We start from the raw sequence: 96,391 nt of genomic DNA, 5'->3' as shown, positions 1-96,391 counted from the left end.
TGGTATGCTCCCCTTATAGTAGACAAATAGAAGAAAGCAACCTATTCTGTCTACTATGGAGGGGATTTTTTATGGGGAAAAAGAGGAGAACATTCAACATTGAGTTTAAGAAAAAAGCAGTCGATTTATATCTTTGGGATGGAATGGGCTGTAAGGCCGTTGGGAAAGAATTAGGGATTGACCATACAACCGTTCTGCGCTGGGTTCGACATTTTGAAGCTGAAGGCCTGAAAGGCCTTGAAGAAAAAAGAGGAAAAACACAAGGCTCTACAATAGGGCATCCATCTACTTATCCAGAAGATACAGAAACAAAAATAAAACGATTAGAAGCTGAGAATGAAATGTTAAAAAAGCTCTTACAGGTGTAAAAGGAGGAATGAAAGCAGTACCTATCCAAAAGAAATATAAAGTTATTAAAGAAATGTCAAAGAAACGCTTCTCTATCTGCCTCTTATGTAAAATTGCAGAGGTTTCTAGAAGTGGCTATTATAAATGGCGGAACCGTGAGGATTCCCCTTCTCATAAGCAATGTGAAGATAGAAGAATGAAACAAAAAATAAGAGAGTGCTATCAAAAGTTCAGAGGTATCTATGGATATAGGAGAGTACAGACCTGGTTAAAGGTCGTATATGGATTACATGTAAATCACAAACGTATTCAACGGTTAATGAAAGAGCTGAAGCTAAAAGCTATTATTAGAAAAAAACGGCCATATTATCGAAAAAAAGAAGCTTTCGTTCTGTCATCTAATCATCTGAACAGAGAGTTTAAGGCTTCGCAGCCTAACCAGAAATGGGTAACCGATATCACCTATTTAATTTTTAATGGACAATCTTTGTATTTATCAGCGATTAAAGATTTGTACAACAATGAAATTGTTGCCTATAAAATAAGTTCGAGGAATGATTTGAAATTAGTAATGGATACACTCGAAATTGCCAAGAAACGAAGAAATGTAGAAGGAGTCCTCATACATAGTGATCAGGGAATTCAATATACATCTCGTGCTTATCATCGCTTCTTAAAAGCGAATGGGATGAAAGTTAGTATGTCTAGAAAAGGCAACTGTTGGGATAACGCTTGTATAGAGAGTTTCTTTAGTCATTTTAAATCGGAATGCTTCTATCTATATAAATTCCAAACAGCCAATGAGGTCAAAAATGCCGTTCACCAATACATAAATTTTTATAATCATGAACGATTTCAACGAAAATTAAATAACCTGAGTCCTTATCAGTATAGAACTCAGGCTGCATAGGTAGTTTTCTTAAGACTGTCTATTTGACAGGGGTCACTCCAAGAGTGAGGTTGTTTTCTTGGTTGAGCAGTTAGTCTGCTAATAGATCATCAATTACGAATTTTATCAAAATATTTTGTAGAAGGGAACTGGATAAAAGAGGACTTTTTTACTTAAAACACTATTCAACTCTAAATTAGTACATGTATAAAAGGTAGTTTTCTTATATAGTACGTTCTATTCAACAAAAATTCGGAGCATTGATTTATCAACGATATATAGAAACGTATAAACGAGAAGATTAGCAAGTAAGCGAGTCCTTATGTATCAAAGTCTCGTTTACCTGCTTCTGGAATTGCATATTATGTTAAATATCATGTATAACTTAAAAACAGAAAAAACAACTGGGTCCGTTCAGTTTCTTTTTCTGTTTCATGAATGATAATCAATGTTTGACTGACGTTACAGAACGTCTTGGGTAGTTTGCCCAGAAAACTGTTTAATATGTATCAAATTGAAAATATGTTATAGTGGAATTAGAGCTAAGAACTCACATATGGGTTACTTTCTTTTTAAAGGAAATGCCCTTTATTTTTAAAATTAGATTATATATTAACAAAAATACAGTGAAAAAAGAGAAAAAACTACTGATATACAGGGATCAGTAGTTTTTTCTTGTACATTTATTTAACCAGACGATTGAAGCCTTATGGCGTCTTGAATAGTTTGCTCAAAACTTTGTTTGGTATTCAGATTAGTTATTATTAAGTTTCTTCATGGTCTCTACATCTAGATTAATTTGTCTCATTATGTCTTCATATTTAAAATTCTCGTCAATCTGAAGAATTATTTTCTCAGGTTCATGTTTATACTTCTGAATTAGCTTTAATAGCAATGGACGTACATGTTTATCAAATATATTTAATTTTGTTACACCTCGTTTTAGAATCTCTAAGTTGTTTGTACCTAATCTTTTATGGCATCGCTCTATACAAAGTCGGAAAGGTACATCTAGGAAGATAATAATATCTGCTTTTTTAAATCTATCTTCGTATGTTTCCCTATATCCCCAGCCCTCTATTACCCATTTATCTTTATCTAATAATTTGTTTAGTTCTCTTGAAAAATGTCTGATTTGTTGTCTAGTAGGAAAAGGAGTGGTCTTTAAAAATTTGAGCTTCTCATCCATTTCAAAGAATGGAAGTGAAAGATCTTTACTTAATTTTTTCCCTAGTGTAGTCTTACCTGCACAACCGTTTCCAAGAATACATATTTTAGACAATTTTCATCCTCCTCTGTGGAATAGACAGTTATATTACTGTCCTAATCAATGATATGTATATGTTCCAAGAGTGGGGCATTATTAATTTTTTTATCAAGATAAAAGAAAAGGCAGGCTTAAGCCTGCTACTAAATCCTGATAAAATCCATTATGGTAACTATGTCTGTATATCATATATAACAAAAAAGAGAAAAACCACCTTAACTTTTTGGGTTCAGTTCAAGAGGGGGTAGTTTTTTCTGTGTATGAAAGTGATGATTAGCGACGTTGGAAACCATCATTATTAGTTTGTTCAACAAATAAAATTTTATTCTTTTTATTTATAAAGAAAACCCGTAGATTAGAAGTTCTACAGGTTATTTGGTAGTTTAAATTGAATTAGTTATATCCTATACGATTTAGAAATCGTATAGATTGAAAAATGAATGATGTTTTAAAATGATGCTCAAATGTGAATATTACCTATAGACATGCAAGAACCGTATGGGATTGGATAAATTTGGTTATATTAAGTATAGTATTCAGTTCCAATATGTATTAAAGACTTCTTAAAAGGTGGATGATATAACATGCTTGATTCCAAGACAATTGAGATCGTTCAATCAACAGTACCGGTTTTGAAAGAACATAGTAAACAAATAGGGAAAAGATTTTATGAGTTATTATTTGAAAAGGCACCAGATTTGTATAATATGTTTAATCAAACGAATCAAAAAAGAGGGATTCAACAGGAAGCTTTAGGTTATGCGGTTTATGCTGCAGGAGAACATATAACCAATCTAGAAGCCATTAAACCTGTCATTGAAAGGATTTCACAGAAACATCGCGCAATAGGCGTAAAAGCAGAACAATATCCGGTTGTGGGTGAAACTTTACTTCAAGCAGTAAAGGATGTTTTGGGAGATGCAGCTTCAGACGATATTATTGAAGCGTGGGGGAAAGCGTACGGATACATTGCCAATGCTTTTATTGAGCTAGAAGAAGATCTCTACAAAGAGACAGAGAGCCAACCGGGAGGTTGGGAAGGATATCGAAGCTTTTATATCGATAAAAAGGTAGAAGAAAGCGATAATGTGACGTCTTTTTATTTAAAAGCGAAGGATAATAAAGCCATTGCTTCTTATAAAGCAGGGCAATACCTTACATTAGCAGCAGCCGTTCCCGGAGAGAAATATACGCATATTCGTCATTATAGTCTTTCTGAATCCCCAGGAAAGGATTATTATCGAATCAGTGTAAAACGGGAAGATGCCCATGATGGTGCCCCCGCAGGGATTGTCTCAAACTATTTACATAACCAAGTTGAAACAGGAGGTACGCTTAAGTTTTCAGCTCCAGCTGGAGATTTCGTGCTTGATGATAGCAAGCAGCCTGTTGTTCTCATTAGTGGAGGAATAGGGATTACACCTTTACTTAGTATGCTGAATACCATCGTAGAAAAACAGCCAACACGTCAGGTTACCTTTATTCATGCAGCCATCAATGGGAAAACCCATGCTTTTAAAGAACATGTGGCTCAATTAGATAGCAGCAATGAAAATGTCACTTCCTTCACCTGTTATAGTTCGCCTAGTGAAGAGGATCGACTGGGTGATGATTTTGATAAAGAAGGTTACGTTGATTTAGAATTGTTGCAATCGATTGTTTCCTCAAACGAAGCCGTTTTTTACTTCTGTGGATCGATTCCGTTTATGGAAGCCATTCTGAAAGCATTACATAGATGGGATGTACCAAACGAACGTATTCATTATGAGGTATTTAGCCCTGTAGCCATTTTAGGAGAAAAGTAAATAAAGTGACATTCAATCCGTTTAATTATCTACAGATCAAGCCCCTGAATTTTTTGCGAATTTCAGGGGCTTTTGATATTCTCGATATCCTTTTTTTTTTATAGACAAGATATGTGTAGAATATACATGACTTACTTCTGAATGGGGTATTGTTTTTAGTTCTTAATCGCTTTTGTGATTAATTGGACAGTTCTCATTGATAATGTGACTTAATTAATAATGATGATTTAAAATACTCACGGGATGTTTCTATGAAGCTGCCTACATTATAGAACAGTTCCAAGTATGTCTATAAGCGCCTTTATAACATTTTACATATAATATTATAAGAAAAATAATATTTTTGATATGTTTGGAAATTTGTTAAGCTAATCGAGTAGTTTTCTGATTTATGAAGATGGAAGGATATTAAATCAAAAGGCTTTTCATCTTACCTTATATTGTTACTGTCGATTATATCCATAGTATTGTTCTATTTATTTTCAACAGATTTCTTATTTGAGAATTTTAATTTTTATAACTTCCCTTTACTTTTTAGCGTTGCCATTAATATGTAGGATATCTATCGTCATAATTTCTGTATATAGGAGGAATTTAAATGGATAAAGAGATGGTTAAATTTATAAGAAAAAGTTACAACATGAATCAACGTAATTTCGCTCAAGTAGTTAACTGTAGTTTTTCATTAATTGCTTTAGTGGAGGTTGGTAAAAGAAGAATAACGGAAAATTTATATAATAAAATTACAGATGCCTTTAATTTAGATGAAAAGCAATTAAAAGAAATTCATTCTCATTTAATAGAAAGTAATCAAAACAAATATTAAGGAAAATAAATTTACGAATGTAGGATAAGTTGATTGAATTCACAAAAGGAGCGAGTAATAGTGGATGTAAAAGAAAGCGAAAAAACTATTCGATTAAAAGGAATGCTTCAGGAAGCTTTAAAACCGATGACAGAAAAATTAGAAAAGCTAAACGAAGAAGTTGAAACAGTTCGGAAAAGCCAAGAGGAATTACAGAAGATGCTGGAAGAAATAATAATGAAATAATAGGAAAGGCTCCTTACTTAGTGGTCCAAGGATAATAAAAGAACTATACAACACGACAAAAGAAGTGATAGAACGTCCAATATCATTCTTTTAGTCGTTTTTTATATTTCTCTCCTATATATGGAATGTGTCACTTTTTCTCAAAGGGTTCATAATTGATGAAAATTTTTCTCATCAATTATATTTTTTCTTCAATAGCTGGAATTTTTAGCGCTCCAATCATAATAGATGGCTACTAATACGGCTGCATATCCTAGTCTAGTTAAGGAAAATAGGAATAAAAGAGTTAGCAATGAATGATCAGTTCCTTGGTGGATTTTCATCAGATCGAGAATATAATAAAATATTATGATATACTTTTTAATATAGATACTCATTTTTTTGTAAAGAGGTGTCTTTCTAATGGATTATCATTTAATTGGTTTATCAATTATATTTTTTATTTCCTTTTATTTTATTGGAATAAAAAAGTATATTAGATGGCTATCAAGATGGAAACAATTTCGGGTTAAAGATCAGGAAAGGTTTGCTCAGTTGGTAGGAACATACTTATTAGTGGTAGGTGCAGTCTTGTTAATAAGTGGTTTTCTTAACTACCCTTACGAAAACGCTATCATTTATGTTTTTACATTAGGTTATGGTGATCTACTTACTGTGTATATAAGCAATCATATTCTTGAATAATTATTTATATAAAGAGCTCTTAGTAAGCTCTTTTTTCAATATCTTCCAGTTTATCCCCTTTATTTTCTGGTATTAATACTTCGAAATAAACCTTTCAAGCTAAGTATTTGGCTAATATTTTCCAATGGAATAGAAACTCAGTATAAAATAAAATCACGTAATCTATATCATATAATTGGCGATGGAGAATCTTTTTATTTTTATAGAATTATAAGTTCGTATGGATAATAAGGTCAGGAAGGTTCATTAACGAGAAATATCCTCCAAAAAATAGAGGAACTATATACATATCTGGGGTCCCTTTACCTTCTGGAGAATGATGAGTAAAAATGTTTACATTAAAACTCTATTCTTTAAATTGAAAAGTTACTTATTTAACTGTAAATTGATTCAAAAAATATCTTGCAGCTTTAGTTAGACCATTCTTTTTAAGTGAAACAATTGCTGGCTCAATGTAGAACTGGAAATTTTCAATTTCAAGAACTTCAATATTGTGGTTAAAAATCGCCTGAATTCCTGATTTAGGAACAATTGAAATACCTAATCCAGAGGCAACTAAGGAAAGTATTGTAGAAATATCTTTACACTCCATTACAATATTAGGAGAAAATTGATGTTTGTGAAAATTACTCAACATGTTTTCGTATAGAGAGTATCCTTTCATAGGACCTAACATAAGAAAGGGATAATCTATAATATCCTTTAAATTTACAGTTTTGTTTGAAAAACGTTCTTTCCAAATGGAGGGAATTACTGCAACAAAAGGTTCCTCTAATAAACATGTTACTCGATAATTTTCTAATGTTTGAGGTAGAAGCATCAATGAAAATTCAATTTTTTGTTCAATCAGTAATTCCTCCAAATAAGAGGAATCTCCCTGCCAGACTTTAATAAATATATTTGGATATGATTCCCTAAACTTATGTAAATGTTCGAATAAATAAGAAACGCAAGTATACGCTATACCAATGGATAAAGTTCCTCTAAGCCCCTCTTCCATTTCCCGAATTTCCTGTTTAATGATCTTACTCTCTTGCAACATTTGAACAGCATGATTATATAATATCTTTCCAGTTTCAGTTAACTCCCATTGCTGGGTATAACGTTTGATTAAAGTTGTTCCAAGTTCTTTTTCCAAACGCTGAAGTTGTTGACTAAGTGGAGGTTGTGCCATATGTAACACTTGGGCAGCTTTCGAAATCCCTCCTTCATCTACAATGGTTTTAAAATATTTTAGTTGTTTAATATCCATCTCAATCACCCAATCATATGCAATATATATAACATTATAACAATAAATATATTTTTCATATAACATAAATATTGATAAGATACTTTTATGATTCCTAATCGCAGAAAAAAGTATAGTAAAGGTCAATAAATTGTATATGTAAAGCTACATCTAATCATTAAAATTCCCATCATATCAAATAACAGCTATTTTTTAGGTTCCATACATACTTCATTATGTCGATTATTGGCATAGCAGAAAATATGAAATTTTATAGGGGAAATAGTATTTCTTCCTTTGTTAATAAAGGTAAGATAATCAATCTTTATGGCAAGAGTAGGTATCTAGGCAACGTACTTGAGCTTCGATATTACTACATGATGAAGTGTGTCTATTATTTTTCAAGTAGAGTATTAAATCCTACTTTATTTATGAGTTAAATGTGTTATGGGTAATTATACTAAATTAGATGACAGCCAAGAAAATGTTTAACAACATACTAGCAAAAGGAGAAGATAAATTATGTGGATTCGCTTTTTTATTATGGGTTTCTTTTCTTTAACAGCAATATCTCTCATAGGTTATCAAGTTATAGAAATTTTCCATGCATATGGTGCCTTTTTTTACAAGAGTCCTAAATAAGGACAATTAAATTTAAAATACTTAACAAGATACAGAATGATAATGAAAGGGACCGATATAAAGTATTAAAAAGAGAGAGACCTATTATGTGAAGGAACATAATGACTCTTTGTGTTTTTATAAAGCTTTGAAAATAACCATTTCTTATAAAGAGGTGTCTTTATACATGAATTATCGTTTAATTTGTTTAGCATTTTTGTTCTTTTTTCTTTATTACCTTATTGGTGTAAAGAAATATATTAGATGGTTATCAGGATGGAAGCAATTTCATATTAAAGATAAGAAAAGATTCACGAAATTAATAAGCACTTATTTATTAGTAGTAGGGTCCACAGTTTTAATAAGTGGATTCATTGATTATCCATTTGAATCTACCATACTATATTGCTTTACATTAGGTTATGGTGATTTACTTATGGTTTATATAAGCAATCATATAATTGAGTAATAAATGGGATAGGTGGCTTCCCGAAAATAAGCCCTGTGTTGGTTCTTATCTCACTCAATTGTGCCTATTTTCAAGCCTGACGAGACTGAAACTAGGCTTTTTAATAAATTTATTTAACTGATAAGAGTGAGTCTAGCTTAACTATAGTATAGCTTAACTATAGTATAGATTTACTCTTATCCTAAAATAACTACATACTTCGTAATGAACCTTTTCTTTCGGTACTTCCCATTTATTTAAAGTTTTATTCTTTACTTCACTCGCTTTTGTATGCTTTACAAGATAAATTCGAACTGTTAAATAAACTCAATTTAATTTTTAAGTCTAAAAAAACAATGAAAATTCAGATATCTATTTAAATAATCAGGGTTTTCCTATAAAATAACTTTATATGTTAGAAGTTTTGACAAAGTACTTGCCAAACTAGTTAGAAAGGACAATGGATATTAAAATGGAAAAAAAACTTGAAAAGAATTGGAGTCATCACTCAAGCATAGGATTAGCTGCGTATCTAAAAAAAATGAAAGGGACAATTAGACAAGAAGCTAAAGTTGATTATATTGATTCTATTATTTCAGCTGTAGGTGCACTTATTGCTATTATTACTGTTAGTTTTATGGCTATTCATCTAGGCTATCCTATGGCATTAGCTCCCCTTGGAGCGAGTTGTATCTTAGTATTTGGGGCTCATAAGGGCGCTCTTTCTCAACCAAGACATGTAGTCGGAGGGCATTTACTTGCCACTACTTTTGCTATTATTATTTGGTGCTTATTAGGGAAAAGCTTATTTACTCTTGGTCTCGTATTAGCTCTTGTATTGATCCTAATGGCCCTTACACAAACGATGCATCCTCCAGCAGCAGCTAGTGCACTTGTTGCCGTTAATAATCAGGTAGGTTGGGAATTCCTTATTCCTGTTCTACTGGGTTCCCTATTGATAGTAGTTATCTCAATTATTTACAATAATTTATTTAAATCACGGCAATATCCAAATCATTGGTTATAAAGGTGAAGATAGCAAAACAAGGATAGCGTGTTAAAGAGGTGATTTAAAAAATGGAAGAGTTTATTGGAAGTTGTACTATATGAAGAAAAGAAATATATTGCATAAATGGCTTTTTAAATGGACTTATTCAGCCAGATGGAACGTTACGATGCTTCTCTTGCGATAAAAAGGAGTTCCTGGAAAATAGGCTTCAATATGGTTTTTGATTCAAAAACTCCAAGAAAATTGTGGTTAATTCGAAATTTTTGAATCAAAACCATTCATCACATGCCTATTTATACAATTAATTACATGACAAATTATTTTATTTGTAACATTTTTGAAGTAGTAGTTTGTAATTCTATAAAAGAGAACAATATATATACATAAATAATTTCGGGTATACATGTAGTAGTCTTTTTTAAACGTTTTATAGATGCTTTTATATTGACCATTCCTCTCTTATGCAATTGATATCATCATACTAAAGGTTTTATCGAAAATCTTCTTTCTTGTTAGATAATCCCCCATCATTTTTCCCTCTACTATGAAATAATTCACCACAAATTCTTTATTTTATAACCACTCAGGCAAATTAATTTATAAACTAAAAAACACCCCGGGTAAATGGGCTTTTGAGTATGCTATTACTTGTGAACATTATCTAAAGTACAAATACATATGGTGAATGCATTGATAACTCCCCATAATACTTTGTAGGATAAATTAATAACATGTATCCAAATAGTCCATCGAATTCCTTTAGGTTCTTTCTTTTTATTAGAAAATTATTCTTTATTGAATGGCGTCATTTTTGGTATCGATAAAAAGCTGACCATTTTTTTGGATCTCTGCATAAAACACTTCCGAAATAGACTGTACGTCTAATTGCTGAAGTTTTTCATACAACCATTTTCTATCAAGATTTAATTTAGCTAAATTATTAGTGTTAATAACTCCATCCACGATTACCTCAGTCGCAAGGGGAAATAAATCTTTTTTGGGTTTATCTATATTCATATCACTTTTAGTTAAAGGGAGTTTATTTTCTTTTTTCATTATAGAAAGCTTACCATTTGTTTCAAATATGGCATATTCGACATCCATCAATGAGAAGATGTCTTTTTCTCTAAGACTTGCCGTTAGAGAATCCATGTCTAAACGAACTTTACGAAGTGCGTCCTCCATAATCTTACCTTTTTTTATAACAATAACTGGTTCACCATCAATTATTTGTCTTGTTTTTTTAGATTTAATCGTCATAAGACCAATAGTAATCGTAAAAATACTCCATGCAAGTAATGCAATGAGGCCATTTGTAAACGCTAGAATATAATTGACAGTTTTTGCTCAATGTAATTTTACACTTTTGCTTCAATAAGCTAGAACTCTAGTAAAATAATAGAAGGTGTTATTTTACTGGGGGGACAGCGTCTTGGAGGAGAAGTTAATGCTTTATTTAAATATTCAACAATTACATCAACGGAAGTTTAAAGTATCTCAAATTGCACAGGAGCTCAAAGTATCAAGACCAACCGTTTATAAATATTTAAAAATGACATTTGAAGAGACAAAAGCATACATGGAACAGCTTCAAGGCAAAGGTAAGAAATTGGATCCCTACAGGGATTGGATTATCGCTTGGCTTGAAGAATACCCTCATCTCAGTGCAGCGCAAATCCACGATTGGCTCTTAGAGCGTTATCCCGATTTAGTTGTTGGCGAGAGTACAGTAAGAGCATATGTGAAAGAGATGCGGGAGATTTATCAGATTGAGAAAAAAGTAATAATTCGGCAGTATGAAGCAATCCCTGAACAACCTATGGGTAAGCAAATCCAGGTGGATTGGGGAGAAACGAAACAGAAGACAACTGAAAAGAATGAAATTAAACTATATTTCATCGCTTTTGTCTTAGCTCACTCTCGATACAAATACATGGAGTGGCAGGACCGGCCTTTTACGACAAATGATGCCATACGATGTCATGAAAATGCATTTCAATTTTACGGAGGACGCACAGAAGAAATTGTGTATGATCAGGATCGTTTAATTACAGTAAGCGAAAATTCAGGTCAGCTACTTTTAACTTCTGAGTTTCAAAGCTATGTAAATGAACGTAAGTTTAAAGTTCATTTATGTCGTAAGGCAGACCCAGAATCAAAAGGAATGATTGAGAACGTTGTAAAGTACATAAAGGGAAATTTCGCAGACAGCCGAGTATTTAGCAATATTGAAGATTGGAATAACCGTGCGTTACAGTGGCTACATCGCACTGGAAATCAACATGTTCATCAGACAACGAAAAAAAGACCAGCTGAAGTGTTCCCCGTCGAAAAGCAACACTTACAGCCCGTCTCTTCACCACTCTCATACGAAAGCGTCATTACCCCAAGTATAACAAGGAATATTAGTAAGGACAATACAATACGGTTTAAATCAAACCGTTATTCCGTTCCTCTCGGAACGTATAGTGCAGCCTCTGATAATGAGGTTTTTATTGAAGTCACTTCGAGCCAACCGCCAACGCTGATTATCCGTAAACAGTTAGAGGGAGAAGTAATTGCTGAACATAGCATTAGTAATGAAAAGGGAAAGCTTATTCAACATCTACATCATATCCGGGATCGTTCAAAAGGTATTGAAGAATTTAAGCAACAACTGGTTTCACATTTTGAAGATCAGGAACGTGCAACTTCTTATTTAAATGAAATTTGTTTAAGATACCCACGGTATCGGCGTGATCAGCTCATAATTATTCAAAACGTCATTGAGAAATATCCAATGTGGATTGAAGCCACTTTGACTAAATGCATGATAGATAAACTTTACAGCGCCAATGACTTTCGGGATATAGCAAACCATCAAAATGCATTACAAACTGAATGTACCCAAAAGGTGAAGCCTCCCTTTATAAAACATTCAGGTAAAGACAACATCATAGTGACAACTCGCTCCCTTACTACTTACACAAGTATTTTAGGGGGTGAACCACAGTGAATAAGACTGTAAATGACTTGCAGGAGCACTTTCGCCAATTAAGGTTATCGGAAACAGCTGAGGAGCTACCAAAGCTCCTACGTGAGGCTGAAAAATCTTCTTGGACGTATTTAGAATTTCTTGAATCTATCACACGTTATGAACTGAGAAAACGTGAAGTAAAGAGTTTAGAAAGAAGAATGAAGTGGGCGCACTTCCCTTACGTGAAGTCATTAAGTGAATTTAATTTAGAAGAGCAAACAGCTTTAACGGGGCGCCAATTGACCCAGCTCGCAGAGCTAAACTGGCTTGAGCAGCAGTATAATTTAATTTTATTGGGACCGCCAGGCGTTGGTAAAACATTTTTAGCAATCGGTTTGGGAATTGAGTCTATTCACAGAGGTTTCAACGTCTATTTCGTAACTATGGGTGAGCTTATTCATCTTTTAAAAACGGAAGAATTTCTAAATAAATCAAAAGTGCAGCTAAAGCGATTAAGAGGCGCCGATCTGGTCATTATTGATGATTTAATGTATATGGCAATGGATCAGCGAGAAGCAAATTTGTTTTTTCATTTAATTAATCATTTGTATGAACGAAGTTCCATCATTCTTACATCCAATAAAAGCCCTGAACAGTGGGGTGAATTAATGGGAGATCAGGGAATTACCACTGCGATTTTAGATCGTTTACTTCATCGTGTAGAAGTCATTCATATGGATGGAGATAGCTATCGAATGAAACATCGAAAAAGTGTATTTTCAGCTGAAGTGTAAAAAGTAAATAAGCAAAAAGTGTAAAATTCTACTTGACGTCTACACCATTTCCCATACTGAGAGTTTGATCAGTAACCAATGCTCCACTCAAAGTACCAATTGTAATAGCAGATACAAAGTTAAAAAAAGTCATCTGGCTAATCTCTTTTCTACCCATTATTCTTGTTAAGACTAAAAGTACTAAGAATGAAATAGCTACCCTAATAACAATCTCCAAAATATTCATATGTAACCTTCCTTTCCTGTTATTAACGTAGTATAGGTGTAATATTTACCCAATAAATCATTTTTATCACAGATATTATGAGAATAAATACGTTTTAGTATCCTATCGATTTGTTTACCAGCTCTTGGGAAAAATAATTCCTTTTGAAGGGGAAGTTAGATAACGGTATTTATTACCAATTAACATTTACGAATTAAACGTAGTTTATTTAATTTCGTATAATCTAGCAATAACCCTCATATTAATAGAATAAAAGACTAGAAAGAACGCGGGTGAATAGAATGGAAAGAAAATGGATCATGATTGGACTAGGTGGTATGTTTATCGGGATAGGAATCAATTTATTTATTCTTCCTTCTCACATTATAAATGGGGGAGTATTTGGGATTAGCTTGTTATTAAAATACCTACTGGGATTTAAGGTGGGGATTAGTATCGTTTGCATTAACATTCCGATTTATTTATCAGCTTTAAAACATAACCGTTCATACTTTTACAATAGCTTATTTGGTTTAACCATTACATCTCTCGCTATTGATTTACTCTTCCCCTTAAATGGGATCATTGATCTCCCTGTTTTAGTGAGCGCTTTACTAGGTGGTCTAACCATTGGACTTGGGGTAGGAATTATGCTTAGACATAATACGTGCCCTGGAGGAATCGATCTTCTCGCTTTTTTACTTTCAAAATGGACATCTGTGAATATTGGATTCCTCCTTCTTCTCATAGATACTTCTATTGTTTTGATTGGCTTATGTATAGTTGGAGACAAAACTCTAATTTATTCACTTATCACAGTAGGAGGCGTATCCATAACAGCAGGTATACTAACTTCATTTAGGTCTGTTATTTACTTACGATAGGGATAAGGTAGGGTACATAGTACACTGCCTTACTTCTACGGTTTGAATAAATCTTATGTAAGTTCTTATTAGAAAACATTTTACTAGCTAAATACTCTGTAGATTATACACTAACACATTCAAAAATCTTTATTGATAAGTTTGTACAAACAGTCCGTCATCTTCTAGCCATTCGGCTAAAAAGATAGCATTATAATCAGTTATCCTTTGAGATAAGAGTTGAGCTTTTAACCACTCTTCATCAAAACCTAAATCTTTTACTTCATCCCATAAGACTTCGCCGTCCCGTATAAGGGTAACAGGAACATAAACGGGTTTTATAGACATATTAAAATTTTCTTGGGTAGTTTTTTGATATTTTGTCTTTTTTAGAATGCTAATTGAGCCATTTGCTTCTAAATAACAAAAAGCAACTTCTCGAATAGAGAAAGTTTCACTTTGTCGAAGTAAGCTTTGCAGCTGATTGATGTTCATTCGGTTTTTCCTTAATTCTTCTCGATCAACCATCCCGTTTTTAATAAGAGCAGACGGTTTGCCTTCAACAATGCCGCGAAATAATAAATATTTTTGTCCAAGGTACTCAACTATAAACAGTAAAATAGCCCATAAACCCATAGAGTAAATAATATGAAAGACACCAACTTGGTGATCATAGAATGCGTTCCCCAATAATTCACCGAGTACTATAGAAGCAATAAAGGTAAAGGGGGTAATTTGATTAATAATCTTTTTTCCTACAAACTTAACGATTATAAAAAGGAGAAAAAATCCGGTAATAATTTCAATGGTAACATTCAATGGACTTTATTTTAAAGGTGTTTTCCTTCCTATGTTGAAAATGATAAATATGGATTGAAAGGGGGAAATACAATGAATCCATACAAACAATTACAATTAAATAAAGAATTGGAAGCGATTGCTAAGAAACAAATTGAAATCTATAAAAAACGAGTAAAATTATCTAAGGAGCTAGAACAAGACTTAGATAATAAAGAGCTTCAAAATAGAATTATTGAGTTAGAGGAAGAAAGCCAAAAACTTAAGAAAAAAAGTGAGGATTTACAAGCTAACTTTTAAACATTCTTACAGGTAATTAACATGGAAATGTCATTGTATAAATAATAAAGTATTTAACTGTAATAGCTAAATACTTTTGTCCAGGCGTACGATGATATGAACTATATGCTTCGCCAGTTACGTATACAGGATACTAATTACATACAATTATACATTAATTAAAGAAAATTCAAATAATTCAACTTTACTTTTTTTGGTGAAATATTTCCCAAGTAGCACATTTAAAAAATTAGACGGAAAGTAAACATTCTTAGTTCACATAAAGCTGATTATGTAAAATAGCTATCATATCCAACAGATTTTATGAAGAATATATTTATATAGATGGTTTATATGGAGCTTTTATACAGTTAAATCGTATAGAAAGCAGGAGGGGATAGTATGAAGGATAAAAAAGAAACAAATGTGCTAAAAGATGCAGCTAAATCTTTTGTTAAAGGAGTTACTTTCAGTAGTGTTTTCGATCCCGATATGAGTGAGGAAAATGTATTATCTATTTCTTCTTCATCCACCTTTGCATATGCAAAAAGCGTGTATATGGGGAATTTGTTTAACTGTGCCATCCAATTATTAAAAAAGACCTCTATATCCAGTTCTTGTCCCTCGTATTCTACGATATAAGGCACTTCTCCATCTCTTCCAAAAGGAAAAAAACCACCTCCTGCGGGAACTTCACTTATATAACTTTTTGGAAGGAACTCTATTTCAACACTCATTAGATACTCCCCTTTGAAAATAAGAATGTAGTCTTAAATATGATTATAACTAATAACCAGTAAGAAAAGTAATTCTTATAAATGCTTGAAATTTAAATTACACAAGGTATTCCAAATACTCCGTTGAATGAACAAAATATCAATCATTTATTAAATGAATAAGGGGTGGAGAGTTATGCAAGGATATTTTGCAATCATATCATTACTTTTAATGATGATAATGGTTATAATTCGTGCTAAACAGTTGGGGAAAAAGGGAATTAAAGCTTTTAAATTTGGTGAGCTAGATAAAAAAGATTTCTTTATTATCCCATTTGCATTACTGTTTTTTTATCTTATTTTCTCTAGTGTTTTTGATTTGCCCAAACTAGGTACCAAACTATTTAGCAATGAAGTCTTTAGTTGGATAGGTGTAGGTTTATGCACGATGGGTTTAGTATTATTCTCGTTAAGCATAATTTCATTTGGGAAAAGTTTTAGAGTTGGAATTGATGAAGAAAAACCAGGTGAACTTATAACAACAGGTGTTTTTGCGATTAGCCGTAATCCCATTTACACAGCTTTTGGATTTGTTTTAATAGGGATATTCCTAATTTTACCAAACTGGATATTATTATTGTACGTATTTACTGGAATTTGGCTTTTTAATCGTCAGGTTCAACTTGAAGAAAAATCCTTGAAAAAGATTTACGGTGAAGAATATGAAGCATACTGTAAAAAAGTTCGTAAATACCTTTAGCATTAGTTGTTGGTGGCAAAGGGTAAGTCTTTCATTCATATTAAAAGTAAAAGTGGAAGATTAACATAGCCAAAAAAATAAAGAATGTGGAAATATGTACTTAACCAAACGGTTGTGTTAGTTTAAGATGATAGTATTTTGGGATCGGAAAGTTTGAAAATAAGAAGGCAAAATAAAACCCTGATTCTTCTACTTGGCGTAGATAAATCAGGGTTTTATTTCCTAAAAGTGTCTTAACGTAGGCTTTGAAAAAAAGATGTTTTTGGGGGACTGAATTTTACCGATGAGCATGCAGTTGATGATTTAAAAGAATTGCTTTCATCAATTGATACATTTTAAAAACTTTAATTATAGATGAAAAGAGTCCTCATGGAATAAGGGCTCTTTTTGTTATCTCTGTAACTCACATTATGGCAACTGAAATTGAATATGACATATTGTCTATAAAGATTAATTACTTTTTGTGCGTGCAAAAACATCTATTTTAAAAATTAAATAGACGTTTCATTATTGATTTTTTCGGTATCTAAAAAGGTGTACTGTTTTAGACTGTCTTTTTGTCGATAAGTGTGATCTTGGAGTGAACAGGATAAAGATAAATTCGAAATAAAGTAACTAGCAGTTTTCTTTAATTAACATTATATGGTATATTTGGTTAAAAAGGAAAATTAACCTTATGATAGGACTTATTATTGCTATTATTCTGTTTAACTTTATTGCGTTTAAAACAAATAAAAGATTGACGGCAAATCAAATCGTACATATTTGGGCATTTACAATTGCTTTGCAACAACTCGGCGATTTATATATTGATACAAAATATCATGGCTATTGGTACTTTTCTAAAGATATTGATGGGTGGCGTGAAATTCTTACATTAACAGTGTTGATTCCACCAGTGAATATGATGTTTCTAAATTGGTATCCTTCTGGAGAAGCCCTTCATAAACGTATTATGTATATTTTTTATTGGATGATAGCTATTTTACTTTATGAAGCCATCACATTATTACCTGAACCGTGGGGATACTTTAAATACGGTTGGTGGAATCTATGGCATTCAGCCATTATGGATCCTTTACTTTTACTTATTGTATTAGGATATTATAAATGGATATATAAGCTGGAAAATAAGCTCTTAGCAGGAAAGAAATAAAAACAAAACGCCACCCCTCAGGAGACAAGGGATGGCGTAACATCAAAATTTATCCTTTATACATAATTTTACACATTATAGATTTATCAAGGCTTCAAGCCTTTGAAAAATTACCTCTACTCCATAAAACCATGAATAAATTAAGCTTTTATATTGAACTTAAACTCTATTTCATTCTTTAAAATTTCCGCCCCTCTTGGACTTAGCACTAAACCTTTTGCATATTCCCTATTTTGAGGAGTGATGTCACCTGTTACTATACATTCGTTATAAGACATGTATTTCTTTAAAATAATTTGATTCCCATCAACAAAGATCTCGATAGGGTCTTTTTCTTTAATAGCAAGAACCTTTCTTAGCTCAACTGGAATAACAACTCTACCTAATTCATCTACTTTTCGTACAATACCTGTTGATTTCATTTTATATTCTCCCCTTCCTTCTGCAATATTCTACTTCATTTGATTTTCTATGAATAGATTTATCAATCCAACAAAGGAACCTTAAGTGCTCCTTCCTACATCATATAAATGGTACTAAAACAAGCTTAGCCTGTTTATGTAGTCTCAACGCTGTCGAATGTTTAAAATAGTCCCATTCTATAACTACTCTAGCCATCTTATGATTCACCTTTTATTTCTTCTTGCATCATTTTCTTATTCTTACGAATAAACGAAGGGATTTTGCTAAAATAGTGTCTCTTCACTTCACCATAAGGTATCCAAATTTCTTTTCCCTCAATAAGATCATAAACTTCGTCTAAAATTTGATCTCGTTTCCTAGGGTGTAATTTGACGTGAGGGTAGTTAATCGCACGAATATAGCGTTGTCTTAATTCGTTTGTTATCCATTCTTTCTGCTTTTGCCTCAATACTGAAAACTTTTTATTCGTTTGAATTAAGCGTCCATTTTGATAAACATGATTTTTCATATCGTTTTCCCCCTTTTCTCCTTAGTACCATATAAAATCATTGAATCTTCATTTACCTAGTAGGCTTTTTTCTTAAATTGTTCTTTCACATAGATACAATTTCGTGTATGTTCACGGGAAAAGAAATGATCGTGTTTATAATGTACTGTGACTTCACATGAAGGACAGACAAAGAAACCCATTCTTATTTTATCTTGATTGACCTCATGCGCATAAAACTCTCCTGTAGCTCTAAACATTACCACATGTTTAGCCTTTTCGATTTTTGCTCGCATAACCATATCCCCCTCCACCACATTTTTCATATATTTCCATGATAAGGGTATATGGAAAGAAGACAAAGAAAAAACAACATCACGTAATAACGGAATGCTGCCTAATCATTAGTTATTTTTTAACTTGTAGCCTTTAAACGTATATCCATAAATCTTAGTGAGATCAATAAAGCTCTTATAGGAATACGTAATCACAACCGGTGTGTCAACTTCAACTTTCTCATAAAGCTTCTCCACATCTGTATTATGCATTCTGACACATCCGTGACTCACGTATTTTCCAATGCTGCTTTCATTATTATTTCCGTGAATGCCGTATGTATCACCATTCGTACCGCCTGCATTTAATCCTAACCAACGCTTTCCTAATGGATTACGAGGATCTCCCCCAGGAATATGTCCTGTATAATAAGGGCGATTTTTAATCTTGTTCACCACTTTAAAAAATCCAACAGGTGTTTTCTCCCATGTTTTACCCGTTGCTACTGGATCAACGATTTCAATATAACCGTTATGAAAATACGCAAGCTTGTTATATTTTTTATTAATAATAATGAAGTCTTGATTAAATGCTTTATTGGCAGCTTCCGTTTTCCCTACCGGCATTCCATATAGTGTAGCCATCAATAATATAAACACAGTGACTAATTTAATGAATAAATTCTTCATCTCAAACACTCCTCTTTTTATCATGTGTATATAAAACAGAAAAAACACCTTCTTTATTTGAAGGTGTTTTTCGTAACAATAATTTATGAACAAAAACCTATTTCATTGATGATTTTGACATGTAAAGAAACATTCTCTATCGCAATTAACGTTTGTTTTGCGTAAGTACATTTGATGCAAATATCAGTGTCTTAAAATACACATAAAAAAGACCCCACTCAATCAGTTAGAAGGAAGATTGAAATAGGGTAAGTGTGATGGACTCTCTTTGGGGAGAGAACAATACTATTACACTGATATTATGTGATGAATCTAATGAGTTATACATAAAAAATATCCCTTCACCGATCAATTAAGACTAGTATATGAACTTATAACATCGGCTCCTTTTTAGAGCAAGAAAAAACAGACCTTACTATACCGAAGGTCTGCTCTTACTTACTTCCTCATTAATTTTCTCTGTATGACGACAAGAAGGGAACGAGGAACAGCCAAAAAAACGAGTACCATTCCCATCTCGTACGACTAGATCTTGCCCACACTTTGGACATTTACGAGGTTCTGGTGTGATATTTTCAAAGATTTCCTGTGCTTTAAAAACGGGATTGACTTCATTAATAAACTTTTGAAGATCCGCCCGATCCACTAAAGTCACATCACATGCAGCTGCTAACTCTTTAGCCTGCTTCGTAAAATAACTATTGGTCACGACCCAAGCTTGATTCGCTTTATAATACGCTTTTGCTCCATAAACTTCTTGTACAGCAGAAAGACTCACCCGGTTTTTAACTCCATATCGTTTGGCCTGAATCACAATCTTATCCTTGCCTTTCATCACCAAGTCAGCCCCAAAATCACCAGACTTTTGCGTCACTTGAGTTTTGTAACCTAATTGCTGAAAAAGTGCTTTTAGATAAATTTCGAACTGATAACCATCCATTTTATCAATATAGGGCATACCTGATTGGGCTAGCTCTTTCATATACTTCCGTTCACAAAGGACACGGTAAGCAAATTGAGAAAGCTTAAATAAAATGATGATAAGAAAAAGATAAAATACACTTTGAAACACTTTATCCATTCATTGAAAGCTCCTGTTCTTTTTGTTTATTTCGGAGACGTGATGCCACAGGTTGAATGCTTTTTCCATTCTTCTTTAATTGATCGTTCCAATCTTTCGCTCCCTTTGGAATATCTGCTCTTATTAAATCAGCATTAACGATTTGGTGCATTTTGTCAATAAATTCTTTTCCCCCTTGGTCATTATCGACAGCTAACACCATTTCTTTAATGCTTAAGCCTTCTCTTCGAGCTTCAATATAAGACTGAGCAACAGTTTTAGGTTTTAAGCCATTCATACTAATAAGACGTGTATTCTGTAATTGAGTCTCCTGTATACTCCAATAAGAAAGAAGATCAATTGGGCTTTCAAAGAAATGAATCTTGTTTGGGCGACCAACATCAACTGAAAAGCCTGTATGTGGGTTATCGTTCGGTAAGACTTGTTTAAAAGAACCTCGTTTATTTTTTATCGAAGCTGTTCCTTGTCGATCTGCCCCAATCACTTTTCCTTTACCTCCATGTTGACGCCATTTAAACACCAGATTGTTCCGTTTGTCCTGGGCGATTAAATCTTTTTGAAGGAGCCAGTCAACTAATCGAGGATCTATTTTACGTTCTTTTATGAGATAGTCTTTTGCTTTGCTTTGATCCTTCACTTCTAACTCTTTTGGATAGCGAAAAGGCTCGTTGGATTTGGAATTAGTGTGCTGTTCGTGAGAATGAGAAAGCTCTTTATAATCGCCTTTGTTGATATCTAATACAGCTTGTGGGAACGACATCCCATAATACATTTGAGCGAAACTGATTGCCCCGTATCCTGTTTCATTCCGGCTATTCCAAGCGTACATATTTCCTTTGATGAGTAAGCTATCATGTTCCGTATGACGATAATACTTTCCTTCTTTTACAAAGGTTTCGCCTTTGGCTTCCAGATACGACAACAAATCAATATCTCTGGCTTTCATAACCTCCTCCTCCTTGACGTATTTTCGTTCTCCCACCTAAATCCCTCCTTCACTCCACGATATGAAAAAGGAGAGCTTTTCAGCCCTCCCATTCCGTCTAAACTTTTGCTTTTTTTAACGTTCCATTTCTTGTGTCTCTTTCTGTTTTCTCGAAGAATTTGCTCCACTATTCCGTGCAAAAAACTTCGTAAATCCATTCTGTGATTTCTCTTCTTTTTTCTGCTTGTCATGATCCTTTTTCTCTGTGTCCAACGCCTTTTCAAGCTTGGTTAATTTCTCACGTTGAGAATCAGTCAAATTGAGCTCTTTTAATTCCTACAGCACTTCTTTTTTTAATTTGTACACCTTATCAAAAGAATGCTTTTGTTCAAACTCCTTCATTTTGACCAAACGCTGCTCTTTCTCTTGAGGTGTTTCTTGCTTGAGCTGCTTTTCGACAGGAGTCTTTTCTGATTCAGCTTCCTTTTTCACTCCTTTAGAAGAATCTTTTTCATCTGATATGCCTAATTGGGCTAACAAGCTTTGTTTAAATAGCTGCTTATACTGTGTTTCTTCGCTAGGCTGCTGCATAACTTCTAGTACTTCTTGTTTGTAATCTTCTTGATATCGGTCCTTTTCTTGTGTCTGTTTACGTGCTTGAAACTGATGAGAAAGCTCATTCTCCATACCTTTCAATTGGTCAGAGGTGAACTGCTTTTCCTTTAAGGCACTTGATTTCAACATGACATAATCGTTTTCTGCATTCACACGGGCTAACATGCTATCAATATCTTGAGGTTTCTCTTTGTCATGAGCCTGTAAAAACGTAATATAGCTTGTTTTGAGCTGCGTTTCCCGATCTTTCTCTAAAACAGGATTCACATCATGACTCTTTAAAAAATCAAGTGTTGCTTCACTTTCATAGGCTTGTTTTTGCCCTCTTTCATCGGTGGAAACAAGTAAAACCTGCGGTTTTTCTTCCCCTAGAGCTGATTGTGTTAAGTAAACAGCTCCAGAAGGAATGTCTTGCAGCTGTTCACCACTGATATTTGCCCAACCTGCCTCGATTTTTTCATTTTGTGGGTGTTTCATAAACTTCTTTAATTCTCGTTTATCGGAAATAAGCGTTTTAAATTGGTCATTTGAAAGAGACGTAATTTTTTTCATCATTCTTCCTCCATTTAGATAGTATTTGGGCAATAAAAAAGAGAGCTTTTTACGCTCCCTTACCTTTCGAGTTCCTGTTCTTCTTTTTTCTTTTTGACGGTGCCTGTACGTTTTTGAGGGTACATGTGATTACCCACTTCAACACGTTCTTGAAAAGTAAGAGATTGTTCTTGAACTTGACCATTGATGATCCCCTTCTCATTTTTAGTGATGTTCGAATCGATCTGATGCTCAAGTTTCACGACTTCTTCCTTTGTCATCCATCCATTTTTAATCGCTTGTGTTTTGGTTGAATAATACTTTTCTTCAGCCGTGACACGGTCTAATATGCTATCTACATTTTGTGCCGATTCCTGTTTCTGCTTTTGTTTATAATCTTCATATCCCTCTTTCATTTTCTCTTGTACATTTTCAGATGAAAGAGAATCTGCTTGCAGCTGTTTTTCATCGTTTTTTTCTGGTGACTGATTTTTTTCTCGCTCTTTTACCAAAGTCTCCTCAATTGTTTCAATAAACCCAACGGACGTTTCATGTACCTCTTTTAAAAGCTTGTTTTTATCTTCAAAGGTCTTTCCTTTCGTCCAATTTGAGAGGTAATCCAAAGAGTAAGAACTGGTGTCGATTCCAAAATAAGAGGAAACCGTATAAGCTGTCATTTCTGCCTGAAACTCTTTTTCCGCAGCTGTATAGTTTAGATATGTGTCCTTTGTATGAAGTTTGGCATGTGTGAGTTCATGCAAAAGTGTTTTTACATTTTGCTTTTCTGAATTACGAGGATTTAGCGCAACTTCTTTTGTTAATGTATAGGAAACCCCTTTTGCAGATCCTAGTTCTTCTTTAGGAGCAATGATAGAGATACCGTTCTTTTCCGCAATAGCTTCCATTCCTTTATAAAGTGCCTTGTAATCCTCTATATTGCCTTCTAACCAACGATTCGGAAAGATCTTAGGTAAATCACTTGCTTTTGCGTTCGTTTGCGCCACATCGAAAACATGACCGACTGAAAAGTACAGTCGGCCTTGAGTAACTTCTTTTTTTCCATCTTGTATGAGTTTCTTTTCTTGTGGAGTGGCTTTATTAATCGATTTCCACTTTCCATTATCATCTTTAAATTTAGGAACCGTTTTGTTTGGTACAAGAATCTTAATGCCCTTTTCCCCTTTATTGACAGAGCACCCTTTGTCTTTCCAAAATTTAAATGATCCAACAGCTTGAGCACCAAAGAACTGTTCTTGAATAAGAGCTGTGTTCGACATGGAGTATTGATAAAACTTACCCATAAAAGATAAATAATCTTTTAGTTCTTCGGCAGAATGAAAATGCTGCTCCACCTTCTTCTCCATACCTTTCGTTAACTCTTCAACCTCTTTACGCTTATCTTCAACGGATTTTTTCGCATAGGTTTTACTCATCTTCTCCCTCCTCTTCTTGATAGGAGATCCCCTTAAGCTCTTCTAGTTCTTGTTCATACCAAGGTTCTTCTAAATCCACAAAAAGCTTCTGTGTTTTAATATTCATTGGCACCAACATATTCTCTTGATGTACCACATATTGATGAAACTCTTTCGCTTCTTCTGGACTTAAATTCACCTCTACCTCTTTTTCTTGATATTGCACAATGGCATGATCCTCTCCCACAGCTTTAATCGAAGCTAACACTAAATCTTTGTTAAAAAACATATCTTGTTCCTCCTCTACATGTTTAAAACTATCTTTATATAAATCCATCAATGAGATGGTTGTTTCCCTTTGGACTCTTCCCAATCAATCCGTTTTTGACGTTGATTCGCAATACGCTTCTCAACAGCTTCTTTCGCAACCTTTGTGCTATCTAACTCTTGTAAATCTGTGGTCATTAATCCATCAAAACCGTGATGAAAGAAAAGACCGTTCATATATTCAATTAAAATTTGTGTGTTTTTATCGGCACTGTTTGCTCCAAGACGTATCCTAGTTAATTCCTCTTTTAGTGCTTGATGTAAGTTGTTGCTAACCACTTCCGAAATATATTGTAATGACCATTCCTTTTCCTTGGTTTCTTGGTACTTTTGGCAAATATCCATAATCGCTTCCCCAGGAAAACGAAAGTGATGTTCTTCCATATAAGCTTGAATATATTCATCTGTTTTCGTATCTAATGAAATGGTACGTCGATTTTTCTCCATCATTCATAGCCCCTTTCAGCTTCTCGATTATGTTCAATATCTTTTTGCAATTGCTCATAATGTTTTTGGTTTTTCCAACTTTCATATTCTGATTTAAACGCTCTCTCCATCTTTTTTAATGCAAAATGCATAGAGACATGTTGATTAAAATTTGCAGGACGCTTTGATTGTTTCCTGCTTTCTGCCATTCTTTTAATCTGTTGCTGTTGCCTATCGTAATCTTTCATTTCTTTTAAAAAAGCATTTCCCATTCGCTTATAGAGATCATCTATTTTTGTTTGCTTGTAGTCCTTGTATCGTTTCTCATCAACCTTTCCTTCTCCATATGCTTTCTTTAATTCCTCTACTTCTTTATCTAACTTTTTAAGTAATTGTTGATATTCATTGCGATGATACTTTTCAATATATTTTTGACTCAGCACATCAATAAATGGCTTCATTGGTTTTAATGTTCGGTAGCTATATTGCCATTGCCTTTTATCTTCTGGAAGATGATTATAGATTTGTAGAAACAATGGTTGAATGTCACGATTCTTCCATCTTAATGAAGAATCCTGCTTCTTTTTTCCGACCATATCATTTCGAATTAACTCATTTATTTTCTGCTGCTGCTCACCTCGATTTAAAATTTGATTCACGACTGTTGATTTCATTGCATCCAATGTTTTAGGTTTCCTTTTTCCTCGCTCACGAGTAGGTTGTGGTTCTACTGTTGCAATATGAATATGAATGTTCCCAGTGTTGTAGTGAATGGCAGCCGACCAAACAGCCGACTCATTTAACCTTTCCCTTTTAAGCATTTCCTTCATGGACTGACGGGTAATGTCCATTAACTTTTTCTCATCCACTGTATGAGTATCAGCATCATATAAACCATTTTCTTGGAGCCACGGATTATGAAATGTGATGACATCTTGCCACATGATACTGTTATTTTTTTGTGCTGTTTCAAACAATTTTTTTAATTGTTTTTTTTCTTCTTCATTCAACCGATTGGATTGTTGAGTAAATAAAGAAGACGTTTTATTAGGATTATCCATATAATCTTGATATAGGGTAAACAGTTTTTCATTTGCTCCCTGTCCTTTTTTTGCTTCCTCACGATCTACATAATCTACATAATCTTGAAAAGCTTTCTTATCAGACGTGATAAATTTTGTTTTGAGCACGACTCCTGGTATAACAGAGGACGGCTTCATTTTTTGTACCCCTCTACAATGGCAGCCATCAACTTACCATTTTTTGCGATTCTATAATCCTCAACTTCTTTAAAATTTTTCATGGTTGACCTTTGGATACTTTTTTCTGTACAACACAATGCATTTATAATATGACGACGTTCTCTTTCCAAAAGACTATCCATATTTTGAGTAACAGACTTCACCATTCTTTGTATTGAGTCATCATCACGTTTCTGAGCCTCTTTATGCTCTTTACATATTTGAGAAATGGCATCAGCTGGAAAGCGCAAGTGATTTTCTTCCATGTAACTTTGAATATACTGATCTGTTTCAGTATCAAATGAAATTTTACGTCTTTGCTTCATCATTCTTCATCCTCTCCCATCATTTCTTGAATGAATCCATTAACTGTTTCAATTGCAACTGCACATTTTTCCATCATCTTTATATTTTTATAGATGATATTTTCGAGTTCTGCTTCACGATCTTTTTGTTCTTGAAAAACAGCCAGTGTTTCAACCTGACCTTTTAAGAATTCTTGACGAGAAATCTTTTTTACTTTTGCAATCTCATCTATTTTTTTTACGGCAGTTGGATCAATATCTCGTAAAAGAATATCCATAACATTCGTTCCTTTCCTATAAATTGTGGTTCCCCACTACAAAAGAGAGAAGAGCATAAGGGGTTTTTGCTATCACAGGGTGTGATAGGCTAGGCAGAGCCTAGCAAAACCGTGATATCACGAAAACCTTTAAAGTGTGAACCTGCTGTTGACCTAAACTCCTCTATGTGAACCTACTGTGAACATGAAAAACTAATGATGTGAACCTACTGTGAACCTCAAAAAAACACATGTTGACCTACTGTTGACATGTGTTTTTTCACTTCATGGCTAAATCCTGTTGCTTTTCATTTAACTTTTGGAGCTTTTCTTGTAAACTTTTTTGTTCATCTTCATAGAGCTGAATGCTTTCATCACTCGACTGAATGGCATCCTTTTTCATCGCAATTTTTGATTCCGTATCGGCTTTTTCCTCATTCACTTGGTACTTCATATCACGTTGTAATTCGTTCATTTCTTGTTGCGTTTGGCGCTTATGTTTGGCTTCTACTGTGATTGCTTTTTCATAGTTTTTCATTTTCTTTTTGACAAACTGTTTCTCTAACTCATTAACTAAAAGCGCATATTCTTGTTTGGTTTTTGTTCCTTTTCCTTCTTCACTTTTCGTTTTTCGTTGGTCAGAATAGAGCGTGGTAATTAACGCATGAGCATCTATTTCCTCTGTTGAATCTGTTTCTGAATCACCTGTTACATCATCCACATTTACCGTTTCTTTTTCTTCATTTTCTTGATACAGATCAAAGGCAAGTGCTTCCCAATTTGGAGATAAATCACTGATTCTCACCACATAATAGCCATCATCTTCATACAATAAATGAACAGGTAATTTGATGTTTGGATTCGCTTTTTCTTGTGCAACAAAGCTTACTTCCTCTTCATCTGTTTGATCCATTTTGATCACCATATCCAGTGAGCCATTAGCCGGATGATACACACGATTTTCAATGGTTACGGTTCCTGTTATGTTAGAAGAAACTGCCTCATAGGTTTTGGTATGATACAAAGGATCTTCCGTTTTTAAATAGAATTTTGATGTCAGTAAGGATAAAAAACCGATAAAGAAAAAGATCAACATTGCTGTATACTTCCATGACCGATTGCGATTTAAATTAAATCGATAATCTTCAAATTGCTTCTTAAATGCCATCTGCTCCACCTCATTTCATGATTTCTGTTTTCAATTCTTCGATACTATAAACCACCCATTTATTCTCTTCTTTCCGTAGAGAAACTTTAATAATGTCATGCGTTTGATCGTCGACATTCTCATCTTTTATGACAAGCTGATTCGTAAATTCAGCAATGACTTCGACCTCTTCTTGCCCTCCATCATATTGTTGTACATAAAGCTGTACATCGTTTGGAACTGAAGTGTAACTATCTCCATATACGAACTTTTCAGAAGGATAAAATTGCTCATAAAGTTCTTTGTCCATGATAGCTTTTGCGACCTTTTTGCGATCCTCAAATCCATCTTTTTCACGATGATAGGACACATCAATAAACTGTTTAACCGTATTCAAGTAATCTCGTTTTTGTTGTTCTTGGGCAGAAGGGCGAACTTCACTTAGTTGTTTTTTTAACTCTTTATTTTCTTCTTGTAAGCTCTCATTTGTGACTTGAATTTGTTTCGAAGCTGTTGTGTTGGAGATATTATGGTTAAGGTAGATATTGAAAATGGTCACGCCTGCCACCACAACGGCAAGCGCTCCAAATAGTAGTGCTGCTTTATTTTTCATCGCCTTTTCTCCTTTTAAAATCGTTTTACTCTTCCATTGAATCGTTCACCAAAATACGTTCCTTTTGCCATACTTGCGATGGCTACACCTGTTTTTCCTTGGCAGCCTAAAAACTGATTATTTCCAACATATATTCCGACATGGCCGTCTATTTTATAGGTATCAAAAAACACTACATCTCCAGGCTTCATGTCTTTTGGATTGATTGCTTGCCCCTGTGTTTTGAGTGTATCGGTTGTTACGCCTGACATTGGACCAACATTCATTCCTACCTGTTCGAATGCCCATCTGACGAAACTTGAACAATCAAAACGTCCTGCATTAATATCAGATTGAGAGCGTCCGCCACCAAATACATAACGTGTTTTACCAATCAACGTTTTGCCTGCATCAATTACTTTCACACCTGATTTACTGCCACTTCCACCACTCGCAGGAGCAGCCGGTTTTCCGTCAGCTGTGATCGTTCCTGTATAATATTTCAGTACCGCATCGACATACTTCGCGTCGCCATAACAGGCGGAATAAGGAACCATTTCAGGACGCACACAGTGATAATTTCCTGTATGTTTTACCTTTTGATATTGCAATTGTGAAAAAGAGATTGCTAGCTCTGGTGTATATTTACCTCCATTTTTCATGACATAATTGATAAAACCACCTCCAAAATTGTAGGATTGAAGGCAAAGTTTCAAATCATAATGAGCCTTTTCTAGTACACTTTTAAAATGCAAAACTCCTTTATCGACCGATAATTCAGGGCTAGAAATACATCCAACTGATCCACAATAAGACTCACTACTTTGCATTGGATCGTTTCCTCTTCCTCCACTTTCTTGCATCATAAGTGCCATCATAATTGGCACATAAGAAGCGTCTAGCCCATGTTTTTGTGCGTACTTTTCAAGCAAGGGTTGATACTTCATGACCTCTGGTGACACATTAGCCGTTCCTACACCAATGCCTCCGCCTTCAATCTCTGTTACCTCACTTTGTTGACTATCTTTTTCAAATTCACCTGTAATGGCTATAATCGTACTCATGATTAAAAGGCCCGATAATCCTAACAGGATCAACGTGCCTCCAATCAAATATTTTTTTGGAATGAGCTGTAAAACAATATGCAAGGCTTACGCACCCCCACCATACAGCACTTTCTCTTCCTCATCGATTTCAATATGAAAGAGAATGTTTTTTACGGACTTAATACAAAGGAGCACATCCCCAATTGGCAGCTTCGGGATCTCAGTCAATTCACTATCGGTAATCCCTGTTTTAAACACTCGTTGAATGGTATCTAAGTTATTATCATCTTGCTGCATGATGAATTTATATTGAGTTAAATCAAAAAGCTTTTTAATTTTTTCAATCGCTGTTTGTTCGGAACCATCTGGCACAAAGTCACTGATTAAATGACTTGCGTAGATTAAACCTGCAAAGTATTTTCGAGCTTCTCGACTAAACTCTGTTAGGAAATCTAAGGCATGTTCATTGCCCTTTTTCGTGTTCACAATGTGGTGCGCCTCGTCGATGACAATCAAATAACGAATGGCATCTTCAAAGGATAATGTCCCTTTCGTATAGGCTGCCAATTGTGGTTCTCCATTCTGTAGCATGCCATCCCATAATAAACTCATGACATTGAAAAGCTGTGCCTGTGCAATTTCATCTTTTAATTTTGATAAATGACGGATGGAGAAGAATACAACTTGCTCGTCGTTAAAATCTTCAATTGTCGAAATGCCATCAAATAAATGAGCGTACGTTTCAACCAAGTTTTCAATGTTCAGCTCGATGAGTTCAAGACGTCGTTTCCGATACTCTCCTAAGTTTGGATGGTGCTCTCTTGTTTTTTCATCTGCATATAACTCTTTCCGAATAAGCTGTAGAAACTCACTAAACGTTGGATAGGCTTCTGGTGAACGCCCAGTGATATGATTGCTTGCGCCTTTTTCATCGTTCCATAACTGTTTTTGGATATAGAGTTTACGAAGTAACTTTTCATACTCTTTTAATTCATCATCTTTTGCTTCCGGTGCGATAAAGCGATAAAAAACGGTTAATTTAGATAAATGCTGCGTGAAGCTATTAATCTCATGTTCATGTGTTTTGAACACTTGTAAGGGATTAATTTGCCCTTCTGATCCATCGAGCGCAATCTGTTTCCCCCCTAATTCTCTGACGAGACTTTCAAACTCCCCTACAATATCAAACCCTCGAATCTTATAGCCTTTAATCGCATTATCCGTGGTGACTTTCTTTAAAAAGGTTGATTTACCTACGCCCATTAAGCCCATCAACACCGCATTATAACTTTTTCGTTGTTGGTCTTTATGAAACAAATCAAAGATGACACTCCCACCAGTTCTTGTTGTTCCTTGATACGTGCCGTATGGATCATCTAAGTGAGTAAAATGAAAAGGAAACCCTCCGGCTAATGCTAATGCGGGGATTTCCTTTCCTTTTCGCTTATTGGGATATTTCTTTTGTATGTCAAAATGCGTCACTAACGATTCCCACTCATACTCTTGTTCATTTAAGAAAATGGATCCTCTGAAGTTATGCGTTTCAAGGTGATGAATGACTTCTTTTAATCGCTTTTCTAAGTCAGGAATCGTTTTTTCAGCAATATAAATGCGAAGGTGTATTCGTTTGATCACTTCTCCATTTGTGACTTGACGGTATAACTCTTTCATATCTAAATACTGCTCTTGTGCATCCATACGATCAATGTTTTCTTTGGCATTCACATGCCGTGCATTTTGTTCCGACATATTTTTATTGATCGCTTCCACGACTTGTTTTCGCTCATCGCTTACTACATCTAACGTCGTAATCGCATTTGGCATATTCATGATCGGTTCCAGCCAAAAATCATTCACGTTTGTTGGGTACTCATAAATATGAATACAAGTCGAATACCCATCACCATTTCGAACAAGGTTTTCTTTAAAGCTCACGCCTCCTTGTGGTTGAATCTGTGCTACAAAATAGGGATTGTATCCTTTTTTCTGCTTGATTTCTTGAGGTGTTTTCTCTTTTTTACGAAAAGGTAAAGTTATCATCGTTTTATCATCCTTTCTTATTGTTTATTACCAAGCTTGGCGTTTTGATTGTAGAGTTTGTAAAGAAGGTTCATTTGTTTTTCATCCGAAACAGGTAACAGAGGGATAGCCAGTTGAATATCTCGCATAAATTGGTCTTTTCGCTCTTTTACAGCGAGTTCAGTCGGTCCATATAGGAAAAGAAAGTATTCTCGATTGGTTCGCCCCCATTCTAAATATTGAAGCTCTTTTAACTTTTTTCGTAAGAATCGAAGTGATAACGCATTGTTGGCCTCTCGAATCTTCTTTTCTAGATACTGTTGCTGCTTTTGTGTTGAAACGGGCAAGTTTAATGAGATGATTTTAAAAGGATCTTTATCGCCCTGGTATGTTTTAGCCAGTGTATAAATATTGCGTCCTGCCTCTTGGTCATGCATGGCATTGATATCTGTACTTTGAAGCTGCCAGATGCAAAAAAAGCCTCCCTCATCTTTTAGCTGAAATAATCCACTATCTGTTTGATCGATAATGGGAATAATATCAGCCACACTTTTTTTCACCTCCGGTAATTTCTCTTTCTTTTTTTCCTTTTCAGCCTTTGGAAGTTGTAACAGAGAAAAAGGATTCTTTTTCTTTGTACGAGCGATCTGTTTATCCAATTCCTTTTCATCAAAGAGAAGGGAGTTACTTGTCTTTTTTTCATTTAAAATAGGTTTCTCTTTTTCTAGGATTCTTTCATCAAATAATGCCATCTATTACCCTCCTTTATTCTTGATCCCGATCTATCGCACAATACGTGCTCTTCTTTCGTACCAGTGTAAGCAATAACGCCTCATACATCCGTTTTTTAGGGTTCGTACTTGGTCTAACGATCATCAATAGCCCAAATATGCCCATGAAGATATAAAAGAGAATTTGAAGTGTAGGATGAATAAAAAAGCGTAACATCATCGTGACCATAAGTAAGCCAATAATGAACAACAAATCGAAGAGATAAAGTGATTTATTAATCTTTAATTCCGTCGAGATTTCTTTCGGAATGTTATAGTTTGCCATGATTCTTCTCCTCCCTATAAAAAAGAGAAGTAACGCTTGTTACTTCTCTTCTGGTTTATTTCGTTTCTTTGATCCAAGATTTCGTAAATCTCGCCCTGTATTTCGTCCAATTTGATAAGAACGTTTTGTTTTGTGGATTGTTTGCGAATTATCAATACGTTCTTTTACCTTTCCTACCCCTCCCTTAAAGTTATCTTTTACCACTTGTGCAATATTGCGTGTTTCTATCCGGTTCTGATCTGGCATTGGAATATCGTCTGTTGAAGCAGGAACTGTGTCTTTTTCAATCTGTTGTTTTCCTTGGCGAGGTTCCTGTGTAGCTGCCACTTGTGCTTGGGCTTGATCCATCCCTGTCGGTATGGAAACAGACGGTTCTCTTGTTGGTGTAGGATAACTTACACTTTCTACAGAAGATCCACCTTCACTTGTACTTCCGCCGTAACCGGAAGTTTGGATTTCCTCATGAACAGGTGTACTCACATTTCCTACAGAAGAGCTACCTTCACTTGTACTTCCGCCATAACCGGAAGTTTGGATTTCCTCATGAACAGGTGTACTCACATTTCCTACAGAAGATCCACCTTCACTTGTACTTCCGCCGTAACCGGAAGTTTGGATTTCCTCATGAACAGGTGTACTCACATTTCCTACAGAAGAGCTACCTTCACTTGTACTTCCGCCATAACCGGAAGTTTGGATTTCCTCATGAACAGGTGTACTCACATTTCCTACAGAAGAGCTACCTTCACTTGTACTTCCACCGTAACTGGAAGTTTGAATTTCTTCATGAACAGGTGTACTCACATTTCCTATAGAAGATCCGCCTTCACTTGTACTTCCACTATGACCAGAAGCTTGCATTTCACCATGAAGAGGAGTACTTGCCTTTCCTACAGAAGAGCTGCCTCCATTTGTACTTCCACTATGACCAGAAGCTTGCATTTCACCATGAAGAGGAGTACTTGCCTTTCCTACAGAAGAGCTGCCTCCATTTGTACTTCCACTATGACCAGAAGCCTCCATTTCACCATGAAGAGGAGTACTTGCCTTTCCTACAGAAGAGCTGCCTCCATTTGTACTTCCACTATGACCAGAAGCCTCCATTTCACCATGAAGAGGAGTACTTGCTTTTCCTACAGAAGAGCTGCCTCCATTTGTGCTTCCACTATGACCAGAAGCCTCCATTTCACCATGAAGAGGAGCACTTGCTTTTCCTACAGAAGAGCTGCCTTCATTTGTGCTTCCACTATGACCAGAAGCCTCCATTTCATCATGTAAAGAAGCACTTCCACTTTCTACAGAAGATCCAGTACCTTCATTTGCACTTTCACTGTAACCAGAAGCCTCCATTTCATCATGTAGAGAAGCACTTCCACCTTCTACAGAAGATCCAATGCCTTCATTTGCACTTTCACTATAGCCAGAAGCCTCCATTTCATCATGGAGAGATGCATTTCCACCTTCTACAGAGGAAGTTGATCCCTGACTATCAGTAGCAACACCTGCTACCTCCATTTCATCTTGTAAAGATGTGCCTTGACCTGATCCTTTTCCTTCTAAAGAATTTCCTTCAGTATTTTTACCCCCTTCTTGTTTTTCAGTAGAGGATAATCCCTGTTGTTGAGCCTTTTGCTCATTTCCTGCGTTTTGACCTTTAGAGGCAGCGTTTCCTTTCTCACCTGCCATTCCTGCCTTTTTCATTTCTTCATGCAGAGCTGGTTGTTTTTCTTTATTTCCTTGTGTAGCTAACCCTTTACCAAAACCTCCAACTCCTGCTGCTGTTTGAAGAGCGCCACTACCAAGACCTTTTCCTACATTACCAACACCTTTTGCAAGATTGGCTCCTCCTTTTAAGGTTCTGCCCATCATGCCAATACTACTTTCAATGCCTTTTGCCATCGCAAAACCTCCTGCAATAGCGCCCCAACCACTTTTTAGTGATAGGTAAGATTTTGAGGTTATCTCCATCTTTTCCCCCACTCCGTACCGTACGTGAGAGTTTCCCCTCATACGGCAGTCCAACAAGCTAATGTTACTACGATTAAATAGCTAAATTTCCTACTTGCCTTCTTAAAGAATTCATACGCTTTAAACCTTTTTTATCTAAGTTTAGCTGTTTTAGATACTTTTCAATGGTTTCTTGTACCGTGCTATGAACGAGCTTATGAGCTTCGTAACACAGCCACACAAGGTTTTTATATTCATCTGTACCGCCTTGACTTCTAGGTTTCTTATGATGACATTCCATATACCCTATTTCCAGATTATTGTTAGTGATATAACATTTGCCTCGTTGACCCGCAATGAGAGATATTTTGTTATCGGTAAGCTCTATTGATTGGTTTTCGAAGTTACTTTTCAACAAATGTTCTATCAAGTGACTGTATCCTCCTAATTTTTTATGGAGAATTAACCTTCCACTAACTGTGTAGTTGTTTATGTCTTGACTAAAACACATGGGTGGTTTAGTTCTACATCCATAGATAGGAAACAGGGTAATATTTTGTACGGTTCTGATTTTACCATTGTAGCTTCCGTATAACTGTCTGTAGGTTTCGGATAGTTTAGGTTCATCCGTTATATGATTCTTTAATCTGTTTTTCAAGGTTTTCAATACTAAGAAATTTATTTCGCAAAAGTCTAAATTCACATTTGTAGCACACCTGTAATAGTTGTGGCTACCGAGTATGATAGAGTTGAGTTTAGATACTTCCATCCTACTGCAATTTTTCTGAATTACTTTGATTTGACTTTTGATTTTATTGATTGTATGTTTTTTTGCCTTATCACACATATTGCTTTGACAGACGTATTTGTTTCTCTTTTTCTCGACTTTAAGGACAAAGCCTAAAAATTCAGTTCTTTTTTTCCTTACATTGGTTATTTTGGACTTTTCTTCGCTTATATCTAAATCCAATCTTTCTTTTAACCATTGTTTGGTTGCTTTATATATCCTTTGAGCTGTTTTGTAGTCCCTGCAGAAGATTTTAAAGTCATCTGCATACCTTACTAGCCATATTTCTTTAAGATTTGTGCTTTTCATCGCCCTATATTTGTGTAAGCAGGAGTAGTTGTGTTTAGTATCATAGGTCTCCCATTGCGAACTTATCCACCAGTCTAATTCGTTTAATACCACGTTCGATAAGAGAGGACTGATTATGCCACCTTGCGGTACACCTTTAGTTGGGATACCTTGCCCTTCTATTTCCGACTTAAGTATTTTTCCAATAATGCTGATTAGATTTTTATCTTGTATACCCATATTCCATAACTGCTTTTTTAGCTTTGCATGATTGACATTATCGAAGAAACCTTTAATGTCAATATCAACCACGTAATGTAGTTGTCCTTTATTCATTAGTTGCATACATCTAGCTATTGCGTGATTTGTAGACCTATTAGGTCTAAAACCATAACTATGTTGATGGAATTTAGCTTCGCATATTGGTTCCAATACTTGTTTAATACATTGTTGTATGATTCTATCTTTCATACATGGTATTCCTAGTGGTCTGGTTTTACCGTTCGCCTTTGGTATAACCACTCTTTTAACACTTCTAGGGACATAATTGGTAAGTTCATGTTTAAAATAGCTTACTAATTTGTCTGTCTCCATCTTCATGTAGTGAGAAATATCTACATTGTCAGTTCCAACGGTGGTTGATCCCTTATTATTTTTAATATTTCTAAAGGCTAATAAGATATTATTCTCATCGAGTATATACTGCATTAGATTTCTGAATTTAAAATTCTTGCATGATCGTTCATATAGCCTGTCAAATACATCTTGCATTGTGTAATATTCATTATTTCTTAGTAATTGTCTCTTCTTTAAGATTTGGCTTTCCTTCAAGTCTGTTAATCCTCCTTTAAAAGGAGTTTGGCATCTCTTAGTCATACTCGAACCTTGAATTTATTTAGCATTTAATGTTTTCTCATTAACTTGTCTTGTGGCTATTGCTCAGTTCCCGTTACAGAAACTTCAACGCTTATGCCACTACATTCACTTAGATTAAGATAAGTTATAGGTAAACCCTTTCCTCATCAATGTTTCGCCGGCAGTAAAACCTCCACATTCTAAGCTTCCCTTGTTCCATTATTACTATCTGTGCATATATCCGTAGGTCGTCGGTATAAGCCTGTAAGCTAGATAGTGCCTTAAACACTATATGGGGTTTCATAGCCTAAAGTTTTACTAACCCACACTTACTACACTCATGTGTCATACCCATTTCTAAGTATCCGCCGTTTAGACCCGTACATTCCCGACTTCGTCAGTTCTTTCCGGAACATCCTAACCATAGATATTTTATAGACCCTAGCCCTATATCACTCGACCACCTCTGGTTCGGTTTTCCTCGGCTTAACCCGTTAGGGTGATTTCTAAGGCATCGCAACGAGCTTATAACCTAAATATGTTTACTCATATTTACGCTATTCGTATCTTTGGGATGGCATTTTAAGGCGTTACCCTCTCATTCTACCAATCGTAATAATAGTTATAGTTTCTGAATTAAATCAGCTAACTACGCCAGTTTTGTAGTAATCCTGCGATTACTTTTGTCTAGCAACAAGTCGCACTCAAGCCAGCATCAATGCCAAAGAGACGTTCACACATTACAGGCCCATCTACGACTGCAATACTAAAGGCAATCAATGCGATCAGATACGGAATACCTTCTAGCTTATCGCTAATAAAGACGGTTCCCATTAAATAGACCTTCATGGATATAAAAATCATGATCGTCACAAGGAATGTATTCACGATATTCTTTAGAACGGCTTTTAACTTCTGCCCATCTGCTACATCGGCAGGTGCAACTAATTGGGCTAAAATCGCATTGAATCCTAGCTCATAACATAGTTTTGCTAACTTAATAGACGTAAATAACAACGTCATCCCTATAACAAAAAGGGAAATGGCAATCGTCCAGAAGTTCCATGACCATCGATAATAAAGTTCTGGAAAGAAATCAAACCATCCATTGTCTATTTCAGTTAACCCCTCTTTTCCATCTGGTGCAATTTCTGTTTTGTTTTCTAATATCTTCTTACCGTCCTTACTTAAATCTTTTCCTTTGCTAACCTGAAAATCCTTATCAATCTTTTCAGTAATATCAATCATCATAATATTTTTTTGAGGTACCTTATTCGGTTCCTTTAATTTAGGACTCTTCCACTTAGTAAGATCAAATTGCGCTACATCTGTTATATTACTTTTAATAATCTTTTCACTTACCGTGCCTTTTTCATTCAAATCAACGGCTTCAATGGCTTGATCGGTGAATTTATCTGCCTTTAACATACTTGTATTTAATAAAAGTAAGACTGCCATCGAAATAAAAATGTTAATCATAATCTGTTCACGATTGACTTTCTTCTGAATAATCAACATATAGCCTATATACAGAAAGGAAAAAGCCAGTAACACATATAAAAAGGGTTGAATCTTCGTAATAAAGTCTTGAATTTCGGGTGAATTAAAAAACGCTTTAACTCCTAATATACTGTCAGTAATCCCTTCTAATCCATCCACTAAAAAAGAAAGAAGTTGAATACATGCCCACCCTATTTTTCGTAACAAATAGCTGGGAATATCTCCAACATCTAAGTAATCTGAAAACTCATGGAGTTTTTTAAGAATTTCTTCATCCTTCATCTGCTCATCTCCTTACGAAGGTATTATATGCCTTGAAACAACGTATCAACGGTTATCTCTAATCGTTCATCCAGAGGAGAAACACGAATTTGTACAGGTGCTTCTCCTTCCTTCCCTTTTTCCAGGTGTATAGTGCCATCTAGTAAGCCAATTAACACCTGATGTCCTTCCTTTACAATCGGTGCATAGTCCTCTAAAATACGCTCTAATTCCTTTGAAATACTCGTCATTCTTTCTCCTCCTTTTGATAGTAAGCTTCTTGTTCTTCCATCTCATGTTGTAAATTCTTAATGATGGTATTTATTTTTACTTCAAGAAGTTTGTGGACATTTTTATTCAGTTGGTCACTAACTCCTAACATCGTTAATTCCTCTTCAAAATCACTCATGGACTGCTTCTCAATCTCTTCTACCGTTTTATTCATTGCCTTTGGTAAGTGTACTTTTAGAGCAGTAGAAACGTTTTTATCTCCATCAAAAAACTCTTTGACTGTCTTAGTTTTATAGTTCTCATACGTTAGAGGAGTAAACGGATCGTTGGCTAGTTCCTCTTCTTTTTCTACCGATGGAGCTTGTGATTGAAAAGGAAAGAAATTATGAATCACTAAGGATCTTGGATTGACTTGTTCATGTAAGGACGAAATATCGATATCTAGAATCGAACGATCTGTGTTAAAGTCATCTCCAAGATATTCCCAACGGTATTTCAACGATGTTTTTCCAGTGTTATAGATGGGGTGTGCTTTGACTCTACGACGTTTTTTATCTTGTCTTTTGACAACTCGAATGACGACACTTTCTCCTTCTTTTAATTCCATTAACTCATTAGGTGTTAAAAGATGCTTGTTATCAACACCTTCAGTCTTGCTCTTATCAGTAGAAAGTCCTTTTCCACTTCGAGATGTTGAGTTAATCGTGCTTTCTCCAAGCTTTTTCGAAACCTCTTGCGCTGTGTCATAGTTATTTGTGAGAACGTAGATCGTATTCCCACAGTTCCCTTCAATTGTTGCTGCGTCATCTCCATACTTATTTTTCAGCTGCGGATATGCTTGAATAACTAAATTAAAACGTATATTTCGACCTAAACAAACCGTGATAATGTTGGACATTCCCTCAATTGCCGGCATGTTGTAGGGTAAGAACCCGGCGCCTTAAGACCTTTCGGTCTTAGGTTTCCGAGAACTCCCCCCCGAACCGTACGTACCCCTCTCAAGGTATACGGCTCTCCATCTTTTCAGTCTAGCTTCCCATTATGCAGGTCATGATGACACTTTCGACAAAGTACCATCGTTTTACGACTTCTTGCTATCATCTGTTTTTCCCATTTCTTTTTCCCTTTAAGGTTCTTTAACTTTCGAACATGATGAACTTCCATTGAGCCTTCTTCAGTCTTACACCATTCACATTGATTAGCCATCAACCTTTGAATAAGCGATGTTCGGGATTGGTATGATACTTCCGAAGGAAGTTTTTCTATATCCTTTTTTGTTATAGGAGTTTTATTCCTACGAAATCCCTTATCATAAAGCTCTTCCGTTTTCTTACCGGACTTCGTCATATAACTAACTTGGAATATTCCGTTTACCATAAATTTTTGTTTAGCTTTACCTAAGGTAGTACGGTACTTATTTGCTAAGGTTTTGTACATAGAATATTCAAGGAGATACTTATAACTGTTTAGATGGCACACATTAACTGCCAGTTGGTAATATTGATAGGTTCCACGTATCTGGGCGTTATAGTTTCTTAGAATCTCAAGAGGAACCAATTTAATTAACTCTGGACGGTGCATTGGTTTCCATTGACCTGTCTTTTGGTTGACCTTTATTACCCCTTTTTTAAACAGGCGACTATAAACAAGATCGGTAGGCATATATAGTTCACATTTTAATGAGAATGCTCTTGTTTTTATTCCATCGCTTCGTCGTTTGGAGTTGAAATCTCGCAAAACTTTAACGTCATATCCTAAAAATCGAGCCTTATGCCTCGTATTTGTTATAAGTGTTTTCTCCTCGGATAATGTTAGCTTAAGTTCCGATTTCAAGAAATTGGCAATGTCTTTTTTTACCTCGTATGCATCTTCCTTGCTTCCAATAACTCCAATGAGAAAGTCATCTGCATATCTCACATATTGAATTCTTTTATAATTCTCATCCATCGGATATCGTTGAGGAATACGTTCTCTTTCAGCTAACAACTCATTTACCTTATTAGTTAATTCTTTTTCCCGTTCTTCATCTATTTCCTTAGATTCCCTCAGTTCTTTCTTAGCCCTGTTAATTTGATGTTGTATTTTAGAATAAGCTGGGTTCATCCTTCTAACTTTTCCTATGTCAAAAGTTGACTTATACCGATTTATAAAATTATCTAACTCATTTAGATAAATATTTGCTAGTAAAGGGCTAAGAATACCACCTTGTGGTGCACCACTAAACGTCTTATGGAACTTCCATTCTTCCAAGTAACCAGCTCTAAGAAACTTCCATATAAGCGAAATAAATTGTTCATCATCAATCCTCTTCCTTAGGATATTGATAAGAATATGATGATTAATATTGTCGAAAAAACCTTCAATATCGCCTTCAATGAACCATCTACTCCCAGTAAAAGTTCCTTTGACCTGAATTAGTGCTGTATGGCAACTTTTTTCAGGGCGAAAGCCATGAGAGAACTTACTAAAGGTTGGTTCATAGATGGATTGTAATAGGTTTTTGATGACTTCTTGAACTAACTTATCTTCTATGGAAGGTATGCCTAATGGACGCTTTTTTCCATTTTTCTTTGGAATATAAACTCTTCTCACTGGCTTTGGTTGGTAAGTATAATCTCGTAACTTATCAATTAGTGCTGAGATTCTTTCTGTAGACATTCCGTCAATGGTCTTTCCATCTGTTCCAGCAGTCATGTTTCCTTCACTGGCGTATATATTTTGATAGGCATCGAGAAAAAATAATGGGTTATACAGATTCCGATATAATTTTTTGTATTTATACCCTGCTTTGTTACTGTGAGATGCTAGATTTCCTAATACGATTTTTGGGCTTCGCAAGAGCCTCACGCCCCTTCCCAATTTAATATTAGTCGAAAAGACTGTTCTCCTTTGCCTTGTACGAGGCTTTCCCTCGCTCTGACTACTACGAGAACTCCGTTACCATTTTGGATTTTCATGAGCCACATACCTTGCTTTTTACACTTGGTATCATCCTCAATAGCCTCCTCACGAGGCGTTCCAAGTTAGGTAATCCCCATTTAGTACATATAGAAACTAGACTAATTATGATGTCGGATGCCACTTTCGTCCGTTACTTGTTATCCAAGTTAGCCAGTCTTTGGTCTGCCATACGTATCACGTATGTTCAATGGAAACTTTGGCAATATCTCCATTCTTGACTGCGAAGCGTTTCAATGACCCTTCACTTCGGGCGACGATACTCCACTTTGGACTATGGTTCACGCAGTTTAGCATTCATCCTTATTCATAATATTTTTTACCTTGCCCCTCAGTCGTACCTAGGTCATTTTGGTAACTTAGGGCTTTCCTTGCATGCTCTGGTCCCCTCCGGGTTTCCCCTTGTGGGTAAGCAAGGCGGTAAATGGGTTAAGCGCAGACTCCCATCTCTTGTCTAAGGAGATTCTCTATATGCCCGTATGGGCGCACGCCAAATTCGTCTAACAAAAACACTACTTCTCGATGACACTTGTTTCCTCTCGCCAATGAAGCATTTTTTGCAAGTATATAATACAACTGGCGAACAAATATGGATGCAATAACGTGATTACTAGAATCATAATCTGGTGTGACCATAAAAATAGCGATTGGTTTTGTAAAATACGTCACTTCCTTTACATGAATACTTGGATGTTGCCTTTTCACTGTAAACGTCGTATTTCCTGTTTCTTTCGTGATCCTATTAATCGATATCACGGTTTCAAGCCTCGATGAAGTAACGATTTTATCACTAAACTTTTCAGCTAGAATAATTTCATCATTTTGCTTCAAATCACTTGTAAAGTTGAGTTCGAATAACCCTTTTCCATCCGTTTTAATGGTCTCCGTTTGACCGTCTGGAAAGATGATCTCTAAGCGAGTAAGAGGTGTTGCTGTTCCTTTGATTGTTTTTCCAAAACCCACACGTTTTAAATCGACGCTGTTTTTAGAGGTCATCTTGGCAATTTCATCAAACGTAAAAATGGATAAACCATTCATTGTTTGAGTGAAAATCCCTCCTCTTGTCGTGCCTTTTGAGAAGTTCGATGTCGCATACTGCATTTTGGCTACACTTTCTGTTGGAAGCCCATCAAAATACAAATCCAACGCATTTTGCGTATCTCCTTTTTTATTAATCACAACCTCTTTGGAGCCTAACTCCGACAACATATTCGCTACTGTGTACATCGTAATTTTATGCTCTTCCTTTTCTTTAATACACTTATCTGTTACAGCAAGAATCATAGCGTTGCATAAACTCATGGCACATTGTTGCCAGAACGGATCTTTCGCATTTGGATTGTAGTAAAGCGTATAGGATAACGTATTACACAATGCTTGGGCAGTGGAATAATCACCGTCTTTATAGGTTTCTTTTATCATTTCTAAAAGGTTATAGCTCATTGATTCTAATGGATTCAGTAAGTTTAAAACTTCAATATGATACCCCCTCTTTTCAAGAATCTCTTTCGAAGCTGCAAGGATCTCAGCTTTTGGATCATTGAGTACAAGAGCAGGTTGCTTTTCAGCCCTAGAGTATACGTCGATTGTTGGAAAAACAAACGTTTCTCCTTTCCCCGATCGTGTAATCCCAATGATCAAATTATTAACGGGTGAATCATCGATAAGTAAATATCCTCTTTTTGAAAAAAGCTTATGGGTTTTGAGAAGCTTCTCTATTCCCTTTAAAGCTTTATATTCCTTCCAATTCTGAATGAGGTCATAGGTTTGAATACGTGAAACAGGTACACCACCTCCACCTTGATACGTTGTCGTTTTTTCAGGTACTTTTCGATATTGCTTTTTTAGTTCACTTCTTGTTGTAAATCGCCCCGATCCTTTTTGATTGTGGTTTAAATCCTTGAAGTTGGATCGAATGTTGTAAGCAAATTTTGCTGTTAATAAGGCAGCCACTAAACACATGGCTCCATATAAAGGTGTGTACTGTTGAAGATGAATCTCCGTCAAAAAAGATGTTTCCAAATGAAAAGGCTGCGGCTTAAATACATCACTAAACGTTGTTTGAACAAGGTTCCTCATTATGTTGAAAAGAAAGTTTAAGATGAGTAGAACAGACACAAAAAAACAAGCACTTAAAGGAATAAGTACTTGTTTTTCAGCGACCACATATTTGATCGATTTATTAGGTTGCATTTCTCATTTCCTCCTGGTCAATCTCTTCAGAAGTAGGAATGACATAATAGGCACTCGATGATAGAGAAAAGAAGGCTTGATCTCTTGCCTCATACTTATACTGAAGGTAACGAAAAGCCGTGTTAATATCCCATTGTACCTCTTTCATATCCTCTTCTGTCACCATATAGGCTTCATTATAAACTAAGTCGTCTTTTTCTTGTTGAGTGAGCTTGGAGATATCAAGAGGTGGCATCGTTGGTTTCGTGCATAACCGAAACTTGAACGCATATTTCAGAAAATCGTCTGTAAGAGTAATTGAATCAGCATTTTTAAAAATAATGACAATCTGATTCTCTAAAAGAATGACATTATGAATACTGTTCGCAATACGTTGAGCATGAAGTTGAGTGGTGTAAAACGTGCCTAATTCAATTTCGAGGAATAAATCTTCTTCATAGTACTCAACCCCTACGACAAAGGCTTGCTTCTGGTTTTTCACTTTCGTTTGTGTATACATTCTGTTCATCCTTTCTTATAGATTTTTAAGGAGTTCTTCTTGTTTCTTCTGTTGATCCGTTAACGACTTGATTTTCTTTTCATCTTTTGAATCTTTCTTCTTTTCCTCCTCCACTTGTTTTTTCGTCTCTTCTACTTCTTTCTTTGTTTTCTCATAGGTTTCTATTTTTTGATTTAGCCCTTGATTTTGAATATGTGCTGCCTCTTCTTTGGCCTCCTTTACTTTATCAAGCTTCAAGTATCCATAAGCCTTCATTTCATACCGTTTATCAGTCATTTCTACCCCTGATTGACGCATCATATCTTCCCATCGTTGTTCGTGATAGGCAAGATCAAAGGCTCCATTCGGAGAAGGAAACGTTTGTTGAAACTCTTTTAACGCATTGACATCTCCCTTCTTTGAAATCATGTTTTCTACTACTTCTGGATGGTCTCCCTGAAGCTGAACAGCTTCCTCATACTTTTTTTGATCGACAAGAAGGCTCATATAAACGTTTTTTTGTTCGTTCGTGAGACTTTGTTCATCAATAGAGGAAACCCTTTTTAAAGCCCCTTCTGAATCTCCTAAGAGCGCTCTTTCATATGTTCCTGTTATTTTTTGTTCTAGTTTGACTTGTTTTTGTAAATCTTGAATTGTTTCAGCTCGATCTTGAGAAGTAGCTACAGTCGAAAAACACGTTGCTGAAAGGATAAGAAGGGATAAAATCCCTCCACTATAAATCAACCTTCGGTTACGAGTAGAAAGGACAGGCGTTTGAATCGTTTGCACATGGTCCTCTGTTTCTTCCTCTAAAGAAAAGGAACCATCTGTTGTTTTCAGATGGTCCGGTACTTCCTTTTCCAATTGGTCAAGAAAACTTCTCTTTCGAGCTTCCTGTATATCGTCCATTTTTAAAGAGCCTAACTTTTTCTTAATATGATCGACTACATGACGAGCATAACCTGATCCAATGGACAACGTTCCTGCATATACCTCTTGATCTTCCTCATCGAGGATAAAAAAATCTGCATGAGCTTTTTTCTTTGTACGCTGATAGTGGGTTTCTAATGTCTCTGTCATCTCACAAGCATCTGGAATTGATAACTTTTGAAATGGCTTCAACTCTTTTGTTTCACTTTTTATAAACATGACAGACAGCATGTTTCTCCATTCCTTTCGTCTAAAAATGAGCATAGAAAAAAGCTATACAATCAACTGTATAGCTTTCTTAGCTTCCGAATCGGATATTTGTATTTACACCTTCAGCTAGTGCATAAGCACCCATGACAACGACTAACCCAACTGCTCCTCCAACAAACCATGCAATACATTTATGACGACCTCGTTCTCCACCTAAGATTAAGTGATAACCACCTACACAAAAGGCAAGAGCTGCCGCAACCATTGCAATACGCTGCATCCATTTGATAATAGACTTTCCACTTTCTATGAGGCCATAGGGTAGACACCCAACGCCTTTCCATATTATTATGGTAGGTTTTCAAATGTCCCCCTCCAAACCGTACGTACACCTCTCAGCGTATACGGCTTTCCACTTACTCCTAATCTAATCTCCCACTGTGAAGTTTTTTATGACAGGGAATACACATAGCCAACGTTTTTCGTTTTCTAGCTATCATGTGTTTTTCCCATTTAGCTTTACCTTTCAGGTTTTTTAATTTCCTAACGTGATGCATTTCCAAAGGAACATTCTCTGTCCCACACCACTCACATTTTTTTGCTCGGAGTCTTTCTGCTAGACTTGTACTAGCTCCAAATATCTTCACTGTTTCTTCAATGTTATCCACCTTGTAATACGTATTAGGTGTACCTTGCCTCTTGTAGCTTTTTTCGTGGAATAACATTATTTTTTCGCCCGTTTTAGTTTTATATTTAACGCCAATTTTGCCTTCAAATGAGTACTTTTTAAAAGCTTTTTGCTTAGAAGTTTTATATTTACCAGCTAGTGTTTTGAGAAAGCTTTGCTCCATAATCCAGTGAAATTTATTTAAAACACTTACATTCTTAGCTAGTTTATAATAATTGTATAACCCTCTAATTTCAGCGTTAAATATAGATATAATCTCTAGGTCATCTAGGTTTCTCATGTTCGACCTACTCTTACCCTGCCATTCGCCAGTCATTGTTTTTAAATTTAGTGCTCCCAAGTTTTTGAGCTTATTAACCCACACTTCTTTTGGTACATATAGAACTATATGACCTTTCTTAAACGTTCTAAATCCGTTTTCAAGGTAAAGTATTTTTTCTCTTTTCTCAGTTGCGATGTCATAACCTAGAAATCTAGCGAATTTATTATGATGTGTAATAAGAGTTTTTTCTTGGGATAATTCAAGGTTTAGTTTTTCTTTCAGAAAGTTTGTAATATCTGCTTTAATATTTTCAGCCTCTTCTTTACTGCCAATTACGCTAATGATGAAATCATCTGCGTACCTAACGTACTGGAGTCTCCTGAAGGCTTTATCCATTGGGTCTGTTGGTGTAAGCTGATCCATCATCTCTCTAACTTCCCTGATACCATCAAGCCTTTTGGTAATTTCCTCTTTAGTCATCTTATATCTATTTTTCTCCAACGCTTTCACTCTAGCTGATTTTCTACTCCCTAATTTAGAATATTCCCGGTCAGCTTTTCTCTTTTCACCCTTATCGAACTTAGATTTATATTCTTCCATATATTTATCAAATTCGTTAAGGTATATGTTGGATAGAATAGGACTGATAATGCCGCCTTGCGGCGTTCCACTATAGGTTTTGTGAAACTTCCAATCGTCTAGGTACCCTGCTTTTAGGAATTTTTGAATCAATACAATAAATTTCTCATCATTAATATGCTTTCTTAGAATATTAATGAGAATTTGATGATCAATATTATCAAAGAACCCCTTTATATCTCCTTCAATAAACCATTTGGCTGAATTAAATGTTTTCTTTATTTGTATTAAAGCAGTGTGGCAACTTCTTTCCTTCCTAAACCCATGTGATCTATCTGAGAATTTACTTTCATAAATTGCTTCAAGTATTGATTTTATAATTCCCTGTACGAGTTTATCCTCTATGGAAGGTATGCCTAAAGGTCGTCTACCGCCTTTAGCTTTTGGTATATAAACTCTTTTGACTGGCGTTGGTTTGTAAGTGTTATTTTTAAGGCTTTCGATCAGTGAATTTATTCTTTCCAAGCTCATCCCATCGATTGTTTTCCCGTCCATTCCACTGGTCATATTACCCTCATTTGCATATATTTTATTATATGCATCAAGATAAAAATCCACATTGTATAAGTTACGGTACAATCTTTGGAATTGATAATTAGGATTTCCTGCGTGTTTGATTAGATTGTCTAATACTATCGCTGGACTTCTCATAGTGTCTCTCACACCTTTCCGCAATTTGTATTAGTACCAAGTAAGCTGCTCCCCTTCGCCATGTAATAGGCTTTCCCTACCTCGGACTACTACGGGAGCTCTGTTGCCATATTGAATTTTCATGAGCCACATACCTCGCTTTTACACTTGGTATCATCCTCAATAGCCTAATATTAGGCGCTTCAACTTAGGCAATCCCCATTTAGTACAATTAAGTATGGCTCGATATAGTGTCGGATGTGACTTTCAGCCTTCATTTCCTTATCGGTATGAGTAGATAGGATTCACTGATAAAACACATGAACGGCATATTTTATCCACTATCTAAATGACGTTTCAATCATCTTTCGTCACCGGAGACGCTATTCCCTCTTGGCTTATCATTCAAGCAGTATAGCTTTCATCCTCGTCTATATCCTTTTGTCTCGCCTTTCGTCTTCACTTTTGATGATTAAGTGGATTAAGGCTTTATCACCATGCTATAGTCCCCAACCTTGTTTCCAAGGTTAAGTAAGGTGTTGACAACAAGCTTATTGTGAATTTTAGCTTGCAACTTTGCCAGAGTTGAATACTTAATTGCCCTTATGGGCGCACGTTCATACCGTCAGCCGCACCAAGGGTTAAATGGGAAGTTAACTGTGTCACATCCACGCTATTCAATAAATCTAACATGTGTTTCACTCCTCTTTTTCATTAATTTTGCGTTACGGGAATACTTTGTGTTCTTACAGGAACTTGTTCAGCTACTTTTGGTTCGTTTTTTTCTTCCTCCTCTTCTTCACCTGTAAAGGCGCTTAATGCTTGAAGAATTAAATCTTGATTTTCTTCAATAAATTGTTGATGTTGTTGGTGTAGCCAGTCGTTGTATTTGTTTCCATTCACTTTCAGCAACTTTTCCACGAGGTCTTTTGATTTCTTTAATTCCTTTTGGGAGATCGTCAAGATACCACCACCTTTCAAAACAAATCTCTTATTCTTCGAAATACAGTTCTTTGGAGGTTTCAATAAAATGAGAAAGTTCTGTTTCTAACTGAGATGGATCATAATCCTCAAACTTAATTTCTTGTTTTAGTTCTCCCTTCTTGTATACAGCTAAAGTATCGGTTCTTTGAGTTACACCATAATCACTTTGACCTTTTGTACCCTCAAATTGAGGATCATTGTTGTTGAGTTCTTTGCCATTCACCTCATTTTCCTTTAATGCTTTTTTTACATCATTCATATATATGTCTCGATTATCTTCATCGTAGGAATACATCACAAATCCTGTACCATCTTCTTTCATAAACTTTTTCATTTGAAGGGGATGTAATTCCTCTAGTTCACCATTTCCTTTCACTTCACTTGAATTGTGGGAAGAGACAAACGCTGTGCCTATTCCTAGAGCCACAACGATTCCTGCCACGGCAGAAATTAACCATTTTTTGTTTTTCATAACCATTCTCCTTTGTTCTTAATATTCAGACATAACAAGCGATTCTGAAACCTACCGAGAGTAATATTTTACCATATGTTTAGCGATCATCTCTGTCTTTTCAAGGCTATGAAAGGAAATATATACCCGTTTCTGGCTGGAAGGGCAAACCCTATATTGGCATGCATAGTTTTCACTAAGCCCAATAATGCACAACGTTTTCGGCATGTACGAAGAACCTCGTATATCTACTGTTTGGAGTCTTGTCGCTTCTTCGGAGTGACCCTCACGACGAAACCCTTCACAGATCATGGATATACCGTCACTGTTTTGTTGCTAGATCACCGATGAGTTTTAGGACGCACTCATCGAACCTTTTCGTTATCGTATACCTTAACCCCCTTGTGATCCGTTTAGGGGAGGCACGCAATATAAGATTGTCAAGGTACCACTTCTCGTGCTCTCGGCACGTTTCAAAATCGCTTGTATGCTGCATCTAAGAACTAGCAGGTCTTTTGTAAAACTTCCTTCAATTCTTCATCTTTTTTTCTGCGCTTAGCGACGATGGTATGAGCCTGATCCATTACTGAGCGTACTTCATAATAAATATCAGCTACACGTTTGACATCGCCCGTTCCTTTTTCTACAGCTACCCCTCCTTTTAACGTATACAACTTTCCATCAAAGGTTTTGGCACTTTTCGCCCGTGCATCTGATATATCATAGAATGCTAGTCGCTTTTCTGCTTCCATGTTCATCGCCCCTCGTTAAGTATTCTAAAACTTAGTTCATATCCTTGTGACGCGGTAAGAAAATATCTTCTAATCTAAGATCCAATGCCTCTGCGATTTTCTTTATATTTTCAAACGTAGGATATTGACGAGTCCCATTTTCGATTTGAGAAATAGTAGGTTGCGGGACTCCTGATAATTGAGCTAGATAGGTTTGGCTCCAATTTCTCTCTTTCCTTTTTTCTCGTATGGTCTTTATTTCCAGCACCTCCTTGATTACATTATATTCATTTTAGGATATTTTGTAAATAGTTTTTTAACCATATTCGTATATTTTTTCTAGATTTGTTTAATTTGTTGATTTCACATTACTTTCAGTCTTTGATAAAATTAAAAGAAAACTTTAAAGAGAGTAGATCATATGAATGAATTAAAGAAGTATATAGGTACAAAAATAAAAGATTATCGAAAAGAACTTAAAATAACTTCTGTCGAGTTAGGAAAGCTCTCTAATACATCTCAAACCACGATTAGTGGGATTGAGCGTGGAGACAGATTTGCTTCTTTTGAAGTAATGATAAAGATTTGTGAGGTTTTAGGAATTACTTTATACGATGTGCTTCCTTCAGAAGTTACTAAGAATTTAGATTTAAACGTCCTTGATCGTAATGATGAAAGAATTAATATCATACTAAGTACTATGGCACCAGAAGATATTGAAATAGCAGAGAACCTTTTACTTAATCACATGTCGTTCTTGAAAGACTTTAATAATCTAACTCCTGAAGCGAAAGAATACTTAACAAAATTCATTCATTCAATATCAGATAAATAACCCTTAAATATATGTTATAAGAATTTATTCATTTGCAGGAGAGGAAACTTTTTTCCCCTCCTCAAATATCAAAAAATGCGCTATAATTAAAAGTTAGTTTATTTTCCGAATTTAATTTCATCAAAAAAAGGGATCTTAGTATCAATACTAAGATCCCTTTTAAGCATTTAGTTTCCGTCTCCATGACCAAGAGTGTTTTTTTATAGTATCTATAGTTTTATATAGATGTTCAGCAATGTCCCTTTTTTTATAACCTTTCTTTTCAAGGTTATATACTTCCCTTTCAGAAGATGTAAGACTACGCAATTTCTTTTCTTCTCTCATTTTCACCAATAGAGCTCCAGCAGCATCTGAGTGTATTTGATTCCTACCTTCAACTGCTTCACGTATAGCCAAGATAATATCATAAATACTACTCTTATTTATATAATTAACTGCTCCTGATTCAAAGGATTCAACAATAACATCTTGCTCATTAATTGAAGTAAGTGCGATTGCTTTGATCTTTTGCTTACTCAATATTTCAATAATCTCAATTCCATCAAGATTAGCTGCCGTTAGATTGATATCCATAAGAACTATATCAATCTGACTTTCATTTTCTACAATTTCTAGAACTTTCTCTTTAGAATCAACAATCTTTATAACCTCAATATCATCTGCTTCTTTTTCAATATACATGGATATATTTTTTTGCCAAAAAGGATCATCTTCTACTAGAATTACTTTTATATTTTTATCTTTCATGTAGATTTACCTCCCATTTGGTTATGAGCTAATTTTTGTAGAGATTATCCTAGATTTAGGAAGTTTAATAATCATTGAAGTCCCTTTTCCTACTTCGCTATGTACTGAAAGTTCACCATCATGCGCTCTAACTGTTTTATAACAAAAGCTAAGTCCTAAACCATGATTTTTAATGTTTTTCTTTGTAGAAAAATAGGGTTCCATAATACGATTTAATTCTTCTTTTGAGATCCCAACTCCATTGTCAGTAATTTCAATACTAATTCCACCATTTTTCATTTTGAACATTTGAATATGGATTAACCCTTCTGTCACAACAATGGCTTCCATAGCATTGTTTAAGATATTGTTTACTACTTCTTTTAAAAGAATTGGATCGCCATATAATATTGTATCAACTTTGAATTCAGTTTTTATTTTGATACCTCTGGCATTAAAAATCTTCTCTACTCCACGTACACAATCTGTGATTAAGTTTATCATTTCTACATTTGTTTCTTTCAGAACAATTTCTTCTGTCTTTGCTCTAATACGATCCACCATGTTATCTATTCCTTCAATTGCAGAAAAAACTGAATCAATTGCTTTCTCGGCCTCATCTAGATCTCTTTTTTCAATAGAATTTTGAGCAATATTAAAGAAAAACTTTATTTTACTTATTTCGTTCTTAATAGTGTGATTTAATACAGCTGTTCCCCCATTCATTATTTGAATGGACTTATCTAATATTTGCTGTTGTTCTACTTTCACCTTAATTCCAAAGGCACCATTTAGAAAGATATATCCAATAAAGAATATATAAGCCCCGAAGAAAAACATAGGTACAATTCGAAACAACTCTGTCTGTGAATCAATAGCCCTAAGAACGTAATTAAATATAAATACACCTAACCATGCAGGAACGAGCACAATAAAGACTCGAAACTTTTGCTCTCTTTGATAAACATTTATCTCATCACGCCATGTACAGAACATAATAAAACTAGCAATCAAAAAGTATGGTGCAGACCAAATCAAAAGGATGCGAAAGTTAATATCTATATCTGGATGAAAGTCAGTGAAAAATATCATAAAAACCATTGGTAAAGAAAGCACATAAGCTAAAGCTTTTTTTCTTTTACCTTTAATTATTTGTGAATAAACAATTGAATACATTAGAATAGCATAGGGAGAAATAACTTCACCTAAAAATTGCAAATATATGTGTGCTAAAAATAATATATGGGAGGCATTCTCGATGTCAAACCTTTGTACACCAGGTATAATGTCAGTTAATAAGGCCTCTGATAATGCACCTATCCCCCCAGACATTGCAAAAGTAATCATCCATCGATTTGCTTCATTTTCTTTAGGTTGGGTAATAAACAGGATAATGGCAAATAGTAAATTAAAAACAAAAATAAATAACATTTTAAGTGCCGGACAAAAAGTCTAAAATATCTTTTGGTTGCTTTGCCACAAAATCTGCATTACCTGTGTTTAAAAGCTCTGTTGAATCATATCCCCAAGAAGCTGCTATACAAAAAATGCCATTTTTTTTAGCTGCTTTAATATCTCTTAATTCATCACCTACGTAAATAACCTCATCTTTTTTTAGTCTATTATTTTTTAGAAAAGATGAAATATCTTTTGATTTAGAGAAAGGGTTAAATGAATAGTGATTATAGTCAAAGCTGTTGATTGTATTATTCATCAAAAATTCATCAATTTTATTTTGATTATTACTTGTTAAAAAACCTAATTTATAGTCCTGTTTTTTTAATTCTTTAAGAACTTCACTTATTCCAAGTACAGGTTTTAAATTAGGAATGTATGTTTGATATCTTCTTTTTATTGCAATCCCAACGAGAGGCATCTTATATATAGGTACATTGAGCGTCTTACAACGATCACGTATTGATAATGTACTTAAATGTAATACCTCTTCTTCGCTAATTTCCTTATAACCTTGCTTCTTAGCAATTTCATTAAAAATATCAATTGCTAAAAGCTTCGTATTTACAATAGTGCCATTGAAGTTAAACAGTATAACTTTTTTCATATAATTCTCCTAGAACTTTTTAAATTTATAGAACATTAGTTTTACTTTATCGTATCAAACTACCATTTGATTTCAAATAGAACATAAATCCTTTTATTTACATTTACTATAGTGTTAGATGATTATATTTGACCTAAATAAATGTTTTTTATTAACACAAAAATGAATATTATTCAATAATTTACTTTTTATACCAAAAAATTACGTTCAATAGTCTGATTTCTTACATAAAAAACCATCCTATTATTCCAATAATTAAGAAAAAACCTAAGATTGCCCCTCCAATTGCAAGAACCCCCAATATTATTGGGCCAAAGATAGTAAAAAATAAAAGAATACAAATAATTGCTACAACGATAAGCAGTGCTGCTCCTAGGAATTGTAACAGCAAACCTTTTATAGTGAATAAAAAAACAAGAATCAAACTAATTATAAGAGAAAATTTAATGGTTTTAGTTATACTATTTTTCAGTAATTTCATGTAACTCCCTCCTATAATTATACTTATTTACAAAAATAACTAATTACACCTTAACTTTAACTTACAGTATCCAATATTCCAACAGGCCCTGCCTATCTTTTGTACATTAACTAACATGTCTTTAATCCGAAGCTTGTATTTAAAGATGTCTCACTTTCACATTTAATAAAGATAAATATCGCTATAGAATAAAAATACGTTTCCTACCCCTAAACAAGTTCACCTCAAGTTCACTTAAAACCATCTTTAGTTCAACTTAAGGTGAACTAAACCAACCGGACACACACACTACATCTCGGACAAGTTAAACCACAGCTCTAACAAGTTCAACTAAAGATGTCATTTGTCCGAAGATTAGCCGGAAAGATGTACAAGATGTCGTTTTGTACGAAACTATTTGTTTTCTTAATGTCTTTATTTGTTCAAAATGTTGTTTTGTACGGTATAAAATGTTTCTATTATGTTATCATTATGTCATGATGTATTTTTAAAAGGAGGTTTTTCGCAATGGATTACGAAAAAGTGTATTCTTTAACGGCAATAGCAGACAAACTAGGGCGTTCAAGGTCTAGTGTCTATGATTGGCTCCATACATATAAGGAATTTGTAGAACCGCACACTGTCGGAAAAGGCCGGACAAAGAAATACAAAGAATCTATTTTTCCTGTGTTGTCACTTATAGAAGACTTGAAAGCCGAAGGGCATCCTAATGATTATATTCGTGCTTTGCTTGCTTCGGAAGGTCATGATATTGTTGTTGAAGGGGAAACAAATGAGAATGCTCCAGTTTTGACACAATTAACTGAAGCATATAAAACTATCCTAACGAAAGTTGAAACGCTGGAATCACAAAATGAAGATTTAGCACGTCAAAATGAAAAAATGGCAAATGCTATGCAAGCAATGGCTGAAGTAATGCGACAAACCGCGGCAACTAATGAAGAAAAAGCAGCAGAACGTGAAAAACGACAACTTGAACGTGATCAAATGTTAATAGATACTATGCGACAGCTTCATGCTGACAAACAACAGGAACCGAAAGGCTTCTTCTCAAAACTATTTGGTAAATAAAAGAACCCCAACGAATTAATCGTTAGGGTTCTTTTATTTATATGATCAGTCTCCATCTACTAAAAAGGTTATTCTCATTTGAAGATTTACATAATCTAAATGTTTCTGGCATAAAAAAACAATAATTTTAACATATTCTAAGCTAATTGGGGAGGGGAAAAAAAATTCCCCTCCCCAAAACTAAAAATCTCATATATGATGAACTCAATATCTACACTAATATGGCATCTGCGTAGCTAAATATACTTGTTTTGATATATTTTACTAATTTTTTATTGAATTATAAGACTACTTAACGCTATAATTAAACTAACAAAAATGTCCGGAATAGAAAAAAGACTTCAACTGTTTAAGTAGTGCAGCAACACTCTTAAACCGTTCACCCTAATTACGGTAGGGAAAACACTTGTCGAAGTCTCTTGTTAATAGAGTTAGTTTTTCTATAAAATAAAACTTATGTTTTTATTTTATACGAAATTGACATCTATTTCAAGGGCTTAGTTCATCAAAATCAAGGCATTGTTTTCCTTTTTCCAGGGAAACAGTGTCTTTTTTGTGTTCCTTAAAGGAGAAGATGAACAAATGACAAAAATATTAACCTGTTATTTAAAAGATGTAGATACCTTCAATGGACGGTTCAAATGGTTATGGACCAACAAGTCCACGCTTCGTAAAAAGAAAGAAGAGTTTTTAGACATTCTTCGTACCCACTTTAAACAACAACAATCTGCTATACATAAAGAATTTCCTAAAAAGAGAATGGAAATGCTCGATCATGTCATCTATAATCTAGTGGCTACGGGCATTCAAGCGATCCGTTCTGAAACGCTTATGAAGAAATTTAATGTGTCCAAAAGTACCGTTTCTCGTTTTGTACGCTCGTTAAAAGCGACACCGTTTATCATTGTCGCTCGTTACATTAAAGAAGATACAACAGGTACTCATCCGGACAGTTATGTATTTATCCTTAAAAGTCATAAGAACTTTCATTACATTTGCGACGAAATCTTTTTTGCCCATGATACAACAGGGATACAAACGATTCAACAAGAAGAAATGACCACTCCTGTGACACGTCCTGTGACGTCTCCAGAAAGTGTTGAAAACGTTGATACAGCAAGCTTAGAGGCCGATAAATCATCTGATGCCTTTATTAACCTTGATTTACCTGTAAATCATATAAATAATCATTTAATATCTGTTTCACAGTCATTCAGCTATATCAAAGGTGTGCCTAAGAAAGTCAATCAAGTCTATGCAGGTAAATACGGGCATCAACTACAAGACTTCTATGCTCGTATTCAAAATGCTGCAAAAGCTGTAAAACGAGATACAGAGATTGAGATTAAAAAAGAGCAAGTACATGACATTGCGTATACATCCATTGTGGGGTTAGATAAATATGTTCATGAAGCCAATCAACAAGGAAATCCTTTATCCCTACGGGATATGTGTCGATTAGTCTATCAAATTGCGAAAAATCAATTCTATGAATTGGTAAATCCTAAAGAGCAGGATTATTCACCAGTATACGCAAACCAACAAGAAGTTATACATAACGAAAGCAAAGAAACAAGATTGGCTACACCAAAACATATTGTCCGTAAAGAAATGGTTCCTGATTGGTTAAAAGCTGAACAACATCAAGAAAAAGCTACAAAAGAACCAGAGATTTCTTTGAATCAGCAACTTGAAATAATCCAGTTAAAGCAAGATTTAGGGCAAGAGCTAACACTAGAAGAAGAGAACTTGCTGGAGGAGCACAGCTCTACGTATAGCTTGTTGGAAATAGCTCAGGTAAAACAGGACTTGGGACAAGTCTTAACGTCAGAGGAACAAGAATGTTTGCGTCAACATAACCAGTTAAAAGACACAGCTTCCTAATCAAAAAAGTAGAAATCTCTTAGAAGCTGATGTTTTAATAGAATATGTTTATTTAGAACTGTGTTCTAAATAAACAATAACTAATAATCTACGCAGGAGGAGACTATTATGCCACATAAAATTACGTTAACCGGATCAGCCACAGGACCTTTACGAGAATATGATCGCTATGTTGCCTTTGATATGCGTGAAAAAGGGTCACCATCTGCGCCTAAAGGATTAAAGAAGAGTACCTTTATTTCGTATACGGTATTTGTTGCGAAGAAAGCCTTTAATAAAACCGGACTCACGAAGAAAAGTATCATGCATGAAAAGATTTTAATTCAAGGGGAACCAACGTTAGACATTCCCATTGATGAATGCCCTGGTGAAATAGGGGTCATTTGTTTTCAAATTACGGTTCTCCCGAACAAAAATGACAAAGAGAAGAATGAGTCAGATGCGAAAAAAGAACCTAAAAAAGAGGATTCTGCGCCTTCTCAAGAACAAAAGAACACAGAGTCTAGTAAACAGGGAGAAGAACAAGCACCTGTTTCTCAACCTGTAGCACAAGATGAGAAGGCAGAAGTAAAGCCTATTCAGTCAGAAGTACAACAAGCTCCTACGGAAGAGAAAAAGACTGAGGAAAAAAAGACAACATTATCTAACCAACCCAAAGGAACTCAGGACCTATTGAACTTTGATGATATTATCGTTCCTGAAGAGTTCTTAAAGACACGCCCAAACCCTGAAAAAACGCAAAAGGTAATCGATTTTGTGAAGCGTACGGGGCGTTTAGATGAGCCATTAACGATTGAAAAAGATTCAAAGGTCTTAAAAGATGGCTATCGTCGTTATATTGTGGCCAAAACGGTCAAAATGGATCAAGTTCCTGTTGTCTATGAATATCAAAAATAGCTTATTGTCTTTTAAAAAATAATTACTGAAGGTAGAGGTTGCCCATTATGACTAGAAATCCACTTGATTATGACTTTACTGAGAATGTATTAAAAGTGATGCCTTTAGATGTACATGAAACTAAAGGAAGAAAAGAATGGGTTGAAGAATATGACGATAAGAGTTTATGGAATAATGTAAACATCGACGGAGTAACTTTTTCAGAGTTTTGCGGAGACGGAGCAAATGGAGTTGTATTAAAAGGGCAACAAGATTCCTTAAATCGTATGTGCGCCATAAAATTTTGGCTTCCTAACCCACGATCTACATCTTACAATGTATTATTTAACCAATACAAAGAAGAAGTAACTAAACTAGCAAACTTAAATGATTCATCAATTGCATTAGTCCATATCGCTGAAAGAAATGTTGAGGGTTATTGTTATTCAATAATGGAGTGGATTGAGGGGGCAACTTTACAAAAGTGGTTAACTCACAGTCGTAATACATGGTTTAATACAAGGCATGAACTGTATCAAAAAATTATACGACCAATTAGAAAATGTCATGCACAAGGAATAACCCATGGTGATCTACACACTAAAAATATTTTAGTTATAGGAAACGAACAGACTGACCATAGGTATCCACATAGCGTGAAAATTCTTGATTTCGGGACTAGTCTACTAGTAAGAGATAAAGATCCTGAATATTCTGACCAAAGAGAATCACTATTGTTATTGGAAACATCTTTAAAACTACTTCATGAGGAAAAACAGTTGGGATTTCTTGAATTTAAATATTACAATCGTGGTGAAATGACAGAGAAAGATGACGTAAGAAATTATCATCCTGCATTAGTGAGTAAAACCTTAGAAAGTCTTAATGAGATCTTATATCTATTAATTAATCAATGCTTAACACTTGATGGAATTGCAGATTTAGCTAAATATGTAGCTAGAGCTCCTTATCTTAATTTAGAAAAAATTATGGAGTATATACTCCGTGACGAAGAAGAGGGAGAACAGACTTTAAATACATTTCATACCTTTTTAGTAGCAGCTCAACATCAACAGATACTGGATATTGAAAGTATGAAGGAGTTCAACGAGGATCTTCTAATATTAGAATTAATTGAGGTATATTACGATATACTAAGGGAGGATAAAAGCTTAAACATTAATCGAGAAATATCTAAAGAACAAGAAGAAGACATATTAGAAGCATTAACAATTGATTTTACAAATGACCCACTAGGTTTTGATTTAGATAAAATTATAAATAATCTTCATTTAGATTTTACAGATTGGTTTAATTTTGCATATGAAAACTTAGATGATGAGCAACTTTCATTTTTTATTAAAGATGTTGCTCGTTTACTTGAAAATGAGTTAAAGATAGAGTCTGAGAAGTTAAAAGAACCTGAATATCGATACTTCTCCAGGATCTCCAGAAAGAGAATGGAACTTAAATTTGCGAGTTACAGACCTCACAAGATAGATTACTCTTTACTTAGAGAGTCTCTGCTTAAAGAACATATACTTAAAGGGTTTGAATTTGAATGGTAAAAAGTTAAATTGAAATAGGATTATACACAACAAAGGCCGATCATTATGTATGAGTAAGTCCAGCTTTAAGAATTTACTTGGGGTTATTTTAAATTTTTCAAACAAAAATTTTGCTATAGCTTTGAAATGAAGTATAGTCATTTTTGTCTCTCTTCTTCAACTAAATTCCAAATAGTAGAAGAAGAGGATTATAATATAAGATTATTTATTCCACGCCATGAAAGCCATATTTACCTCAATTATATTTGCTTTTGTAGCAAACTGCTCTAAATCTTCCATTGACTTTTCATAAGCTTTCTTAAAAACCTCACCTTTTTTAAGCAGATTTATATGTTTATCTTTTTCAGAAAGATTTACAGGATGGGAAATAATCTTTTCCAACATATTATTATAGTTTTCTCTTGCGAGAGTTTCTACCTCCTTTAATTCTGTTAAATTTTGTTCGAGTTCTACAATTTTGGTATTGATTTCAAGAGGAAGTTTACTTGTACTTAACATTTCCTCAATCTTTTGAGCCATCATTTCTATCACAAAACTATTAGTAGACTTGGATCGTTTGATGTCATTATTTAATACAGGTTCCAGGGTATATATAAAATACCTTTCTAAAACAGCAATTTTACCGGGGTCATCTTTTTCTAAATCGTCACAAAAAAAGACTACAAGTTCTTTAGCGTTAAATAGTTCAAATAGATCCTTTTTTTCATGGGTACTATGCCTTGAGTATAAACCCTCTTGACCGTTGGCTAACCCTACATAAATAACCTCGCCTTTATCATCTTTGACGAAATATAAACCAATCCGTTCGGGGAGGGATAAATGAACCGACCTACTCCACGGATATACCTTTTCATCTTGTGAGAAATCAAATGAAAGTGTTTTAATTTGCGCTGATTGATCCTTATTTAAATTATTTGTAAAGTTCCCCGAGATTTGTATTTCAATATTCCCAGTAATCTTGGACGTTAACATATAATTGAACTCCCCTAAAAATAACATTTTTTAGTTAATTATTACAAATATATATTAACTTAGAAGACTATAAAGTTCTAGATATTTCTTTGGTAGGTGTTAACCTCATATAAAAATTTGAATTTCCATTGCAAGATCTTAGCTCAATTTTATTATAAATAATGATGCTTTTTTGAATAAAAAATATATAAAACTATGAATACTTACAACAAAGACCGCCCATTACTTATAGTGTATAAGGCGGTCTTACCTATATTCATGCTATATGATTATGCCAAAAATATCGACAATATGTTTAAAGACATCCTATTTCTCTTATTCTATGCTAAAAATGCTGCCTTATTCCTAATTTTTCAAACATTTTTGATTCAATTTGGTGAAAAGTGGACAAGCTAATAAAAAAGGAGAGTGAGAGACGTGTTTTGGTGGCGTAACCCCAATCGTAGTAAATTTGGTCGTTGGCTGGATCGAGAAGGAATTACTCAAAGTGAATTTTCTGAGCAAAGTGGTGTTTCCCGAAACACTATTTGGCGAGTTTGTAACAACAAAGGTTATATTCCAACGCCTAGAGTAATGAAAAAGATTATAGCTACTGTTCAAAAAGTAGATAAAACAAAAGATATTGATGATTTCTTTCAATTTTAGACCCCATGTAAATGATATATAGCATGGGGTTGGATTTTACATAAAATATAAATTTTGTTTCGGTATTCTATTCCGAAGTCTGTTCGAGATAAGGATATTTTGAATAATCTCGCTTTCTTTTAAAATAGAACTACTCAATAAAATTCAGTTAAACTAATCTAAAGCTCTTATTAGAAAGACCATATTAATAAATTTTTACGTTTAAAGTTAATATCCCCATGTAATTATCTTAGAGAAGAAACCTCATTCTCAATTAACTATCTTCAAGCTATTATTCCTTTTTCTCCATACTTTTTCATGTATACACCATACAAGTTTTGTCACCATAATAAGTATTACCAGGAGTAAAAAGAGCCTGTATCATTTAGAAACAGGCTCTTTTTGCTGTGAGTATATAAACTCCTTTACTTCTACGATTGAAAGACCTAGATGATGTGCTTCTTTCATGAGAATTATCCATTCCTGATTAAACTTATTTTCTTTTTTTTAGCACTCATGATTCCTCCAACTGTCTTAATTGAAATTAATTGGACGCTATCATTTAAGTATAATTAATTAAGAGTCAATGTAGAAAAAAGGAAACTGAAAGAATTATTGTTGAGACTTTAAGCAAACTAATCAAGATGCCGAAAGGCTTCAATCCTTTGGTTAAATAAATGTAGCAAAAAAACTCCTGAACAGGGGTTTTTCTGTCTTCTAGGCCTTATATGATATACATCTTTAGTTAATAAAAGTTTTTAGTGGGGTCTTTTTTATCAGAAAGTATATTTTCTCAGTCTCCTATGTTAAGTTAATTTTAATTCCACCAGAAGAAGCTGATGTTCTTGGTCTTCCATCTCTTTGTTGTTTACCATTACTTTTATGTTTCTCCATAAGCTCATGAATACTTGCTACCTGTATAGTGCGGATATGGTCAGAAGTAACAGCATAACGAACAGGTGTAATCAAAATGACAGAAGGGAAGATAGGTGCCCGTTCTTCTGGTTGCCAGTGCAAGGATTTCCATTCATCTGAAAAGAAAAACTCCTCATAGAGATTGATCTTCGCTTGCATTTTCTGCTCCGAATACTGATTTCGTTGAATTTCAATCCAAAATGGAGATCCTTTAAAAATACAAAACAGATCCGGTTCAATTCCTCCTTTTTGTCCGGTAGGCTTATCTTCCACAATGACCTGTTTAGGGGTGCTATACGTGCACATTTGTTTATAGACATCCAAGATAGAAAGGAAATGTAATATTTTTTGAGAGTTCTTTTTGATCTTGGCATCCACAGGTAAGTAGACAGTCGGAGAATACTGCTGTGTACGTTCAATTAGCCCCAATCGATATAAACGTACCATCACACTATTACACGCATTTACGGGCAATTTCAGCTGTTTAAAGAAGAGGTCAACTAATGAGTCTCGATCCACGGCTCTAAATTGATTAATAAACGCTATGATGTCTTTATCACGTTGAGATAAACGGAAACTCATCGCTGCTCCTCCTTCTCTAATAAACCAAAAATAGACTGTGATACCACTTCAAGTTCTGGTTCAGGATCTTTTACGAGTGTTTTATAAGGTGAAAGTAGTTCCTTACAAGCTCCTTCATCTAAAAAATACGCTTGAAACTCTTTCACCTCATCAATTTTAATCTTCATGCGGCCTCTGGCTGCAGCATCAATTTCTTCGGCACCGATGACTCCAGCTACTTTTGCATTTATCGCATCGGCCTGCCTTCCAGAAATCCGAACCCGTAAGTTTGCTTTGAGTGCTGAATTCAACAAATCGGCATCGGGACGCTGCATCGCAATAATCGTATGAACACCTAACGCACGACCCTGACTAGCAAACTGTTGAATCATCTCTACGAGATCGGTTTCTCGCTTAACGATGGACATTTCGTCAATCACCACAACGATACGAGGCAGCTTAAAAGGTAGCTTGCTTATATGTGTTACGCCATGCTCTAACAATAAGTCGCCTCGTCGATACATTTCAGCTCGTAATAAAGCAAAAGGTTTTCTCATATCCTTTGCCTCAAAACAAAGTGCATCCACATGTTCAATCCCATGAAACAAACCTAAATCTGCTCGCTTGAGATCGACTAATACTAATCGCAGATCATCGGGCAATGTATACTTCACCCATGTTGTGAGGATCACACGCATGAGACTGCTTTTTCCGGCTCCAATTTCGCCAGAAATTAGTAACGTTTCTAAATCAGCAAAGTCCCATGAAACGGGGTTTCCATAGATATCTTGACCAATGCATACTGGAAGCTCCATTTTCTCAATATGAGGATGAATGACTTCATAACTATAATTAAGCATCTTAGGTAGGCTTTTGTGATGAACGGTAATACTAAAGTTTTTTAAGCTGCCATTTATTTCGATATTGCTGCCTAATACTTGCCGTAATGCCCACCTTTTTTTCGTTAAAAGCTCAGGGTCGATCCCATTCAGTAAGGAAAAGGCGTACCGCGTATAGGCGTGATGATGATCGATTTGATGAATTTTTGGAAACAGATAGGAAGTACGGTCTCCACGTTTCACCACCCGATAAATCTCTGCCGTACGAAACGCCTTAATTAATTGGCCACGTAATTTGAGCTTCTCAAACATCAGCATTCCTCCTCAAAACATAAATGTCGCAAAAAAGTAAATCAAGGCGCTATAGAAGGTAACAGGCAATATAAAACGCATCACTCTTGCGAATTGATCCACAAGATCAATCACACCCCATCGCTCTAATATTCGTTCAATGATAGCAATCCCTAAGACGATGCCTCCTATAGTAAGAATGGTGGGGTCAAGCATGGCTAGTGGACTAAACGGAACAAAGGAACAAGCCCTGAAGGGACGAGGTTTTGTTGAGGGTTTAAAGGATGGTTTATGGAAGAATTTTCGAAACGTACTATAATGTGTTTTTCTCATGCTGTTACCTTCTTTCACTTTTTTAATTTTTTTGCTTTTTACATACCTGTTTTTTTCAGCTCACTGCATCCGGTCGCCCCCTTCGCCTCTTCGGCTCAGCTCCCTTACAGATTCCATAAACGGCTTCACGAGGCGTATACAGCTTGTATTAACGCGGTAGGGATACAGAACTAGCTACTGATTAGGCAACGAAGTCGTGATTCTTTAGATACTATGTAACTACTGCGGTAAGCTTGCCTGTCCAATCAAAAAATAACAAAGACCCCTTACCGAAGTAGGTAAGGGGTAACTAAAACTTAAATTGCAAATTGAATAGATCGAACAGGACTGTACTGAATTTGATCTAAATATCAAGACCAATCTTATATTCTCTGTAGGAAACTCATTCCAACATTTCCTTACAAATGAGGATCAAGATGGGCTACTGTCATCTGTAAATAACCACTTAGAAACTGATGGTATTTTTATTTTCGACACAAGGTTTCCAAATGAAGACGAGTTACCCCAGCCTTCTATTGAAGAATATTGGAAATCATATATTGACAAAGATACTCAAAATAAGGTGGATGTACATACAATTAGTAAGTATGATCATTTAAATCAAATACAGTACTGTACCACCATTAGAAAGTATTTAAATGATGAACAAGAACTCTTGCGTGAAAAAAGGACCAATATAAGATTGCGTTATGTTTTTCCGAAAGAAATAGAACGAACCCTTTTGTCAAATGGTTTCGAGATAATAAATATATTTAAAGACTGGAAAGAAACGCCCATTTCAAACGATAGTTATGGAATGATTTATGTGTGTAAAAAGGTGAAAAACTTAACCTGAATAACTTAAAAGTTTGTGTGATTTATGGAATTGTGTAAGCAAACATACGTGTGCTTTATTTGTTAGATATAACGTTCTACCTTCTTTTATAATTAGATACTTTTCTTCATGCCGTAGTCCCGGCATTCACGCAAGAAAACGCCACATTTTACGGGGCTTTTGGAGTAAGCTGAATTATAATTATTATATCGACCACTTACCTTATCTGGATATTCAGCGTATTCATACACTTTATCAAGATCTATTTCTTTCTGCTATTTCTCTTCTATGTTGTTCACTTACTTCTTAAGTTATTATCTGAACTTGATAAGCCCTCTAAACAAAAAGGACACCCACGTCCCTTTACAGCACGATATCTTATCACTGCTTGCCATTCATGCCCCCGATTACACTTCCACCATACTTCTTTTGATGAATGGGGTAATACGTCATAAATCTTTAGCTTACCATTTTTTATTGAGTGCCATTCTTTTATCAAATTCGGATTTTTGATAGCTAGGTTATTACTTGGACTTGCTAACCTTCCATAACAAAAGGGGCACCCATTTCCTTTAGTACGACTAGCTATCACTGCTTGCCATTCATGCCCTTGGTTACACTTCCACCATACTTTTACACCAGATCCTCTTGTGGAATTTTTCGGTAATATATTCCTATTTCTTTCGTAATGCCATTCTTTAGATATTTCGGGATATAAAGTAGCCAGATTGTTGCTTTCATTTACTTTTACACCTGCACAAAAAGGGCACCCATTTCCTTTAGTACGACTAGCTATCACTGCTTGCCATTCATGCCCTTGATTACACTTCCACCAGGCTCTTTTATTAGAACCTGGTAGAACATCATATGGTATTAATTTACTGTTTTTCTCAGGGTGCCACTCTTTAGCTAAATGTGGATACTTAATAGCTAAATTGTTATCAATTGTAGCTAACTTTCCGGAACAATAAGGGCAATTGGATTTGTGTTTTGTTCGATTATATGGAGAAGTCTTCCATTCATGTTTGTATTCACATTGCCACCAGACTGTCTTGCTATAGCCCTTTGTTATTTTCTCGGGTGTTATCTCACCATTTTTAGTGGGGTGCCATTCAGAAGCTATTTTTTTATCAGTGTCATATAGGGAAAGCCTCTTCATATTTCCCATAGTGTTTAAACACCTCTCTTTTTTAGATGAATTATAGTAAAATTATATAAATTTCTATGCAATTCCTCTTGTTAAAAAGAAATTATAAAGAATTTAGGCAGTGGTGTAATTCAGTTACAGCAAATGTATGTCAATCACTTCACTCAATCTCATCTTATTTTTTAATTCGAATACGTCCTCTATAAAAATAAGGAGAGCCCCCAAGGAATCAATAAATTTTATAAATCCTGTTTTGGTTATACTTTACCCTTTCTTATGATGCGTAAGGTATACTTGTTTATTTGTATGTAAAGTCTCAATCAGGGTGAAATTGATTTGTTCTATTTGCTCTTCAGTTAAAAGAGGTTGAGGTGCCTCTAGTTGCTTCTTCATGACTTCCTGCAATCCTATATATTGCTCTGGTATAATCGCACAGGCCCTCTATTTTCATTTTCCGATTCCTCCTAGCATCACCTCCATTATGACCAGTTAACAACATGAGCATAAATACAATAATTTGCTCAAATAAGATATAATAGACCTGATATACAGATTCTTTCTGTATGTAAAAGGCAGAGCTACATTAGTCTATTTGATATATGCTAATTACATAATGTGGATTTTTAGTATATTCGAATGTTCAATTTATTGGAAAGAGGCAAACTTGAGAATTAAAGTTATTGAATTTATACGGATAATATTCAACTAATACGTAATACATAAATAAAGGAACTGTAAAAAACGATTAATCATTAAAAAAAAAGGAATTCAATTTTATTATAAAGGCAACTCGTTTTTATAGAGCTTTATTCAAAATGAGTTCTTTATTTTTACGTTTAAATCAACTTTTTTAGTGCATTTTCATTTGAATTTTATTTTAAACTAGTATAACCAGCTCAATCTTAAGCTACGGTATTGAATCTTATATAAGGATAGGGGAGTGCTGAATGTGTCGAGGAGATTAAGCCCACAACAAAAAATAGCTGTAGAAACGATTAAGGGCCCATTATTGATCATAGCTGGACCAGGTTCAGGTAAGACATTTACCTTAGTAGAACGTATTTTGTATCTCATTGAACATGAAAAAGTTGAACCAGAAAATATTTTAGTAGCTACTTTCACTGAAAAAGCAGCTAATGAATTAGTTACTAGGATTTCAAATAGACTCCATGAAGCTGATATCAAATTTAATCTTAACGAAATGTATGTTGGTACAATCCATTCTTTATGTCTTCGTATATTAGAAGAAAATAGAGAGTACACGCGACTAAAGAAAAACTACATATTAATGGATCAATTTGATCAACAGTATATGCTTTATCAAAAATTAAACCAGTTTCTAGAACTTGATGAAATCGAGTCTTTGTTAAACTTTAATACATCTCGTTGGAAACAATCTCAAGAATTATTAAAATGGATTAATAAATTAAGTGAAGAAATAGTTGATATTGATAAACTAATCGCTAGCGAAGACACGAGGTTAAGCGTTTTAGGAAAATGTTACAAAGTTTATGAACAATTATTAATTGAAGAAAATGCACTAGACTTCTCAACAATCCAACTTGAAACATATATGCTCCTTCAGAATTATGAAGAGGTAAGGAATAATCTAAACCAAAAATTACACTATTTAATGATTGATGAGTTTCAGGATACGAATACGATTCAAGAGAAGCTAATGTTTTTACTAGCAGGTAAACAGCAAAATATTTGTGTTGTTGGTGATGATGATCAAGGTTTGTATCGATTTAGAGGAGCTGCAATTCGTAATATTTTGGAGTTTCCACAAAACTTTCCAAAGGGTATTTGTCAGCAAGTAGAACTTTCTGTGAACTATCGCTCAAATCCAGCAATTGTCCAGTTTTATAATCAATGGATGGAACAGAACAATTGGTCACAAAACGGTATCACCTATCGCTTTGATAAAAAAATTACTGCACACGAATCGAACAATGTAAATCAAAAAACTGTTGTTAAAGTTTCAGGTGAAAATGGTATAGGTGATTGGGAGAGTGAAATATATTTATTCCTTCAAGCAATGAAAACAAAAGGAAAAATTTCTAATTGGAATCAAGTTGCATTTCTTTTCCGTTCAGTAAAAAATTCAAAAGTATTGAACCTTTCTCGTTATTTAGAAGAAAGAGGTATTCCAGTTTATTCACCTCGTTCGAATTTGTTCTTTGAGAGAAAAGAAATTCGATTAGTATTGGGCGCAATCTTATTCTTATTTCCAATGTATGCAAAAATTAGAAAATGGGATGATAGTGCTTTTCTTCCTGAGTGGGACTTTTATGATGCTTGTTTATTAGAATTTGCAGAGGAATTAAGAAAGCCAGAAAACTATGACTTATTAAACTGGTGCAGAGACAAAGCTAGAATTCATTTGGCACTAAGTAAAAACTTAGACTATGCATTTTCAGGATTATTTTATCAACTTATTCAATTTGAATTGTTTAGTGACTTTTTGAGTGATAATATATTTACCGTTAAAGATAGTAGAGAAGTTCGTAATTTATCACAGTTTTCTAAATTACTAACTAAATTTGAGTATCTTCATCATATCTCTGTATTCACACCAAAAAACATTGGAGATTCAGTAGTACGATTCTTTAACCAGTATGTGCGCTTTCTACTACAAGGGGGCATTGATGAATATGAAGATGACTCTGAGTATGCACCAAGTGGATGTGTTTCCTTTCTAACAATCCATCAATCTAAGGGTTTGGAATTTCCAATTGTTATTGTAGGATCTCTAGAATCTACGCCGCGAAAGCAGTACACAGAAATTGATGAAATTCTACAAAATAACTTTTATCAGAAACCGCCGTTTGAACCGATAGATCGTACGAAAATATATGACTTTTATCGTTTGTACTATACAGGCTATTCAAGAGCACAAAATCTACTCATTCTAAGTTGCCAGGAGAACATAGCAAGTGGGCCAGGTACTAGAAATGTACCATCTAAATACTTTACTGAATCTTATCGTTATTTAAAAAAATGGCGAGATGAGCCAACTATTTATGATGTCGAATTAGCACAAGTAAAGGATGTTAATATGAAGCGAGAGTACTCTTTTACATCTCATATTAACTTATTTGAAACATGTTCTTTACAATATAAATTTTATAAGGAACTAGGTTTTGCACCAGTCCGTCAAGGTGCAACTATCTTTGGAACATTAGTTCATCAGACAATAGAAGATATACATAAAACTGTGTTGAGAGATGAATCGCACCTAATTAATTCAACAAGTATCGAAAATTGGTTTAATACTAATTATCAGCATCTTTCTAAACGCGAACGTGTATATTTAGCACCACAAACACAAGAAGCAGCATTAAAGCAAGTGAAAAGTTATGTAGAAAAACAAAATAATGATTGGTCTCATATTCAAGAGGCGGAAGTTGATGTATCCTTAGTAAAGGATAAATATATTCTCAAGGGAACAATCGATCTAATTAAAGGTGATGAAAATACGGTAGAGATTATCGATTTCAAATCTGAAAAGAAACCAGATTTGATAAAAGATCAAGAAGTACTTTATCGTTATAAAAGGCAACTTGAAGTGTATGCACATCTGGTGGAAGAACGGACCAACCATAAAGTAAGTAAAATGCACCTTTATTATACAGGAGAAAAGGATAGTAATCCTTATATTACATTTGAAAAAGACAAATCTATAATCGATCAAACGATTAAATCTTTTGATCAAATTGTTGACCGTATAGAGGATCATGATTATGCAATCAAACAAAGACCAAAAAAACACTGTGGAAACTGTGATATGCGTTTCTATTGTGATAGAAATTTATGAGGTGAAATAAATGAGCAATGAACAAGAACTACAACGTGTAGAAGAATATAAGTTTGAACCTATTAAAGGATATCCAATGTTGCATTGGAGAGGAAAACGACCTTATACGTCAACACAATATTATCCTGCCCAATTAAAAGAAGTATACGGAAAACCCCAGAATGATTGGTTAAATAAAATATTTTGGGGTGACAATCTACAAGTGATGAGTCATCTATTAAAAGAATATCGAGGGAAAGTGGATTTAATTTATATAGATCCCCCTTTTGACTCAAAAGCTTCTTATAAAAAGAAGATAAAACTTAAAGCGAAATCAGTAACTAATAACCAAAACAGTTTTGAGGAAAAACAATATGAAGACATTTGGAATAATGATGAATTTCTTCAATTCATGTATGAAAGACTAATACTTTGCCGAGAATTGCTATCTGAAGAGGGATCAATCTATGTTCATTGTGATTGGCACAAATCACATTATCTTAGATGTATAATTGAAGAAATATTTGGTGTAGGTGGGAAAGACGGAGAAAAACCAGGGTTTAGAAATGAAATAATATGGTGTTATTCTGACGCTGCGAACAGTAAAAAGTATTGGAATACAAAGCATGATACAATTTACTTTGCAACGAAAGGAACTTCTTGGACTTTTAATTATCAAGAAGTATTTAGACCTGTTAAGGAATCGACAGTAAAGAAATATAAATATGAAGATGAAAACGGAAGGTATAGATTGTTTGGTAAAAATATCGAGGGAAGTCCTATTAGATGGCATAGGGATGTTGCACCAGAATGGGAATCAAATCATCCTGAATTAGTTTTTAGGCATTATCTAAAAGAAGGTAGCCTACCTTTAGATTGGTGGGAAATTAATCCAGTCAATCAAGCTGCAAAAGAAAAGACGGATTATCCTACCCAAAAACCAGAAGAATTAATAGAAAAAATTATTAAAGCCTCATCCCACAATGGGGATTTAATTTTTGATTGTTTTATGGGATCAGGAACCACACAAGCAGTGGCATTAAAATTGGGTAGAAGATTTATAGGGGCGGATATCAATCTTGGATCTATACAAACTACAACTAAACGGTTATTAGAACTATTAGGTAGGGATAGCAATTTACCTGGGTTTGAAGTATATAACGTTAATAATTATGATTTATTTAGAAACCCATCCCAGGCTAGAGAAATCTTATTAGATATATTAGAAGTTCAAGGTATTGAAAATAGCTGTTATGATGGTGAAAAAGATGGTCAAATGGTAAAAATTATGCCAATCAATAGAATAGCTACTAAAGCAGATTTGAATGAATTAATTACAAATATAGATTATAAGACTTTCGAAGAAAGACAGAGAGAAAATCCTAACCAAGCTGTTGAAAGTATCTTGTTAGTTTGCATGGGACATGAGCCAGATTTAGCTGCATCTTTAGTTAAAGAAATACCATATAAAATAAATGTAGAAGTTGTAGATATTCTAAGAAATCGTTCTGACTTGGAATTTACACGTGACTCAGAAGCTATAATAAAAATTAAAGAAAATAAATTAGTTATTGAAAACTTTTATCCTATGAATTTACTTCAAAAATTAAGCATAATGAAAGAAAATGTCGAAAATTGGAAAGAACTTGTTGAATCTGTTATTATCGATTGGAATTATGATGGGGCAATTTTAGAGCCTGCTGTTGTGAATATTTCTAATAAAAATGAATTTGTGGAAGGGGTCTATGATATCCCTGAAAGTGCAGGTACTATTAGAGTGAAAATTACAGACCTATTATCTGAATCTTTAGAGGTGAGTGTTGAGAATGAGTAAAAAGAAAAACTTTGCCTTAGATTTTGCATTCTACACGTACCTTTGGGATTTTTATAGCCAAAATAAGAAGAAAATTCGTTCTCAGTATAAACTTTTATCTAAGAAATTTTTAGACTTTAATGATTATCGCAACCCAACATCTTACTTACGCCAACCTCAATTTGAAGCTTTAGAAATATATATATTCTTAAAAGAATATCAAGGGAATAAAAAAATTCATGATATCTTTACAGATTGGTATGAAAAGAAAAATGGATTTGAAAATCGTGGAGATTTAGGTTTAACTCAAGGAGAACAGTATTCTTTATTTACATTGGAGATAGATGAATATAAAAGTGTTTTTGCTAGGATGCAAAAATATGAACTAAGTTACCCTAATTATATTTTTGCATTAACAATGGGAACAGGTAAAACAATTTTAATGGCTACTTGTATTTTTTATGAGTTTTTATTAGCTAATAAGTTTCCAAAGGATAAACGTTTTTGTCATAATGCTATTGTTTTTGCGCCAGATAAAACTGTTTTAGAATCTTTACGTGAAATTCAAACCTTTGAAAAGTCAAAAGTTATTCCACCAGAGTACTTAGCTTGGTTAGACAGCAATTTAAAGATTCATTTTTTAGAAGATACAGGTACAACGTTAAATACAGTTGATCGTTCAAAATATAATATCATTATTTCAAATGCGCAGAAGATTATTTTAAAGCGTCAGCATAAGGAAAAGCCAAAGGTTGATACATTATTTGGTCATACCTTATCAACTGGGTCAGCTTATGATCAATTAGATGATTTATATGGTTTTGATGAACCTTTAGAGGAAGGGGAGCTACTAAGTAATCAAAGATTTTCTAAATTAACTCGCTTAGGAAATTTAGGGGTCTTTATTGATGAAGCACACCATGCTTTCGGTGATGCTTTAGCGAAAGATCTTGGATTAAAAGCATCCAAAACAAGTTTAAGATTAACAATTAATGAGTTAGCAGCGTCATTGGAAAAATCAGGTACATCAGTTATAGCTTGTTATAACTTTACTGGTACACCGTATTCAGGAAAAGAAGTGTTTCCTGAAGTAGTTTATTCTTATGGATTACAAGAGGCTATTAATAAAGCTTATCTAAAAAAAGTCCATATTGAAGGTTATACAAATCCAAAATCAAAAGAATTTCTAAGAATCGTAGTGAAAGATTTCTGGGAGAAATATAATACTCAGCGGTATGAGGGAATGTTGCCTAAACTCGCTATTTTTTCCAGTAACATAGAAGAATTACAAAACGAATTGCGTCCTGAATTAGAAGAAATTTTAAACGATTTAGGCATTCCATTGGATAAGATTTTAGTGAATATTGGGGATGAGAAAATCACTTCTAATGATGACATAAGAGAATTTAACAAGCTAGATTCTCCTGATTCAAACAAGCAATTTATTCTGTTAGTAAATAAAGGCCGCGAAGGATGGAACTGCCGTTCTTTATTCGGTGTAGCCTTGTATCGAAAACCTAAATCAAAAATATTTGTACTACAAGCAACAATGAGGTGTTTACGAGCAATCGGCCCCGTACAAGAAACGGGACAAGTTTATTTATCTGAAGAAAACTTGGAAATTTTAGATGATGAGTTAAATAAAAATTTCCGTTTGGACGTTGAAGGTCTAAATAAAACAGATACTAATAAAGAGAAATATCAAATTCGATTGATTCCTCCTCCAGTCAAAGTAAAGCTCAATAGAACACAAAAGTTGCATTCATTGAGAGAAAGAACTGTCACAGAGTTAATCGACTTTAAACTCGATAAAATTGATGTAACAAAATATCAATTAAAACGAATTAGTCAAGATGGATTAAACGGTATCCGTAAAGTTAGTGACGATTTAAAAAATGAGAGGGAAAAAAGATCGTTTAGCCAATATACATTAGTTGCAGAAATTGCTAAGTACCTTAATAAATCGTGTGTTGAAACAGAAAAAATTTTGTTGAATTCATCACCAGGAATTAATCAACTTATAGAAATAGTAAGTGAGTATAATGATGTATTATATGATTATGTAATTCCTATACTATTTGAGTGTCTTTATGAGCTAAAGCCTTATGAAAGTAAGGAAGAATATCAAATAGATTTGGTTAAGGAGCCAAAAGACGGTTACTATCAAGTTACGGCAAATCCTGAGTTAGTTGCCGAGTTATCTAAAAGCGAGTATATATCCTTTAAAGAAAAAAGTTTTCATTTGGATACCTATTGTTTTGATTCAAAACCTGAGAAGCGTTTTTTTGAGGACGTTGTAAATCTACAGGATATTAAAAAAATCTATTTCACAGGTATGTTAACTCACGGTCAGACAGATTTTTATATCCAGTATATTGATCCAGAATCAAACATTGTAAGAAACTATTATCCTGATTTTTTAGTTGAAAAGATCAATGGAGATTATTTAATAGTTGAAGTTAAAGGGGATAATAAAATTGAGGATCCAATAGTCCTAGCAAAAGAACGTGCGGCTAGAGAAACTGCAACTGCAAGTAGAATGGAATATAAAATTATAAAGGGTAGCGAAGTAATGAATGGAGAATCTAATAATATTTTTTAAATTTCATGTAACCTAAGAAACTCCAGCCGTCAAATACACTTTATATCTACCTTGTAAAAATATATGGGATACTAATTTTTGAAATAAAAAAAGAGAGAGACCTCATCTACATACGAAGATAGGTCTCTTTCTTTTTACTTAAGAAAAAAAGAAATACGCTGAAAACTTACCTATTATTTCACTAAAAACATTCATATTTCACTTTTGAACTTAAACAGACGATAAAAATGATAGATTTTCTATCTAAAAGAAAGGTCCGCAAACGTATACTTTATTCAATACTGTTCACTCATACAATTAATTGTACGAAATTAGTTTTCATATATAAGTTTTGTATTTTCCTCTTCTTGGAAAAAACCTAACCTTGACTCTATTTTATAAAGGTTAGAGCATATGCATGATATAAGTACATCCATTAACCTTTGAATTTTACATAGGTCTTGTGGATAATTTAAGGGGATAATTTACAAATATACTGAAGCTTTTGTATCAAATCCGTACTCATCGTTTATCTATGAGTTACCTTGGGAACAGGAATATTAACAGTATACTTTATATTAATTGAAATCATAAGGGGGAATTAATTATTTATGAATGGAGTAACGACTTTTGATAGTACGGTTGAAAGCCTAACCGATCTATTAAGTAGTATTAAAGAATTGAGAACACAATTACCAGACTTTCAAAGAGGATGGGTATGGGATGATGAAAGAATTAAAAACCTCTTAATAAGTATTTCATTGTCATACCCTATTGGTTCAGTAATGACGCTCCAAACAGGTAATCCAAATGTACGCTTTGCACCTAGACCCGTTGAGGGGATTGAAAACTCAGGTCAAACTGAACCTGAAAGATTAATTCTAGACGGGCAGCAAAGATTAACTTCCCTTTTTCAGTCATTAATATTAAGAAATCCTGTCAAAACAAAAGATAGTAAGGGGAAAGAAATTCTTCGGCATTATTACATAAATATAGATAAGATTATAGATCCTGATCTAGATAGGGAAGAAGCAATAATAAGCGTCCCAGAGGATAAAATCGTTAAAGGGCTAGGTAATCGTATATTAGCTGATTACTCCGATATTACAAAAGAGTGTAATTCGGGAATGCTTCCTGTGAATTTAATTCTTCATCCAGCAGAGCTATTAGCTTGGCAGTCACGTTACTTTAGTGATACAAGTAAGATAAATGAAAGATCGCTTAAGTGGGGAAAGCTCCTTGGTGAAATCTTTCCCAGATTTCAAAATTATCAGATCCCCGTGATTATGCTTAGGAAACAAACACCAAAGGAAGCAGTGTGTCAAGTATTTGAAAACGTCAATACAGGTGGAGTATCTTTAACCGTATTTGAGCTTTTAACTGCTTCTTTTGCGGCTGATAATTTCGAATTAAGAAAAGATTGGGAAATTAAAAAAGATGAACTAATAAACACAAAGAATACTTTTAATAAGATATTAGCAGATATCAGTAGTACGGACTTACTTCAAACTATTTCCTTATTAACTACCTATAATCGTCGGAAACTTAAATCTACAGCAGCAGTTAGTTGTAAACGTAAGGATATTCTAAGACTAACCTTAGATGATTATCTTTCTTGGGGGGATAAAGCAGTAGCTGGATTTATTGAAGCAGCAAAGTTTCTCCAAGAGCAAAATATATTCTCGGCAAGAGACTTGCCTTATGGTTCTCAATTAATCCCATTGTCCTCAATTTTTGTAGAACTAGGTTCGCAAGCACATAACTTGAATGTCCGTAATAAAATTGCTCGTTGGTATTGGTGTGGGGTTTTAGGCGAGTTATACGGCGGGGGATCAGAAACAAGGTTTGCAAGAGATTTACCGGAGGTTATTAGCTGGATAAATGGTGATCAAGAACCGAGTACCATTAGGGATGCTAACTTCGCATCCGATAGGTTATATTCACTTCGAACACGTAATAGTGCTGCGTATAAAGGCCTACATGTATTATTAATGAAAGCTGGAGGGAAGGACTTTATATCAGGGGTACCAATAGATATCCAGACTTACTATGGAGAGCAAATCGATATACATCATATTTTTCCTAGAGCATACTGTGAAAGATATGGTATTAACAAAAAGATGTATGATTCAATTATCAACAAAACTCCGTTATCTTATAAGACCAATAGAATTATAGGTGGGAGTGCTCCAAGTCTATATTTAGAAAAAATCGAGACAGAAAGAAAAATAACCGAAAATGAGCTAGATGCATTATTAAGTACACATCTAATTAATATTAATGCTATTAGAAGTGATAATTTTGACATGTTTTTTAATGATAGAGGAAATCGTTTAATTCGAATAATTGAAAGCACAATGGGTAAAAAGGTAATCTAGACTTTTCATCCAGTATTTAAACATATTAGTGACTTTCAATAAAATTCTGTAAAAATATAGTTATGTAAATTTAACTTTTTTATACAACTTTAGTCTTGTAATGCTAATTTTTTTCAAAAAAAAGAATCCTTTACTTATCTGTCTACCTAACGGGGAGCGTATCAGATAAGTAAAGAATTCTTTTACTAAATACAGAGTGAAGATTTTACCATATTGCTTTTTTTACATGCTAATGTAAATCTGCTCTTTAAGACCTGCAGTGATAACATACTTAAAAAACATTTTCATTACTCTTATTTTAAGCATTCTATGATCCTTTACCATTAAAAACAATAGCAAGTATAGCAGCTCCTACAGTACCACCTACTACCATACCATGCTTAATTAAACGTTCTATCCTGCTACTTGCTTCTTTAGTATAATCAGATATATATTTATCCATTTCCTTTAATGAATCGATTAAATAAATCATTACTTCTTTATCGATAGAGGAATTAGCTTTTAAGATGTGTGAAATAATGCCTTTTGTCATATTAAAGCTATCTAATGCTTTCTCGTCCAAGTTTTTTTGTCTATCAGCTATTTCCGAAATAAAGTTTTGCTGTTTCCTTACTAACTCTGAAAAGTTATCAATTCTGGATAAAACCGTACTAAGAATTTCAGGATTTACTTTAGCATTAGATTTAATTAGGCGTCTAAAAACATTCTCTCTAGATAACTCTTGCTCTGATTTAATTTTAAGTTCATCAAGTAACTTTTCTTTTGTATCTATAATTGTAAATTTTGATTTATTAATCATTGATAGTTTCCTCCTTATTTTATCACTTCTATATTTTTCACTTAGAATCCCACCCAATACTTACTAATTAGTAAAATTGAATACATAAATCAATATTTAATACGGATACTAGTTAAATTTTAAATAACGAGAGAAACTTAACTCCCTGCTTTTAAGGAAAGCTTAACTTATTTCCGCTATATAATAGCCGTTTACTAACAATTTATTCTAATATCTTCTTCGTTATTGTTGAGAATATGCTAATTATTACTTATTATAAAATTATGTTTTGGTGGTATTTTACAATGTTATACTTAAACTATCTATGGCATTAACTGAATAATGTTATTTCTTACTGCATCTGCTAATCTTCTATTTTTAGTTAGAGCCATAGTTAAACCAAAAGGTATAATGCTAAAATGCCCTATTGTTCCATAGTCAACAATTTTCCTAACTTTATTTGCGTACTCACCACCTAAAAACACTTTTTAATATATGCAATAAGGGTACTGATTTAGATACAACAATCTCCACAAATATAGATTACTTGGATAAACACAACTAGCATGGTAAGCACTCTGTTTTTTGAAGAAGTTATTACTTTTTCTTAATAAAAGAATACGTTAAATGACCACAAGTTTCACTAACTATTCTGTGCGTAAAAACGCACAAATTCCTATAATTTCTAAGGAGGGGGAAATTGTATATACCTGTAAAGCGTACAAGGGGAACAAAGGTTATTCCTCTTATACGGTTATTAGAGAGTTTAGTAGAGAATACTAGCGAATATCTTGATGAAATGTATTCAAAAGATGATTTAGAATTATATAATTTTTCAAAGTGGGATATAGCTTTTGGGTGTGAGACTGGGAATATGTTATTAAACTATATATCTGCAGATTATCCCCTTATTAATGATTATTTCATAAGGAAAAAGAACATTATATCCAAGTATAAAAAACATCAACTTAAGATAAAAACGGATAAACATTTATTAATGTATTATGTAGAAAGGGCTCTTAAGGATAATGATCAACCTCGTAAAAAAATCGATCCATCTTCTGTTTGGACTGAATTAATAGCTGTAATAGAAATCGCTTTTGAACGTAGTGAAGCTCTAGATAAACTCCTTGAAGACAGTAATAGAGAACTCAAAAATGCCTATTTTCAGACTACTGTATTTAACAATATCCTTGTCCTAATTGTTAGTTCATTAAACGCTATTCAAACTAATTTAGACGCCTACAAGGATGAAAAATTTATGAGGAAAGTAAATAATAGTAGAAAGTTTAAATTATTAATTATTTTAAAAATGATATCGAATCAATTCGATATACCTTTAGAAACTTTTACTTCTAATGGATTGAGCATTCCTATTCAGGAACTTGAAATTTTGATGGACGAGGGTTTATATCCAAGTGTATCAACTACTATAAAAACCATTGAACAAAGAAGGAGACAAAAAGAAAAACAGTCTCCCCCTAGCTCCCTAGGCGAATTTTATATAGCTAAGCCTGTAGACGTTGACGATCTAAGGATTGAGGCGATAAAACAAGCATTACCAAAAGATATAAATTTAAACACTATAGACGAACCCGATGATTTAGATAATTTAGAGGGTATAGAGGATTCAGAAATATTACATTTATTGAAGGAACAGGCTAGAAAATATTATGAATCAATGTAAATCACATTATAATTTCAGTTTTAATTCCCTATTCCCTTTTAATATTGATTGCCCTTTAGAATTATTGTTTCTTTTTATCTATCATTATTCATGCTACCACTGCTTCTCGTTACGTTCTACTTTAGTCTTTGAGACATCTTTTAATCTCTCATACGTTTCATAAAAATTATAAGCCAATAATCCAACCGCAAGCATATAAAAAAGGGGCACATGCAGCAAACAACATGTTTTTAGCATTATTTCTCACCTAGGTCTTCAGCTTGAATTCAGGACGAATAGAGCGCCTAATTACCAGATTAGGTGCTTTTTCGTTTCTGAACTGTGATTATGGTAACTAACCTTGTATGCCCTATAAGTCACTCTCAGAGGATTCTAATTAGAGTTATAGAATTTATTATAGACAAAGACTAAAGAGTTAAAGGGGAAAATTATGAAAGTAAGGGAATTTTAAAAAAAGACGTGCCTCAATTAGTGCATTTAATGAAACAGCTTGGCTATCCGACTTCTTTAGAAAAGTTAAAGAGTAGATTTAGCAATATCCAGTCTCAACTTAATTATTATACTTTAGTAGCTGAACTGAATAACAAGGCAGTTGGAATGTTTGGATTGTGTCATAACTTGTTTTATGAATATGGTAGTTCCTACGTTAGAATTGGCTCTTTCATTGTAGGCGCTGACCACAGGCGTAAAGGAGTTGGCGGGAAATTAATCCACGGAGCAGAAAAATGGGCGATGGAACAAGAAGTAACCCAAATAATGTTAAATAGTGGAAAAAGAGAAGATTTTTCTATACAACAGATTATTTGATTTTTAGTAATAAAGATTTTTTGGGGACAATTGTTGTACTGGGAGGGATTTAGAAATAAATTACAGTTCTAGATCTCTTTAACCTTTATTTTTACAGTTAAAAGTGTAGTTTAATTTCATTTCTTCATTCAGTCTTTTTATAAATAAGAAGCAGGTGACCTATTTCAGCCTACCTACTCCTTCAGTGTTACTTTCTTTATCAACTTCTCCCTCAACGCCCCAAGACTGTCTTCAATATTCGTGACATCAACAAAAAATAGGCTCACCTTGGTTTCGACTCCATGGTTCTGTTGATAAGATTCAAAGCTGATTTCGGCGTCCTGCATTTCCTCATTTACTGGGTATAGCAGCCAAATCTCCGGTGTGTTGTATTTCTTTGAGTATGCATACATTTGGTACATGTCTGCTTGTGAAATTCCGTAATTTTGGCGTGATTGACTGGTGAGTGACTTCCATTTTGTATCTAAAACAATGGTACTTTGATCCTTACGTGTGATCACAAGATCGGGTCGCAGAGCAAATTGTGTTGGAGAATTAAATAAATAATGCCCTTTATCCTGGGTAGATACTTCCCATAGAAGGTCAGCTAATACTCGCTTCAGGTTCTTAGCAACATAAGCTTCAAAGACTTTCTCCATTGGAAACAGCAGCGCTCTTGCTGTCGTATGACCAGAAAACGTCGTAAAGCTTTGATCCAATAGGAAAACCTTTGACCAGCGCATCAGCATTTCGTAATCCTTTGTGTTGCGATCGATAATAACGTGCGAGAAATCCTTCATATAATGAGTAGAAGGTGTAACCATTTCAAAATGAGGAAGTAACTGCGTAATCTCTTTTATATTGGCTGCACTGTTTGATACCTTCTGCAATTTTAACAACGTAGCCTTTATTAATCGATTTTCAGGCCGATTGACACTAAATTCATCATATCCCACATAAAATCGCTCTTTATGAAAGAGATTTTTCTTTATCTGCTCTCGAACAATTAATTTTCCTTTATAGTAATTCAAGTTATCTTCGACTGATAGATAGGCTGAACGTAACCCCTTTTTCATGAGATGACGCACTTCCTGAATGTACATATTGATGAAGATTTCATAGAGATTCATTCGGTCCATTTTTAAATTCGCGTCATTGAACACTTTGCTTGGAAAGTCTTTCATACTCAGCAGCATTCGTAAGAACGTTTTCTTCGTTTCTTCCATTTCACTAGAGGATACCTTCGGAAGGATTTGAACCTGAAACCCATTTTTCATTTGAATGAGGCCTACATAATTCTTCGCTTGGATCACCTTGCCTACATGGCGTCGCACACTAATTTTCAAAAAATCCATCGCATTAGCATCGGCTTGGTTTTTCTCACTGAAAGCCAAGATAAAGTTTTCAAGTTCCGTAAAGGTTTCTTGGTTTAAATACTTGTAGTCAGGATCATTTCGATAATCCTCATTACAGGTTATGGACTCAAACTCACGAACTTCTAACAGCTTGTCCATTTTTTCACCACTTTAATAGATTAGTTTGTAGCTTTCTGATTGATAAAAAGCATCCGTTTGAATCAAGAAATTTTTTTCAGGCAATTCAATATCCGGATTTCCTTTGAATACTTCTTTTACTTTGAGTTCTGTATCCAAAATAAATTTATAGGCTGGATTCTCTTTAGCATTATCTCCTAACACAAGTTGAATTTTGCTATAATCCTCGTAAAAATACTCTTGGAGCAATGGAATGATTGCGTTCAAGAAGATACTGGCCAGGTTTTCTAACGATGGATCCTTTGCTAGAGAGGTAAAATAGGCATGACCAATTGTATGTTCGCGATCATATAAAAACTTAATACGTTCATTTATTGTTTTTAACATTTGCGGCACATCGATTCCTTCGACATCCTCAATGTTTAAAGTCTTTAGGATATTTTCATCTGGCATCATTTCAATAAACTTGAACCTTCTTCTTAAAGCCGTATCCATCAGAGCAATCGATCGATCGGCTGTATTCATGGTACCAAGAATGTAAACATTATTTGGTACTCCAAATTCATCTCCTGTGTAAGGCAGGATTGCAGTTGCAGCCTCATCTTCGCCTAATCTTTTCGTAAGTTCTATTAAGGTTATCAGTTCCCCAAATATTTTAGAAATGTTTCCTCTATTGATTTCATCGATGATAAATATGTAAGGCTCTTGATTTTCCTCCACGTTAATTTCATGACTCTGCGCATATTTCTCAATGAGGGAGGTTACTTTTTTCAAGTCCATCTTTCGTAACGGATAGACGGTTTTTCGATCTAACTTAGTCTGCTTGTTGAGATCATGTACATTCTCATCAATATCGGTCTTAATCCATTGTACTTTTCTCGTCCTTGGATATTTTTTATAGGAAGAATCGTATTCATAAGGTCCCGTGATTATTCCAATGGCATCAATCGATGTGTTGCTTTTTGGGATAAAAACAAGGTCTCCTTCCTGCATTTCCTCCTGGAAATTCAATAAAATTCGTCTTTCTTTATCATTCAAATTTTCCGTTTCGTCTATTACTTTTTCATCGATATTTGCCCAACCAATTTTAATATAATCTTTTTCAAAACAATCTTTTTTGAGATCCGTTTCACCTGTGCCTCCGAGGAGAACACTCCATACAACTGGATTTTCACGAATTTGGAGCGAGGAGGTCTGTACCTTTACCTCCTTCGCTTTCTCACAAAATTTCTTAAAGATCCCAGAGGCATACTCATATTGGATATCTGTTGAAGCCTCTTCCCCCTGCTGACTAATCACTGGCTTAATTCCTTCGATAAATTCTTCATAACCGTAGGATTGATGGAAGGTGGTAAACGCGATTCGATCTTGGGATTTATAAAATGCATATCTTTCAAAAACGGAAGCATAATCCTCACTTTGAATTGTCTCTATCGATTGATTTTCAATAATAGAAACCGCGTATGTAACTGTATTGTAGGTCTTTCCAGTCCCTGGAGGACCATATAAAATCATATTCTTATTACTTTTCTCCATAGAACCTTTCCCTCCATTGCCCCCGTCAATAGTTCTTGACTTCGTAAAGCCCTCATTGTTTATATCAATTCCAACTGCTAATTGATAATAAGGCATGAGGGATTCCACTGCTTGTAACATCCCACAAACAATTCCAGGATCATCATAAAACTCTTCTTTAATATCACTTCTAGTAATCACACGAGCCATTTGTATTTTTTTATATGTACCGTTCTCTACCCTCTGCTTAATTTCTTCTGTAGAGAGACTTAGTTCTTGCATTTCTGTTTCTGATTGGTTTCCGTTTAAAATATAGAATAATTTATCCGTAGCATCCGAGATATCTTTATTTAAAAGACGATGATGCTTCAAATAATCTTCTTTTGTACTCTGAGCCTCGTTCAATTCAACGGAAAATTTGAATCGTGCCTGCTCGTCCACAATTTCAGCAAATAAAGACAAACTGGTGGGGGATTCCTCATACCCGGGCAGCTTAAGCTGCCTCCATAGATACTTCCTGGCTCTGTTGTTCCCTCCGTTTAACCATTTAGAAACTCCATATTTCTTCAGCCCAAATCGGATTTCACATAATTCAGCCATTTTATCTAATTCCTTGACGGCCGCACTACCTGCAGCTTTGATATCCAAAAAATGTTGTTTTTTAGGTCCTTCTGCTTTTTCAGGGCTCTCATAGGGTTGCCCGCCATAGGTATCTAAATAATCTAAAATTGAAATACATTTGATATTATTCATAAGAACGTTTGAGCTCTCGTTAATAAATATAGGAGTGTAACTCGTGACAATAAACTGTTTTATTTCTTTTATTGTCTTAAAACCTAAAGACGTTTGAACGAGATTATCTCCATTTAGTTCAGGTTGTTCTTTCAAACCATTGAACTCACCATGATAGGAAAGCCGCCTAGTTGCTCTCTCTCCTTGTCGAAGATAATTATATGTATGGTTATCGTGATCTGCGTTACACCATTGGGAAATTCTAGCGTGGTCAACACTTTGTTTACAAAGCTCTTGAGCCTTTTTCTGAATATTACTTTGTTTAAAATACATAATTTCTTTTATTGGTTTGTCGGATCGATTAAATATTTCATAGGCCAGTATTGCGGTTGCAAGCCATATCGCTGCGGGAGCATCCTCTAGTTTTTTCATGATCATAGGTTTAGGGTATTCCAGATCGGGATACAATTCCTTTAATGCCTCTGCCAGTGCTGGCCGAAGCTTCCATTCGAAATTTCCCCTTTTCCGATCGGTTACCTCTTGTCCATAAAAGAGAATATACCAATACACATCGGCATCGGTCTCATCTCTCGCAGGTAATCTTTCAATTTCTAGCTTCTTTGCAATTCTTTTCGCTAATCCGGTAGCTAAACCAATATAGTATTGAGCCGTCCCTCCTAGCTTTTCACTGACTTCCTTACAGGTAGCCGCATGATTGTCAAAGGAATAAAGGCATTTCATATGCTCAAGGTTGTTCTCATTAAAAATGCTAGAATCCTGAAGAAGCTCCTTCCACTGTTCTTTTGAAATATCCACTTCATAATGATAATATCGCGGATACCTCTTATCGATTTTATCTTGCAAGTTCATCAGGGTCACCTCTTGTTGGATTAATTCTATTTATAATTTTGTACTTTCATGTAAGGCCATCACTATTCCATATTTAGGAGATCTTGCACTATTAGAATCATACCATATTCGTTCTCTTCACAATATCGCATCGTTCCAAATATTCATTGTAATCCCTAATATTAACTTTCAAAGGTGGTCAAAAAAAACATATAGCAAATACGCCGGACGAGTGTAATTGTTTATACACATATAATTACCTTTTACAATACCATGTTGCTTTTTCCCTAATTCAAATTATTAATCATCCGCAGGAATTACAGAATCAGATATATTTTAAATACAATTAGTAATTTAAGAAGATTAAACGTACTTCTAGATGTTAGATTTCACTAAAAAAGCAACCGTATATTTGGCTGCCTTTTTCCTAATTAAGTCGGATAACTATATAATTATAATGTTTTATAGTTGAACTTCCTGCAAAAATTTCTCGAATTCTGATAAATTTTTATCCACGTATCTAATACCTTCTAAGTGGGCTTTTTTCTTACCTTGATCAATATTGATTCTTGTTATTTGTATGCTACTATCATAATCTGTTACACGAATTACTTCTCTTGTTTCAATATTATAAGTAAATACATTTCCACCAATTGCAATAGTTCCATACCCAAAACCTATAATTACAGCCAAAGTGTGATTATCTATCCACTTGACCCCTTTGGGTATGTTACTACTTTCATCTGGACCTATCAATAAAGTTTTCTCTCCAGATAATAAATCAAACAAGTACAAACTCCCTAAAGTTTCCCATTCTAGTGGAGTGATATAAACGGCTCTTGTTTCATCAGGTGATATAATGGGTTCAGAAGGAAAATTGTCTTCTAATATCTCTTTTGTTCCATCTGTTTTTTCTATGTATATAATCTGCTCATCATAATCGTACTCAAGCTTCATCGTTTTCAATCCCTCCAGGTAAATGGCCTTCTTTTAATACATTCATAAGTTTAGGATATTCGTCTAATATTTCTTCTAATTGAGCTTTAGGGACTATAGACAATTTAAAATTAAAATTGTCTTCCATGCGAGTAAGATAGTCCATAACATTAGGGGTTGGATCTAGAGGTATTACCATTACCCAATGATCAGGTTGATGCTCTGCTGCTTTTGTAATTTCTTCATATATTTTGGCAGAAGTAGGAACTGCTTTCCAACGTTTGCATTGAAAAATCCATTTTCTCTCATAAGACATTTCAAAAGGGATTTCTTCAGTCCACGTAGCTGTTACGTCTCTACCTTTATCCCCGCCAGCACGCCCAAACCACTGTCTATTCTTGAAACCTAACTCTTTTAAGGCATGATACACAAATTTCTCGAAATATCTTGCATCAACTTTTTCCCACTCTATCATTAATTCCCCTCATTTCTAAAGTCTAACAACACTTCTCTAATGATTGATAAAAAATTAAAGTATTTTTATAACAATAATATTAAAAGAAATTATAACTAATCTAAAGAGAAAAGTATATCTACAGCAAAGACCACATATTACTGATGCCTAAAAAGGTTGTATTAACGCTGCAGGGCTGCTGAACTGGAGACTAATTAAGCAATGTCATAATTCTTTAGATACTATGTAGCTAATTTAGTAAGATTGTCTGTACACTCAAGAAATAAAGGTAAACACTACTGTAGTAGGTGAAGAGGAGATAGTAATATAAGTAAAGATCGCTTTTTTGTATACTGATGGTTGTACAAGTTGTTTAATTCCCCTATAAAATGGATGATAAATATGAAAGTGTTTCAAGGACTAAAGTAGAACATTACAAGGAGCCTTGCAAATATGACAAATCTTATGTTCCAAATTTAAAAAAGTAATAAATAAAGATATATTTCCGTTAGAAATTTATTTTTATAAAAGGCCTACGATAAAAAGAAAGGTGCTTATTTAAGAAAGAAATGCTTTAATCAATGGAAGTGCATTTGTGATTGGTAGATTTGAATATCTTTTATAGTAAATCCTGGATAATGTTGTTATAAAAGGCTTCTAGGTTATTTCTATTCAATAGGGGGAGAAAGATGGAACGTTTTGATTTGTCCAATTATCTTATTCACTTTGTCAAAGAAATTAATTTAAGGCATGACTTTAATTCTGAAATGTATCCTATAGAATTTTGGTTAGAAGAGATTGTGGAAAGTGATAGATTATCACCGTTTTTTATATTAAGAAGAATTATAGAAATTCGCAAATGATTGCTGAATGGTCATATAGAAAAGGTGTTCGTACCATATATAGAAAATATCTGGCAGTTTTCTTTAGCGAAATGCCTATTGCTGACTTTATAAAAAGTAGTATAAATCGTATGCAAAAGGGAGAGAAAATAAGTAATTATTGCATAGTTTTTGATAAAAACCAATTGCTTAACTTAGGTGCCCGGCCTGTAATCTATGGCATGAGCGTTCCAATAAAAAGTTTTATAAATGATGCGGGCTACAGGCTTCTCAATCCTGAAATTTTTCATCAAGATGAATTATATAGGTTTGTTTATTCTAATTTAAATTGATAGTGGGAAAATAAACAAAAACCTGTATGGGTATATTTTACGTTTTCCTCAATTAGTTGATGATATAGATATCCTGCATAAATCGGCAAAGTTAAATGATCATATTGATAAAAGCAGAATACTTATTGATAAATACTTTGAAATTTCTAACAATAAGATAAACTATGTAGAAGAAAACTTAAAGAATCTAATTAACAAGTATGAAAATTATTATCCTTATTCTGATTTTGAAGAAGGTCCAGGAATATCATTTCCTTGCATTAGGTTTAACCACTTAAAAACGGCCCAAGTGCTGGCACATTTAGATCTAGTTAAAATTACAAGTCAAGGAAGGTATCTGTTAGATATTCCACATATTACCAATGGTTATAATAACTTAACCAAAAATGAAAAAATAGCAAAAGATTTAGAACAGATTTTTAACGACCCGTTTACGTATTACTCAATATATAAAATGAATGCTCAAGATATATCGGGGATTTCAATAGATAATGTACCTTATTACACTACCTTTAAAGATGAAGAGGATTTAGAAAATAACTTTGCTCACATGCAAGAAGATTTTTAATATAAGTTCACTTTAGTTACTCTATCATTAGTAATTAGTTGTTAAGGAATTTGCATCAAACTGAAAATAAGTAATGCCAATTTATATGCTTTATTAAATGCATTCCTATATAATCTAAACTGTATAATAAAGAACATACTCTTTAACAAAAATTCTTAAATTGTAGTAAAAATATTAGAATTCTACACTTTATTGTATCTTCTATAATATATTATAAATAAATCTAATATAAAATTAATTATTTAATTTAATACAGGTACAAATTAATGATAAGATGATTTAGTGAGAAATCTAGATGGAATTAATACATAACAAAATTTTTTTCTTGACTAGAAGGAAGGTGATGGTTTTATGCAAGAAAGTATAATTGATGGTTTAGAAAATTTTGAGACCGAAGATGACAATTTACTGGTAGTAGATAATTCAGACGATACAGACGATATTTATCCTGAGGCAAATATAAAAGTAGAACGACATCAATATTCTGTTTTTGAATTAAACCGTAAATACACAAGAAAACAACTAATATTGGACCCTGATTTTCAAAGAGAAGTAGTATGGAAAAAGGATCAGCAATCTGAGTTAATTGAGTCAGTATTGATGGGAATACCACTTCCAATATTTTACTTAAATGAAACGAAAGATGGAAATTTGGTAGTTGTTGATGGCAGGCAAAGGCTAACTACTTTTTTTTCTTTTTTAAATGAGGAATTTAAATTAAAAAACTTGAAAGTATTAAAATCTCTCAATGGTTTGGTTTTTAGTGAACTTGAGGAAAAAATGCAGGCAAGCTTAGAAGATTTTCAAGTAATTGCTCAAGTTATTAAGCCTCCTACACCCGATAGAATAAAATTTGATATTTTTGATAGAGTAAATCGGGGTGGAACCCCCTTAAATAATCAGGAAATGAGAAACGCACTATATCAAGGTAAATCAACTGTTTTACTTAGTAGGTTAGTGAATTTGAAGATATTCAAGACTGTTACAAGTAATTCTATAAATTCGACCAGAATGAAAGACCGTTACCTTGTTTTAAGATTTATCTCATTTTATTTATGGAAAAAAGACTTACTTGTTGATCCAAACGGTAATTTAATTGAATATAAAAATGACATTGATGAGTTCTTAGGAAAATCTATGGAATATTTAAATAGATGTAATGAAGAAAGAATTGAGAAATTATCTAATATGTTTAAAAATTCTATGCAAAATAACTTTATTGTCTTTAATGAAGATGCATTTAGAAGATTATCAAATGGTGATAAAAAGAATCCTATAAATATGATATTATTCGAGGCCTTTAGTTACTTATTTTCTCAATTTAGTGAGGGATTTTGTACTACCAACAGAGATTATTTAAAGGAAAAATGTATTAACTTGTTAATCAATAACAAGTTAAACAAACTACTTACGCTTGACAGAGGCCGAGGGATTGTTATCCCTGAAATATTTAGTATGCTTGAGGAATTGAAAGAGGAGATTATTAATGATAACGAAGTTGACTATAAACCATTTAAAGAGCTTTGATAAAATAACTTTAGAATTAAATAATTTCACTTTGCTAGTGGGAATGAATTCTGCGGGGAAATCTACAGTAATCCAAGCTTTATTACTTGCAATTCAAAATATAACAGATGATGGACGTTCTCCTTTAAATGGAAGACTAGTTTCATTAGGTGAGTTTTCCGATGCTAGAAACTTCATTAGAAATGCTAAATCATTCTCCATTAGTTTAGATTCTGTATCTGAACATACAACACTTAACTTCTTTGAAGATAATGAAGTTGTAAAATGTGAAATAACTCCAAGTGAAAATGAACTTAATAATTACCTACACCAAAGAAACAAGAGAATACATTATCTCTCCTCAAAAAGAATAGGTTCTCAAGATATATATGAAAAAAACTTTGAGAAGTATAATGATTTTGGAATTTTAGGAGAGTATGCAATAGACTTTTATGAATTACATAAGCAAAATCCAATAGAGGAATATTTAATTAAGGATAAAAATGTAGGGTCAACGCTTGCTTTACAATTAAATTACTGGTTGAAATATATCGTGAATAGCGAATTAATGACAGAAGACATCAAAGATACTGATCAAATTAAGGCAAAATTTCTATCTGTCAACAATAGATACGTTAGGCCTAAAAACATTGGATCAGGGTTAAGCTATATAATTTCAATTCTTGTTAGTGCACTGACATCTCAAAAAGGTGATTTAATAATTATTGAAAATCCTGAAATCCATTTACATCCAAGAGCGCAATCAAAATTAACTGAATTTTTGACTTTTGTTTCTGAGCGCGGAATAAAGTTTGTAATTGAAACACATAGTGATCATATATTCAATGGAGTAAGAAAATCTATTTATAAAAAAAATATTGATAAGGATAATGTTTCCGTATACTTCTTTACGATAGACGATACTGAAATGGTCACTAAATCAGTGAGAATTGATTTTAATAATAATGGTAAAGTCTTAAACCATCAAGAAGGTCTTTTTGATCAATTTGATGATGATTTAGACGAATTGTTGGGGATATAGTATGGAAATTATAATTAATGAATTATCTCTAAACGGTTGTTTCAATAATCTAGAAGAGTTTTACGATTCTTTAGGTGATTTATTAACAACACAAAAATTAATGGATAAATTAAACATTTCGTTTGTGAAACATCAAGAACTGTACAATTATAAAGTGACACAAGATCATAGCTTATATGATGCATTTAAAGACAAGAGCACGAGGAGTAATGATAAAGTAAGAAGGTTTAAAAAATTACTGAATAGTCTCATGTCTGATCCTATATTCTGGCATGAAAATCAGAGACATGTAAATTCTGATCGATATATATGTGAATTTACTGAAGATACTCATGGCTACTCACTTGCAGAAGCATGTGAGAGAGAGAAGATAGTCTTATCCTTCAAAAACGATTTATTTGAAAATGGAAGTATTGAAATTAAAAAAAATAATGAAGATATAAACCTTATAAATATTAACCAACCTCTAATACTTTGTGAATTGCTTTATGAATATGATCTCTTAGATTACGAAACTTATTGTAATCATAGATTTGAAGGGACAAATTTATCATTTATACATCTAGAAAAAGATTATAATTTTAGTATTCTAAGTGATGAAGAAGCAAAAGCCTTTATTTCTACCTTTACAATGTTTAGTGAAATGACTTGGGAAAATATAATGCGGGCTGACGGCTTAGATTATAAAAAGTACCAGCCTTCAAAGAAAGTTGATTGGTTTCTAAACTCGATTTTTTCAGACAAACAGATATACAAATTTAGAACTAGTCAAAAGTATCGTTGTTTTGGTTATAGAGAAGAAGGTGTTTTTTACGTTTTAAGGTTTGAAACCGATCACAGTGTCAGCGATAATGGCTAATATAAAATTATAAAAAAAGAAGCCTTTTCTCAATCTTAAGGGGCTTCTTTTTTATGAGTTTATCTAGCCCTTTTAATTAATGTTTAATACCCCCCTTTTTATCAAATCTATATGATTACATTAATATAAGCCAAAATTAATGTAATAGGTCATTTAATATATAAAACTCTTTTACATCTTCATCATTATTATCCTTTTTATACTCAGCTTATGTTTTTCTTACTCTCGTTATATCAGAAATGTTCGTAAAAGTATATGATCATAAGAAGACGTTCGTAATTTCCTTTTCAACTTAAACGGACTATGAAAATGATAGATTTCCTATATAAATGTAACGTCCGTAAAAGTATACTTTTACGAACTCTATTATTTTCCACTAATTTATCAATCAAAATATGTATTAAGTATAAAAACTTAACCATTAAAACCCTAAAACCGTCATTCTACGCTCTTAATTGGATTTTACAAGAACAATTATTGTTATATGGTAAAAATCCAGTTATTGTTAAATAAAGACTTAACAACTTAGAGAGATAGGTGAGTACATAATTGCAGAGATACAGATACAACAGTATGTTAAGGAAGGCTCTACTTGTAGATATAGAAGCAGCGAGGGAACTTATGATTGAAATAGGGTTAGAAGAAGGATTTACTAGCGATAATACGATTTTGATTAGTCAATTTGTAGACCAGTTATTAAATAAATTAGAAGAAATTAATATAAATGATTAATTGTCTATTTTTAATATATACAAAATAAAAAGCCACCCGGTATTTGCAGGACAGGTGGCTTTTTACTATAAAATGCATGTGCAAACACATTATAATATATATTTTCCAAAAATACTATATTTTAAAGGGTTAGCATATGTATAAAAGGTGCGCTTTTTATACATGATTTCTTCATTCACCTCGAAATGAAATGTTGTTAAATCAAGGATGTATAAAAAGCTGCATATGTGGAGATGTAGACGTCAAGTAGAATTTTACACTTTTTGCTTATTTACTTTTTACACTTCAGCTGAAAATACACTTTTTCGATGTTTCATTCGATAGCTATCTCCATCCATATGAATGACTTCTACACGATGAAGTAAACGATCTAAAATCGCAGTGGTAATTCCCTGATCTCCCATTAATTCACCCCACTGTTCAGGGCTTTTATTGGATGTAAGAATGATGGAACTTCGTTCATACAAATGATTAATTAAATGAAAAAACAAATTTGCTTCTCGCTGATCCATTGCCATATACATTAAATCATCAATAATGACCAGATCGGCGCCTCTTAATCGCTTTAGCTGCACTTTTGATTTATTTAGAAATTCTTCCGTTTTTAAAAGATGAATAAGCTCACCCATAGTTACGAAATAGACGTTGAAACCTCTGTGAATAGACTCAATTCCCAAACCGATTGCTAAAAATGTTTTACCAACGCCTGGCGGTCCCAATAAAATTAAATTATACTGCTGCTCAAGCCAGTTTAGCTCTGCGAGCTGGGTCAATTGGCGCCCCGTTAAAGCTGTTTGCTCTTCTAAATTAAATTCACTTAATGACTTCACGTAAGGGAAGTGCGCCCACTTCATTCTTCTTTCTAAACTCTTTACTTCACGTTTTCTCAGTTCATAACGTGTGATAGATTCAAGAAATTCTAAATACGTCCAAGAAGATTTTTCAGCCTCACGTAGGAGCTTTGGTAGCTCCTCAGCTGTTTCCGATAACCTTAATTGGCGAAAGTGCTCCTGCAAGTCATTTACAGTCTTATTCACTGTGGTTCACCCCCTAAAATACTTGTGTAAGTAGTAAGGGAGCGAGTTGTCACTATGATGTTGTCTTTACCTGAATGTTTTATAAAGGGAGGCTTCACCTTTTGGGTACATTCAGTTTGTAATGCATTTTGATGGTTTGCTATATCCCGAAAGTCATTGGCGCTGTAAAGTTTATCTATCATGCATTTAGTCAAAGTGGCTTCAATCCACATTGGATATTTCTCAATGACGTTTTGAATAATTATGAGCTGATCACGCCGATACCGTGGGTATCTTAAACAAATTTCATTTAAATAAGAAGTTGCACGTTCCTGATCTTCAAAATGTGAAACCAGTTGTTGCTTAAATTCTTCAATACCTTTTGAACGATCCCGGATATGATGTAGATGTTGAATAAGCTTTCCCTTTTCATTACTAATGCTATGTTCAGCAATTACTTCTCCCTCTAACTGTTTACGGATAATCAGCGTTGGCGGTTGGCTCGAAGTGACTTCAATAAAAACCTCATTATCAGAGGCTGCACTATACGTTCCGAGAGGAACGGAATAACGGTTTGATTTAAACCGTATTGTATTGTCCTTACTAATATTCCTTGTTATACTTGGGGTAATGACGCTTTCGTATGAGAGTGGTGAAGAGACGGGCTGTAAGTGTTGCTTTTCGACGGGGAACACTTCAGCTGGTCTTTTTTTCGTTGTCTGATGAACATGTTGATTTCCAGTGCGATGTAGCCACTGTAACGCACGGTTATTCCAATCTTCAATATTGCTAAATACTCGGCTGTCTGCGAAATTTCCCTTTATGTACTTTACAACGTTCTCAATCATTCCTTTTGATTCTGGGTCTGCCTTACGACATAAATGAACTTTAAACTTACGTTCATTTACATAGCTTTGAAACTCAGAAGTTAAAAGTAGCTGACCTGAATTTTCGCTTACTGTAATTAAACGATCCTGATCATACACAATTTCTTCTGTGCGTCCTCCGTAAAATTGAAATGCATTTTCATGACATCGTATGGCATCATTTGTCGTAAAAGGCCGGTCCTGCCACTCCATGTATTTGTATCGAGAGTGAGCTAAGACAAAAGCGATGAAATATAGTTTAATTTCATTCTTTTCAGTTGTCTTCTGTTTCGTTTCTCCCCAATCCACCTGGATTTGCTTACCCATAGGTTGTTCAGGGATTGCTTCATACTGCCGAATTATTACTTTTTTCTCAATCTGATAAATCTCCCGCATCTCTTTCACATATGCTCTTACTGTACTCTCGCCAACAACTAAATCGGGATAACGCTCTAAGAGCCAATCGTGGATTTGCGCTGCACTGAGATGAGGGTATTCTTCAAGCCAAGCGATAATCCAATCCCTGTAGGGATCCAATTTCTTACCTTTGCCTTGAAGCTGTTCCATGTATGCTTTTGTCTCTTCAAATGTCATTTTTAAATATTTATAAACGGTTGGTCTTGATACTTTGAGCTCCTGTGCAATTTGAGATACTTTAAACTTCCGTTGATGTAATTGTTGAATATTTAAATAAAGCATTAACTTCTCCTCCAAGACGCTGTCCCCCCAGTAAAATAACACCTTCTATTATTTTACTAGAGTTCTAGCTTATTGAAGCAAAAGTGTAAAATTACATTGAGCAAAAACTGTCAATTATATTCTAGCGTTTACAGGAGATCTATCCTATCTTAAACTCCTTGTGGCGCAGGTCAGTCTCAAGGGGTTCTTTTTGTGATGTGTACCGGAAGAGACATTATGGTAACTAGATATGTATATGGTATACACATTTCTTTCTCTTATTGTTAGAATAATTAGACTACTAAGAAAGAAGTGTGATGATGATGAAAATAGGCGTTCTTCCAACTGATTCCTTTATTGATCCAAACGGCAAAAATGTTAAGGAGGTCAAGATACTTATTGATGCAGTAATAAATTTGGTAGTTGATTATGCAAGCAATTCAGGAGATCATCCTCCTCTTTCACCTGAATGTAAGACAAAGCTTTTTAGTGAATTTTCTTCAGATGGTATTCCCACAGAAGAGCTTCTTTTACAGTTAGAGACCATATTAAAGCACTCTATGAATCCCTTAACACCAAGGTATATGGGACATATGGACTCCATTCCTACGTTAATTTCTTGTTTGAGTGAGTTTGTAACAACTGCTCTTAATAACAATATGCTGAGTCTTGAAATGTCTCCTGTCTTTTCTGAAATGGAGGTTCAAGTACTTAAACAGCTTACTCAGATGTTTGGTTTAGGACGAAATGCTGGCGGAGTTATAACAAGTGGTGGCAGCCTTGCTAATCTTCAGGCTCTAGCAGTTGCACGGAATTCTATCCTCCAAGTAAAAGAGAATGGACTAACTTCTTTAACAAAGCAACCTGTCATTTTGGTTTCAGAAGCAAGTCATACTTCTTTACATAAGGCTGCAATGCTACTAGGGCTAGGCATATCTAGTGTCATTCCTGTAAAAAGTAACCCTAATTCCCAAATGGATACGAAAGATTTAGAAACAAAGATTACTACTCTCATTCAAGAAGGAAAGCAACCTTTTGCAGTTGTTGCTACGGCAGGAACGACTGTTACAGGTAGCATTGATCCTTTACTGCCTATTTCAGAAATAACAACGAAATATGGAATGTGGTTTCATGTAGATGCAGCATATGGTGGAGCACTTGTCTTTTCAAAAAAACATAAGAAACTTCTCTCTGGAATTGAAAAAGCAGATTCGATTACATTCAATCCACAAAAGTGGATGTATGTCGCCAAAACATGCGCAATGGTTTTATTTAAAAATCATCATTTGTTGGAAACAGATTTTCGTATTTCAGCACCTTACATGAATGAAACGGACTTTACTAATTTGGGAGAAATAAGCGTTCAAGGTACTCGACATGCCGATATCCTGAAATTATATCTATCTCTTCAGCATATTGGTTTAAAAGGATATGGGGATTTAATAAATCAAGGTTTCACACTTATTGAAGAATTTACAAGAGAAGTAAAGAAACGATCTTATTTGGAGGTATCAGGTGAATCAGATACCAATATATGTTGTTTTAGACTACTTTTAAACGAGTATGACCAAAAACACCAAGATAAATTAAACCTTAAGTTGCAACAATATTTGTTAAAAGATCAGCAGGTGTTTCTATCCTTACCTGCTTATAGAGGAAAACGTTGGTTGAGGGCAGTTTTATTAAATCCCTTTATTTCGTCTTCAACCATTCAACAAGTGTTTAAAAAGATTGATGACTTTTATAGTGAGCATTGCAAGGAACACCCACTCTTAAAATAAAAATGTTCTTTATAATTACTGATAAATTAATTAATCATCATTGGTACCTAGAAATGGTTTTATGTTAACTAAAAAAGAATAGTCAAACATATAATTTAACAATGTTATATATAGGGTGTTAAGTATGGGCGTATCTTTTTATAATGGTCAAATATGCGTTGAAGGGATAATCTGCGGATCGTTTATAGAAATAGGAATTACTTTCATAGCCCTGTTCGTCATATATGTAGCTTACGAAGTAATCTACAAAAAAGACCGTCCATAAATTTATAAGATTATAGACGGTCTTCAATTTGTTTATTCGTTAATTTTGACTAAATGTAAATCGTTCTTGGTAGTTTCTATTGCTGCCTTTTTCTTTCCAAGTAATCACTACTTCTAGTTCTTTGGCCTTTTCAGAAAGTGGGAAATTTGCAAAGTAAAAAGGTTCTTTGTCATCTCTGTTCAATGTTTCTCTTTCTGAATTAACAATTCCATATTTAACATTAGAGTTTTCTTCATCTCTAAAAAGTTCAATTCTTACATCAGATGCATCATTTTTAGTATTTTTAATTGCCATGCTATACGTTTGATAAACACCTTTTTTAGATTTTATGGCTTTTGGATCGTTAAAT

92 protein-coding genes and 3 pseudogenes (1 of these 95 running past the window's edge) are annotated in these 96,391 nt (G+C 34.2%); 33 read left to right on the top strand and 62 right to left on the bottom strand.

Features of this window, described 5'->3' with window-relative positions:
* Window positions 1-71 precede the first annotated feature (71 nt).
* On the top strand, window positions 72-368 hold the full coding sequence (locus ACWATA_RS26205) for a transposase (RefSeq protein WP_034655895.1): 297 nt from the start codon (window positions 72-74) through the stop codon (window positions 366-368).
* An 8-nt stretch (window positions 369-376) separates the two neighbouring features.
* Window positions 377-1,258, top strand: a complete 882-nt coding sequence (locus tag ACWATA_RS26200; protein ID WP_129542432.1) for an IS3 family transposase — start codon at window positions 377-379, stop codon at window positions 1,256-1,258.
* Between the two features lie 733 nt (window positions 1,259-1,991).
* On the opposite strand, the gene ACWATA_RS26195 is transcribed toward ACWATA_RS26200, so the two are convergent.
* Window positions 1,992-2,519, bottom strand: coding sequence for a shikimate kinase (locus tag ACWATA_RS26195; RefSeq protein ID WP_129542402.1), 528 nt, complete (start codon window positions 2,517-2,519; stop codon window positions 1,992-1,994).
* Window positions 2,520-3,088: 569 nt separating this feature from the next.
* Here ACWATA_RS26195 and hmpA point away from each other — a divergent pair.
* The 4 genes from hmpA (at window position 3,089) to ACWATA_RS26175 (ending at window position 6,044) form a co-directional block, all read left to right on the top strand.
* Window positions 3,089-4,309: an NO-inducible flavohemoprotein gene (gene hmpA, locus ACWATA_RS26190; protein WP_129542401.1), complete on the top strand. Its 1,221-nt coding sequence runs from the start codon at window positions 3,089-3,091 to the stop codon at window positions 4,307-4,309.
* Window positions 4,310-4,907: 598 nt separating this feature from the next.
* Window positions 4,908-5,135 carry a helix-turn-helix domain-containing protein gene (locus ACWATA_RS26185; protein WP_043977717.1) on the top strand — a complete coding sequence of 76 codons (228 nt, stop codon included), beginning with the start codon at window positions 4,908-4,910 and terminating at the stop codon, window positions 5,133-5,135.
* A gap of 60 nt (window positions 5,136-5,195) precedes the next feature.
* The gene (locus ACWATA_RS26180) at window positions 5,196-5,360 is read left to right on the top strand and encodes a hypothetical protein (RefSeq protein WP_187360384.1); all 165 of its coding nucleotides are present in this window, start codon (window positions 5,196-5,198) and stop codon (window positions 5,358-5,360) included.
* A gap of 402 nt (window positions 5,361-5,762) precedes the next feature.
* Entirely contained in the window at window positions 5,763-6,044 is a 282-nt protein-coding gene (locus ACWATA_RS26175) for an exonuclease (protein ID WP_129542400.1), read from the top strand.
* 370 nt (window positions 6,045-6,414) lie between these two features.
* Here ACWATA_RS26175 and ACWATA_RS26170 read toward each other — a convergent pair whose 3' ends face one another.
* Window positions 6,415-7,296, bottom strand: coding sequence for a LysR family transcriptional regulator (locus tag ACWATA_RS26170; RefSeq protein ID WP_187360383.1), 882 nt, complete (start codon window positions 7,294-7,296; stop codon window positions 6,415-6,417).
* Window positions 7,297-8,816: 1,520 nt separating this feature from the next.
* Between ACWATA_RS26170 and ACWATA_RS26165 the strand changes: the two genes are divergently transcribed.
* On the top strand, window positions 8,817-9,371 hold the full coding sequence (locus tag ACWATA_RS26165; RefSeq protein ID WP_129542407.1) for an HPP family protein: 555 nt from the start codon (window positions 8,817-8,819) through the stop codon (window positions 9,369-9,371).
* Window positions 9,372-10,145: 774 nt separating this feature from the next.
* Here ACWATA_RS26165 and ACWATA_RS26160 read toward each other — a convergent pair.
* Window positions 10,146-10,613, bottom strand: coding sequence for a DUF421 domain-containing protein (locus ACWATA_RS26160; RefSeq protein ID WP_473050315.1), 468 nt, complete (start codon window positions 10,611-10,613; stop codon window positions 10,146-10,148).
* Between the two features lie 187 nt (window positions 10,614-10,800).
* Between ACWATA_RS26160 and istA (ACWATA_RS26155) the strand changes: the two genes are divergently transcribed.
* Both istA (ACWATA_RS26155) and istB (ACWATA_RS26150) read left to right on the top strand, forming a co-directional pair.
* Window positions 10,801-12,348 (top strand): IS21 family transposase, encoded by a 1,548-nt coding sequence (istA, locus tag ACWATA_RS26155; RefSeq protein WP_141235330.1) that lies wholly within the window; start codon window positions 10,801-10,803, stop codon window positions 12,346-12,348.
* Window positions 12,345-13,103, top strand: coding sequence for an IS21-like element helper ATPase IstB (gene istB, locus ACWATA_RS26150; RefSeq protein WP_060746201.1), 759 nt, complete (start codon window positions 12,345-12,347; stop codon window positions 13,101-13,103). Before istA (ACWATA_RS26155) ends, istB (ACWATA_RS26150) begins: the two co-directional genes overlap by 4 nt.
* A gap of 28 nt (window positions 13,104-13,131) precedes the next feature.
* Here istB (ACWATA_RS26150) and ACWATA_RS26145 read toward each other — a convergent pair whose 3' ends face one another.
* The gene (locus ACWATA_RS26145) at window positions 13,132-13,329 is read right to left on the bottom strand and encodes a DUF421 domain-containing protein (RefSeq protein WP_473050314.1); all 198 of its coding nucleotides are present in this window, start codon (window positions 13,327-13,329) and stop codon (window positions 13,132-13,134) included.
* 281 nt (window positions 13,330-13,610) lie between these two features.
* Between ACWATA_RS26145 and ACWATA_RS26140 the strand changes: the two genes are divergently transcribed.
* The gene (locus ACWATA_RS26140) at window positions 13,611-14,192 is read left to right on the top strand and encodes a YitT family protein (protein WP_144635715.1); all 582 of its coding nucleotides are present in this window, start codon (window positions 13,611-13,613) and stop codon (window positions 14,190-14,192) included.
* A gap of 129 nt (window positions 14,193-14,321) precedes the next feature.
* On the opposite strand, the gene ACWATA_RS26135 is transcribed toward ACWATA_RS26140, so the two are convergent.
* Window positions 14,322-14,990, bottom strand: a complete 669-nt coding sequence (locus ACWATA_RS26135) for a DUF421 domain-containing protein (RefSeq protein ID WP_473050313.1) — start codon at window positions 14,988-14,990, stop codon at window positions 14,322-14,324.
* Window positions 14,991-15,062: 72 nt separating this feature from the next.
* On the opposite strand from ACWATA_RS26135, the gene ACWATA_RS26130 reads away from it, so the two are divergent.
* Window positions 15,063-15,269 carry a hypothetical protein gene (locus ACWATA_RS26130; protein ID WP_129542394.1) on the top strand — a complete coding sequence of 69 codons (207 nt, stop codon included), beginning with the start codon at window positions 15,063-15,065 and terminating at the stop codon, window positions 15,267-15,269.
* A gap of 350 nt (window positions 15,270-15,619) precedes the next feature.
* On the opposite strand, the gene ACWATA_RS26125 is transcribed toward ACWATA_RS26130, so the two are convergent.
* Complete coding sequence (locus ACWATA_RS26125) at window positions 15,620-15,985, bottom strand: hypothetical protein (RefSeq protein ID WP_473050312.1); 366 nt, start codon at window positions 15,983-15,985, stop codon at window positions 15,620-15,622.
* A gap of 175 nt (window positions 15,986-16,160) precedes the next feature.
* Here ACWATA_RS26125 and ACWATA_RS26120 point away from each other — a divergent pair, with 175 nt between their 5' ends.
* Together ACWATA_RS26120 and ACWATA_RS26115 are read left to right on the top strand one after the other, a co-directional pair.
* The gene (locus tag ACWATA_RS26120; RefSeq protein WP_129542392.1) at window positions 16,161-16,724 is read left to right on the top strand and encodes a methyltransferase family protein; all 564 of its coding nucleotides are present in this window, start codon (window positions 16,161-16,163) and stop codon (window positions 16,722-16,724) included.
* A 676-nt stretch (window positions 16,725-17,400) separates the two neighbouring features.
* Window positions 17,401-17,880, top strand: a complete 480-nt coding sequence (locus ACWATA_RS26115; RefSeq protein WP_473050311.1) for a hypothetical protein — start codon at window positions 17,401-17,403, stop codon at window positions 17,878-17,880.
* Window positions 17,881-18,020: 140 nt separating this feature from the next.
* On the opposite strand, the gene ACWATA_RS26110 is transcribed toward ACWATA_RS26115, so the two are convergent.
* The 35 genes and pseudogenes from ACWATA_RS26110 to ACWATA_RS25940 form a co-directional block, all read right to left on the bottom strand.
* Complete coding sequence (locus ACWATA_RS26110) at window positions 18,021-18,302, bottom strand: AbrB/MazE/SpoVT family DNA-binding domain-containing protein (protein ID WP_034655538.1); 282 nt, start codon at window positions 18,300-18,302, stop codon at window positions 18,021-18,023.
* Window positions 18,303-18,499: 197 nt separating this feature from the next.
* On the bottom strand, window positions 18,500-18,811 hold the full coding sequence (locus ACWATA_RS26105) for a hypothetical protein (protein WP_473050310.1): 312 nt from the start codon (window positions 18,809-18,811) through the stop codon (window positions 18,500-18,502).
* 56 nt (window positions 18,812-18,867) lie between these two features.
* On the bottom strand, window positions 18,868-19,086 hold the full coding sequence (locus ACWATA_RS26100; protein WP_144635439.1) for a hypothetical protein: 219 nt from the start codon (window positions 19,084-19,086) through the stop codon (window positions 18,868-18,870).
* Window positions 19,087-19,194: 108 nt separating this feature from the next.
* Window positions 19,195-19,755: a L,D-transpeptidase gene (locus ACWATA_RS26095; protein ID WP_473050309.1), complete on the bottom strand. Its 561-nt coding sequence runs from the start codon at window positions 19,753-19,755 to the stop codon at window positions 19,195-19,197.
* A gap of 415 nt (window positions 19,756-20,170) precedes the next feature.
* Complete coding sequence (locus tag ACWATA_RS26090; RefSeq protein WP_473050308.1) at window positions 20,171-20,836, bottom strand: restriction endonuclease; 666 nt, start codon at window positions 20,834-20,836, stop codon at window positions 20,171-20,173.
* A complete protein-coding gene (locus ACWATA_RS26085; RefSeq protein WP_473050307.1) occupies window positions 20,829-21,782 on the bottom strand; it encodes a toprim domain-containing protein in 954 nt (317 codons plus the stop codon). Before ACWATA_RS26085 ends, ACWATA_RS26090 begins: the two co-directional genes overlap by 8 nt.
* 114 nt (window positions 21,783-21,896) lie before the next feature.
* Window positions 21,897-22,079 carry a hypothetical protein gene (locus ACWATA_RS26080; protein ID WP_473050306.1) on the bottom strand — a complete coding sequence of 61 codons (183 nt, stop codon included), beginning with the start codon at window positions 22,077-22,079 and terminating at the stop codon, window positions 21,897-21,899.
* Between the two features lie 18 nt (window positions 22,080-22,097).
* Window positions 22,098-22,928, bottom strand: coding sequence for a hypothetical protein (locus tag ACWATA_RS26075; RefSeq protein ID WP_473050305.1), 831 nt, complete (start codon window positions 22,926-22,928; stop codon window positions 22,098-22,100).
* Between the two features lie 332 nt (window positions 22,929-23,260).
* Window positions 23,261-24,340, bottom strand: a pseudogene (locus tag ACWATA_RS26070) (ArdC-like ssDNA-binding domain-containing protein); the annotation flags it as partial.
* On the bottom strand, window positions 24,333-24,608 hold the full coding sequence (locus tag ACWATA_RS26065; RefSeq protein WP_473050304.1) for a hypothetical protein: 276 nt from the start codon (window positions 24,606-24,608) through the stop codon (window positions 24,333-24,335). The gene ACWATA_RS26065 and the pseudogene ACWATA_RS26070, both read right to left, overlap by 8 nt.
* A gap of 47 nt (window positions 24,609-24,655) precedes the next feature.
* The gene (locus ACWATA_RS26060; protein WP_473050303.1) at window positions 24,656-25,093 is read right to left on the bottom strand and encodes a hypothetical protein; all 438 of its coding nucleotides are present in this window, start codon (window positions 25,091-25,093) and stop codon (window positions 24,656-24,658) included.
* A complete protein-coding gene (gene mobP2 / locus ACWATA_RS26055; protein WP_473050302.1) occupies window positions 25,093-26,292 on the bottom strand; it encodes a MobP2 family relaxase in 1,200 nt (399 codons plus the stop codon). Before mobP2 ends, ACWATA_RS26060 begins: the two co-directional genes overlap by 1 nt.
* Window positions 26,289-26,639: a hypothetical protein gene (locus ACWATA_RS26050; protein WP_224358332.1), complete on the bottom strand. Its 351-nt coding sequence runs from the start codon at window positions 26,637-26,639 to the stop codon at window positions 26,289-26,291. The genes mobP2 and ACWATA_RS26050 overlap by 4 nt, the downstream gene beginning before the upstream one ends.
* Entirely contained in the window at window positions 26,639-26,896 is a 258-nt protein-coding gene (locus tag ACWATA_RS26045) for a hypothetical protein (protein WP_129542447.1), read from the bottom strand. Before ACWATA_RS26045 ends, ACWATA_RS26050 begins: the two co-directional genes overlap by 1 nt.
* Window positions 26,897-27,155: 259 nt before the next feature.
* Window positions 27,156-28,043 carry a hypothetical protein gene (locus ACWATA_RS26040; RefSeq protein ID WP_427599462.1) on the bottom strand — a complete coding sequence of 296 codons (888 nt, stop codon included), beginning with the start codon at window positions 28,041-28,043 and terminating at the stop codon, window positions 27,156-27,158.
* Between the two features lie 10 nt (window positions 28,044-28,053).
* On the bottom strand, window positions 28,054-28,635 hold the full coding sequence (locus ACWATA_RS26035) for a MerR family transcriptional regulator (RefSeq protein WP_427599460.1): 582 nt from the start codon (window positions 28,633-28,635) through the stop codon (window positions 28,054-28,056).
* Between the two features lie 14 nt (window positions 28,636-28,649).
* Window positions 28,650-29,762 (bottom strand): bifunctional lytic transglycosylase/C40 family peptidase, encoded by a 1,113-nt coding sequence (locus tag ACWATA_RS26030; RefSeq protein ID WP_473050301.1) that lies wholly within the window; start codon window positions 29,760-29,762, stop codon window positions 28,650-28,652.
* A 3-nt stretch (window positions 29,763-29,765) separates the two neighbouring features.
* Window positions 29,766-31,700 (bottom strand): VirB4 family type IV secretion system protein, encoded by a 1,935-nt coding sequence (locus ACWATA_RS26025; protein ID WP_473050300.1) that lies wholly within the window; start codon window positions 31,698-31,700, stop codon window positions 29,766-29,768.
* Between the two features lie 17 nt (window positions 31,701-31,717).
* Window positions 31,718-32,431: a TraC-like domain-containing protein gene (locus ACWATA_RS26020; protein WP_473050299.1), complete on the bottom strand. Its 714-nt coding sequence runs from the start codon at window positions 32,429-32,431 to the stop codon at window positions 31,718-31,720.
* A 13-nt stretch (window positions 32,432-32,444) separates the two neighbouring features.
* Window positions 32,445-32,735 carry a DUF5592 family protein gene (locus ACWATA_RS26015; RefSeq protein WP_473050298.1) on the bottom strand — a complete coding sequence of 97 codons (291 nt, stop codon included), beginning with the start codon at window positions 32,733-32,735 and terminating at the stop codon, window positions 32,445-32,447.
* A gap of 39 nt (window positions 32,736-32,774) precedes the next feature.
* Window positions 32,775-34,634, bottom strand: a complete 1,860-nt coding sequence (locus ACWATA_RS26010) for a hypothetical protein (RefSeq protein ID WP_473050297.1) — start codon at window positions 34,632-34,634, stop codon at window positions 32,775-32,777.
* Between the two features lie 142 nt (window positions 34,635-34,776).
* Window positions 34,777-36,588 carry a group II intron reverse transcriptase/maturase gene (gene ltrA / locus ACWATA_RS26005; protein WP_473050296.1) on the bottom strand — a complete coding sequence of 604 codons (1,812 nt, stop codon included), beginning with the start codon at window positions 36,586-36,588 and terminating at the stop codon, window positions 34,777-34,779.
* Between the two features lie 711 nt (window positions 36,589-37,299).
* Entirely contained in the window at window positions 37,300-38,394 is a 1,095-nt protein-coding gene (locus ACWATA_RS26000; RefSeq protein WP_473050295.1) for a pLS20_p028 family conjugation system transmembrane protein, read from the bottom strand.
* A 23-nt stretch (window positions 38,395-38,417) separates the two neighbouring features.
* Entirely contained in the window at window positions 38,418-38,624 is a 207-nt protein-coding gene (locus ACWATA_RS25995; RefSeq protein ID WP_271997951.1) for a hypothetical protein, read from the bottom strand.
* Window positions 38,625-39,012: 388 nt separating this feature from the next.
* A pseudogene (locus tag ACWATA_RS25990) lies at window positions 39,013-39,523 on the bottom strand (TraG/TraD/VirD4 family protein); the annotation flags it as partial.
* A gap of 104 nt (window positions 39,524-39,627) precedes the next feature.
* Window positions 39,628-41,442: a reverse transcriptase/maturase family protein gene (locus ACWATA_RS25985; RefSeq protein ID WP_473050294.1), complete on the bottom strand. Its 1,815-nt coding sequence runs from the start codon at window positions 41,440-41,442 to the stop codon at window positions 39,628-39,630.
* Window positions 41,443-42,042: 600 nt separating this feature from the next.
* Window positions 42,043-43,755: pseudogene (locus ACWATA_RS25980) on the bottom strand (VirD4-like conjugal transfer protein, CD1115 family); the annotation flags it as partial.
* Window positions 43,745-44,254 carry a hypothetical protein gene (locus ACWATA_RS25975; protein ID WP_473050292.1) on the bottom strand — a complete coding sequence of 170 codons (510 nt, stop codon included), beginning with the start codon at window positions 44,252-44,254 and terminating at the stop codon, window positions 43,745-43,747. The gene ACWATA_RS25975 and the pseudogene ACWATA_RS25980, both read right to left, overlap by 11 nt.
* A gap of 15 nt (window positions 44,255-44,269) precedes the next feature.
* A complete protein-coding gene (locus tag ACWATA_RS25970; RefSeq protein WP_473050291.1) occupies window positions 44,270-45,394 on the bottom strand; it encodes a hypothetical protein in 1,125 nt (374 codons plus the stop codon).
* 67 nt (window positions 45,395-45,461) lie between these two features.
* A complete protein-coding gene (locus tag ACWATA_RS25965) occupies window positions 45,462-45,683 on the bottom strand; it encodes a hypothetical protein (protein WP_372455436.1) in 222 nt (73 codons plus the stop codon).
* A gap of 112 nt (window positions 45,684-45,795) precedes the next feature.
* Entirely contained in the window at window positions 45,796-47,613 is a 1,818-nt protein-coding gene (gene ltrA / locus ACWATA_RS25960; protein WP_221816258.1) for a group II intron reverse transcriptase/maturase, read from the bottom strand.
* A 693-nt stretch (window positions 47,614-48,306) separates the two neighbouring features.
* Entirely contained in the window at window positions 48,307-48,555 is a 249-nt protein-coding gene (locus ACWATA_RS25955) for a hypothetical protein (protein ID WP_171779360.1), read from the bottom strand.
* 28 nt (window positions 48,556-48,583) lie between these two features.
* Complete coding sequence (locus ACWATA_RS25950; RefSeq protein WP_473050290.1) at window positions 48,584-49,048, bottom strand: hypothetical protein; 465 nt, start codon at window positions 49,046-49,048, stop codon at window positions 48,584-48,586.
* 482 nt (window positions 49,049-49,530) lie between these two features.
* Entirely contained in the window at window positions 49,531-49,779 is a 249-nt protein-coding gene (locus ACWATA_RS25945; protein ID WP_098980317.1) for a hypothetical protein, read from the bottom strand.
* Window positions 49,780-49,810: 31 nt separating this feature from the next.
* A complete protein-coding gene (locus tag ACWATA_RS25940) occupies window positions 49,811-50,026 on the bottom strand; it encodes a helix-turn-helix transcriptional regulator (protein WP_171779227.1) in 216 nt (71 codons plus the stop codon).
* A gap of 153 nt (window positions 50,027-50,179) precedes the next feature.
* On the opposite strand from ACWATA_RS25940, the gene ACWATA_RS25935 reads away from it, so the two are divergent.
* Window positions 50,180-50,593 carry a helix-turn-helix domain-containing protein gene (locus tag ACWATA_RS25935; protein WP_098278855.1) on the top strand — a complete coding sequence of 138 codons (414 nt, stop codon included), beginning with the start codon at window positions 50,180-50,182 and terminating at the stop codon, window positions 50,591-50,593.
* Window positions 50,594-50,752: 159 nt separating this feature from the next.
* Here the strand turns inward: ACWATA_RS25935 and ACWATA_RS25930 are convergent, their stop codons facing one another.
* The 4 genes from ACWATA_RS25930 to ACWATA_RS25915 form a co-directional block, all read right to left on the bottom strand.
* A complete protein-coding gene (locus ACWATA_RS25930) occupies window positions 50,753-51,340 on the bottom strand; it encodes a response regulator transcription factor (protein ID WP_473050289.1) in 588 nt (195 codons plus the stop codon).
* A gap of 21 nt (window positions 51,341-51,361) precedes the next feature.
* A complete protein-coding gene (locus tag ACWATA_RS25925; protein WP_182031091.1) occupies window positions 51,362-52,666 on the bottom strand; it encodes a sensor histidine kinase in 1,305 nt (434 codons plus the stop codon).
* An 85-nt stretch (window positions 52,667-52,751) separates the two neighbouring features.
* Window positions 52,752-53,381: an HAD-IA family hydrolase gene (locus ACWATA_RS25920; protein WP_473050288.1), complete on the bottom strand. Its 630-nt coding sequence runs from the start codon at window positions 53,379-53,381 to the stop codon at window positions 52,752-52,754.
* A 223-nt stretch (window positions 53,382-53,604) separates the two neighbouring features.
* On the bottom strand, window positions 53,605-53,862 hold the full coding sequence (locus ACWATA_RS25915; protein ID WP_251440863.1) for a hypothetical protein: 258 nt from the start codon (window positions 53,860-53,862) through the stop codon (window positions 53,605-53,607).
* A 507-nt stretch (window positions 53,863-54,369) separates the two neighbouring features.
* Here ACWATA_RS25915 and ACWATA_RS25910 point away from each other — a divergent pair.
* From ACWATA_RS25910 to ACWATA_RS25895, 4 genes are all read left to right on the top strand, one after another.
* A complete protein-coding gene (locus ACWATA_RS25910) occupies window positions 54,370-54,933 on the top strand; it encodes a helix-turn-helix domain-containing protein (protein WP_171779231.1) in 564 nt (187 codons plus the stop codon).
* Window positions 54,934-55,515: 582 nt separating this feature from the next.
* On the top strand, window positions 55,516-56,817 hold the full coding sequence (locus ACWATA_RS25905) for a replication protein (protein WP_473050287.1): 1,302 nt from the start codon (window positions 55,516-55,518) through the stop codon (window positions 56,815-56,817).
* 108 nt (window positions 56,818-56,925) lie between these two features.
* Complete coding sequence (locus ACWATA_RS25900) at window positions 56,926-57,714, top strand: ParB N-terminal domain-containing protein (protein WP_473050286.1); 789 nt, start codon at window positions 56,926-56,928, stop codon at window positions 57,712-57,714.
* Between the two features lie 47 nt (window positions 57,715-57,761).
* A complete protein-coding gene (locus tag ACWATA_RS25895) occupies window positions 57,762-59,261 on the top strand; it encodes a protein kinase domain-containing protein (protein ID WP_473050285.1) in 1,500 nt (499 codons plus the stop codon).
* A 201-nt stretch (window positions 59,262-59,462) separates the two neighbouring features.
* Here ACWATA_RS25895 and ACWATA_RS25890 read toward each other — a convergent pair whose 3' ends face one another.
* Window positions 59,463-60,233, bottom strand: coding sequence for a GIY-YIG nuclease family protein (locus ACWATA_RS25890; RefSeq protein ID WP_473050284.1), 771 nt, complete (start codon window positions 60,231-60,233; stop codon window positions 59,463-59,465).
* A gap of 417 nt (window positions 60,234-60,650) precedes the next feature.
* Here ACWATA_RS25890 and ACWATA_RS25885 point away from each other — a divergent pair, with 417 nt between their 5' ends.
* A complete protein-coding gene (locus tag ACWATA_RS25885) occupies window positions 60,651-60,878 on the top strand; it encodes a helix-turn-helix transcriptional regulator (protein WP_473050283.1) in 228 nt (75 codons plus the stop codon).
* Between the two features lie 360 nt (window positions 60,879-61,238).
* Here ACWATA_RS25885 and ACWATA_RS25880 read toward each other — a convergent pair whose 3' ends face one another.
* The 7 genes from ACWATA_RS25880 to ACWATA_RS25850 all read right to left on the bottom strand — a co-directional run bounded on the left by ACWATA_RS25880 (window position 61,239) and on the right by ACWATA_RS25850 (window position 66,183).
* Entirely contained in the window at window positions 61,239-61,334 is a 96-nt protein-coding gene (locus ACWATA_RS25880) for a hypothetical protein (RefSeq protein ID WP_473050364.1), read from the bottom strand.
* A gap of 324 nt (window positions 61,335-61,658) precedes the next feature.
* A complete protein-coding gene (locus ACWATA_RS25875; protein WP_473050282.1) occupies window positions 61,659-62,354 on the bottom strand; it encodes a hypothetical protein in 696 nt (231 codons plus the stop codon).
* On the bottom strand, window positions 62,351-63,484 hold the full coding sequence (locus tag ACWATA_RS25870) for an FtsK/SpoIIIE domain-containing protein (RefSeq protein WP_473050281.1): 1,134 nt from the start codon (window positions 63,482-63,484) through the stop codon (window positions 62,351-62,353). The genes ACWATA_RS25875 and ACWATA_RS25870 overlap by 4 nt, the downstream gene beginning before the upstream one ends.
* Window positions 63,485-63,496: 12 nt before the next feature.
* Window positions 63,497-63,796, bottom strand: a complete 300-nt coding sequence (locus tag ACWATA_RS25865; RefSeq protein ID WP_473050280.1) for a hypothetical protein — start codon at window positions 63,794-63,796, stop codon at window positions 63,497-63,499.
* A 927-nt stretch (window positions 63,797-64,723) separates the two neighbouring features.
* Entirely contained in the window at window positions 64,724-64,861 is a 138-nt protein-coding gene (locus ACWATA_RS25860; RefSeq protein ID WP_473050279.1) for a DUF8096 family protein, read from the bottom strand.
* 44 nt (window positions 64,862-64,905) lie between these two features.
* Window positions 64,906-65,778, bottom strand: a complete 873-nt coding sequence (locus ACWATA_RS25855) for a zinc-ribbon domain-containing protein (protein WP_473050278.1) — start codon at window positions 65,776-65,778, stop codon at window positions 64,906-64,908.
* A gap of 243 nt (window positions 65,779-66,021) precedes the next feature.
* Complete coding sequence (locus ACWATA_RS25850; RefSeq protein ID WP_473050363.1) at window positions 66,022-66,183, bottom strand: YolD-like family protein; 162 nt, start codon at window positions 66,181-66,183, stop codon at window positions 66,022-66,024.
* 517 nt (window positions 66,184-66,700) lie between these two features.
* Between ACWATA_RS25850 and ACWATA_RS25845 the strand changes: the two genes are divergently transcribed.
* The 4 genes from ACWATA_RS25845 (at window position 66,701) to ACWATA_RS25830 (ending at window position 76,325) form a co-directional block, all read left to right on the top strand.
* The gene (locus ACWATA_RS25845; RefSeq protein ID WP_473050362.1) at window positions 66,701-69,574 is read left to right on the top strand and encodes an ATP-dependent helicase; all 2,874 of its coding nucleotides are present in this window, start codon (window positions 66,701-66,703) and stop codon (window positions 69,572-69,574) included.
* 10 nt (window positions 69,575-69,584) lie between these two features.
* Entirely contained in the window at window positions 69,585-71,387 is a 1,803-nt protein-coding gene (locus ACWATA_RS25840; protein ID WP_473050277.1) for a site-specific DNA-methyltransferase, read from the top strand.
* The gene (locus ACWATA_RS25835) at window positions 71,380-73,968 is read left to right on the top strand and encodes a TnsA endonuclease N-terminal domain-containing protein (protein ID WP_473050276.1); all 2,589 of its coding nucleotides are present in this window, start codon (window positions 71,380-71,382) and stop codon (window positions 73,966-73,968) included. The genes ACWATA_RS25840 and ACWATA_RS25835 overlap by 8 nt, the downstream gene beginning before the upstream one ends.
* Window positions 73,969-74,558: 590 nt before the next feature.
* Window positions 74,559-76,325: a GmrSD restriction endonuclease domain-containing protein gene (locus tag ACWATA_RS25830; protein WP_473050275.1), complete on the top strand. Its 1,767-nt coding sequence runs from the start codon at window positions 74,559-74,561 to the stop codon at window positions 76,323-76,325.
* 307 nt (window positions 76,326-76,632) lie between these two features.
* Here ACWATA_RS25830 and ACWATA_RS25825 read toward each other — a convergent pair whose 3' ends face one another.
* Window positions 76,633-77,124 carry a hypothetical protein gene (locus ACWATA_RS25825; RefSeq protein WP_473050358.1) on the bottom strand — a complete coding sequence of 164 codons (492 nt, stop codon included), beginning with the start codon at window positions 77,122-77,124 and terminating at the stop codon, window positions 76,633-76,635.
* Window positions 77,125-77,803: 679 nt separating this feature from the next.
* On the opposite strand from ACWATA_RS25825, the gene ACWATA_RS25820 reads away from it, so the two are divergent.
* A complete protein-coding gene (locus tag ACWATA_RS25820) occupies window positions 77,804-78,790 on the top strand; it encodes a hypothetical protein (RefSeq protein WP_473050357.1) in 987 nt (328 codons plus the stop codon).
* 93 nt (window positions 78,791-78,883) lie between these two features.
* Here the strand turns inward: ACWATA_RS25820 and ACWATA_RS25815 are convergent, their stop codons facing one another.
* Window positions 78,884-79,027: a hypothetical protein gene (locus ACWATA_RS25815; RefSeq protein WP_473050356.1), complete on the bottom strand. Its 144-nt coding sequence runs from the start codon at window positions 79,025-79,027 to the stop codon at window positions 78,884-78,886.
* 222 nt (window positions 79,028-79,249) lie between these two features.
* On the opposite strand from ACWATA_RS25815, the gene ACWATA_RS25810 reads away from it, so the two are divergent.
* Window positions 79,250-79,597, top strand: coding sequence for a GNAT family N-acetyltransferase (locus ACWATA_RS25810; RefSeq protein WP_473050355.1), 348 nt, complete (start codon window positions 79,250-79,252; stop codon window positions 79,595-79,597).
* Window positions 79,598-79,770: 173 nt separating this feature from the next.
* On the opposite strand, the gene ACWATA_RS25805 is transcribed toward ACWATA_RS25810, so the two are convergent.
* The 4 genes from ACWATA_RS25805 to ACWATA_RS25790 form a co-directional block, all read right to left on the bottom strand.
* Window positions 79,771-81,090 (bottom strand): McrC family protein, encoded by a 1,320-nt coding sequence (locus ACWATA_RS25805; RefSeq protein WP_473050354.1) that lies wholly within the window; start codon window positions 81,088-81,090, stop codon window positions 79,771-79,773.
* 12 nt (window positions 81,091-81,102) lie between these two features.
* Window positions 81,103-84,186: a DUF8426 domain-containing protein gene (locus ACWATA_RS25800; RefSeq protein WP_473050353.1), complete on the bottom strand. Its 3,084-nt coding sequence runs from the start codon at window positions 84,184-84,186 to the stop codon at window positions 81,103-81,105.
* A 441-nt stretch (window positions 84,187-84,627) separates the two neighbouring features.
* Entirely contained in the window at window positions 84,628-85,122 is a 495-nt protein-coding gene (locus ACWATA_RS25795; protein WP_473050352.1) for a DUF4652 domain-containing protein, read from the bottom strand.
* Complete coding sequence (locus ACWATA_RS25790; protein ID WP_224357676.1) at window positions 85,112-85,576, bottom strand: restriction endonuclease; 465 nt, start codon at window positions 85,574-85,576, stop codon at window positions 85,112-85,114. The genes ACWATA_RS25795 and ACWATA_RS25790 overlap by 11 nt, the downstream gene beginning before the upstream one ends.
* 668 nt (window positions 85,577-86,244) lie before the next feature.
* Here ACWATA_RS25790 and ACWATA_RS25785 point away from each other — a divergent pair.
* From ACWATA_RS25785 to ACWATA_RS25755, 7 genes are all read left to right on the top strand, one after another.
* Window positions 86,245-86,418 (top strand): hypothetical protein, encoded by a 174-nt coding sequence (locus ACWATA_RS25785; RefSeq protein ID WP_473050351.1) that lies wholly within the window; start codon window positions 86,245-86,247, stop codon window positions 86,416-86,418.
* Window positions 86,415-86,729, top strand: a complete 315-nt coding sequence (locus ACWATA_RS25780) for a hypothetical protein (RefSeq protein WP_473050350.1) — start codon at window positions 86,415-86,417, stop codon at window positions 86,727-86,729. The genes ACWATA_RS25785 and ACWATA_RS25780 overlap by 4 nt, the downstream gene beginning before the upstream one ends.
* A 289-nt stretch (window positions 86,730-87,018) precedes the next feature.
* Window positions 87,019-87,297, top strand: coding sequence for a hypothetical protein (locus tag ACWATA_RS25775; protein WP_473050349.1), 279 nt, complete (start codon window positions 87,019-87,021; stop codon window positions 87,295-87,297).
* A 351-nt stretch (window positions 87,298-87,648) separates the two neighbouring features.
* Window positions 87,649-88,824, top strand: a complete 1,176-nt coding sequence (locus ACWATA_RS25770) for a GmrSD restriction endonuclease domain-containing protein (protein WP_473050348.1) — start codon at window positions 87,649-87,651, stop codon at window positions 88,822-88,824.
* A complete protein-coding gene (locus tag ACWATA_RS25765; protein WP_473050347.1) occupies window positions 88,784-89,845 on the top strand; it encodes a DUF3696 domain-containing protein in 1,062 nt (353 codons plus the stop codon). Before ACWATA_RS25770 ends, ACWATA_RS25765 begins: the two co-directional genes overlap by 41 nt.
* 1 nt (window position 89,846) lies before the next feature.
* Window positions 89,847-90,704 carry an MAG6450 family protein gene (locus tag ACWATA_RS25760; RefSeq protein WP_473050346.1) on the top strand — a complete coding sequence of 286 codons (858 nt, stop codon included), beginning with the start codon at window positions 89,847-89,849 and terminating at the stop codon, window positions 90,702-90,704.
* Window positions 90,705-91,253: 549 nt separating this feature from the next.
* Window positions 91,254-91,436 (top strand): aspartyl-phosphate phosphatase Spo0E family protein, encoded by a 183-nt coding sequence (locus tag ACWATA_RS25755; RefSeq protein ID WP_098590586.1) that lies wholly within the window; start codon window positions 91,254-91,256, stop codon window positions 91,434-91,436.
* Window positions 91,437-91,714: 278 nt separating this feature from the next.
* On the opposite strand, the gene istB (ACWATA_RS25750) is transcribed toward ACWATA_RS25755, so the two are convergent.
* Together istB (ACWATA_RS25750) and istA (ACWATA_RS25745) are read right to left on the bottom strand one after the other, a co-directional pair.
* Complete coding sequence (gene istB, locus ACWATA_RS25750) at window positions 91,715-92,473, bottom strand: IS21-like element helper ATPase IstB (protein ID WP_060746201.1); 759 nt, start codon at window positions 92,471-92,473, stop codon at window positions 91,715-91,717.
* A complete protein-coding gene (gene istA / locus ACWATA_RS25745; protein ID WP_141235330.1) occupies window positions 92,470-94,017 on the bottom strand; it encodes an IS21 family transposase in 1,548 nt (515 codons plus the stop codon). Before istA (ACWATA_RS25745) ends, istB (ACWATA_RS25750) begins: the two co-directional genes overlap by 4 nt.
* A 296-nt stretch (window positions 94,018-94,313) precedes the next feature.
* On the opposite strand from istA (ACWATA_RS25745), the gene ACWATA_RS25740 reads away from it, so the two are divergent.
* Window positions 94,314-95,777 carry a pyridoxal phosphate-dependent decarboxylase family protein gene (locus ACWATA_RS25740; RefSeq protein ID WP_473050345.1) on the top strand — a complete coding sequence of 488 codons (1,464 nt, stop codon included), beginning with the start codon at window positions 94,314-94,316 and terminating at the stop codon, window positions 95,775-95,777.
* Between the two features lie 304 nt (window positions 95,778-96,081).
* Here the strand turns inward: ACWATA_RS25740 and ACWATA_RS25735 are convergent, their stop codons facing one another.
* Window positions 96,082-96,391: the 3' portion of a YozF family protein gene (locus ACWATA_RS25735; RefSeq protein WP_473050344.1), read on the bottom strand. Its footprint extends 143 nt past the window's final position; 310 of the gene's 453 nt are visible here — the last part of the coding sequence; its start codon lies off the right edge, out of view; its stop codon occupies window positions 96,082-96,084.

It is taken from the genome of Priestia sp. USM5 (genome assembly GCF_058323215.1).
This window is presented reverse-complemented; position numbering and strand designations above follow the sequence as displayed.

Excerpts from the sequence above, each read along its gene's own strand:
- ACWATA_RS25795 (WP_473050352.1), bottom strand. The coding sequence starts at position 85,122 with ATGAAGCTTGAGTACGATTATGATGAGCAGATTATATACATAGAAAAA.
- ACWATA_RS25805 (WP_473050354.1), bottom strand. The coding sequence starts at position 81,090 with ATGGACAAGCTGTTAGAAGTTCGTGAGTTTGAGTCCATAACCTGTAAT.
- ACWATA_RS26115 (WP_473050311.1), top strand. The coding sequence starts at position 17,401 with ATGATAGGACTTATTATTGCTATTATTCTGTTTAACTTTATTGCGTTT.
- ACWATA_RS25785 (WP_473050351.1), top strand. The coding sequence starts at position 86,245 with ATGGAACGTTTTGATTTGTCCAATTATCTTATTCACTTTGTCAAAGAA.
- ACWATA_RS25925 (WP_182031091.1), bottom strand. The coding sequence starts at position 52,666 with ATGATTACTTTTGCAATGTCTGGGGGGATAGGTGCATTATCAGAGGCC.
- ACWATA_RS26065 (WP_473050304.1), bottom strand. The coding sequence starts at position 24,608 with ATGTTTTTTAACAAAGATTTAGTGTTAGCTTCGATTAAAGCTGTGGGA.
- ACWATA_RS26025 (WP_473050300.1), bottom strand. The coding sequence starts at position 31,700 with ATGATAACTTTACCTTTTCGTAAAAAAGAGAAAACACCTCAAGAAATC.
- ACWATA_RS25840 (WP_473050277.1), top strand. The coding sequence starts at position 69,585 with ATGAGCAATGAACAAGAACTACAACGTGTAGAAGAATATAAGTTTGAA.
- ACWATA_RS25760 (WP_473050346.1), top strand. The coding sequence starts at position 89,847 with ATGGAAATTATAATTAATGAATTATCTCTAAACGGTTGTTTCAATAAT.
- ACWATA_RS26100 (WP_144635439.1), bottom strand. The coding sequence starts at position 19,086 with ATGCGAGCAAAAATCGAAAAGGCTAAACATGTGGTAATGTTTAGAGCT.
- ACWATA_RS25900 (WP_473050286.1), top strand. The coding sequence starts at position 56,926 with ATGCCACATAAAATTACGTTAACCGGATCAGCCACAGGACCTTTACGA.
- ACWATA_RS26185 (WP_043977717.1), top strand. The coding sequence starts at position 4,908 with ATGGATAAAGAGATGGTTAAATTTATAAGAAAAAGTTACAACATGAAT.
- ACWATA_RS26020 (WP_473050299.1), bottom strand. The coding sequence starts at position 32,431 with ATGGCATTATTTGATGAAAGAATCCTAGAAAAAGAGAAACCTATTTTA.
- ACWATA_RS25875 (WP_473050282.1), bottom strand. The coding sequence starts at position 62,354 with ATGAGTTTCCGTTTATCTCAACGTGATAAAGACATCATAGCGTTTATT.
- ACWATA_RS26075 (WP_473050305.1), bottom strand. The coding sequence starts at position 22,928 with ATGAAAAAAATTACGTCTCTTTCAAATGACCAATTTAAAACGCTTATT.
- ACWATA_RS25975 (WP_473050292.1), bottom strand. The coding sequence starts at position 44,254 with ATGTATACACAAACGAAAGTGAAAAACCAGAAGCAAGCCTTTGTCGTA.
- ACWATA_RS25870 (WP_473050281.1), bottom strand. The coding sequence starts at position 63,484 with ATGTTTGAGAAGCTCAAATTACGTGGCCAATTAATTAAGGCGTTTCGT.
- ACWATA_RS26035 (WP_427599460.1), bottom strand. The coding sequence starts at position 28,635 with ATGAAAAATAAAGCAGCACTACTATTTGGAGCGCTTGCCGTTGTGGTG.
- ACWATA_RS26175 (WP_129542400.1), top strand. The coding sequence starts at position 5,763 with ATGGATTATCATTTAATTGGTTTATCAATTATATTTTTTATTTCCTTT.
- ACWATA_RS26200 (WP_129542432.1), top strand. The coding sequence starts at position 377 with ATGAAAGCAGTACCTATCCAAAAGAAATATAAAGTTATTAAAGAAATG.
- ACWATA_RS25770 (WP_473050348.1), top strand. The coding sequence starts at position 87,649 with ATGCAAGAAAGTATAATTGATGGTTTAGAAAATTTTGAGACCGAAGAT.
- ACWATA_RS26040 (WP_427599462.1), bottom strand. The coding sequence starts at position 28,043 with ATGGCATTTAAGAAGCAATTTGAAGATTATCGATTTAATTTAAATCGC.
- ACWATA_RS26120 (WP_129542392.1), top strand. The coding sequence starts at position 16,161 with ATGCAAGGATATTTTGCAATCATATCATTACTTTTAATGATGATAATG.
- ACWATA_RS26125 (WP_473050312.1), bottom strand. The coding sequence starts at position 15,985 with ATGAGTGTTGAAATAGAGTTCCTTCCAAAAAGTTATATAAGTGAAGTT.
- ACWATA_RS25915 (WP_251440863.1), bottom strand. The coding sequence starts at position 53,862 with ATGAAATTACTGAAAAATAGTATAACTAAAACCATTAAATTTTCTCTT.
- ACWATA_RS25855 (WP_473050278.1), bottom strand. The coding sequence starts at position 65,778 with ATGGGAAATATGAAGAGGCTTTCCCTATATGACACTGATAAAAAAATA.
- ACWATA_RS26045 (WP_129542447.1), bottom strand. The coding sequence starts at position 26,896 with ATGGATATTCTTTTACGAGATATTGATCCAACTGCCGTAAAAAAAATA.
- ACWATA_RS25950 (WP_473050290.1), bottom strand. The coding sequence starts at position 49,048 with ATGAAAAACAAAAAATGGTTAATTTCTGCCGTGGCAGGAATCGTTGTG.
- ACWATA_RS25790 (WP_224357676.1), bottom strand. The coding sequence starts at position 85,576 with ATGATAGAGTGGGAAAAAGTTGATGCAAGATATTTCGAGAAATTTGTG.
- ACWATA_RS26110 (WP_034655538.1), bottom strand. The coding sequence starts at position 18,302 with ATGAAATCAACAGGTATTGTACGAAAAGTAGATGAATTAGGTAGAGTT.
- ACWATA_RS25780 (WP_473050350.1), top strand. The coding sequence starts at position 86,415 with ATGATTGCTGAATGGTCATATAGAAAAGGTGTTCGTACCATATATAGA.
- istA (WP_141235330.1), bottom strand. The coding sequence starts at position 94,017 with ATGCTTTATTTAAATATTCAACAATTACATCAACGGAAGTTTAAAGTA.
- ACWATA_RS26085 (WP_473050307.1), bottom strand. The coding sequence starts at position 21,782 with ATGAAAGCCAGAGATATTGATTTGTTGTCGTATCTGGAAGCCAAAGGC.
- ACWATA_RS25825 (WP_473050358.1), bottom strand. The coding sequence starts at position 77,124 with ATGATTAATAAATCAAAATTTACAATTATAGATACAAAAGAAAAGTTA.
- ACWATA_RS25970 (WP_473050291.1), bottom strand. The coding sequence starts at position 45,394 with ATGCTGTCTGTCATGTTTATAAAAAGTGAAACAAAAGAGTTGAAGCCA.
- istA (WP_141235330.1), top strand. The coding sequence starts at position 10,801 with ATGCTTTATTTAAATATTCAACAATTACATCAACGGAAGTTTAAAGTA.
- hmpA (WP_129542401.1), top strand. The coding sequence starts at position 3,089 with ATGCTTGATTCCAAGACAATTGAGATCGTTCAATCAACAGTACCGGTT.
- ACWATA_RS25765 (WP_473050347.1), top strand. The coding sequence starts at position 88,784 with ATGATAACGAAGTTGACTATAAACCATTTAAAGAGCTTTGATAAAATA.
- ACWATA_RS26160 (WP_473050315.1), bottom strand. The coding sequence starts at position 10,613 with ATGACGATTAAATCTAAAAAAACAAGACAAATAATTGATGGTGAACCA.
- ACWATA_RS25945 (WP_098980317.1), bottom strand. The coding sequence starts at position 49,779 with ATGGAAGCAGAAAAGCGACTAGCATTCTATGATATATCAGATGCACGG.
- ACWATA_RS25930 (WP_473050289.1), bottom strand. The coding sequence starts at position 51,340 with ATGAAAGATAAAAATATAAAAGTAATTCTAGTAGAAGATGATCCTTTT.
- ACWATA_RS26095 (WP_473050309.1), bottom strand. The coding sequence starts at position 19,755 with ATGAAGAATTTATTCATTAAATTAGTCACTGTGTTTATATTATTGATG.
- ACWATA_RS25830 (WP_473050275.1), top strand. The coding sequence starts at position 74,559 with ATGAATGGAGTAACGACTTTTGATAGTACGGTTGAAAGCCTAACCGAT.
- ACWATA_RS26105 (WP_473050310.1), bottom strand. The coding sequence starts at position 18,811 with ATGAAAAATCATGTTTATCAAAATGGACGCTTAATTCAAACGAATAAA.
- ACWATA_RS25995 (WP_271997951.1), bottom strand. The coding sequence starts at position 38,624 with ATGACGAGTATTTCAAAGGAATTAGAGCGTATTTTAGAGGACTATGCA.
- ACWATA_RS26170 (WP_187360383.1), bottom strand. The coding sequence starts at position 7,296 with ATGGATATTAAACAACTAAAATATTTTAAAACCATTGTAGATGAAGGA.
- ACWATA_RS25920 (WP_473050288.1), bottom strand. The coding sequence starts at position 53,381 with ATGAAAAAAGTTATACTGTTTAACTTCAATGGCACTATTGTAAATACG.
- ACWATA_RS25910 (WP_171779231.1), top strand. The coding sequence starts at position 54,370 with ATGGATTACGAAAAAGTGTATTCTTTAACGGCAATAGCAGACAAACTA.
- ltrA (WP_221816258.1), bottom strand. The coding sequence starts at position 47,613 with ATGAGAAGTCCAGCGATAGTATTAGACAATCTAATCAAACACGCAGGA.
- ACWATA_RS26015 (WP_473050298.1), bottom strand. The coding sequence starts at position 32,735 with ATGGCAAACTATAACATTCCGAAAGAAATCTCGACGGAATTAAAGATT.
- ACWATA_RS26000 (WP_473050295.1), bottom strand. The coding sequence starts at position 38,394 with ATGAAGGATGAAGAAATTCTTAAAAAACTCCATGAGTTTTCAGATTAC.
- ACWATA_RS26090 (WP_473050308.1), bottom strand. The coding sequence starts at position 20,836 with ATGGATAAAGTGTTTCAAAGTGTATTTTATCTTTTTCTTATCATCATT.
- ACWATA_RS26145 (WP_473050314.1), bottom strand. The coding sequence starts at position 13,329 with ATGAATATTTTGGAGATTGTTATTAGGGTAGCTATTTCATTCTTAGTA.
- ACWATA_RS26060 (WP_473050303.1), bottom strand. The coding sequence starts at position 25,093 with ATGGAGAAAAATCGACGTACCATTTCATTAGATACGAAAACAGATGAA.
- ACWATA_RS25935 (WP_098278855.1), top strand. The coding sequence starts at position 50,180 with ATGAATGAATTAAAGAAGTATATAGGTACAAAAATAAAAGATTATCGA.
- ACWATA_RS26050 (WP_224358332.1), bottom strand. The coding sequence starts at position 26,639 with ATGAAGCAAAGACGTAAAATTTCATTTGATACTGAAACAGATCAGTAT.
- ACWATA_RS26010 (WP_473050297.1), bottom strand. The coding sequence starts at position 34,634 with ATGGCAAAAGGCATTGAAAGTAGTATTGGCATGATGGGCAGAACCTTA.
- ACWATA_RS25835 (WP_473050276.1), top strand. The coding sequence starts at position 71,380 with ATGAGTAAAAAGAAAAACTTTGCCTTAGATTTTGCATTCTACACGTAC.
- ACWATA_RS26130 (WP_129542394.1), top strand. The coding sequence starts at position 15,063 with ATGAATCCATACAAACAATTACAATTAAATAAAGAATTGGAAGCGATT.
- ACWATA_RS26140 (WP_144635715.1), top strand. The coding sequence starts at position 13,611 with ATGGAAAGAAAATGGATCATGATTGGACTAGGTGGTATGTTTATCGGG.
- ACWATA_RS25895 (WP_473050285.1), top strand. The coding sequence starts at position 57,762 with ATGACTAGAAATCCACTTGATTATGACTTTACTGAGAATGTATTAAAA.
- ACWATA_RS25905 (WP_473050287.1), top strand. The coding sequence starts at position 55,516 with ATGACAAAAATATTAACCTGTTATTTAAAAGATGTAGATACCTTCAAT.
- ACWATA_RS26205 (WP_034655895.1), top strand. The coding sequence starts at position 72 with ATGGGGAAAAAGAGGAGAACATTCAACATTGAGTTTAAGAAAAAAGCA.
- ACWATA_RS25865 (WP_473050280.1), bottom strand. The coding sequence starts at position 63,796 with ATGAGAAAAACACATTATAGTACGTTTCGAAAATTCTTCCATAAACCA.
- ACWATA_RS25890 (WP_473050284.1), bottom strand. The coding sequence starts at position 60,233 with ATGTTAACGTCCAAGATTACTGGGAATATTGAAATACAAATCTCGGGG.
- ACWATA_RS25740 (WP_473050345.1), top strand. The coding sequence starts at position 94,314 with ATGATGATGAAAATAGGCGTTCTTCCAACTGATTCCTTTATTGATCCA.
- ACWATA_RS25800 (WP_473050353.1), bottom strand. The coding sequence starts at position 84,186 with ATGAACTTGCAAGATAAAATCGATAAGAGGTATCCGCGATATTATCAT.
- ACWATA_RS26165 (WP_129542407.1), top strand. The coding sequence starts at position 8,817 with ATGGAAAAAAAACTTGAAAAGAATTGGAGTCATCACTCAAGCATAGGA.
- mobP2 (WP_473050302.1), bottom strand. The coding sequence starts at position 26,292 with ATGAAGCCGTCCTCTGTTATACCAGGAGTCGTGCTCAAAACAAAATTT.
- ACWATA_RS25815 (WP_473050356.1), bottom strand. The coding sequence starts at position 79,027 with ATGCTAAAAACATGTTGTTTGCTGCATGTGCCCCTTTTTTATATGCTT.